At 71.1% G+C, this 93212-nt stretch carries 93 protein-coding genes and 1 tRNA gene (1 of these 94 cut by a window edge); 45 read left to right on the top strand and 49 right to left on the bottom strand.

The genetic code is table 11. The features are described from left to right. The coding region (locus tag BM041_RS22170) for a transposase (RefSeq protein WP_175534083.1) at nucleotides 1–230 on the top strand (230 nt) is incomplete at its 5' end. A gap of 237 nt (nucleotides 231–467) precedes the next feature. Here BM041_RS22170 and BM041_RS22165 read toward each other — a convergent pair. The 7 genes from BM041_RS22165 to BM041_RS22135 all read right to left on the bottom strand — a co-directional run bounded on the left by BM041_RS22165 (nucleotide 468) and on the right by BM041_RS22135 (nucleotide 5613). After that, nucleotides 468–544 (bottom strand) — tRNA-Met (locus BM041_RS22165). A 46-nt stretch (nucleotides 545–590) separates the two neighbouring features. Beyond that, the gene (mnmA, locus tag BM041_RS22160) at nucleotides 591–1700 is read right to left on the bottom strand and encodes a tRNA 2-thiouridine(34) synthase MnmA (RefSeq protein WP_092962082.1); all 1110 of its coding nucleotides are present in this window, start codon (nucleotides 1698–1700) and stop codon (nucleotides 591–593) included. Then, a complete protein-coding gene (locus tag BM041_RS22155) occupies nucleotides 1700–2410 on the bottom strand; it encodes a TenA family protein (protein WP_092962081.1) in 711 nt (236 codons plus the stop codon). Before BM041_RS22155 ends, mnmA begins: the two co-directional genes overlap by 1 nt. A 14-nt stretch (nucleotides 2411–2424) precedes the next feature. Next, on the bottom strand, nucleotides 2425–2754 hold the full coding sequence (locus BM041_RS22150; protein WP_092962080.1) for a ferredoxin family 2Fe-2S iron-sulfur cluster binding protein: 330 nt from the start codon (nucleotides 2752–2754) through the stop codon (nucleotides 2425–2427). 9 nt (nucleotides 2755–2763) lie between these two features. Next, entirely contained in the window at nucleotides 2764–4005 is a 1242-nt protein-coding gene (locus BM041_RS22145) for a cysteine desulfurase family protein (protein ID WP_092962079.1), read from the bottom strand. Nucleotides 4006–4013: 8 nt separating this feature from the next. After that, nucleotides 4014–5120: a cysteine desulfurase family protein gene (locus BM041_RS22140; RefSeq protein ID WP_092962078.1), complete on the bottom strand. Its 1107-nt coding sequence runs from the start codon at nucleotides 5118–5120 to the stop codon at nucleotides 4014–4016. Continuing rightward, the gene (locus tag BM041_RS22135) at nucleotides 5086–5613 is read right to left on the bottom strand and encodes an Rrf2 family transcriptional regulator (RefSeq protein WP_092962077.1); all 528 of its coding nucleotides are present in this window, start codon (nucleotides 5611–5613) and stop codon (nucleotides 5086–5088) included. Before BM041_RS22135 ends, BM041_RS22140 begins: the two co-directional genes overlap by 35 nt. A 538-nt stretch (nucleotides 5614–6151) precedes the next feature. Here BM041_RS22135 and BM041_RS22130 point away from each other — a divergent pair. Continuing rightward, nucleotides 6152–6820, top strand: a complete 669-nt coding sequence (locus BM041_RS22130) for an alpha/beta hydrolase (protein ID WP_092962076.1) — start codon at nucleotides 6152–6154, stop codon at nucleotides 6818–6820. 70 nt (nucleotides 6821–6890) lie between these two features. Here BM041_RS22130 and BM041_RS22125 read toward each other — a convergent pair whose 3' ends face one another. Next, entirely contained in the window at nucleotides 6891–7847 is a 957-nt protein-coding gene (locus tag BM041_RS22125; RefSeq protein ID WP_092962075.1) for a Bug family tripartite tricarboxylate transporter substrate binding protein, read from the bottom strand. A gap of 98 nt (nucleotides 7848–7945) precedes the next feature. Then, nucleotides 7946–9040 (bottom strand): anhydro-N-acetylmuramic acid kinase, encoded by a 1095-nt coding sequence (locus BM041_RS22120; protein WP_175534087.1) that lies wholly within the window; start codon nucleotides 9038–9040, stop codon nucleotides 7946–7948. 65 nt (nucleotides 9041–9105) lie between these two features. Between BM041_RS22120 and tyrS the strand changes: the two genes are divergently transcribed. Then, complete coding sequence (tyrS, locus tag BM041_RS22115) at nucleotides 9106–10329, top strand: tyrosine--tRNA ligase (RefSeq protein ID WP_092962073.1); 1224 nt, start codon at nucleotides 9106–9108, stop codon at nucleotides 10327–10329. 332 nt (nucleotides 10330–10661) lie between these two features. Next, nucleotides 10662–12410, top strand: coding sequence for a DUF6311 domain-containing protein (locus BM041_RS22110; RefSeq protein ID WP_092962072.1), 1749 nt, complete (start codon nucleotides 10662–10664; stop codon nucleotides 12408–12410). A gap of 18 nt (nucleotides 12411–12428) precedes the next feature. On the opposite strand, the gene BM041_RS22105 is transcribed toward BM041_RS22110, so the two are convergent. Next, on the bottom strand, nucleotides 12429–15644 hold the full coding sequence (locus BM041_RS22105) for an AsmA-like C-terminal region-containing protein (RefSeq protein WP_139226144.1): 3216 nt from the start codon (nucleotides 15642–15644) through the stop codon (nucleotides 12429–12431). Nucleotides 15645–15661: 17 nt separating this feature from the next. Between BM041_RS22105 and BM041_RS22100 the strand changes: the two genes are divergently transcribed. From BM041_RS22100 to BM041_RS22075, 6 genes are all read left to right on the top strand, one after another. Then, nucleotides 15662–18688 (top strand): bifunctional [glutamine synthetase] adenylyltransferase/[glutamine synthetase]-adenylyl-L-tyrosine phosphorylase, encoded by a 3027-nt coding sequence (locus BM041_RS22100; RefSeq protein ID WP_245762216.1) that lies wholly within the window; start codon nucleotides 15662–15664, stop codon nucleotides 18686–18688. A gap of 13 nt (nucleotides 18689–18701) precedes the next feature. Then, the gene (gene bcp / locus BM041_RS22095) at nucleotides 18702–19181 is read left to right on the top strand and encodes a thioredoxin-dependent thiol peroxidase (protein ID WP_092962069.1); all 480 of its coding nucleotides are present in this window, start codon (nucleotides 18702–18704) and stop codon (nucleotides 19179–19181) included. Next, complete coding sequence (locus BM041_RS22090; RefSeq protein ID WP_092962068.1) at nucleotides 19181–20293, top strand: class I SAM-dependent methyltransferase; 1113 nt, start codon at nucleotides 19181–19183, stop codon at nucleotides 20291–20293. The genes bcp and BM041_RS22090 overlap by 1 nt, the downstream gene beginning before the upstream one ends. 129 nt (nucleotides 20294–20422) lie before the next feature. Then, nucleotides 20423–21637 carry an MFS transporter gene (locus BM041_RS22085; RefSeq protein ID WP_092962067.1) on the top strand — a complete coding sequence of 405 codons (1215 nt, stop codon included), beginning with the start codon at nucleotides 20423–20425 and terminating at the stop codon, nucleotides 21635–21637. A gap of 345 nt (nucleotides 21638–21982) precedes the next feature. Further along, nucleotides 21983–22429: a hypothetical protein gene (locus BM041_RS22080; protein ID WP_092962066.1), complete on the top strand. Its 447-nt coding sequence runs from the start codon at nucleotides 21983–21985 to the stop codon at nucleotides 22427–22429. Between the two features lie 5 nt (nucleotides 22430–22434). Beyond that, nucleotides 22435–23073 carry an aspartate/glutamate racemase family protein gene (locus tag BM041_RS22075; protein ID WP_092962065.1) on the top strand — a complete coding sequence of 213 codons (639 nt, stop codon included), beginning with the start codon at nucleotides 22435–22437 and terminating at the stop codon, nucleotides 23071–23073. A 6-nt stretch (nucleotides 23074–23079) separates the two neighbouring features. On the opposite strand, the gene BM041_RS22070 is transcribed toward BM041_RS22075, so the two are convergent. From BM041_RS22070 to BM041_RS31925, 5 genes are all read right to left on the bottom strand, one after another. After that, on the bottom strand, nucleotides 23080–24408 hold the full coding sequence (locus BM041_RS22070) for a M48 family metalloprotease (RefSeq protein WP_092962064.1): 1329 nt from the start codon (nucleotides 24406–24408) through the stop codon (nucleotides 23080–23082). 5 nt (nucleotides 24409–24413) lie between these two features. Beyond that, nucleotides 24414–24971 (bottom strand): LemA family protein, encoded by a 558-nt coding sequence (locus BM041_RS22065; RefSeq protein ID WP_092962063.1) that lies wholly within the window; start codon nucleotides 24969–24971, stop codon nucleotides 24414–24416. Between the two features lie 140 nt (nucleotides 24972–25111). Then, nucleotides 25112–25849: a DsbA family oxidoreductase gene (locus BM041_RS22060; RefSeq protein WP_092962062.1), complete on the bottom strand. Its 738-nt coding sequence runs from the start codon at nucleotides 25847–25849 to the stop codon at nucleotides 25112–25114. 12 nt (nucleotides 25850–25861) lie between these two features. Then, nucleotides 25862–27025 carry an aminotransferase gene (locus tag BM041_RS22055; protein ID WP_092962061.1) on the bottom strand — a complete coding sequence of 388 codons (1164 nt, stop codon included), beginning with the start codon at nucleotides 27023–27025 and terminating at the stop codon, nucleotides 25862–25864. Next, nucleotides 27022–27732, bottom strand: coding sequence for a DNA-3-methyladenine glycosylase family protein (locus BM041_RS31925; protein WP_092962060.1), 711 nt, complete (start codon nucleotides 27730–27732; stop codon nucleotides 27022–27024). Before BM041_RS31925 ends, BM041_RS22055 begins: the two co-directional genes overlap by 4 nt. Nucleotides 27733–27977: 245 nt before the next feature. On the opposite strand from BM041_RS31925, the gene BM041_RS22045 reads away from it, so the two are divergent. Both BM041_RS22045 and BM041_RS22040 read left to right on the top strand, forming a co-directional pair. Next, the gene (locus BM041_RS22045) at nucleotides 27978–28706 is read left to right on the top strand and encodes a response regulator (RefSeq protein ID WP_092962100.1); all 729 of its coding nucleotides are present in this window, start codon (nucleotides 27978–27980) and stop codon (nucleotides 28704–28706) included. 2 nt (nucleotides 28707–28708) lie between these two features. Beyond that, a complete protein-coding gene (locus BM041_RS22040) occupies nucleotides 28709–30055 on the top strand; it encodes an ATP-binding protein (RefSeq protein WP_342713814.1) in 1347 nt (448 codons plus the stop codon). A 6-nt stretch (nucleotides 30056–30061) separates the two neighbouring features. Here BM041_RS22040 and BM041_RS22035 read toward each other — a convergent pair whose 3' ends face one another. Continuing rightward, a complete protein-coding gene (locus tag BM041_RS22035) occupies nucleotides 30062–30265 on the bottom strand; it encodes a hypothetical protein (RefSeq protein WP_092962058.1) in 204 nt (67 codons plus the stop codon). Between the two features lie 387 nt (nucleotides 30266–30652). Here BM041_RS22035 and BM041_RS30740 point away from each other — a divergent pair, with 387 nt between their 5' ends. Further along, on the top strand, nucleotides 30653–31339 hold the full coding sequence (locus BM041_RS30740) for a hypothetical protein (RefSeq protein ID WP_175534082.1): 687 nt from the start codon (nucleotides 30653–30655) through the stop codon (nucleotides 31337–31339). A gap of 102 nt (nucleotides 31340–31441) precedes the next feature. Here BM041_RS30740 and BM041_RS22025 read toward each other — a convergent pair whose 3' ends face one another. From BM041_RS22025 to BM041_RS22000, 6 genes are read right to left on the bottom strand one after another with little or no spacing between them, the layout of a single operon-like run. Beyond that, nucleotides 31442–33256: a methyltransferase domain-containing protein gene (locus tag BM041_RS22025; RefSeq protein ID WP_092962057.1), complete on the bottom strand. Its 1815-nt coding sequence runs from the start codon at nucleotides 33254–33256 to the stop codon at nucleotides 31442–31444. A gap of 60 nt (nucleotides 33257–33316) precedes the next feature. Then, nucleotides 33317–34363, bottom strand: a complete 1047-nt coding sequence (locus BM041_RS22020; RefSeq protein WP_092962056.1) for an ABC transporter ATP-binding protein — start codon at nucleotides 34361–34363, stop codon at nucleotides 33317–33319. Then, the gene (locus tag BM041_RS22015; protein ID WP_092962055.1) at nucleotides 34360–35343 is read right to left on the bottom strand and encodes an ABC transporter ATP-binding protein; all 984 of its coding nucleotides are present in this window, start codon (nucleotides 35341–35343) and stop codon (nucleotides 34360–34362) included. Before BM041_RS22015 ends, BM041_RS22020 begins: the two co-directional genes overlap by 4 nt. Next, the gene (locus BM041_RS22010; protein WP_092962054.1) at nucleotides 35340–36263 is read right to left on the bottom strand and encodes an ABC transporter permease; all 924 of its coding nucleotides are present in this window, start codon (nucleotides 36261–36263) and stop codon (nucleotides 35340–35342) included. The genes BM041_RS22015 and BM041_RS22010 overlap by 4 nt, the downstream gene beginning before the upstream one ends. Before the next feature lies 1 nt (nucleotide 36264). Then, a complete protein-coding gene (locus BM041_RS22005; RefSeq protein ID WP_092962053.1) occupies nucleotides 36265–37236 on the bottom strand; it encodes an ABC transporter permease in 972 nt (323 codons plus the stop codon). Nucleotides 37237–37273: 37 nt separating this feature from the next. Continuing rightward, nucleotides 37274–38863 (bottom strand): ABC transporter substrate-binding protein, encoded by a 1590-nt coding sequence (locus BM041_RS22000; protein ID WP_092962052.1) that lies wholly within the window; start codon nucleotides 38861–38863, stop codon nucleotides 37274–37276. Between the two features lie 103 nt (nucleotides 38864–38966). On the opposite strand from BM041_RS22000, the gene BM041_RS21995 reads away from it, so the two are divergent. Next, the gene (locus BM041_RS21995) at nucleotides 38967–40547 is read left to right on the top strand and encodes an ABC transporter substrate-binding protein (protein WP_092962051.1); all 1581 of its coding nucleotides are present in this window, start codon (nucleotides 38967–38969) and stop codon (nucleotides 40545–40547) included. Nucleotides 40548–40582: 35 nt separating this feature from the next. On the opposite strand, the gene BM041_RS21990 is transcribed toward BM041_RS21995, so the two are convergent. The 5 genes from BM041_RS21990 to thiS all read right to left on the bottom strand — a co-directional run bounded on the left by BM041_RS21990 (nucleotide 40583) and on the right by thiS (nucleotide 44491). Further along, entirely contained in the window at nucleotides 40583–41047 is a 465-nt protein-coding gene (locus BM041_RS21990; protein ID WP_092962050.1) for an Lrp/AsnC family transcriptional regulator, read from the bottom strand. 167 nt (nucleotides 41048–41214) lie between these two features. Beyond that, nucleotides 41215–42345 carry a type III PLP-dependent enzyme gene (locus tag BM041_RS21985; RefSeq protein WP_092962049.1) on the bottom strand — a complete coding sequence of 377 codons (1131 nt, stop codon included), beginning with the start codon at nucleotides 42343–42345 and terminating at the stop codon, nucleotides 41215–41217. A 662-nt stretch (nucleotides 42346–43007) separates the two neighbouring features. Continuing rightward, nucleotides 43008–43391 (bottom strand): hypothetical protein, encoded by a 384-nt coding sequence (locus BM041_RS21980; protein WP_139226143.1) that lies wholly within the window; start codon nucleotides 43389–43391, stop codon nucleotides 43008–43010. 85 nt (nucleotides 43392–43476) lie between these two features. Beyond that, nucleotides 43477–44277 (bottom strand): thiazole synthase, encoded by an 801-nt coding sequence (locus BM041_RS21975; protein ID WP_092962047.1) that lies wholly within the window; start codon nucleotides 44275–44277, stop codon nucleotides 43477–43479. A 1-nt stretch (nucleotide 44278) separates the two neighbouring features. Further along, nucleotides 44279–44491: a sulfur carrier protein ThiS gene (thiS, locus tag BM041_RS21970; RefSeq protein WP_092962046.1), complete on the bottom strand. Its 213-nt coding sequence runs from the start codon at nucleotides 44489–44491 to the stop codon at nucleotides 44279–44281. A 212-nt stretch (nucleotides 44492–44703) separates the two neighbouring features. Between thiS and aroQ the strand changes: the two genes are divergently transcribed. From aroQ to aat, 4 genes are all read left to right on the top strand, one after another. Further along, on the top strand, nucleotides 44704–45147 hold the full coding sequence (gene aroQ, locus BM041_RS21965; RefSeq protein ID WP_175534086.1) for a type II 3-dehydroquinate dehydratase: 444 nt from the start codon (nucleotides 44704–44706) through the stop codon (nucleotides 45145–45147). Then, nucleotides 45148–45612, top strand: a complete 465-nt coding sequence (accB, locus tag BM041_RS21960) for an acetyl-CoA carboxylase biotin carboxyl carrier protein (RefSeq protein ID WP_092962045.1) — start codon at nucleotides 45148–45150, stop codon at nucleotides 45610–45612. It begins immediately after the preceding gene. Nucleotides 45613–45625: 13 nt separating this feature from the next. Continuing rightward, nucleotides 45626–46969, top strand: coding sequence for an acetyl-CoA carboxylase biotin carboxylase subunit (accC, locus tag BM041_RS21955; RefSeq protein ID WP_092962044.1), 1344 nt, complete (start codon nucleotides 45626–45628; stop codon nucleotides 46967–46969). 246 nt (nucleotides 46970–47215) lie between these two features. After that, complete coding sequence (gene aat, locus BM041_RS21950; RefSeq protein WP_092962043.1) at nucleotides 47216–47899, top strand: leucyl/phenylalanyl-tRNA--protein transferase; 684 nt, start codon at nucleotides 47216–47218, stop codon at nucleotides 47897–47899. Here the strand turns inward: aat and BM041_RS21945 are convergent, their stop codons facing one another. From BM041_RS21945 to BM041_RS21925, 5 genes are read right to left on the bottom strand one after another with little or no spacing between them, the layout of a single operon-like run. Next, nucleotides 47900–48292 (bottom strand): DUF805 domain-containing protein, encoded by a 393-nt coding sequence (locus BM041_RS21945; RefSeq protein WP_092962042.1) that lies wholly within the window; start codon nucleotides 48290–48292, stop codon nucleotides 47900–47902. Between the two features lie 28 nt (nucleotides 48293–48320). Continuing rightward, nucleotides 48321–48695, bottom strand: a complete 375-nt coding sequence (locus BM041_RS21940; protein WP_245762215.1) for a DUF2155 domain-containing protein — start codon at nucleotides 48693–48695, stop codon at nucleotides 48321–48323. After that, entirely contained in the window at nucleotides 48692–48916 is a 225-nt protein-coding gene (locus BM041_RS21935) for a hypothetical protein (RefSeq protein WP_092962041.1), read from the bottom strand. The genes BM041_RS21940 and BM041_RS21935 overlap by 4 nt, the downstream gene beginning before the upstream one ends. Then, nucleotides 48913–49437: an outer membrane lipid asymmetry maintenance protein MlaD gene (gene mlaD, locus BM041_RS21930; protein WP_092962040.1), complete on the bottom strand. Its 525-nt coding sequence runs from the start codon at nucleotides 49435–49437 to the stop codon at nucleotides 48913–48915. Before mlaD ends, BM041_RS21935 begins: the two co-directional genes overlap by 4 nt. Before the next feature lie 28 nt (nucleotides 49438–49465). Next, nucleotides 49466–49822: an NADH:ubiquinone oxidoreductase subunit NDUFA12 gene (locus tag BM041_RS21925; RefSeq protein ID WP_092962039.1), complete on the bottom strand. Its 357-nt coding sequence runs from the start codon at nucleotides 49820–49822 to the stop codon at nucleotides 49466–49468. 247 nt (nucleotides 49823–50069) lie between these two features. Between BM041_RS21925 and BM041_RS21920 the strand changes: the two genes are divergently transcribed. From BM041_RS21920 to BM041_RS21865, 12 genes are all read left to right on the top strand, one after another. Continuing rightward, complete coding sequence (locus BM041_RS21920; protein WP_092962038.1) at nucleotides 50070–51569, top strand: TSCPD domain-containing protein; 1500 nt, start codon at nucleotides 50070–50072, stop codon at nucleotides 51567–51569. A gap of 54 nt (nucleotides 51570–51623) precedes the next feature. Continuing rightward, entirely contained in the window at nucleotides 51624–52091 is a 468-nt protein-coding gene (locus BM041_RS21915) for a RidA family protein (RefSeq protein ID WP_092962037.1), read from the top strand. A 42-nt stretch (nucleotides 52092–52133) separates the two neighbouring features. After that, on the top strand, nucleotides 52134–53297 hold the full coding sequence (locus BM041_RS21910; RefSeq protein WP_092962036.1) for a GNAT family N-acetyltransferase: 1164 nt from the start codon (nucleotides 52134–52136) through the stop codon (nucleotides 53295–53297). Between the two features lie 45 nt (nucleotides 53298–53342). Beyond that, nucleotides 53343–54227 (top strand): DMT family transporter, encoded by an 885-nt coding sequence (locus BM041_RS21905; protein ID WP_092962035.1) that lies wholly within the window; start codon nucleotides 53343–53345, stop codon nucleotides 54225–54227. Between the two features lie 45 nt (nucleotides 54228–54272). Continuing rightward, nucleotides 54273–54560, top strand: coding sequence for a hypothetical protein (locus tag BM041_RS21900; protein ID WP_175534081.1), 288 nt, complete (start codon nucleotides 54273–54275; stop codon nucleotides 54558–54560). A gap of 2 nt (nucleotides 54561–54562) precedes the next feature. Next, nucleotides 54563–55693, top strand: a complete 1131-nt coding sequence (locus tag BM041_RS21895; protein WP_092962033.1) for a glutathionylspermidine synthase family protein — start codon at nucleotides 54563–54565, stop codon at nucleotides 55691–55693. After that, nucleotides 55690–56091, top strand: coding sequence for a DUF350 domain-containing protein (locus tag BM041_RS21890; protein WP_217648800.1), 402 nt, complete (start codon nucleotides 55690–55692; stop codon nucleotides 56089–56091). Before BM041_RS21895 ends, BM041_RS21890 begins: the two co-directional genes overlap by 4 nt. Before the next feature lies 1 nt (nucleotide 56092). Further along, a complete protein-coding gene (locus BM041_RS21885) occupies nucleotides 56093–58093 on the top strand; it encodes a DNA/RNA helicase domain-containing protein (RefSeq protein ID WP_092962032.1) in 2001 nt (666 codons plus the stop codon). Nucleotides 58094–58101: 8 nt separating this feature from the next. Beyond that, a complete protein-coding gene (locus BM041_RS21880) occupies nucleotides 58102–58983 on the top strand; it encodes an endonuclease/exonuclease/phosphatase family protein (RefSeq protein ID WP_092962031.1) in 882 nt (293 codons plus the stop codon). A gap of 27 nt (nucleotides 58984–59010) precedes the next feature. Beyond that, nucleotides 59011–60246, top strand: a complete 1236-nt coding sequence (locus BM041_RS21875) for an MFS transporter (RefSeq protein ID WP_092962030.1) — start codon at nucleotides 59011–59013, stop codon at nucleotides 60244–60246. A gap of 16 nt (nucleotides 60247–60262) precedes the next feature. After that, on the top strand, nucleotides 60263–61141 hold the full coding sequence (locus BM041_RS21870; RefSeq protein ID WP_092962029.1) for a polyphosphate kinase 2 family protein: 879 nt from the start codon (nucleotides 60263–60265) through the stop codon (nucleotides 61139–61141). An 86-nt stretch (nucleotides 61142–61227) separates the two neighbouring features. Continuing rightward, nucleotides 61228–61974 carry an alpha/beta hydrolase gene (locus BM041_RS21865; protein ID WP_175534080.1) on the top strand — a complete coding sequence of 249 codons (747 nt, stop codon included), beginning with the start codon at nucleotides 61228–61230 and terminating at the stop codon, nucleotides 61972–61974. Here the strand turns inward: BM041_RS21865 and BM041_RS21860 are convergent. From BM041_RS21860 to BM041_RS21835, 6 genes are all read right to left on the bottom strand, one after another. Beyond that, nucleotides 61966–62460 carry a ribonuclease toxin HepT-like protein gene (locus BM041_RS21860; protein ID WP_139226142.1) on the bottom strand — a complete coding sequence of 165 codons (495 nt, stop codon included), beginning with the start codon at nucleotides 62458–62460 and terminating at the stop codon, nucleotides 61966–61968. The genes BM041_RS21865 and BM041_RS21860 overlap by 9 nt on opposite strands. Continuing rightward, on the bottom strand, nucleotides 62435–62761 hold the full coding sequence (locus BM041_RS21855) for a nucleotidyltransferase family protein (RefSeq protein ID WP_092962026.1): 327 nt from the start codon (nucleotides 62759–62761) through the stop codon (nucleotides 62435–62437). The genes BM041_RS21860 and BM041_RS21855 overlap by 26 nt, the downstream gene beginning before the upstream one ends. A gap of 27 nt (nucleotides 62762–62788) precedes the next feature. Further along, a complete protein-coding gene (locus BM041_RS21850) occupies nucleotides 62789–63130 on the bottom strand; it encodes a carboxymuconolactone decarboxylase family protein (RefSeq protein ID WP_245762222.1) in 342 nt (113 codons plus the stop codon). Nucleotides 63131–63232: 102 nt separating this feature from the next. Beyond that, nucleotides 63233–65587 carry an ATP-dependent Clp protease ATP-binding subunit ClpA gene (clpA, locus tag BM041_RS21845; RefSeq protein ID WP_092962024.1) on the bottom strand — a complete coding sequence of 785 codons (2355 nt, stop codon included), beginning with the start codon at nucleotides 65585–65587 and terminating at the stop codon, nucleotides 63233–63235. Between the two features lie 159 nt (nucleotides 65588–65746). Then, nucleotides 65747–66088 carry an ATP-dependent Clp protease adapter ClpS gene (gene clpS / locus BM041_RS21840; RefSeq protein ID WP_092962023.1) on the bottom strand — a complete coding sequence of 114 codons (342 nt, stop codon included), beginning with the start codon at nucleotides 66086–66088 and terminating at the stop codon, nucleotides 65747–65749. Nucleotides 66089–66406: 318 nt separating this feature from the next. Further along, nucleotides 66407–66928, bottom strand: a complete 522-nt coding sequence (locus BM041_RS21835) for a phasin family protein (RefSeq protein WP_092962022.1) — start codon at nucleotides 66926–66928, stop codon at nucleotides 66407–66409. A gap of 350 nt (nucleotides 66929–67278) precedes the next feature. Here BM041_RS21835 and BM041_RS21830 point away from each other — a divergent pair, with 350 nt between their 5' ends. After that, the gene (locus BM041_RS21830) at nucleotides 67279–68466 is read left to right on the top strand and encodes a D-alanyl-D-alanine carboxypeptidase family protein (protein WP_175534079.1); all 1188 of its coding nucleotides are present in this window, start codon (nucleotides 67279–67281) and stop codon (nucleotides 68464–68466) included. Nucleotides 68467–68512: 46 nt separating this feature from the next. Here BM041_RS21830 and BM041_RS21825 read toward each other — a convergent pair whose 3' ends face one another. Both BM041_RS21825 and BM041_RS21820 read right to left on the bottom strand, forming a co-directional pair. Further along, a complete protein-coding gene (locus tag BM041_RS21825; RefSeq protein WP_092962021.1) occupies nucleotides 68513–69622 on the bottom strand; it encodes a DSD1 family PLP-dependent enzyme in 1110 nt (369 codons plus the stop codon). Between the two features lie 15 nt (nucleotides 69623–69637). Further along, nucleotides 69638–70810: an aminotransferase class V-fold PLP-dependent enzyme gene (locus BM041_RS21820; protein WP_092962020.1), complete on the bottom strand. Its 1173-nt coding sequence runs from the start codon at nucleotides 70808–70810 to the stop codon at nucleotides 69638–69640. Between BM041_RS21820 and BM041_RS21815 the strand changes: the two genes are divergently transcribed. From BM041_RS21815 to BM041_RS21805, 3 genes are read left to right on the top strand one after another with little or no spacing between them, the layout of a single operon-like run. Beyond that, the gene (locus BM041_RS21815; protein WP_092962019.1) at nucleotides 70809–71975 is read left to right on the top strand and encodes an acyl-CoA dehydrogenase family protein; all 1167 of its coding nucleotides are present in this window, start codon (nucleotides 70809–70811) and stop codon (nucleotides 71973–71975) included. The two genes, BM041_RS21820 and BM041_RS21815, sit on opposite strands and share 2 nt — an antisense overlap. After that, complete coding sequence (locus tag BM041_RS21810) at nucleotides 71975–72799, top strand: alpha/beta fold hydrolase (RefSeq protein WP_092962018.1); 825 nt, start codon at nucleotides 71975–71977, stop codon at nucleotides 72797–72799. The genes BM041_RS21815 and BM041_RS21810 overlap by 1 nt, the downstream gene beginning before the upstream one ends. Then, on the top strand, nucleotides 72796–73566 hold the full coding sequence (locus BM041_RS21805) for an alpha/beta fold hydrolase (protein ID WP_175534078.1): 771 nt from the start codon (nucleotides 72796–72798) through the stop codon (nucleotides 73564–73566). Before BM041_RS21810 ends, BM041_RS21805 begins: the two co-directional genes overlap by 4 nt. Nucleotides 73567–73594: 28 nt before the next feature. Here the strand turns inward: BM041_RS21805 and BM041_RS21800 are convergent, their stop codons facing one another. Genes BM041_RS21800 through BM041_RS21790 form a run of 3 tightly spaced genes read right to left on the bottom strand, consistent with a single transcriptional unit; the run spans nucleotide 73595 to nucleotide 77206 of the window. Further along, nucleotides 73595–74761, bottom strand: a complete 1167-nt coding sequence (locus tag BM041_RS21800) for an extracellular solute-binding protein (RefSeq protein WP_139226141.1) — start codon at nucleotides 74759–74761, stop codon at nucleotides 73595–73597. A 49-nt stretch (nucleotides 74762–74810) separates the two neighbouring features. Then, complete coding sequence (locus tag BM041_RS21795; RefSeq protein ID WP_092962015.1) at nucleotides 74811–75581, bottom strand: maleate cis-trans isomerase family protein; 771 nt, start codon at nucleotides 75579–75581, stop codon at nucleotides 74811–74813. Further along, nucleotides 75578–77206 carry an FAD-dependent monooxygenase gene (locus tag BM041_RS21790; RefSeq protein WP_139226140.1) on the bottom strand — a complete coding sequence of 543 codons (1629 nt, stop codon included), beginning with the start codon at nucleotides 77204–77206 and terminating at the stop codon, nucleotides 75578–75580. Before BM041_RS21790 ends, BM041_RS21795 begins: the two co-directional genes overlap by 4 nt. Before the next feature lie 69 nt (nucleotides 77207–77275). Between BM041_RS21790 and BM041_RS21785 the strand changes: the two genes are divergently transcribed. From BM041_RS21785 to BM041_RS21770, 5 genes are all read left to right on the top strand, one after another. Next, nucleotides 77276–78238, top strand: a complete 963-nt coding sequence (locus BM041_RS21785; RefSeq protein ID WP_139226139.1) for a Bug family tripartite tricarboxylate transporter substrate binding protein — start codon at nucleotides 77276–77278, stop codon at nucleotides 78236–78238. Continuing rightward, nucleotides 78238–78402 carry a hypothetical protein gene (locus BM041_RS30735; protein WP_175534077.1) on the top strand — a complete coding sequence of 55 codons (165 nt, stop codon included), beginning with the start codon at nucleotides 78238–78240 and terminating at the stop codon, nucleotides 78400–78402. Before BM041_RS21785 ends, BM041_RS30735 begins: the two co-directional genes overlap by 1 nt. A gap of 60 nt (nucleotides 78403–78462) precedes the next feature. Beyond that, nucleotides 78463–79017 (top strand): dCTP deaminase, encoded by a 555-nt coding sequence (gene dcd / locus BM041_RS21780; RefSeq protein WP_092962012.1) that lies wholly within the window; start codon nucleotides 78463–78465, stop codon nucleotides 79015–79017. A gap of 254 nt (nucleotides 79018–79271) precedes the next feature. Further along, complete coding sequence (gene murA / locus BM041_RS21775) at nucleotides 79272–80525, top strand: UDP-N-acetylglucosamine 1-carboxyvinyltransferase (RefSeq protein WP_092962011.1); 1254 nt, start codon at nucleotides 79272–79274, stop codon at nucleotides 80523–80525. A 70-nt stretch (nucleotides 80526–80595) separates the two neighbouring features. Next, entirely contained in the window at nucleotides 80596–81804 is a 1209-nt protein-coding gene (locus BM041_RS21770) for an acyltransferase family protein (protein ID WP_092962010.1), read from the top strand. Between the two features lie 9 nt (nucleotides 81805–81813). On the opposite strand, the gene BM041_RS21765 is transcribed toward BM041_RS21770, so the two are convergent. Next, nucleotides 81814–82593, bottom strand: a complete 780-nt coding sequence (locus BM041_RS21765) for a short-chain dehydrogenase/reductase (RefSeq protein ID WP_245762214.1) — start codon at nucleotides 82591–82593, stop codon at nucleotides 81814–81816. 2 nt (nucleotides 82594–82595) lie between these two features. Further along, nucleotides 82596–84137, bottom strand: a complete 1542-nt coding sequence (locus BM041_RS21760; protein WP_092962008.1) for an acetolactate synthase large subunit — start codon at nucleotides 84135–84137, stop codon at nucleotides 82596–82598. Nucleotides 84138–84337: 200 nt separating this feature from the next. Here BM041_RS21760 and BM041_RS21755 point away from each other — a divergent pair, with 200 nt between their 5' ends. Further along, nucleotides 84338–86614 carry a fused MFS/spermidine synthase gene (locus tag BM041_RS21755; protein ID WP_139226138.1) on the top strand — a complete coding sequence of 759 codons (2277 nt, stop codon included), beginning with the start codon at nucleotides 84338–84340 and terminating at the stop codon, nucleotides 86612–86614. Between the two features lie 43 nt (nucleotides 86615–86657). Further along, a complete protein-coding gene (locus BM041_RS21750) occupies nucleotides 86658–87113 on the top strand; it encodes a hypothetical protein (protein WP_092962006.1) in 456 nt (151 codons plus the stop codon). Between the two features lie 52 nt (nucleotides 87114–87165). Here the strand turns inward: BM041_RS21750 and BM041_RS21745 are convergent, their stop codons facing one another. After that, nucleotides 87166–88302 carry a hypothetical protein gene (locus tag BM041_RS21745; RefSeq protein WP_092962005.1) on the bottom strand — a complete coding sequence of 379 codons (1137 nt, stop codon included), beginning with the start codon at nucleotides 88300–88302 and terminating at the stop codon, nucleotides 87166–87168. 171 nt (nucleotides 88303–88473) lie between these two features. Between BM041_RS21745 and fdhD the strand changes: the two genes are divergently transcribed. The 4 genes from fdhD to BM041_RS21730 are packed head-to-tail and all read left to right on the top strand — an operon-like array spanning nucleotide 88474 to nucleotide 91237. Further along, the gene (gene fdhD / locus BM041_RS21740) at nucleotides 88474–89370 is read left to right on the top strand and encodes a formate dehydrogenase accessory sulfurtransferase FdhD (RefSeq protein WP_092962096.1); all 897 of its coding nucleotides are present in this window, start codon (nucleotides 88474–88476) and stop codon (nucleotides 89368–89370) included. Next, nucleotides 89360–89998, top strand: coding sequence for a molybdenum cofactor guanylyltransferase MobA (gene mobA / locus BM041_RS21735; protein WP_092962004.1), 639 nt, complete (start codon nucleotides 89360–89362; stop codon nucleotides 89996–89998). Before fdhD ends, mobA begins: the two co-directional genes overlap by 11 nt. A gap of 30 nt (nucleotides 89999–90028) precedes the next feature. Then, the gene (locus BM041_RS31920; protein ID WP_281244650.1) at nucleotides 90029–90154 is read left to right on the top strand and encodes a hypothetical protein; all 126 of its coding nucleotides are present in this window, start codon (nucleotides 90029–90031) and stop codon (nucleotides 90152–90154) included. A gap of 21 nt (nucleotides 90155–90175) precedes the next feature. Then, entirely contained in the window at nucleotides 90176–91237 is a 1062-nt protein-coding gene (locus BM041_RS21730) for a C45 family peptidase (RefSeq protein ID WP_092962003.1), read from the top strand. A 9-nt stretch (nucleotides 91238–91246) separates the two neighbouring features. Here the strand turns inward: BM041_RS21730 and BM041_RS21725 are convergent, their stop codons facing one another. The 3 genes from BM041_RS21725 to BM041_RS21715 form a co-directional block, all read right to left on the bottom strand. Next, on the bottom strand, nucleotides 91247–92518 hold the full coding sequence (locus tag BM041_RS21725) for a molybdopterin molybdotransferase MoeA (protein ID WP_092962002.1): 1272 nt from the start codon (nucleotides 92516–92518) through the stop codon (nucleotides 91247–91249). A gap of 6 nt (nucleotides 92519–92524) precedes the next feature. Further along, nucleotides 92525–93043 carry a molybdopterin-guanine dinucleotide biosynthesis protein B gene (mobB, locus tag BM041_RS21720; protein ID WP_092962001.1) on the bottom strand — a complete coding sequence of 173 codons (519 nt, stop codon included), beginning with the start codon at nucleotides 93041–93043 and terminating at the stop codon, nucleotides 92525–92527. 70 nt (nucleotides 93044–93113) lie between these two features. Beyond that, a protein-coding gene (locus BM041_RS21715) for a formate dehydrogenase subunit gamma (RefSeq protein WP_092962000.1) crosses the window boundary here: on the bottom strand, nucleotides 93114–93212 show its final stretch. It continues 927 nt past the right edge of the window; only the last 99 of its 1026 coding nucleotides appear in the window; its start codon lies beyond the right edge, outside the window; the stop codon is at nucleotides 93114–93116.

Raw genomic sequence — 93212 nt, 5'->3', positions numbered from 1 at the left:
CGAAGCTGCATTCGACCAACCCGATCGAGCGCCTCAACGGCGAGATCAAGCGCCGCACCGACGTCGTCGGCATATTCCCCAACGAAGCCGCCGTCGTCCGCCTGGTCGGCGCCATCCTCCTCGAGCAGTCCGACGAATCGGCAACCCAGCGCGCCCGCTACATGACCCTGGAAGCCATCAGCACCGTCAGCGATAATGCCACCGTCAGGCTCTCGGCCGTGCCAGCCTGACCCGGCAGCCCAACCCGCCGAGAATCATCGCGCTCCTACACCACGCGATTGGACACGACCACCGGGTCGGCGCGGTTGCACGACCGGCGTCGGCACGCTGGTACCCTGTTCGGCGCCGAGGGCGAAGCGCGCGCGGCAGTGCGGGCCTTCCTGGCAGGGATCGCCGTCACAGCGACCGCGGGGTGACTCGTCCGGGGGAAGCCGCACCGGGGCACGGCAAGACAGCTGAAACATCGTTGGTAGCGGCGAGCGGACTTGAACCGCTGACCCCGGCATTATGAGTGCCGTGCTCTAACCAGCTGAGCTACGCCGCCCCAAGCGTCGCGGGTGCCGCGTCGGCCCCCGCCATCGGCGCGCGAGTTACGCCGCCGCCCCGTCCCTGTCAATCGCGCCCATGGCCGAAGACGCCGCACGGAGGAACCCGCCAGCCAGCACGCGATCACCGTCATAGACCACGCAGGCCTGGCCGGGGGCGGCGATGTTCGGCTCCTCCAGCGTGACACGCAGAAGGGTTGCGGCGGCGTCCCAGCGCATCACCGCGGCCCGCGGCTGTTCCCGCCCCCGCAGCTTCACCTGCACGGCCACGGGGCCCTCCGGCGGCGTGCTGAGCCAGTTCACCTCGCCCGCCACCACCTCCGCCTGCGGCAGGGCCGCACGGGGCCCCACGACCACGCGCCGGCGCGGCGCATCGATGGCAGCGACGAAAAGCCGTTCCTGCGTGCCGCCGACGCCGATGCCGCGCCCCTGGCCGACCGTGAAGCGCCCGATGCCCTCATGCCGCCCCAGCACCTGGCCGGAGAGGTCGACGATCTCCCCCGCCTCCGCCGTCTCCGGCCGCAGCTTCGCCACCAGGCGGTCGTAGCGCCCCTCCGGCACGAAGCAGATGTCCTGGCTGTCCGGCTTCTGCGCCACCGCCAGGCCGAGCCGCTCCGCCACCGCCCGCACCGCCGCCTTGTCCGGCATGTCGCCGAGGGGAAAGCGGGCGAAATCCAGCTGGTCCCGCGTGGTCGCGAACAGGAAGTAGGACTGGTCCCGGGCCGGATCGACGGCACGGTGCAGTTCCGCCCCATCCGGGCCTTCCACGCGGCGGGCGTAATGGCCGGTGGCCATCGCCTCGCAGCCGAGGTCGAGGGCCATCTCCACCAGGTCCTGGAACTTCACGGTCTGGTTGCAGCGCACGCAGGGGATCGGGGTCTCCCCCCGCGCATAGGTCGCCGCGAAATCGTCGATGACGGCAGCGCGGAACCGCGCCTCCCGGTCCAGCACGTAGTGCGGGATATCGAGGGCATCGGCCACGCGGCGGGCATCATGGATGTCCTGCCCCGCGCAGCAGGCGCCCTTCTTCTGCACCGCCGCGCCATGGTCATAGAGCTGGAGCGTGGCGCCGATGACCTCGTGCCCCGCCTCCTTCATCAGCGCGGCGACGACGCTGCTGTCCACGCCCCCGGACATGGCGACGAGGATGCGCATCAGGCCGCGTCCAGCCCCTGCTGCCAGAAGCGCGCTTCCAGCCGCGCCGCCTCGGCGAAGGTTCCCGACAGGCTGCGGAACCGCGCCGCACCGCCATGGCTTTCGCCGAGCGTATCGATCCGCGCCGCCGCCGCCCGCGCCATGGCCTGGTAGGAAGCCGACCCGTAGCTGTCGATCCAGGACTGGTAGGGGTTGCCCTCCACCCGGCGCTTCGGATCGGCCAGGATGCGCAAGGCGACCTCCGCATAGCCCACGGTGCAAGGCGCCAGCGCCACTTCCAGGTCCAGGATGTCGCCGGCCAGGCCGCGATCGATCACGTAGCGGGTGTAGCTGACGGTCTCCGCACTCTCCGGCGTCCCGCGCACTACCGGCTCCGGGATGCCCCATTCCGCGCAGTAGGTCAGGTGCAGCGACGTCTCGGCCAGGATGGCGCCGATGGAGGCAGTCTTCTCCCGCATCGCCTCGATGCTCTCCGCCTTGAAGACGGCCAGCGCCTTGGCGCGCGCGAAGTGGATCAGGAACAGGTAGTCCTGGATCAGGTAGGTGCGGAAGGCCGCGAGCGGCAGCGTGCCGTCCGACAGCCCCTGCACGAAGGGGTGCCAGGTGTAGGCAACCCATTCCTGCGCGCAGCCGTCGCGGAGGCGCCGGTACAGCCCGCTCTCCGCGCCGAAGTCATTCTCCCCAGCGGGGATCCACGCCGGGGTGCCCATGACCTGCCCCGCCCTCAGCCGCCGGCGTTGCGCGTGCCGGCGGGCAGCTTCACCACCAGCCCGTCCAGCGCATCGGTCATGATGATCTGGCAGCCCAGGCGGCTCGTCTCCTGCAGGTCGAAGGCGAGGTCGAGCATGTCCTCCTCATCCTCCGTGGCCTCGGCCAGCTTGCCGTACCAGGACCCGTCCACGATCACGTGGCAGGTGGAGCAGGCGAGGCTGCCCTCGCAGGCGCCCTCGATATCCACGCCGTGCTTGTGCGCGATCTCCAGCACCGACAGGCCGAGGGGGGCTTCCACCTCCTTGCTGTTCCCGTCGCGCTCGATGAAGGTCATCTTCGGCATGTCAGGCCCTTATTCCGCCGCGCTCGCCGGGCGGGGGTTCCGCGCGGCCGCCAGCTTGTCCGGTGATTCGGTTGATTCGACAGATTGCATGGCCCGTTGCCAGGCGCCGGCCAGCGCCCTTGCCGCAAGGTCCACATCCGCGGGCGACGTAAAGCGGCCGATGCCGATGCGCAAGGTGGAACGCGCCCGCGCCTCCTCCAACCCCAGCGCTTTCAACACATAGGAGGTCTCGACCTCCGCCGAGGAACAGGCGGAGCCGGTGGAGACGCACACATCCGGCGCCGCCGCCATGATGGCCTGGGCGGTGACGCCACCGGGGAAGGAGACGGAAAGGTTCCCCGCCACCCGCCGGTCCATCGTCCCGTTCACCGCCACCCCCGGCACGGCGGCCGACAGCGCGGCCAGGAAGCGGTCCCGCTGCCCGGCGATGCGCCCGGAATCCAGCGCCCCCTCCAGCGAAGCGATCCGGCAGGCCTCGCCCAGGCCCACAATCAGTGGCGCCGGCAGGGTGCCGGACCGCAGCCCCCTCTCCTGCCCACCGCCGGAGAACAGCGGCGCCAACCGCACCCGCGGGCGGCGCCGGACATAGAGCGCGCCGATGCCCTTCGGGCCATAGACCTTATGGCCGGACAGGCTGACCAGGTCCGCGCGGATCGCCTGCACATCGATCGCGACCCGCCCCGCCGCCTGCGCCGCATCGGTGTGGAACAGCGCGCCATGGCGCTTCGCCACCGCCCCGATCCCGGCCAGGTCCTGCGCCACGCCGATCTCGTTGTTCACCGCCATGACGGAGACCAGCAGCGCCGGCGCCGCCGCCAGCGTGCGGTCCAGCAGATCAGGGTCGAGCAGACCATCCGGCCCGACCGGCAGGATCACCGGCTCGAACCCCTCCGCCGCCAGGTCCTTCACGCTCTCCAGCACGCATTTGTGCTCCGTCACCACGGTCACGATGCGCAGCCTCTCCGTGCCCTGCCCCTTGGCGAAGCGCGCCGCGCCCTTGATCGCCAGGTTGTTCGCCTCCGTCGCGCCGGAGGTGAACAGGATTTCCGTGGCCTCCGCCCCGATCAGCGCGGCGACATGGCCGCGGGCCTCTTCCACCGCCGCCTCCGCCGCCCGGCCCATGGCGTGCTCGATGGAACCGGGATTGGCGAAATTCTCCTCCCACCACGGCCGCATGGCGGCCAGCACGCGCGGGTCGACCGGCGTGGTGGCGTGGTTGTCGAGGTAGATGGGCCGGTTGGGGCGGGTCATGGCGCCCCCTATGTGGCGCCTGCCATGGCCTTGCGCGAGAGCCTTGCGCGCATGGCGGACCACGCCGCCAGGAAACGCTCCGCCGTATCGGGCGGCGCATCCCAGGGCAGGGAGACGCGGATGGCCGACCCCGCCGCCGCCCCCAGCCCCATCGCCGCCAGCACATGGCTGGCGCGCACCTTGCCCGAGGAACAGGCGGACCCCGCGGAGACCTGCACGCCCGCGAGGTCGAGCGCGATGACCTGCGTCTCCGCCGCCACCCCCGGAAGCACCAGGCTGGTCGTATTGGGCAGGCGCGGCGCGCCGGCGCCCGCCACGGCCGCCTCGGCGCCCGCCTCGATCGCGTCCCGCAGCGGCGCCAGGCGCGCGGCGGCGGCGGGGTCGGCGGCCTCCGCCGCCGCGCCAAGGCCCGCAATGGCCGGCAGCGCCTCCGTCCCCCCGCGCCGTCCCCGTTCCTGCCCACCGCCGGCGATCAGCGCGGGCAGGTCGATTCCCGGCCGCAGCAGCAGCGCCCCCGCCCCCTTCGGCCCGCCCAGCTTGTGGCCGGAGATCGCGAGGCTGTCCGCCTGCCCGATCGCCAGCGCCACCCGCCCCGCCGCCTGCACGCCATCGACATGCAGCAGCGCGCCATGCGCCCGGCAGAGCGAGGCGGCTTCCGCCAGCGGGTGCAGCACGCCGGTTTCGTTGTTCGCGGCCATCAGGCAGACCAGCGCGGCAGGCCCGCCGGCCAGGGCCGCATCCAGCGCCGCCAGATCCAGCGTCCCGTCCGCCAGCACCGGCAGCAGCGTGGCGCCGGGTGCCGCGGCCAGCACGGCCGGGTGTTCCGTGGCGCCCGCCAGCACGCGGCGGCCACGCGACAGCGCCGCGATGGCGATCGCATTCGCCTCCGTGCCCCCGCTGGTGAAGACGACCTCCGCCGGGCTGGCGCCGAAGCGCGCCGCCACCTGGTCCCGCGCCGTCTCCAGCACCCGCCGCGCCGCCCGCCCCGCGCCATGGACGGAGGATGGGTTGCCCACCAGGTCCAGCGCGCGGATCACCGCTGCCCGGGCCTCGGGCCTCAGCGGTTCCGTCGCATTGGCGTCAAGATAGAGGGCCATGATCCGTCGCGACCGCATCCGTCGTGACCGCATCCGGCGTCACCGAATCCGTCAGGGGCGGCGCGATGGCCCGGCCCAGCACCTTGCCCCCGATCACATCCGCGAGTGTCACCGCCTCCAGGAACAGCCGGATCTGGTCGCCAAGCTCCGCCCAGAGGTCATGCGTCAGGCAGCGCTGGCCCGCCAGGCATCCCGGCCCGCCATCGTCGCAGCGGGTGGCATGGATGGGCTCGTCCACCGCCTCCACGATATCGGCGATGGAGATCGCCCCCGCCCCCCGCGCCAGGCGGTACCCACCCCCCGGACCGCGGGTGGAGACGACAAGGCCGGCGCGCCGCAGCGGGCCGAACAACTGCTCCAGATAGGCCAGCGACAGATGCTGGGCGCTGGCGATCTCCGCCAGGCTGACCTGCCCGCGCGACCCCTTCCCCTCGCCGGTCGCCGAGTCGTCGCGGGCCGCGAGTTCGACCATCGCCATGACCGCGTAGCGGCCCCGGGTGGAGAGTCTCATGGGGCACTCCCGCCCGGCGTGTGCCCCGGACTCGCAAATCCCCCGCGGGGCGAGTGGGTATGTCCACTGTCCGGAACGTGAGCCTTACAAGGCCGCCTCAGCAGCAGGAAGATGCGGGCCATGCCATGAATCCGATATGAAACCTGCCCGCGCCTCACCTATATTGCGGCCACCCTGGGGCTCGGGAGCCCGCCCCGGGGTGCCCTCGGGCGCGGGCCTGCCGCGTCCACCAGAGCCAAGACCGGAGCCGAGTGACCGCGACGACCCGTCGCCATCACGAGGCTATTGTTCCCGACCAGCGCCGTCAACAAACGGCGCTGGGCCCAGAAGGGGTCCCCTCAGGGGCGGGAATGCCGAACGATCAGGTCTGGCCCTGGTTCGTGCCCGAGGCGCGTCGCGGCGGCGGCGCGGGTGGTTCCCCAAACGGCCAGGTGGCGGCTGCCCTGCGCAGCCCCGCCCCCGGTCATGGTGCGCGATGGCGGGGTTGGGCTGAGGCCCTGCCTGTCGTGCACCCAACACGGACTGGATCGAAGGAACGATGCCCGAAGTCATGTTCGCCGGCCCCGACGGCCGGCTTGAGGGTCGTTATCACCATGCGAAGCAGGCCCATGCGCCGGTCGCGCTGATCCTGCACCCGCACCCGCTGCATGGCGGGACCATGAACAACCGGATCGTTCATGCGCTGTACCAGCGTTTCCAGGCGATGGGGTTCTCGACCCTCCGCTTCAACTTCCGTGGCGTGGGCCGCAGCCAGGGCCGCTACGATGGCGGGATCGGGGAGATCTCGGACGCCGCGGCGGCGCTCGACTTCCTCCAGGCCGTGAACCCGAATGCCTCCTCCCTCTGGGTCGCGGGCTATTCCTTCGGCTCCTATGTCGGCATGCAGCTGCTGATGCGCCGGCCGGAAATGGGCGGCTTCGTCAGCGTCTCCGCCCCCGCCAGCCATTATGATTTCGGCTTCCTCGCCCCCTGCCCCTGCAACGGCCTGATGCTGCACGGCGCGGATGACGAGCTGGTTCCGGAAACCAGCGTGCGCAAGCTTGTGGACAAGCTGAATACCCAGAAGGGCATCCGCATCGACTACCGCGTGATGCCGGGCGCCGGCCACATCTTCACGCCGCCCCAGGCCGAACAGGTGGCCGATGCGGCGGAAGACCATGTGATGGGCGTGCTGAACCGCGGCCGCATGGCGCTCGCGGCCGACTGATCCGCCGGCACCGCTGATACCCCCGGCACGGCGCGCGGCACCCCCGCGCGCCGTTTCGCGTTCCGGCGGCCTATTCAAGCCGCACCCCGGCGTCGCGGATCACACCGCCCCAGCGCGCATCCTCCGCCGCGATGACGGCGGCCAGCGCCGGCCCCGTCTCGCCCGGGATCTCCGCCCCCAGCGCCGCGAAGCGGGACGCCAGGGTGGGGTCGGCCAGCGCGGCCTGGGCCAGCGCCACCAGCCGTTCCGCCTGCGCCCCCGGCAGCCCCGCCGGCGCCCCCAGCGCCAGCCAGGATTCCGCGACGAAGCCGGGCAGGGTCTCCGCCACCGCCGGCAGGCCGGGCGCCAGCGGCGTGCGGGCGGCGGCGGTCACCGCCAGGCCGCGCGCCCGCCCGGCCTCGATCTGCGGCAGCGCGGCCGGAAGGGGCGCGACCATGACCTGCACGCGTCCGGCCGCCAGGTCCCGCAGCGCATCGGGGTCGCCGCGGTAATGCACCATCTCCCCCGGCACGCCGATCGCCCGCAGCAGCATCTCCGCCGCCAGATGCGGGATGGTGCCGGCGCCCGGCGTCGCCACCAGGGCGGGCCGCCCCAGCCCGCGCAGCCAGGGCCCAAGTTCCGCCAGCCCCGCCACCGGCGCCTCCCGCGGCACCAGCACCACGCCCGGGAAACGGGCGAAGCGCAGCAGGGGCGCGAAGTCCCGGGCGGGGTCGAAGGGCATCTCCGGGTAGAGGTGCCGGTTGATGGCGAGCGTCGCGCCGAGCAGCGTGCCGATGGTCCCGCCATCAGGGGCCGCGCGGGCCAGCGCCGTCGCGGCCAGGTTGCCGGCGGCGCCGGGCCGGTTCTCCACCACCACCGCCTGGCCGAGTCCCGCCGCCAGGCGCTCCGCCAGCAGGCGGGTCAGCAGGTCCGGTGCCGCGCCGGCGGGCATGCCGATCAGCAGCCGCACGGGCCGGTCCTGGGCCCGGGCGGGGGTGGCGAGGAAGGGCGCGAGCAGCAGCGCGCGGCGGGGGATCGGGCAGGTCATGGCATGGAATTCTCCATGCCCCGCCGCAGAGCGCAAACGAGAGAAAATTCTCGCCCAAAGCGCCGCGATCAGCGAATCCCTTGCCGCCGACGATGTCCCTAGAGCAGCGAACCCACCAGCCGCCCGCCGGGCAGCGGCTGCGGGCACCCGGTCGTGCCCGGGAAGGTCAGCGGCAGGCCGCGCCAGGTGCGCGCCGCCAGCACGCCGAAGGCCTGCGCCTCCAGCGCATCACCATTCCAGCCCGCCACCTCCACGGCGCGGACCGGTTCCGCCAGCGCGGCGTTGAGGGCGCGCATCATGGCCGGGTTGCGCCGCCCGCCGCCGGCCACCAGCCATTGCACCGGCGACTCCGGGAAGTGCCGCGCCGCGGCCGCCACGCAGACGGCGGCGAAGGCGACGAGGGTCGCCGCCCCATCGGCCGGGGAGAGCGCTCCCGCCCCGGCGTCGCGCAACGCTCGATGGAAATCCAGCCGGTCCAGCGATTTCGGCGGCGGCGCCAGCAGCCAGGGATGGTCCAGCATATGGGCCATCACCCCCCCATCCACCTGCCCGGCAAGTGCCAGCTTGCCGTCGCGGTCGAAGGCCTCCCCGGTATGGAGCCGCAGCCAATCATCCAGCGGCCCGTTCGCCGGGCCGGTGTCGAAGGCCACCAGCGAGCCATCCGCGCCGATCCAGGTGACATTGGCGACTCCGCCGAGGTTCAGCACCGCCAGCGGCTTCGGCAGGTCCCGCGCCATGGCGGCATGGACCACCGGCACCAGCGGCGCCCCCTGCCCACCCGCCGCCACATCGGCGCTGCGGAAATCATAGGCGACGGTCATCCCCGTCTCCCGCGCCAGGCGCTGGGCGTCGCCCACCTGCCAGGTGAAGCCGGCGGCGTTCATGCCGGGGCGGGCGGGGCGGTGCAGGATGGTCTGGCCATGGAAGCCGATCACATCCGCGGGCCAGCCGATGGCGCGCACCGCCTCCACATGCCGGTCCGTCAGCCGGGCGACGCAATCCAGCAGGAAGGGGTCCTCGGGGGACATCGCCGGCGCCCGGTCCAGCAGCTGGCGCAAATCGCGCCGCAGCGCGGGGTCATAGGGCAGCGTCAGCACCGGGCCCAATCGCCCGATCGCCTCCCCATCCGTCTCCACCCAGGCGGCATCCACCCCGTCGAGGGAGGTCCCGCTCATCAGCCCTATGGTTCGCAGCATCCCCCCAACGTGCTACGCCGCGCGCCGCCGGGAAAGACCCGGGCAGCCGATGACGGACCCCCATGACCATCACCAGCGACTTCCTGCGCATCGCCAAGGAACGCGGCTACATCCACCAGACCTCGGACGAGGCGGAGCTGGATGCCGCGCTGAACAAGGGGGGGCTGACGGCCTATATCGGCTATGACTGCACGGCGGACAGCCTGCATGTCGGCCACCTCATGCCAACGATGTTGCTGCGGCTGCTCCAGAAGACCGGCGGCAAGCCCATCGCACTGATCGGCGGCGGCACGACCAAGGTGGGCGACCCCTCCGGCAAGGATGATGCCCGGCAGTTGCTGACCGATGAGGTCATCGAGACCAACAAGGTCGGCATCCGCCGGACCTTCGAGGCGCTGCTGGATTTCAACGCCGGCGCCCTGATGCTGGATAATGCCGAATGGCTGGACGGGCTGCGCTACATCCCCTTCCTGCGCGACATCGGCCGCCACTTCAGCGTCAACCGCATGTTGACCATGGACAGCGTGCGGCTGCGCCTCGAACGCGAACAGCCGCTCAGCTTCCTCGAGTTCAACTACATGCTGCTCCAGTCCTACGATTTTCTCGAATTGCACCGGCGACACGGGGCGGTCCTCCAGATGGGCGGGTCCGACCAGTGGGGGAACATCATCATGGGGGCGGAGCTGATCCGCCGCGTCGCCGGCGGCCACGCCCATGTGCTGACCACGCCACTGCTCACCACCGCGTCGGGCGCCAAGATGGGCAAGACGGCCTCCGGCGCCGTCTGGCTGAACCCCGACCGCCTCTCCCCCTACGACTACTGGCAGTACTGGCGGAACACGGAGGATGCGGATGTCGGCCGCTTCCTCGCGCTCTTCACCGAACTGCCCATGGAGGAGGTCAGGCGGCTCGGCGCGCTGGCCGGCGCCGAGATCAACGAGGCGAAGAAGATCCTGGCCACCGAGGCAACCGCCATCCTGCATGGCCGCGCCGCCGCGGACGCCGCCGCCGAGACCGCCCGCCGCGCCTTCGAGCAGGGTGAGGCCGCGGAGACGCTGCCGAGCCTGGTGGCCACCCTGCCCGCCGGGATCATCGACCTGCTGGCGGAGGCGAAGCTGGTCGCCAGCAAGGGGGAGGCGCGGCGCCTGATGGCGCAGGGCGGCGTTCGGCTGAACGATGCGCCGGTGTCCGACGTCGCGGCGATCGTGACGGTGGCCGATCTGCGGGACGGCGCGGCCAAGCTCTCCCTCGGCCGCAAGAAGCACCTGCTGGTGCGGCCGGGCTGACGCGCATCGAGGGCGTTGAGAGGCCCGCTTCCTCAACGCCCCGATCCGCCCCGCAACGGCATCAGGGCGTTCCAGGGCGCCTTGAGCCGATCCAGCTTTGGCTCTCGCGCGCCACCCGGAATGGCGCTGCCGCCCCGAAGCGCGCTATCGCGTGACCAGGCACAGGACCCTGGTCCTGTTGCGTGCCTCATTGCCATCACGATTTCGCCGCGGCACGACCTTAATTTTTCGTCACAAACAACCCAGCTAGAGGCCCGCCGGGGAACCAGGCGGCGGTTTGCCGTTGTGCAAACGGACCGCGCCCGCACCAGCCGCGAGGAGAGCCAAGTCGCATGTCTCGCGCCGCCCTGCCCGGGCTGCCGCTGCCCGCCAGCCTGCCCCGCGCCGTCATGCTGCCCCGCTGGTGGGGCGGCCTGGCGGCGGTGGCCATGGGGCTCGTCGTCATCGCGGCGATCTATCGCCCGGGCATCCTGGCGCCCTGGCGCACGGGCTGGATGCTGGAAGGCAGGATCGGTCCCGACCCGGTCCAGTACTGGCTCGGCTGGACCTATTTCAGCCGTGCGCCCTGGTCCTGGCCGCCGGGCCTCAACCCGGATTGGGGGATGGAGATCGGATCCTCCATCTTCTACTCGGATTCGATCCCCCTGCTGGCCTTCGCCTTCAAGGCGCTGCGGCCGCTGGTGGAGGTGTCGCAGTACTGGGGCCTCTGGATCTATGCCTGCGGGGCGCTGCAGGCCTTCATGGCCTGGCGGATCCTGGGCCTCTTCACGGCCGATCCGCTGGCGCGGCTGGCTGGTGCGGCGCTTTTCCTGGTGCAGCCCCTGCTGCTGAACCGGCTGGGCGGGCATTTCGCCCTGGGCGGCCAGTTCCTGCTGTTGATCGCGCTGTATCTCTGCCTGACGCAGGCCAGCACGGCACGGCGCGTCGCCGCCTGGGCGGCGCTGGTCGGCGCTTCCTCCCTCATCCACGCCTATCTGCTGCCCATGGTGGCCGGTCTCTGGGCCACCGATGCCCTGGCCCGCGCGCTGCGCGCCGACCGCCGCCCGGCCTGGCTGGCGGCGGAGGCCCTGCTGGTCCCCGGGCTCGGCCTGGCGGGGCTGTGGCTGGCGGGGTTCTTCGTGCTGGGCGATGGATTGGGCGGCACCTGGGGCGGCTTCGGCCAGATGCAGCTGGACCTGCTCGCGCCCTTCGACCCCAGCGTCTGGGGCCGCTTCCTGCCGGACATGCCCCATGGGGACCATCTGGAGGCGCAGGATTCCTATCTTGGCCTCGGCGTGCTGCTGCTGCTGGCGGCGGGGCTCCTGGCCTTCGTCGCCCGTCCGGGGCTGCGCCCGGGCTGGCCGCTGCTGGCGGGGCTCGGTGTGTTCCTGGCCCTCGCCCTCACCCACCGGGTCTCCATCGGCGGGTGGGTGGTGGAGGTGGTGGCCCTGCCGGACAGCCTGGTGAGCATGGCCGACGCGCTGCGCGCTTCAGTCCGCTTCTTCTGGCCGGTCGCCTATGCCGCGATGATCGGCGCCATCGCGGCCCTGGTCCACGCGCTTGGCGGGCGGCGGGCGGGGCTGGTGCTGGCGGGGTTGCTGGCGGTGCAGCTGGTGGACCTCCGCCCCGGCGTGACGCGGCTGCACGGCTTCTTCGGCCCCGCCCCCGCCACCGCGGCGCTGCGACTGGCCGATCCCTTCTGGCAGAAGGCGACGGCGCGCTACGAACGCATCCGCCTGGCACCCACCGGCATGCAGGCCCGGCATTGGGAGGAAGTCGCCGTACTGGCCGCCACGCGCGGCCTGCCCACCGATGCCGTCTACCTCGCCCGGCTCGACCCCGCGCGGGTCGATGCGCTGAACGCCAGCACCAAGGCCCGGCTGGCCTATGGCCGCCATGAACCCGGCAGCCTCTATGTGCTGGGCGATGAGGCCGCGCTGGCGGCGGCGCGCCGCGGGATGGACCCGGCGCGCGACCTCCTCATCAAGGCGGATGGGCTGTGGGTGCTGGCCCCGGGCTGGCATTCACCAGGCTGGCAACGGCCGCTGGTCGCGGTGCAGGCCGCCGCCCCGGTGCCGGAGGCGGAGTGGGACCGCTGGTGACGGCTGGACCACCCCCCTCTACGGCGTTCCCTGGCCGATCCCGAACAGCCCGCGCAGGAAGCCCGGCGTCAGCGCCGCCAGCGGGTTCACGCTGACCTGCGGATCATCCACCGGCCCCACCACCCGGAAGGTCGCGGCGAACAGCCCGCCGCCGGTTTCCGGGGAGAACAGCCGCCCCAGCAGGGGAATATTCCCCAGCAGCGAATTGAAGATGTAGGCCGGCACGATCGTGCCCTCCATCGCCAGGCGCTGCTGGCGGCGGTGCAGCGTCCCCTTCGCCGTCAGGCCGAGGGAGGCCGAGAAAGCCCGCGCCTCCGCCAGGGTCAGCTCCTCCGGCGTCAGGGTGAAGGGCGCGACGAGGCGGGAGAAGGAAAGCCCCGGCCCCGACAGCGCCTCCACCAGCCCGTAGAAGGTCAGCGCCTGCAGCAGCTTGGCGAAGCCGGGCGCGTTGCGGACGGCGAAGTCGCTCATCTCCGCGGTGCCGGATAGCGGCGCGCCGGGGCGGTTATGGGCGTAGGTGGCGTTGACCGTGAGCCGCCCGCCCTCGAGGTGCCGCAGCACGTCGAAGCTGCCGAGCAGCGCGCCGGCATCCTCCGCCGTCACGCGCATGGCGCGGCCGGCGCCGGCGGCGGTGATCGAGACCTCGAAGGGCCCGCGCGGCCCGGCGCGGCCGGCGACGCGGCCTTCCCGCACCACGCCAAGGCCATCGACCACCACGCGCGCCTCCACCGCGCCGAGTTCGCGGCCCGGGCCGAGCAGCGTGCGGTCGAAGCGGGCATCGACGGCCCAGATCGTGCCCGGTGGGGCGTTGGGCGGCCCCTGCGCAGCGGGCGCGGCCGGTCCGGCGGGGCTGTCCTCCGCCATGGTGCGGCGCAGATCCAGCACCGGGCCTCGCAGCAACAGGGACCAGGGCGCGCCCTCCCGCGCCGGGGGGCGGGCTTCGCCGGCGAAGCGGCTCTGTTCCACCGCCGCCTCGTTGATCGTCACCCGTTCCAGCCGCGCGCCGCGGGCAAAGGCGGCATTGCCGCGCATCAGCAGCGCGGGGGCTTCAAGGCGGAAGGTCTCCACGGCTTCGAGGTTGTCGCCATTGAGCCGCAGCACCCCCTCCGCCGTCGCGGGCTGGCCCGGCGCCTTGGTCCAGGACAGGGGCGTGATCTCCATCCGCGTATCGCGGAGGTCGGCGCGGATGGTGGCGCGGCCCTGGCCGCTGCGGCGGCGTTCCGTCCGCACCTCCAGCCCGATCGGGCCGGTGGCGAGTTCATCGGCGGGCAGGCCGAGTGCGGCGATGGTGGCGGCATCGGTGCGGGCGCTGACCGTCTCCCGCATCACCACCTGCGTCGGCGGGCCGGCGCGGAAATCCATCTCCACGCCGAGCCGGGCGGTGATGCCGCCCAGCGTGCCGGTGCCGGCGACGCGCAAGCCGTCGGTATCGACCGTCAGCTCCGCCTGGCCGCGTTCCAGCGGGCGGCCGAACAGCACGTCCTGGATCCGCACATCCCGCAGCCGGACGCGCGCGCCGATGCGCAGCGCCTCCACCGGCAGGTCGGCCAGCAGGGGGAAGGCGACCGTCAGCCGCCCCTCGAAGCTGCCCGTCGGGTCCTTCACCGGGAAGGGCCGGCGGTCGAAGAGCTTGAGTCGCGGGTGCTGGATGACCGCGACCGCCTGCGGGATCGGGCCGGCCAGTTCGAAGCTCATCTCCGTCCGGTCCTGGCCCTCCGGCGGGAAGAGGAAGCGGACCAGGCCCTCCTTCACCGTGACGGCCTGCGCCCCGGCGGCGCCGCCGGATGAGGCGCCGGATGGGGCGGCCGGCGTCTGGCGGCCGGCCGTGACCTTCAGCGAGATCTCCTCCAGCCCGAAGGTCACGGTGCCGGTGGCGCCCGTCGCGGGGGCGATGGGGCGCAGCCAGTGGACGGTGGCGTCGGCCACATCGAGCGTGCCGGCCAGGCCGGTCACGCGCAGCCGGGCCAGGTCGGCGGAGGCCTCGACCTCCGCCCGCCACTGGCCGTTGCGGGCGATGCCGGCGGTCACATTCTCCAGGATCCAGTCCCGCTCGCTGCCCACGCCCAGGCCGCGCGGCCAGTAGCGCGGCAGTTCCGCGACCGAGACCTGGTCCAGCGCCAGCGTGGCGGCGCCGCGCCAGCCCTCGCCGCTGCGCGCCGCCTCCGCCGTGGCCCTCAGGGTCGGCGCCCCGGCGCCGCCCGCCAGGCGCAGCGTCGCCTGCGGGATGGACAGCGCGGTGGGCGTGCCTTCCAGCGACAGGTCGAGCCCGGCGAGCGGCAGCACCCGCCCCCCGCCGAGGTCGAGCCGCCCCGCCCCCGCGCCCAGCGTCGCCTGCATGTGGCGGATCGCACCCCGGGCATCGAGCCGCCCGGCGACCTCGATCCGCGTCGCGGCATCCAGCCCGGCGAGCGGCGCCAGCGGCCGGGCGGCGGCGGCGAGCAGGGCGGGCTGCACCTCCGGGATGGAGAGGCGGAAGCTGAGCTCGGCGGGGCTGCCGGCGGCCTCCGCCGTCACGGCCAGGGCCACCCGGGCCTCCCCCAGCAGCAGCGTCGCGGCGCCCTGGCCGGCGATGCCGCCGCTGGGCAGGCGGCGAAGCTCGACCGTCGCGTGGCCCAGCACCCAGGTGGCGCCCAGCGCCTCATCCTCCACCACGATGCGGCCATCGGCGATGCGCAGGCGCGACAGGGCGCCAAGTGGCGTCTCCTCCGTCGGCGGGCGCATCATCGCGGCCAGGATCTCATCGAGGCGGGAGGCGGTGCCGGTCGCGGCCGGCGCCTCCGGCGCCTGGGTGCCGACCAGCACCGCGACCTCGCCCTCCGCCGATCGGCGCAGCCGCAGCGCGGGGCGTTGCAGTTCCAGCGTATGCGGCGCCAATTCGCCCCGCAGCAGCCAGGGCAGCGACAGGGTCATGGCGGCGTCGGGCAGTTCCGCCCGCACCGTGCCATCGGCGCCGCGCAGGCGCACCCCGGCCAGGCGCAGCCGCGCGGGCATCAGATTGCCGTCCCGCCACCCCTCCCAGCCGATCTCCGCGCGGCCGACCTCCAGCCGCGCCTCGGCACCCTCGCCACTTGCCTGCTCCTCGATCAGATGGGCCAGGAAAGGCAGCTCGACCGGCCCGGCGGCCAGCCGCCAGGCGGCAAGCCCGGCCAGGACCAGCAGCAGCACGCCGAGGGCGCAGAGGCGGTGCAGCCAGCGATGCGCCTCCCGCGCCACTTGACCCGCGGCCGCCCTCATCGCTTCCTTCCCCGGGCATGCCGAAACCCAGACCGCCGGCGAGCCCCCTCGCCCCCGAAGCCGCCACCTGGTCCCCGGGCGCCGTCGCCGCCACGCTCCGGCCGCATGACGCGGAAGGCGCGGCGATGCTGGCCGGGCGCTTCGCGGAGAAGGGGAATGCGGAGCGCGCCTTCGGCGCCACGGCGCAGGGGGCGGCGCTGCTGGCCGCGCTCGGCGGGCACAGCCCCTACCTGGCCGACTTGGCGCTGCGGGAATCCGCGACCCTGCTGCGGCTGGTGGAACGCGGGCCGGATGCGACCTTCGCCCTCGCCCTCGATCCGCTCAGCCGGGCGGACCCGGCAGCGACGCGCCCCGGCGTCGCCTCCCTGCTGCGGCAGGCCAAGCGGCAGGCGGCGCTGATCGCGGCGGTGGCGGACCTGCTCGGCCTCTGGCCGCTGGATCGCGTGACGGGCGCGCTGAGCGACCTGGCCGATGCCTGCACCGACTACGCCTGCGCGCATCTGCTGCGGGAGGCACAGGCGCGGGGTGACCTGAAGCTCGCGGGCGGGGCGGCACGGCATGACCCGCGCGCGACAGGCAAGGGGTCCGGCCTCGTCGTGCTGGGGATGGGCAAGCTCGGCGGCCGCGAGTTGAACTACTCCTCGGATATCGACCTCATGGTGCTCTACGACCCGGAGGCCGCAGCCTACGATGCCGACCGGGCCGGCGCCATCTATGTGCGCCTGGCGCGGGACCTGGTGCGGCTGATGGAGGAGCGGACGGAGGATGGCTACGTCTTCCGCACCGACCTGCGCCTGCGCCCCGACCCGGCCGCGACGCCACTCGCCGTCAGCCTGCCGGCGGCCATCGTCTACTACGAGAGCATGGGCCAGAACTGGGAACGCGCCGCCATGATCAAGGCGCGGCCGGTGGCCGGGGACCGGGCGCTGGGCGAGCATTTCCTGCGCGAGATCCGGCCCTTCGTCTGGCGCCGGCACCTGGATTTCGCGGCCGTCGCCGACATCCATTCCATCAAGCGCCAGATCCACGCCCACAAGGGCCACAAGGGCGCCCATGCCAGCGTGCAGGTGGCCGGCCATGACGTGAAGCTCGGCCGCGGCGGCATCCGGGAGATCGAGTTCACCACCCAGGTGCTGCAGCTGATCTGGGGCGGGCGCGACCCCGGGCTGCGGGACCCGACGACGCTGGGCGCCCTGGCGGCGCTGGCGGCGGCCGGCAAGATCGACCGCCGCGCCGCGGCGGACCTGGCCGATGCCTACGGGTTCCTCCGCACGGTGGAGCACCGCCTCCAGATGGTGGCGGACCGCCAGACGCACAGGCTGCCGGAGGATGAGGCAGGGCTCGCCCTCATCGCCTCCTTCATGGGGCATGACAGCGCCGCCGCCTTCGCCGCCGCCCTGGTCGGGCACCTCACCAAGGTCGAGCGCCGCTATGCCGGGCTGTTCGAGGAAGCGCCCGACCTCTCGGCCGGCGACGGGGCGGAAGGCGACCTGGTCTTCACCGGGGTGGAGGATGACCCCGGCACGCTGGAGACGCTGCGCGGCCTCGGCTTCCAGAACCCCTCCGCCATCGCGGGCGTGGTGCGCGGCTGGCACCATGGCCGCACCCGCGCCACGCGCAGCGAACGCGCGCGGGAATTGCTGACGGCGCTGATGCCCGCGCTGCTGGCCGCCTTCGGCCGCCAGCCCCAGCCGGATGCGGCGCTGCTGCGGCTGGACACGGCACTCGGCCGCCTGCCCGCCGGCGTGCAGGTGCTGAGCCTGCTGGCGCGGAACCCCGCGCTTCTGGACCGGCTGGCCTTCGTTCTGGGGGCGGCGCCCCAACTGGCGGATCATTTCAGTCGCAACGCGGCCGCGCTGGACGGGTTGCTGGCCGGCGCGGGCGGCGCCTTCAACATGGCCGGCACGGACCCGACCGCCGCCCTGCCCGCTTTGGTGAAGGATGCCCGCTTCCTGGAGGAGGCGCTGGAAGCCGCCCGCCGCCTGGTGACGGAACGGAAGTTCGAGGTGGATGTCGCGGCCCTGGAAGGCAGGGTCGACGTGGATGAGGCCGGCATCGCCCGCAGCGCCCTGGCCGATGCCGCGATCGCCGGGCTGCTGCCGCGCATCGCGCAGGATTTCGCGAAGCGCCACGGCAAGGTGTCGGGCGGCAATCTCGGCGTTGTGGCGCTGGGCAAGCTCGGCGGCCGGGACATGCTGCCGGGCTCCGACCTCGACCTGATCCTGGTCTATGACCATGCGGAGGAAGCGACGGAGAGCACGGGCGGGCAGAAGATCCTGGCCGCCAGCCAGTATTTCGGGCGGCTCGCCAACCAGGTGGTCGGCGCGCTGACCGCGCCGGGGGCGGAAGGGCGGCTCTACGAGGTCGATATGCGGCTCCGCCCGTCAGGCTCGAAGGGCCCGGTCGCGGTGTCGCTGCCCGCCTTCGAACGCTACCACGCGGAAAGCGCCTGGACCTGGGAACGCATGGCGCTGACTCGGGCGCGCTTCGTCGCCGGCGCGCCGGGGCTGCGCCGGAAGGTGGAAGCCGCGATCCGCCACGCCCAGACCCGCCCCGCCGATGCCGCCCAGGTCCTGGCCGACGCCACCGCCATGCGCGCGCGCCTGCTGCGGGACCTGCCGGGCGAAGGGCCGTGGGACGTGAAGCACCGCCCGGGCGGGCTGATCGAGGTGGAGTTCATCGCCCAGGCCCTGCAGGTCGCCCACGCCGCGCGGCTGCCGGCCATCCTCTCCCCCACCACGCGCCTGGCGCTGTCGGCATTGGCCAAGGCCCGCATCCTGCCGGCGGCGGAGGCGGAAGGGCTGGTGGCGGCGGATCGCCTGTGGCGCGCCATCACCGCCCATCTGCGCCTGACCGTCGGCCAGTGGCGGGACGAAGCGCTGCCCGAGCCCGTGGCCGCCGCGCTGCTCCGCGCCCTCGCCACCGCCCTGCCCCACCCGCCGGTTGACCAGGAGGCACTCCGCGCACAGATGCGGGACGCCGCCGCCCGGGTGCGCGAAAGCTTCATCCGGCATGTCGGCGACCCGACCATCCCCCCCGCCTGAGAGAGACCCCGCCATGCCCGACACCGCCGCAGGCCCCGCCGAGGGCGCCGCCGCCCCCGCCTTCACCATGGCGGCCTCCAGCGGCCGCACCGTCAGCAGCGCTGACCTCGCGGGCAAGCCCTACCTCCTCTATTTCTACCCGAAGGCCGACACGCCCGGCTGCACCAAGCAGGCCTGCGGCATCCAGGAAGCCCTGCCCCAGCTCGGCAAGATCGGCCTGACCGTCATCGGCGTCTCCCCCGACCCGATGAAGCCCATCGAGAAATTCGCCGCCAAGTACAACCTGACCTTCCCGCTGGCCTCGGATGAGGACCACAAGGTCGCGGAAGCCTTCGGGGTCTGGGTCGAGAAGTCGATGTATGGCAAGACCTATATGGGCATGGAGCGGTCGAGCTTCCTGGTCGGCGCCGATGGCAAGGTCGCCAAGGTGTGGCGCAAGGTGAAGCCGGAAGCGCATGCCGCGCAGGTCATGGAAGCCGCGAAGGGATTGTAATGGCAGGGACGTCGGAGCGGGACGAGGGCGGGAATCGCGAGGCGATGCGCGACTTCCGCGCGGGCAACGACACGGCGCGGGAAGCCGCGGCCTGGGCCCTTCGCCTGTTCTGCGGGCGCGAACCGGCGGATGAGGAGGAGATCACCCTCCACAGCAGCCACCAGACGCTGGATGGGATGCGCCGCGCCTTCGCGGAGACCTGGGAATTCCGGCAGTTCATGGACAGCGTCGATGGCGGCCGCCGCCGCTTCGGCGTGCCGCCCTTCCTGCTCCGCCCGCCCCGCACCGACATCGCCTGGAAACACGAACAGCCCACGCTGGATGAGCCGGTGAGCCAGGTCTGCACCGGCAGCCAGTTCAAGGAACCCGTCTACGCCGAGATCGCGGAAGCACTCTCCGTGCACGCCCACCCGCACCGGCGGACCTGGGAGATGGCCTACATCACCTCCGTCCTCGCCTCCCATGGGCTGATCGGCCTCGGGCGGCGGGCGATCGGCTTCGGCTGCGGGCGCGAACGCATCCCCTCCCTCCTCGCCTCCCGAGGGGTGGAGGTGCTGGCGACGGACGAGCCGGCCAGCGACAGCGTCGGCCAGGCGCGCTGGCGCGGCGCCAACCAATACGCCAGCGGGCTCGGCGACCTGTTCCATGCCCAGATCGTCCACCTCGACGATTTCGAACGGCTGGTGGAATTCGGCGCGGTGGACATGAACGACATCCCCGCCAGCCTGGACGGGCAGTTCGACTGCTGCTGGTCCATGTCCGCGCTCCACCACCTCGGCAGCATCGAGAAGGGCATGGCCTTCGTCGAAGCCAGCCTGCGCACGGTGAAGCCCGGCGGCTTCGCGGTGCACACGATGGATTTCAACCTCAGTTCCAACGGCGACACGCTGGACAACGGGGTCCATGTGCTGCCGCGGCGACGCGACGTGGAGGCGCTGTGCGCCCACCTCGCCTCCCTCGGCCACCAGGTGCTGCCGCTGAACCTGCACACCGGCTACGACGCGATGGATGAGGTGGTGGATCTGCCGCCGCACGGCCTGCCCCACATCAAGCTCTATGTGGACCGCTACATCATCACCTCCTTCGGCATCGCCATCCGCAAGGGGGCGTGACGCCACAGGCGCGTCCCGCGCCTGACGCATACCGCAATGCGGCAGGGTTGTGCCTGGCGCGGGCTTCCGTGATTGAGAAGCCCGGCCGGGGATGAAAGACTGGCGGAGAAACGTCAGGACACCACCCCGATGACCTCGCGGCCCGTCATCTCCGCCGGACTGCTGATGACCTGCGCGGTCCTCGCGGCCGCCCTCGCCATGGGGCTGCGCAACTCCTTCGGCCTGTTCCTGGCGCCGATGACGGAACAGAACCTCTGGACCGCCTCCGGCTTCTCCTTCGCCATCGCGCTGCAGGTGCTGATGAACGGCATCAGCCAGCCCCTCTGCGGCCAGCTCGCCGACCGTTTCGGCGGCCGCGCGGTGGTGATCGGCGGCGCGCTGCTCTATGCTGGCGGCATCCTCGGCATGGCGCTCGCCACCCATCTCGGCGTCTTCACGGTCTTCGCGGGCGTCATCATGGGCGTCGCGGTCTCCGCCGCCGGCATGCCCGTCATCATCTCCACCCTCACCCGCCTGCTGCCGGAAAACCAGCGCGGCCGCGCCGCCGGCCTCGGCACCGCCGGATCCTCCTTCGGCCAGTTCCTGGTCGTGCCGATGGCGGGCCTCGGCATCGCCACCATCGGCTGGCAGGCGACGATGATCGGCATGGCCGCGGTCGCGCTGCTGATGATCCCGCTCTCCTTCGTCCTGGCGGAGCCGCCGCGCACCAAGGTCGTCGCCGCCAGCGAGGAAAGCGCCACCGACGCCCTCAAGCGCGCCTTCCGCACGCCGAGCTTCTGGTTCCTCTTCTTCGGCTTCTTCGTCTGCGGGCTGCACATCTCCTTCCTCACCACCCACCTGCCCGGCTTCGTCCACACCTGCGGTCTGCCGGTCGCGGTCGGCGCCGGGGCCATCAGCCTGATCGGGCTGTTCAACATCGTGGGATCGCTCGGCGCCGGTGAACTCACGCAACGCTGGAAGCGGCGCGAATTGCTGGTGACGATCTACGCCCTGCGCGGCGTGCTGATGGCGACCTTCATGATGGTGGAAAAGACCACGACCACCGTCCTGATCTTCTCCGCCTTCATGGGCATCCTCTACCTCTCGACCGTGCCCCCCACCATCGCGCTCGTCGCCCGCAACTTCGGCACGCGCTGGCTCGCCACCATCTTCGGGCTGGTGTTCCTCGGCCACCAGATCGGCGGCTTCACCGGCGCCTGGCTGGGCGGCGTGGTGCTGGACCGCACCGGCAACTACGACGCCATGTGGTGGGCCGGCGTCGCCGCCTCCGCCTTCGCGGCCCTGATCCACCTGCCGGTGAAAGACCCGGCGCCGCAGGCCGTGGCGAAACCTGCGGCGGCGTGACCGGAGGGCTGCGCCGGTTGCCCGGGGAAGGGACGCCGTCCCTTCCCCGATACCCCAACCCTGCCAAGGGCCAGCGGGCCCTTGGGAACCCATGAATTGATCGGAAGGCAGGAGAGGGGCCCGGAGCGCGCTCATGTCCAGCGCGACCGCGGTGCCCCTCTCCTGACTTCCGATGAAACCTCGCGGTCCAGGGGGCCGCTGCCCCCTGGCGGGGTGAGGTGCGGAGAGGGGCAGCGCCCCTCTCTGCGTCCACCAACGCGCCGCCCCGTCACCGCCCCCGGGGGTGTGCCCTGCCAGCGCGGCGGGTTATCATGGGCCGGACGAGCGGGGAGCGGGGAGCGGGGCATGCGACGCTGGATGCTGGTGGTGGGTGTGGCCTTGGCCCTGGGTGGCAGTGCGGATGCCCAGCAGGGTGATCCGCCGCATGCCTGGGTGTTCGGGTCCTGGACCGGCGGTGTCTTCCCGCCGGGGGAGACGAGCGGTCCGCGCTGCACGGGCCAGCCCAGTGTCATCTTCACGCGTGATGTCGTGATGCGCGCCTCGGTCTTCGATGTCCCCTATCGCCAGCGGTTGATCGAGACGGTGGCGACCGGGCCGGATGCGCTGGAGTTCCGCCTGGTGCCGGTGCCGGCGCAGTCGGGGCCGCTGGGGGCGCGCCTGCCCACGGATATCGGCTTCGGCTGCCCGGGCGGGCCCAACAGCCTGCGGGTGGAGCGGCGCGGGCCGAATGAGATCGTGTTCCCGAATTGCGCCGAGTTCCCCTCTCCCCTACTGCGTTGCGTGGGGAATTGAGGGGCATGCGCATCGCGCTGATCCATGCGCTGCGGCATTCGCCGCCGCCGATCGAGGCAGCCTTCCGGGAGTTATGGCCGGAAGCGACGCTGATGAACCTGCTGGATGACAGCCTCTCGGCCGATCTGGCGCGGGATGGCGTGCTGACGCCCGCGATGACGGAGCGGTTCCGCACGCTCGGCCGCTATGCCGTCGGCACGGGCGCGCAGGGCATCCTGTTCTCCTGTTCCGCCTTCGGGCCGTGCATCGATGCCGTGGCCGCGGATGTCGCGCCGCTGCCCGTGCTGAAGCCGAACGAGGCCGCGATCGAGGAGGCGGTGGGGATCGGCCGCCGCATCGGTCTGCTGGCAACCTTCCCGGGCACCCTGGCTTCCATGCCGCCGGAGTTCCCGCCGGGGGTGGATCTGGTGCCCTGCCTGGCGCCCGGGGCGCTGGCGGCGCTGGATGCGGGCGACCTGGCGACGCATGACCGCCTGGCGGCGGAGGCGTCCCGCGCGCTCAAGGATTGCGACGTGGTGCTGCTCGGCCAGTTCAGCCTGGCGCGCGCGGCTGATCTGGTGGCGGAGGCGACGGGCCGGCCCGTGGTGACGACGCCGGGCAGTGCCGTGCGCAAGCTGCGCCAGGCGATGCTGGAGACGGCCTGATCGGTTTCAGCGTGGGCGGTGGGGCGGCGGTGGCGCGGCCTCGTCCGGGTTGCGGCCTTCGCGCCGCGCTTCCTCCCGCTTCGCCTGGTTCTGCATGATCCCGGCATCAAGGGTGCGGGCGAAGGCGGCCATGGCGTCCAGCCTTTCCTGCTGCTCGGACCGCGGCGCCAGCGGCGCGGTCTGCTCTGCGGTGCCGGGCGCCCAGGGGGAGGCTTCGCCGCCGCCGGCAAAGGCGGGCGCGTGTTCCGGCTTCCAGGGGGCGAGGGTGGCGTCGGGGTCCGTGGCGTCTTCCGCCGGAGGGGGATCGTCCGCGATCTCCGGCAGCGGCCCCGGATCGTGCCCGCCGGCGTAGCGGACCAGCGCCTCGATCCGCCGTTCGATGGGCGGGTGGGTGGCGAACCAGCCGACATTGCGGCTCAGCGCCCGGTCATGCAGGAACAGCGCGCGGACCTGTTCGGCGACCTCCGGCAATTGCGGCCGCTGCGCGACCTTGCGGAGCGCGCTGATCATCGCATCCGCGTCCTGCGTCATCTCCACCGCCCCGGTATCGGCCAGGTATTCGCGGTTCCGCGACAGCGCCATGCGCAGCACGATCGCCAGCACATGCGCCATCACCGCGATGACGATGGCGACGAGGATGAGGACGACGACGACACCCGCGCCGCCGCTGTTGCCGCTGCGGCTGGAGGAGGAGGAGGAGGATGACCGCCCGCCGCCGCCCAGCCGCACATGCCGCATCGCCTTCAGGATGTTCCAGACGCCATCGGTGACAAGGGTGATGACGCCGCAGAAGACGGTTGCGATGACGCCGATCCGCGCATCGCCGTTGCGGATATGCGCGAGTTCATGGGCGAGCACGGCGGAAAGCTCCCGGTCGTCCAGCGCGTCCATCAGTCCGCGCGTGACGGCGACCATGGATCGGTCGGGCGTCAGCCCCGCGGCGAAGGCGTTGCGGGCGGGGCTTTCGATGACGGAAAGCCGCGGCAGCGTCATGCCGCGGGCGATGCAGAGTTCCTCCGCCAGGCGCCACAGGCGTGGTTCGTCGCGCGGGTCGGCCACCCGCTTCGCGCCGCTGGCGATTTCCAGGATGCGGAGGTTGGCCTTCCAGGCGATGGCGAACCAGATCGCGGCGACGACCAGGGCCAATGGGATGATGGTCGGCAGCAGCCGCCAGGCCTGGGCGAAGCCCTTGGCGACGGTCGGCGCGTCCCAGGCCACCAGGAACAGCGCGATGGCATAGCCCATGGCGACCAGCAGGAAGGGGAAGCCGGCCAGCAGCAGGATGGACCGCAGCGCGGTGTTCCATCCATGGGTGCGAAGGCCGGTGGCCTGCATCGGGGCTAGAACTTCACCGTGGGCGCGGTGTTGACGGCCGCGCGTTCATTCTCCGCCAGTTCGAAGAAGCCGCGGGGCGTGAAGCCCAGGCTGCCCGCGAAGAACACGGCCGGGATGGACTGGATGGCGCTGTTGAATTCCGCCACCGCGCTGTTGAAGAAGCGCCGCGCGGCGGCGATCTTGCCCTCCACCGCCGACAACTCCCCCTGCAGGGACAGGAAGTTCGTATTGGCCTTGAGGTCGGGATAGGCTTCCGACAGCGCAAACAGCCGCCCCAGCGCACCGGAAAGCTGGCCCTCCGCGGCAGAGGCCGCTTCGGGGCCGTTGGCGGAAACGGCGGCATTGCGCGCCTGCACCACGGCGTCGAGCGTGCCGCGTTCATGCGCCGCATAGCCCTTCACCGTCTCCACCAGATTGGGGATCAGGTCATGCCGCTGCTTGAGCTGGACCTCGATATCCGCCCAGGCCTGGCCGGTGGACTGACGCAGCGCCACCAGGCGGTTGTAGACGACGACCAGCCACAGCAGCAGCAGGACGACGATCCCGAGAATCACCCATTCCATCGCGAGGCTCCCCTGAGTTGCGGGAGCCTAGCGCGCGACGGTTTGACAAGGAATTCACGCGGGGCGTGACTTCGTGTCGCCGTGCTTCACGCGGCGCGGGACCGGACCGCGTTTCACGCGGCGCGGGACCGGACCGCGTTTCACGCGGCGCGGGCTGAGAGGATCGCATGCGCCCGGCGGAAGGCGTCCGCCATGTTCGGGCCCGGCATCGCGCCGCTGAACAGCAGGTGCCGCTCCATGAGGAAGGAGGGCACGCCATCGAGGCCCGCGCGCCGCGCCGCCATGTCCTCCGCCAGGACCTCCTGCGCGCCCTCGTCGGAAGCCAGCATGGCGGCCACGCCATCGAGGCCCGCTTCCGCCGCGACCGCCGCCAGCACGGCATGGTCGCCGATGTCGCGGCCTTCGTTGAAATAGGCGCGGAACAGCGCCTCCACCACCGCATCCTGCCGGTCGGCCTGCTCGGCGAAGCGGATCACCCGATGCGCGGCGACGGTATTGGGGGTGCGGATCATGCGGTCGAAGCGGAAATCGAGGCCCACGACCTTCCCCGCCTCCACCAGCCGCGCATCCATCTGGCGGCTGCGCTCCAGCGATCCGAACTTGGCCGTGCGATAGGCCGCGCGCTCCACCCCCTCCACAGGCATGTCGGGGTTGAGCTGATAGGGGCGCCAGCGGACCGCGAAATGCAGGCCCTGCTCGCCGAGTTCGGCCAGCGCGGCTTCCATGTTGCGCTTGCCGATCCAGCACCAGGGGCAGATGGCGTCGGAGATGACGTCAATGGTCCCGGACGGCGCGGGGGCCAGGGCGACAGGCGCGTCGGTGGCAGCGGCGGGGCCGCAGCCATCGGGGGTGCAGACCTCGGGGGCTTGCTCGGTCATGGCGGCGGGTTCCTACAGGTTGGCGAGGCGGCCTGGCACCTGGGCCAGCACCTCCAGCCCCGCATTGGCGAAGGCAAGGCGGATATGGCGATCCTGCCCCGGTCCGAAGAAGGGGCCGGGCAGGCCCATCAGCCCCTGCTCCGCCGCCAGTTTCTCGGCGGAGGCCAGCGCATCGGGCGCGCCCTCGGGCAGGCGGAGATAGGCGAAATAGGTGCCGATGGCATCCAGCCGCCAGCCCGGCAGCTGCGACACGCCATCGCGGAAGGCGCGCGCCCGGTCCGCCATCAGCGCGCGGTTGCCGTCCCGCCAGTCGCGCAGCGCGGGGATGGCCCAGCTCAGCGCCGTCTGCGCCGGCCGCGGCGGGCAGATCTGGAAGGTGTCGAGTGCCTTGTCGAGTTCCGCCCGGAAGGCCGGCCCGCAGGCGATGGCGCCCAGCCGGTGCCCCGGGATGCAGTAGGATTTGGAGAAGCTGTAGAGGTGGACCAGCACATCGCCCCAGTCCGGGTCCTGGAACAGCGCGTGGGGCGGCGACTGGTCCGGGCGGAGGAAATCCCGGTAGGTCTCGTCCAGCACCAGCATCGCGCCACGGCGGCGGCAGAGATCGGCGAAGGCCCGGATGACCTCCGGCGGATAGACGGCGCCGGTCGGGTTGTTGGGGCTGACCAGCACCACCGCCTTGATGGTGGCGGCCTTCATGATGAGGTCGGCCATCGCGACGCTGGGCACGAAGCCGTCCTCCGCCCGCGTGGGCAGCGGCACGGCGCGCACGCCCTGCATGGTCAGCGCCATCTCATGGTTGAAATACCAGGGGGTGGGAATCAGCACGCCCTCCCCCTCCGCCGCCAGCACGGCCATGGTCATGGCGAAGGCCAGGTTGCAGCCGGCGGTGATGGCGACATCCGCCCCCGTGATCGGCGCGCCGTAGAAGCGGGCCATATCCTCGGCCAGCGCCTCGCGCAGCGCCGTGTCGCCGGCGATGGGGCCGTAGCCCGCGCAGGCCGCGCTGCCCGCGGCCTCGCCGAGCTTCGCCAGCAGTTCGGGCGGCGGCGGGTAGCCCGGCACCGCCTGCGTCAGGTCCAGCGCCGGCCCGGCCTGTCCGGCATAGCGCGCGGCCCAGGCGCGGGCGGCGGGAATCGGGGGGGCGGCGGTCGCGCGGATGCGGGCGGAAAGGCTCATGCGGGGACGGTGGCGCCGGGCGGGGCAAGCGGCAAGCCATCCTCGATCAACGGCCGCCCCGTCACCTGGCGCCAATGGTGCCACAGCAGCCGCGCGGCGAGCCCCCGCCAGGGCTGCCAGCGCAGCGCGTAGGCCGCCAGCGCCTTGGGTTTCGGCCGTTCCGCCAGCCCCTTCAGATGCACCACGCTGGCCGCCAGCGCGATGTCGCCACTGGGAAAGATGTCGCGCCGGTCATGGGCGAACAGCAGATGCACCTCCGCCGTCCAGCGTCCCAGGCCGCGGATGGCGGAGAGGTGCGCGACCGCCTCCTCATCCCCCATCCCGCCCAGTTCATCGATCCGCAGCGTGCCGTCCCGGATGGCCGTGGCGAGGGACCGCGCATGTGCCGCCTTGGGCCGGGACAGGCCGGCCACGCCGCAGAGCGTCGCATCATCCAGCGCCAGCAGCCCCGCGGGGTCCAGCGCGCCGGGGATGGCGGAAAGCCGCCCCCAGATGGCCCCCGCCGCCTGGTTGGAGATCTGCTGCCCGCAGATGGTCCGCAGCAGGCCCGCGAAACCCGCCGGGCGGGACCGCCAGGGCAGCGGCCCGGCCGTCTGCTCGATCCGCGCCATGTCCGGGTCGATCACCGCCAGGGCGGCAAGCCCGTCCCGCGCCCAATCCGGCGGATGGGGGAAGAAGGGCGGCGGGGATGGGAGGGAGGGTGCCATCCCCGCCGCCACTACACGACGCCACCCCGGGGAGCGAGGGGGGTCGCCGCCGCGGGGGGAAGCCGGGGTTCCGCGGCGGGGGTGGCGCCTGATGCTTCGCATATGACCACACGAAGGTTACGGGCCGAGGGGGCCAAAGGTCAGGAAGTGCAACGCTTCGTTGCGCGCGCCGCCCCCGTCACATGCCGCAACATCCGCGCGCGGATGGCGCTTCGGCCTGGGCGCGCGCGCGCTATGTTACAGCCATGGACGCCACCGCACCGCATATCCTGATCGTCGATGATGACCGCGAGATCCGGGAGCTTCTGACGAAGTTCCTGGAGAAGCAGTCGCTCCGCGTCACCGCCGCGCGCGATGCGCGGGAAGCGCGGAAACTATGGCCGCTAGGCCGCTACCACCTGGTGGTGCTGGACCTGATGATGCCGGGGGAATCGGGCCTCGACCTGGCACGCTGGCTGCGCACCCAGTCGGAAGTGCCGATCGTGATGCTGACCGCGATGGGGGAGGAGACGGACCGCATCGTCGGCCTCGAACTCGGCGCGGACGACTATGTCGCGAAGCCCTTCAACCCGCGCGAATTGCTGGCCCGCATCCGCGCCGTGCTGCGCCGCGCGACGGCGGACAGCAGCACGGGCCCGTCCCAGGAACCGCCCGCCAAGGTCATCCGCTTCTCCGGCTGGGTGCTGGAACCCGCCCGCCGCCGCCTGCTGAACCCTCAGGGGGTGGAGGTGCCGCTGACCGGCGGCGAATACGAATTGCTGATGGTGCTGGTGGAACGCCCGAACCGCGTGCTGACGCGCGACATGCTGATGGACCTGCTGCGCGGTCGGCAGGCGGGGCCCTTCGACCGGGCGATCGATGTCGCCGTCTCCCGCCTCCGCCGCAAGCTGGAGGATGACGGGCGCAACCCGCAGGTCATCAAGACCGTCCGCGGCGGGGGCTATGTCCTGGCCTCGACCGTGGAGCGTGGCTGACAGTGTTCCGCTGGCTGCGCTGGTTGTGGCCCTGCAGCCTGGCGGGGCGCACGGCGGCCGTGCTGCTCTTCGGCCTGGTGGTGGTCCAGGTGGCGGGCCTGACCATCCATGCGCTGGACCGCGTGGACCTGCAGCGCCTGCAACAGGGGCGGGAGGTATCGCAGCGCGTCTTCAGCGTCTGGCGCAGCCTGCTGCAATTGCCGCCCGAACGCCGCGCCGGGATGCTGGCGGATCTCGAACTGCCGCCGGGGCTTCGGGCCTCCTATGATTACGAACCCGCCGCCCGTCACGGCTTCCCGCCCCCGCCCCCGCCGCTGATCCGACTGTTCCGGCTGGATTCGATGATGGGCGCGCCGCCGCGCTTCCGGCCGAGGGAGGTCATCGCCTCCTTCGACCCGCGGCCGGACGTGCTGACCGTCAGCTTCCGCTTCCCGGATTATGGCTGGCTGAACCTGAAGCTCGAATTCCCCCCGCCCCGCCCCTGGCATTCGGAGCACTTCCTCTTCGCCTTCGTGCTGATGACGCTGGCGGCGGGGCTGCTGACGCTCTGGGCCGTGCGGCGGCTGACGCGGCCGGTCCGGTCGCTCGCCGAGGCCGCGAATCGCCTCGGCCGGGACGTGAACGCGCCCCCCCTGCCGGAGGACGGGCCCTCCGAGGTCGCGACCGCCGCGCGCGCCTTCAACACCATGGCGGAACGCATCCGCCGCTATGTCGGCGACCGCACCCAGATGCTGGCCGCCATCGGCCATGACCTGAAGACGCCGATCACGCGCCTCAAGCTCCGCGCCGAATTCCTGGATGATGACGAGCAGCGCCGGAAGATGCTGGCGGACCTCGATGAGATGGAGGCGATGATCGCCGCCACCCTGGCCTTCGCGCGGGACGAATCGACCGGCGAGCCCTCGGTCCCCGTGGACCTCGCCTCCCTCTGCCGCACCGTGCTGGACGAGACGGCGGATGCGCGGCCCGATTTCGCCGATGCCATCACCTATGAAGGCCCTGAACACCTGACCGTCATGGCCCGGCCCGGCGCGCTGAAGCGGGCGCTGGCGAATCTGGTCGGCAATGCCGTGGCCTATGGCGGCGCGGCGCGGCTGACCCTGGTGCCACCGGCCACCGGCATGGTGCGGATCCTGGTGGAGGATGAGGGGCCGGGCGTGCCCGAATCGGAGTTGGAGAACGTCTTCCAGCCCTTCCGGCGCCTGGAGACCAGCCGGAACCGGGAGACCGGCGGCACCGGCCTCGGCCTGCCCATCGCGCGCAACATCCTGCGGGCACATGGCGGCGATGTCGTGCTCAAGAACCGCCAGCGGGGCGGGTTGCAGGCGCTGGCGACCCTGCCGGTCTGAGCCGCTTCAGGGACCGAACAACCTCAGCGCGACCTCGCCCGCCGCCATGCTGGCGGTCAGGCCGATCAGCGACCAGCGCATCGCCTCCCGCCAGGCGGGTTCCCGCACCGCGGGGCGCGCCAGGCGGCGGCCGCGCGGCGGCAGGGGGATGCGAAGATCGGCCGGGACAGCGCCGGCCGACAGGCGGGGGTCTAGGGCGATGGTGCTCATGCGAGTATGTGAACATAAAGGGAACATAACCGCAAGCCCGGTGTTGGTGTTCTGTTCCCCCACCGTCGCCAGCCCCGCCACGGGTTCTCGCAGGACCGGGCCGGCATCCCTGTCGCGCGCCATCATCGACCCACCCTGCGAGTCGCGCCGAATCCCATGCCTGGCAGGCGGACCGATCCACCCTTGCATCCGGCGTCGCCGCGGAATCCTGCGGTGGGATCGTTACGCGGTTGTGTCCGCGCCTCGCCATCGGGTAGCGGGCGGCATGCGCCCTGCCTGGACCGCGGCCCCGCCACCGCCATGCGGGCACCCCGGAACCGCCATCCGGGAAAGCTCTTGTCCTGGCGTCGCCGGCACCGGAACATGGCCGGGAGGAAGGAGCGCCTGATGTCCGTACCCCCTGGGTCCCCCCTGTTCCGCCGCCTGCTGGTCCTGCGCCTGGCCAGCCTGGGTGGCGCGGCGGCCTTGCCAGGCGTTGCGATGGCGCAGGGCGCCAAATCCGGCGGCGGCGGCAACCCCAATCCCGGTGGCAGCCCCGGCGGCAGCGGCAAGGGCGGCGGCGCCAGCCCCCCGCCCGCCCGCAGCGGCCTGACGGATAGCGACCCCGGCGACGAACCCGGCAATGGCCGCACCGGCAGCCGGCCCAATACCGGCGCCTCCGACAGCGACCCCAGCGACCCGCCCGGCCAGGGCCGCGGCGGCAGCCGGCCCAATGCCGGCACCTCCGACAGCGACCCCAGCGACCCGCCCGGCCAGGGCCGTGGCGGCAACCGCCAGGGCAGCACCGGGGTCACGGACGCCGACCCGAACGACCCGCCCAATGGCGGCCGCCAGCCCCGCACCGGCGTGACGGACAGCGACCCCTCCGATGCCGTCAATGGCGGACGCGGCGGGGGGAATCGCCCCGGCCAGAAGGGCGCCAGCGGGCCTACCGATACCGACCCGAACGACCCACCCGGGCGTGGCCGGGGCGGTAGTCGGCCGCCGGCCTCCGGCGTGTCGGACAGCGACCCGTCGGACCCGCCCGGCCGCGGCCGGGGAACGACAAGGGAGCCGCTTCAGAAGCGGACGTGACAACCGGCCCGGCCCCGCCGGGGCCGGGGCCCGTCACGCCGAACGCATGACATGTCGCCCTGCGGCGCGGGGCACGAAGTTGAAACCTTCGTGCGCCCGGTATCAGACCCAGATCATCGCCAGGCGCCGTGCCTCCGCCAGCGCGGCCTCCGGTCCCTCCAGCGCCAGTTCGGACAGCCCCGTCGCCATCCGGTCGCGGAATTCCTGCGGCCAGTTGCAGAATGGGATGTCGCCTTCGAATCCGCGCTTCGCATCCAGCTTGAAGGGCCACAGCGACGGGTCGGCGAAGGCGTCGGCCGGGCGTTCCAGCACCCGCGCCGCCTTGGGCACGAAGGCCACCACGTTGAAGCCATGCGTCAGGAAGTGGCCGCGGGTCAGGTCGAAGCCCGCCGCCAGCAGCGCGTACATCAGCGCGCCCAGGTTCCAGCCCGGATTGACCTTCCCCGCCGTGATGCGGGATCGCAGCGGCGGCACCACCACCGCCAGCCAGCCATCATCCCTGAGGTGGCGGCGGCAGCGATCCAGGAACAGCCCGGGATTGCGCGCATTCTGCAGCACATGCGACGCCCAGATGCCGTCCAGCGGCGCCGCCGGTTCATACTGCTCATAGGGCAGGTTCAGCGCGCGCATGCCGCGCGGCTCCAGGATCGGCGCCAGGCGGTCGGGCCAGAAGCGGCCATCGATCAGCGCCTCCACATGCTTGCCCAGCAGCGCCATCACCAGGGTCGACCCGCCGCGATAGCAGCCGAGGTCGAGCACCCGCGGCCCCGCCAGCCCGGCGAAGACCTTCAGGACGTCCAGCGTCTCCCGCCCCGTGCGGAAGCCCGGCAGCAGCAGGGCATCGACGGGATCGACCATCGGCACCGCCGGGGCGGCGGGTGCCGGCCGGGGGGAAGCGGCCGCCGCCTCGCCCTCCGCCTCATCCGCGCCTTCCTCCCGGTCCGGGGTTTCCTCCACGCCGGGCGCCATGGTGCCGGCGGAGAGGATGGCGATGCCTTCCTCCGTCGTTTCGGTCAGGCCGAACCCCTGCCATAGGCCCGTCACGACATCCTTGAGCGCCGGCGTCACATCCCGCGTCTTGCGGTGGATCGCCATCCAATGGACATGCGGCAGGCCGGTCTGCGCCACCAGGCGCCGCAGCGGGCGATCGGGATCGTCGAATTTATGCGGCCAGAGGCCGGTGGCGATGATCGGCGCATGCAGGTCATAGAGCCCGTCCAGCCCCTGCGCGACCAGCCAGGCGTGGTAGAGGGCGAATTCGAAGAACTCCCCCCGTGTCTCGAACAGCGTGGCCAGGTTCTCGCCGCGCCGGTCCAGTTCCTCCAGCAGCGAGAGGACCTGCGCCGTCACCAGCGGATAGGGGGTGGTGACATTGGCGGCATCGGCGGGCCAGGCTTCCTCCGCCACCCCGAAATAGCGCAGGCAGGCCTCGGGCACCGACCAGCGTCGCCGCGCCGGCACGATCAGCCGGCCTTCCGGCGTCCGGTACACCGCCTTGCCCGCGGGGCGGATCAGGTGGTTCTTGCTGTCGATGCAGACGGCCAGGGGCGACCGCACCAGGCGGCAGGCCGCCAGCTTCAGCGCCTGCTGGCGCCGCCAGCCGCGGCGGGATTTCGTGATGCCCGGCAGCAGGTCATCCGCCCGCACCGCCTGGACCTTCTCCGCCAGCGCGCCGTAGAGGGGTAGGATCTCGGCCTCGAAGCGCTGGTCGAAGGCGGTGCTGTCATTGTCGTTGTTGACGACGATGATGCGGCCGATGTCGTCGGCCACGTGGTAGCGGGCGAAGCTGCGGGCCTGCAGGCGCAGCAGCGGCAGGTCGCCGAGGAAGCTCACCACGACATAGTCGATCGGGACGTCGCCCAAGGGATCGACCACGGGATCGCCGGTGGGGGGGAGGATGTCGGCAGGGGTGCTCATGCACCCTTGATCCTCCAACCGCCCCCCTCCGCGCAAGCGCCCCGCGCGGAGGCGCCCGGCTCAGCCAGCGTCGTTCAGGTGGCAGGCGCTGCGATGCAGGGCGCCCACCGTCTTCAGCTTCGGCACCTCCACCTTGCAGCGGTCGAAGGCGAGCGGGCAGCGCGGGTGGAAGTGGCAGCCGGAGGGCGGGTTGAGCGGCGACGGGATCTCCCCCTTCACCGTCGCGAAGGCGCGCTTGCGGTTGCCGATGCGCGGCACGCTGTCCAGCAGGCTGCGGGTATAGGGGTGGTTTGCCGCGCTGAAGACACGCTCGGTCGGCGCTTCCTCGACCACCCGGCCGAGATACATGATCACGACGCGGTCGCTGAGGTGTTCCACCACGCCGAGGTCATGGCTGATGAACAGGTAGGTGAGGTCCAGTTCCCGCCGCAGCCGCATGAACAGGTTCAGGATCTGCGCCTGGATCGAGACGTCGAGCGCGGCCACCGCTTCGTCGCAGACGATGAATTCCGGCTGCACGGCGAGTGCACGCGCGATGCCGATGCGCTGGCGCTGGCCGCCGGAGAACTGGTGTGGGTAGCGGCGCTTGAAGGCGGGATCGAGCCCCGCCCGGCGCATCTGCTCATCCACATACTCGTCGAAGCCGCCGCGCTTGATCAGGCCATGGACCTGCGGCGCCTCCCCCACGATATCCGCCACCTTCATGCGGGGATTGAGGCTGGCATAGGGGTCCTGGAAGATCATCTGCCGGCGCAGCTTGGCCGTGCGTTCGGCATCGCCATGCAGGCCGGCGACGTCCTGGCCCTTCCAGAAGACCTGGCCATCGGATTGCGGCAGGATGCCCGCCACGATCCGCCCCAGCGTGGACTTGCCGCAGCCGGATTCACCGACCAGGCCGACGACCTCCCCCTTGCGGACACGGAGGTCGACGCCGTCCACGGCGTGCACGATCTCCTCCCGCACATCGGCGCCGAGCTTGCGGGCGAGCTTCGCCGCGATGTCGAGCTTCTTGGAGAAGCGGCGAGAGACGCCCTTCAACTCGATCATCGGCACTTCGGTGTCGGTGAAGGTCCGGGTCGCGTAGATCTGCTCGTCAGTCGCGCTCATGCCGCGGCGGCCTCTTCGCGATGCGGGTGGTGGCAGCGGGCGAAGCGGGCGGGCAGCCATTCCCGCAATTCGGGCCGCTGCACGCAATCCGTCTGCGCGCGCGGGCAGCGGGCGCGGAAGGCACAGCCCTCCGGCAGGTTGAGCAGCGAGGGCGTCATGCCGGGAATCTGCCGCAGCGGTTCGCCCCGCTTGTTGCGCGACGGCACGCTGCCGATCAGGCCATGGGTGTAGGGATGCAGCGGCGTGTCCAGCACCTCTCCCACATCGCCGTATTCCACGACCTTGCCCGCGTACATCACCGCGATGTCGTCGGCGAGGCCGGCGACGACGGACAGGTCATGCGTGATCCAGATCATCGCCGTGCCGGTATTGGCGCAGAGCTTCTGCACCTCCGCCAGGATCTGCCCCTGGATCGTGACGTCGAGCGCGGTGGTGGGTTCATCCGCCACGATCAGGTCCGGCCGGTGCAGCAGCGCGATGGCGATGGCGACGCGCTGGCGCATGCCGCCGGAGAACTGATGCGGGTAGGATTTCAGCCGCTCATCCGGGGACGGGATGCCCACCATGCCGAGCGCATCGCGCGCGCGGGCGCGGGCTTCGTCGTCGCTGACCTTCTCATGCGCCTGCACCGTCTCGATCATCTGCGTGTCGATCCGCAGGACCGGGTTCAGCGTCATCATCGGGTCCTGGAAGATCATGGCGATGCGATTGCCGCGGAGGTGGCGCATCTCCTCCTCCGACAGGCTCGCCAGATCCTTCCCCTGGAACAGGATGCTGCCCGATACGATGCGCCCGGGCGCATCCACCAGCCCCATGATGGAGAAGCCGGTCACGGTCTTCCCCGACCCGGATTCACCCACCAGCCCCAGCACCTGCCCCCGCCGCACGGTGAAGGAGACGTCGTCGACCGCGCGCACCACGCCCGCGCGGGTGAAGAAGTGGGTGCAGAGGTTCCGGACCTCGAGCGTGGGCGCCGTCATTTCTTCAGCCTCGGGTTCAGCACGTCCCGCAACTGGTCGCCGACCAGGTTGATGGAGACGATGGTCACGAGCAGCGCGATGCCGGGATAGAAGCTGATCCAGTATTTGCCGCTGAGCATGTATTCGTAGCCATTGGCGATCAGCAGGCCGAGCGAGGGTTCCGTGATCGGCACACCGAGGCCGAGGAAGGACAGCGTCGCTTCCAGCGCGATGGCGCGCGCCACCTGCATGGTGCCGATGACGATCAGCGGCGGCAGGCAGTTCGGCAGCAGATGGCCGAACAGGATGCGGCGCTTCGGCAGCGCCAGGCATTCCGCGGCCTCGATGTATTCGCGCCTTCGCTCCACCAGCGCGGTGCCGCGCACCGTGCGGGCGTAATAGGCCCATTCCACCACGACGATGGCGATGACGACGTTGGTGATCGACTTGCCAAGGAAGGCCAGGATCATCAGCGCGACGAGGATGGAGGGGAAGGACAGCTGCAGGTCGACGACGCGCATGATGGCGCTGTCCGTCTTGCCGCCGGCATAGGCCGCCAGCAGGCCCAGCGAGGCGCCGACCATGCAGGCGATGAAGGCGGAACCGGCGCCGACGGTCAGCGAGATGCGCAGCCCGTACATGATGCCGGACAGCATGTCCCGCCCCTGGTCATCCGTGCCCAGGTAGAAGGTCGTCTCGCCGTCGCCGGACTTCGACCCCGGCTCCAGCCGCCCATCCATGATGTCCAGCACCGCCAAATCATAGGGGTTCTGGGGGGAGATGAAGGGCGCCAGGATCGCCACCACCGCGATGATGGTGAAGACGACAAGGCCGAACAGCGCCAGCTTCGACTCCGCGAATTCGGAGACGAAGCGCTGGAACGGCGTCTCCACCTTGTCCTTGGCGGGGATGACGGGGGGTGTCTCGACAGCCGCACTCATCTCACTTGCCCTCCAGCCGGACGCGCGGATCGAGCACCGAATAGGTGAGGTCCACGATCAGGTTGATGGTGATGAACATCAGCACGATGATCATCAGGTAGGCGACGATCACGGGCCGGTCGAGCACGTTGATGCTGTCGATGATCAGCTTGCCCATGCCGGGCCAGGCGAAGATCGATTCCGTGACGACGGAGAAGGCGATGGTGCTGCCGAACTCCAGCCCCGTGACGGTGACGACGGGGATCAGGATGTTCTTGAAGACATGCACGAAGGTGACGCGGAAGGGGGAAAGCCCCTTGGCGCGGGCGAACTTCACGTAGTCCATCAGCATCGTCTCCCGCACCCCCGCGCGGGTCAGGCGGATGACGAGGCTGATCTTGAACAGGGCGAGGTTCAGCGCCGGCATCACCATGTGGGCCAGCCCATCCATGGTGAAGAAGGACCAGCGGGTGCCGAGGATCGTCACCGTCTCCCCCCGCCCGGTGGAGGGCAGCCAGCCGAGTTGCACCGCGAAGACCATGATGAGCATCAGCCCGACCCAGAAGGTCGGCAGGGAGAAGCCGAGGATCGATCCCGCCATGATCGCCTTCGACCCCACGCTGTTCGGGCGCAGCCCGGCATAGAGGCCGAGCGGCAGGCCGATCAGGATGGCACCGAAGGTGGCGGCCAGCGCGAGTTCCAGCGTCGCCGGCATGCGCTGCATGATCAGCGTCAGCGCGGGTTCGTTGAAGACGAAGGACCGGCCGAGGTCGCCCTGCAGCGCCTTGCCCAGGAAGATCCCGTATTGCTGCCACAGCGGCAGGTCGAGGCCGAGCGCCTTGATGGCGCGCTCCCGCTCCATCTGGTCCGCATCGGGGCTGATCAGGATCTCGACCGGATCGCCGATGGCGAAGACGCCGACGAAGACGATCAGCGACATGGCCAGCACGACGCCGACGGCCTGGATCAGCCGGCGGAGGAGATAGACGCTCATGCCGGGTTCCTTTCAGGTCGTCCCGCGCTGGGCGGCCTCACCGTGCGGCAGCCGGGCGCACATCCTGCGCCCGCGTGAGTTCATCGACGCGCGGCGTGTGGGTCAGCCCGCGGCGCATGGCCCAGATGTTGGTCTGGATATGCAGCGGGATGACGGCCACGTCCTCATGCGCCATCCGCTGGGCGCGGATCAGGATCTGCTCCCGCCGCGGCTCGTCCAGTTCCACCAGCGCCTGGCTCAGCAGTTCATCCACCTCGGTATTGGAATAGCGGCCGCGGTTGGACGCGCCCCAGCCGCGTTCGCTGCTGACGGTGGCCATGATGTTGCGCAGCGGGTGGCTGCCATCGGGGTTGGAGCCCCAGCCGATGAGATGCGCGGAGTATTCGGCCCGCGCGGCGCGGTTGACGAAGATGGACCAGGTCTGCGCTTCCACCGTGGTGCGCACGCCGATGCGCGTCCACATCGCGCCGATCGCCTGGGCGATGCGGGCATCGTTGATGTAGCGGTCGTTCGGGCTGTTCAGCTGGATGCGGAAGCCGTTGGGGTAGCCCGCTTCCGCCAGCAGGCGCCGCGCGCCATCGGGATCGAAGGCCGGCGCCGGCACATCCGCCACATGGCTGAAGGTGCCCGGCGGCAGGAACTGCCCGGACGGCGTCGCCGCCCCTTCCATGATGCGGCTGGTGATCGCGCCGCGGTCGATCGCCATGGACAGCGCGCGCCGCACCCGCACGTCCTTCAGCGGGTTCCGGCCCAGCGGCCGCCCGTCATTATCCGTGATGTGGGGCGAATTCTCCCCGGCCGCGCGCAGGTGATCGAGGCCGAGGAAGATCAGCCGCAGCCCCACCGTCTCCGACAGCGCCAGGCGCTGGTCGGCGCGCAGCCGCGCCAGGTCCGTCGTCGGCACCTGGTCGATGAAGTCGAGGTCCCCCGACAGCAGCGACGCGGTGCGCGACGCATCGTTCGTGATCATGCGGTAGGAGACGCGCTGGAAGGCCGGCGCGGTGCCCCAGTAGGCGGCGTTGCGCTCGAACTCGATGCGATCGCCGCTGCGGTGGGACTGCACGCGGAAGGGGCCGGTGCCGATCGCCATGGTGCCGGCGTTGAACTGCTCCGTCGTCGCCGTCGCATGCGTCTCCGCATCCAGGATGCGGACATTCGTCATGTCGAGCGGCAGCAGCGGATAGGGCGCCGCGGTGTGGAAGCGGATGGTCAGCGGATCGACGATCTCCATCCGCACGATCGGCCTTGCGTAGGCGGCATAGGAGGACGGGCTGTTCGGCACATTCGGCAGGCGCTGGATCGTGAAGGCCACGTCCTCGGCCGTGAAGGGATTGCCGTTGTGGAAGCGAACACCCGGCCGCAACTTGAATTCCCAGACGGTCGGGCCGACCGCGCGCCATTCCGTCGCCAGCCCCGGGATGTTCCGCGCGGCGGCGTCGGTGTCGATCAGCTTCTCGAAGATCATGTCGCTGACGGCATTGTTCGGCGACAGCTGGTGGTAATGCGGGTCTAGCGAGGTGACCGGCGATCCGACGCCGATCGTCAGGTTCTGCGCGGCCGCGCCCGCCGCCCCGAACGCGATTGCCGAAACACCAGCCAACGCGGCTGTCCGGATGCTGTATCGCATCGCCATTCTCCCCGGTCCCCAGACTACCCGTTCCGTGTAGCAGCGTGCCACAGGTGAGGCTAGGTTGAAGCCCGGAACCTGAATCCGGGAGAAAAAACCTGCCATGAGACACCGCCTCCCCCGCCCCGCCGGCCTCGCGGCACTCGCCCTGCTTCTCGCTCCCCCGGCCCTCGCCCAGAACCTCACCATCGGCATCGGCGGGTCGCCGACCTCGCTCGACCCGCATTTCTACAACGCCTCCCCCAATATCAGCCTGACCATGCATCTGTTCGACCGCCTAGTGGAACAGGATGCACAGGCCCGCATCCAGCCCGCTTTGGCCGAAAGCTGGCGGGCGATTTCCGACACGGTCTGGGAATTCAAGCTGCGCCCTGGCGTGAAGTGGCATGACGGCCGCCCCTTCACGGCCGACGACGTCGTCTTCACCATCGGCCGCGCCCCCAACGTGCCGAACAGCCCCGGCGGCTTCGGCGGCTTCGTGCGAGCCATCACGCGGGCGGAGGTGATGGACCCGCTGACCATCCGCTTCCACACCGCCGCCCCGCATCCCCTGCTGCCGACGGAACTGGCCTCCATCCAGATCATCTCCCGTCATGTCGGCGAAGGGGCCGCGACGGAGGACTACAACAGCGGCCGCGCCGCCATCGGCACCGGTCCCTACCGCATCGGCACCTACCGCCCCGGCGATCGCACCGAATTCACCCGCAACCCCGATTACTGGCGGGGCGCGGAGCCCTGGGCCCGCGTCTCCTACCGCTTCATCGCCAATGACGCGGCGCGCACCGCCGGCATCCTGGCCGGCGACCTCGATGTGATCGACCAGGTGCCGAGTTCCGACATCGCGCGGCTGCGACAGAACCCGCGCGTCTCGATCTCGGAGATCCAGGGCCTGCGCCTGATCTACCTGATGACCGATTTCTCCCGCACCGATGGCCCGCCCGTCCATGTCTCGGACAATGAAGGCCGCCCCCTGCCCCGCAACCCGATGCTGGATGCGCGTGTCCGCCGCGCGCTCTCCGTCGCCATCGACCGGGAAGCGCTGTCGGACCGCGTGATGGAAGGCACGGCGCGCCCCACCGGCCAGTGGCTGCCGCCGGGGTCCTATTCCTACAACCCCGCCGTCACCGCCCCGCGCCCGGACCCGGAAGCCGCCCGCCGCCTGCTGGCGGAAGCGGGCTTCCCGCAGGGCTTCCGCCTGACGCTGCATACCCCGAACGACCGCTACCCCAATGACGCCCGTACCGCCCAGGCGGTGGCGCAGATGTGGACGCGCATCGGCGTGCGCACCCAGGTCGAATCCCTCCCCTGGGCAGCCTATGCCGCCCGCACCGCGCGGCAGGAACACAATGCCCGCCTGGCCGGCTGGGGCAGCGTGACCGGGGAGGCCAGCTACATGCTGGTCAACATCTTCGGCACCTTCGACCGGGAGAAGCGCACCGGCGCCTCCAACAACTCCCGCTACTCCAACCCGGAGCTGGATGCGCTGACGGCCCGCGCCACCGCGACGCTGGACGATGCGGCGCGGGAGCGGCTGTTGCAGGAAGCGGTCGCGATGGTGGACCGGGAGACGGCGATGATCCCGCTCTTCCAGCTGGTCAACTTCTGGGCGACGCGCCGCGGCATCACCTACGAGCCGCGCATGGATGAGCGGACCGTCGCGATGGGCGCCCGGCCATCCAACTGAGGTGAGGTGGCGGGGGGGGCTCGCGGCCGCCCCGCCTATTCCTCCTGCGCCGCCGCCACCGGCAGGATCGCCGTCTCCTTCGGGCTGGCCAGGGCCAGGATCGTTTCCGTCCGCTCCACGCCCGGCTGGCCGCGCACTTCGTCCGACACGAAGGCTTCCAGCGCGGCGATGTCGGCCAGGCGCAGCTTCACCAGGTAGCACCAGGCGCCGGTGACGGTGTGGCATTCCAGCACCGCCTCATGCCGCTTCATGGCGCGCAGGAAGGTGGCGTCGTCCTTCCCCGGCCGCATGGCGACGAAGACGAAGGCCAGCAGCGGGCAGCCGGCGGCCACGGGGTCCAGGTCGATCCGCCAGCCGCGGATCACGCCCCGCTCCTCCAGCCGCTTCACGCGCTCCGCGGTGGCGGAGACGGACAGGCCGGCGGCCTTGGACAGTTCAGCCAGCCCCGCCGCGCCGTTCTCCTGCAGCGCGACGACCAGGTTGCGATCGATCTCATCCATGGCGGCAGGTTAGCGCGGACGCCCGCAAAAAAGAAACGGCGGCCTTTCGGCCGCCGTTCCGTTCCGATGCGCAGCAGGCGGCCGCCAAGGGCGGCCGAGGCCGCGAATGCGGCCCGCCGGTAGTCCGGCGAGCCAAGCCGGCGGAGCCGGCGCCCGGCGCCTGAGGGCTAGATGTAATGCTCGGCCAGCGGCTTGAAGCCGTTGAAGGCCTGGCTGGCATAGGTGGTGACATAGGCGCCCGTGGCGATCAGTTCCACGCGGTCGCCGCAATCCAGCGCCAGCGGCAGCCGGTAGTTGGACTTCTCATACAGCGTGTCCGTGCTGTCGCAGGTCGGGCCCGCGATGGTCACGGGGCCTTCCGCGCCGCCGTCATGGGGCGTGCGGAAGGCGTAGCGGATGGCCTCGCCCTCCGTCTCCGCCAGCCCGCCGAAGCGCCCGATGTCGAGGTAGACCCAGCGCACCGGATCATCCTCCCCCTTGCGGGAGACGAGCACGACCTCGGAGGATACCACGCCGGCATCGCCCACCATGAAGCGGCCGGGCTCGATGACCATCTCCGGCAGCGCATTGCCGAAATGCTCGGCCATGGCGCCCATGATGGCATCGCCGAAAGCGTCGATCTCCGGCACCTCGGCGCGGTAGCGCACGGGGTAGCCGCCGCCGAGATTGACCATGCGGAGGTTCACGCCGGCCTGGCGCAGGTCGGTGAACAGCATGGCCACGCGGGCGATCGCCGCCTGGTAGGCGCCGGTCTGCGTCTGCTGGGAGCCGACATGGAAGGAGATGCCATAGGGGTCGAGACCCCATTCGGCCGCCTTCACCATCAGCGCCTTCGCCATCCCCATCTCGCAGCCGAACTTGCGGGAAAGCGGCCATTCCGCGCCCTTGTTCTCGACCAGGATGCGGCAATAGACGCGCGCGCCCGGCGCGTGCTGGGCGAGCTTCTTCAACTCCGGCTCGCTGTCGAAGGCGTACATGGTGACGCCGGCCGCATGCGCGGCCTTGATGGCGCTGACCTTCTTGACGGTGTTGCCGAAGGAGATGTCGGCCGGGCGCGCACCGGCGGCCAGGCAGGCCTCGATCTCTTCCCAGGAGGCCGCGTCGAAGGATGAGCCGAGCGCGGTCAACCGATCGAGGATCGGGGCGGCCGGGTTCGCCTTCACCGCGTAATAGACGCGGGCGAGCGGCATCGCGGCCATCAGGCGGCGGTAATTCTGCTCGACGCGGTCCACATCCAGCACGAGGCAGGGCGTGGCCGGCGCGTGGTCGCGCAGATACGCGGCGATCTTTGGGTTCATCGCGCCCAAACTCCCCAAACGGCGGGGGCGGCCCTGCGGGGCGGCCCCAGATTGACGAAACGGTCGAACGAACCAGCGACCAAGTTGAACCGGCGGGGTGAGCCGCCGGGGTTGCCAGAACGCTTGACGTCGTTGCGTTAACCTTGCGCCGCGGTGACCATGGATGTGCGACAGCGCCCGTCACCCTTTGGGGGCTTCGGCCGCATCGTCGTCCTTGGTTCCGTGGGCCTGGGGCCTTCGGCACGTGCGTACTGCGTCTGGGGCGGCATATAGGCGCGACGCCCCCGGCTGGAAAGCGCCTTTTTCGCCCCTGGCCGTTTTTTTTCCGCGGGGTCGGTTAAGGCGCCGGAAACACCGCCTGTCGGCCCCCCGGGGGCGCCGGGATGGCTCCTGGAAACCCCTGACTTCCCGCGCGATTCAGCCGGAACCGCGAGTCGCACCCCAGGAAAAGACTGGGTTTGCCGCCGCCAGCGCCCGCGAATTTCCTGGCGTTACCCACGATGTTTCTGTTATGTTCCCAGCGCCGCCGGGACAGGCGCGCCCGCCCACCGGCCCGAAGGCCGGCGGCGGGCGCCGGGACCACCCCGCGATGTGCGACTAAACGCCCTAAATCGGCATAAACGGCTTAAACGGCTTAGTGGCTCAAAGGCCACAGCGCCGCTTCAGCTCGCCAGCAGCCCGCCATTCGTCACCGTGATGCGGCTGGCCCGGCAGACATTCACGCCGCGGATCTCGGCCGCCCGGCCATTGGTCCAGACGACGCGGAAATCGTAATTGCCGGTATTGGCGGCGCGGTAGGACACCTGCCGGCCCGGCGGCAGCACGCTCTGCCCCAGCTGGTCATTGCCCCAGCCGCCCAGGCTGGAATGGCTGAAATACAGCCGCTCCACCGTCGCGCCGGAGTTGTTCACCACGACGAAGCTGGTGTCGCAGGCCTGCGACACCGGCTGCTGCACCACCACCACCTGCTGGGGCTGCTGGGGCGTGCAGGCCCCCAGCATCAGGGCCGCGCCAGCCAGCACGCCCAATGCGCCACGACGGATCATTGTCTGTCTCCCGAGGACTTTCCCACCCAACGGGACGAATCTAGGTCGTGACGAAACCGTCACACAAGCCGGGGGCGAGCCTGATTCAGGCGATCAACCCGGTGGTCGGGGAAGACGGGTCCGCCGCCGGCGACCGCGGCATGCGCCCCGCAAGGAAGGCGTCCCGCCCCGCCTCCACCGCTGCCTTCATGGCGCGCGCCATGCGGACGGGGTCGCGGGCATGGGCGATGGCGGAATTCAGCAGCACCGCGTCGCAGCCGAGTTCCATGGCCAGCGCCGCGTCACTCGCCGTGCCAATGCCGGCATCGACCAGTACCGGCACCTTGGATTGCGCGATGATCGCCCGGATCATGAAGGGGTTCGCGACGCCAAGCCCCGACCCGATCGGCGCGCCGAGCGGCATGATGGCGACGCAGCCCATCTCCTCCAGCCGCTTCGCGGCCACGGGGTCGTCGGCGCAATAGACCATCACCTCGAACCCGTCCTTGATCAGGGCCTCGGCGGCTTCGAAGGTCGCGCGCATGTCGGGGTAGAGGAAGGGCGGCGGGCCCAGCACTTCCAGCTTCACCAGGTTCCAGCCCCCGGCCTCCCGCGCCAGACGCAGCGTGCGGACCGCATCCTGCGCGGTGAAGCAACCGGCGGTGTTCGGCAGGTAGGTGTAGCGATCCGGCGGCACGAAATCCTGCAGCATGGGCTGGGAGGCGTCGGAGAGGTTCACGCGCCGCACCGCGACCGTCACCATCTCCGCGCCGCTGGCCTCGATGGAGGCCGCGGTCTCCTCGAGGCTCTTGTAGCGCCCCGTGCCCACGACCAGGCGGGAGCGGAAGCGGCGGCCGGCGACGGTCCAGCCTTCGTCGGTGTCAGCCAGGGGGGCGATCCCGTCCATCTCAGCCACCTCCGATGAAATGCACGATCTCAAGCCGGTCCCCGGCGCCGAGTCGCGTGGCAGCCCAGGCGGAACGCGGCACGATCTCCAGGTTCCGCTCCACCGCCACCTTCGGCGCCGCAAGCCCGATGAGGTGCAACAGGTCATGCACGGAGGCGCCTTCCGGCACCTGGCGCGCTTCGCCGTTCACCTCGATGGATATCGTCCCCGTCATGCCCGGAACATGGCGGGCGGCGGCGGCCGGGACAAGAGATCGGGGGGCGCGGCGGGCGCGGGTCTGGCATATCCCAGGGCCGGGCAGGCCGCCCACAACCCGGGCGCGTGCTTGCCCGGCGCGGAGGCACCGTGCTAGGCGCACCCTTCCCTGCGAGCCAGTCGCGAGAAACGGGACATCCCTTCTTGACGCCGACTTCCCTGAGACCGGCGATGATCGCCGTGCTGAACGGTCCGAACCTCAACCTGCTCGGCACCCGCCAGCCGGAGATCTATGGCGCCGAGACGCTGGACGACGTGGAGGCGCTCTGCGCCGAAACGGCCGAGCAGCTCGGCCTCGCGATCGATTTTCGCCAGACGAATGGCGAGGGCGAACTGGTGACCTGGGTGCAGGAATGCCGCGGCCGCGCCGCCGGCATCATCATCAACCCCGCCGCCTACAGCCACACCTCCATCGCCCTGATGGACGCGCTGAAGGCCGTGGACCTCCCGATCGTGGAGGTCCACATCTCCAACATCCACCGCCGGGAGGAATTCCGGCACCTGAGCTACGTGTCCAAGGTGGCCACGGGCGTCATCGCGGGCCTCGGCATCCGGGGCTATGCGCTGGCGCTGCGCGCCATGGCGGATATCGTCGCCGCAGAAGGAGAGCCCTGAATGTCGGGCGTCCAATTCGACCCCGCGGCGATCCGCGAACTCGCGAAGATCCTGCGGGAGACCGACCTGACCGAGATCGAGCTGGTCGAGAAGGACAGCCGCATCCGGGTCGCGCGCCAGATCACCGTGCAGCAGGTCGCGACCGTCGCCGCCGGCCCCGCCGCGGCACCGGCCGCCGCCGCGGCCGCCCCGGTCGCCGCGCCGCCCGCCCCCGTCAGCGATGCCGCCCATCCCGGCGCCGTCACCTCCCCCATGGTCGGCGTCGCCTACCTGGCGCCGGAACCGGGGGCCGCGCCCTTCATCACGGTCGGTGGCCGCGTGGCGCAGGGCCAGACGGTGCTGCTGATCGAGGCGATGAAGACCTTCAACCAGATTCGCGCGCCCCGCGCCGGCGTCGTGACGCGGATCCTGATCGAGAGCGGGTCGCCGGTCGAATACGGCGAACCCATGCTCATCATCGAGTGATCGGGACAGCATCATGTTCGGCAAGGTCCTGATCGCGAACCGGGGCGAGATCGCGCTCCGCGTCCATCGCGCCTGCCAGGAGATGGGCATCCGCACCGTCGCCGTGCATTCGACGGCCGACAGCACCGCCATGCATGTGCGGCTCGCGGATGAAAGCGTCTGCATCGGCCCGCCCTCGGCCCGCGACAGCTACCTGAACATGGCGGCCATCCTGTCGGCCGCCGCCATCACCGGCGCCGACGCCATCCACCCGGGCTACGGCTTCCTGTCGGAGAACGCGAATTTCGCGGAGATGGTGGAGGCCCACGGCCTGGCCTTCATCGGCCCGACGGCCGCGCATATCCGCATGATGGGCGACAAGATCGCGGCCAAGGACGCGATGCGCTCCCTCGGCGTCCCCCTCGTCCCCGGCAGCCTCGGCGCGCTGGAGAGCTTCGAGGAAGCCCGCGCGGTGGCGGATGAGATCAAGTACCCCGTCCTCATCAAGGCCGCCGCCGGCGGTGGTGGGCGCGGCATGAAGGTGGCGCGCAGCGAGGATGAGCTGGAGGAAGCCTGGCGGGTCGCGCGCACCGAATCCAAGGCCGCCTTCGGCGATGACAGCGTCTACATGGAGAAGTACCTGGACCGCCCGCGGCATATCGAGCTGCAGGTGATGGCGGACATGCACGGCAATGTCGTGCATTTCGGGGAGCGTGACTGCTCCCTCCAGCGCCGCCACCAGAAGCTGGTCGAGGAAGCCGGAAGCCCCGTGCTGACGGCGGCCGAGCGCGATGCGCTGGGCGCGCAGGTGACGAAGGGCCTGAAGCAGCTCGGCTACCGCAATGCCGGCACGCTGGAATTCCTGTGGCAGGATGGCCAGTTCGCCTTCATCGAGATGAACACCCGGCTGCAGGTCGAACATCCCGTGACGGAGATGGTCTGCAACGTCGACCTGGTGAAGGAACAGCTGCGCGTCGCCGCCGGCGAACCGCTGGGCTACACCCAGGCGGATATCCGCTTCTCCGGCCACGCCATCGAATGCCGCATCACGGCGGAGGATCCCGAGACCTTCGCCCCCAACCCCGGCCGGGTGGACATGTACCACGCGCCGGGCGGGCTCGGCGTTCGCGTCGATAGCGCGCTCTATTCCGGCTACACCGTGCCGCCGCATTACGACAGCCTGGTCGCCAAGCTGGTCGTGCATGGGCAGACGCGGGCGGAGGCAATCGCGCGCCTCAAGCGGTCGCTGGACGAGATGGTGGTCAGCGGCATCAAGACCACCCTGCCGCTGCACCAGCGCATCGTGGCGGACCCGGAATTCCAGGCCGGCGACTACACCATCCACTGGCTGGAGAAGTTCGTCAGCCGGGGTCACTGATACCAACGGCCCGATGGAGTGACCTGCGGCCGACGAAGTCGGCCGAGGCCGCGAATGCGGCCCGCGGCCAGTGCGTCACGCCGAAGGCGTGCCAGAGGCACGGTCACGGCACTGCCGTGACGCCAAGCCCGCGGAGCGGGCGCCGGCGATTGAGGCACGAAAAAGGAATACCAACGAGTCGCTGCAAGCGGCCGTTGGTATGAGACATTCCTCGCCCTGGACAGCCAGGGCGGGTAGGATGGCCTGGTGAGCCGAAGACAGTTCGACATCACCCCGGAACTCATGCTCCGCGCCTATCGCGCGGGGCTGTTCCCCATGGCGGAAACCCGCCGGGGCGACCGGCTCTATTGGCTGGACCCCGAGATGCGCGGCGTGCTGCCGCTGGACCGTTTCCATCTGTCCCGGCGCCTGGCGCGGACGGTGCTGGCGGGCGACTACCTCATCACCACCAACCGCGACTTCGCCGGCGTCATCGCGGGCTGCGCGGCGCCGGCGGCGGGGCGGGAGGACACCTGGATCAACCCGGAGATCGAGCGCCTGTTCAGCACCCTGCATCGCATGGGCCACGCCCATTCGGTGGAGGCCTGGGCCCCGGCGGAGGGCGGGCCGAAGCTGGTGGGCGGCCTCTACGGCGTGGCGCTTGGCGGCGCCTTCTTCGGGGAGAGCATGTTCAGCACGGCGCGGGACGCCTCCAAGGTCGCCCTCGTCCACCTGGTGGCCCGCCTCCGCCTCTTTGGCTTCACGCTGCTCGACAGCCAGTTCCAGACGACCCACCTGGCCCAGTTCGGCTGCACGGAGATCCCCCGCCAGGCCTATAAGCACCTGTTGTCGGAGGCGGTGGAGGAACAGGCGCGCTGGGACGACGAACCGGACCCGGCGGCGGTGGAGGCCGAGGTACGCCGCCTCCGGGACGCCAGCCGCGGCGAATAGCTACCGGTTGACCGGCCAGGGGCGCTGGCCCGGCGGCAGGGTGCCGGCGCGCGGGTCGGGGCCGAAGCGGTTCGGGCCGGTCTCGCCATGCTGGCAGTACCAGATCAGCAGGATGATCCAGCCGATCAGCGGCACGAGGATCAGCAACTGCCACCAGCCGCTGCGCCCATCATCATGCAGCCGCCGCGCGCCGACGGAGATGGAGGGGATCAGCAGCGCCACCGCCAGGACGGCGCCCAGCACGCCGCCCGTCGCCGCATCGTCGATGATGCCGGCAATGACCTGCGCCAGCATGCTGAAGAGTTGGAAGAACCAGAACTCCGATCGCCGCGCCCGGCCGGCGAAGGTCGCGTAGTTGCGCAGCGCGCTGGCGACGGCATCGGGGAAGTTCATGCGCGCTCCATCCTGGCCGGGGGGCGCCTCAATTGGCGCGGCATTCCATGATGCGGATGTCGTAGACCGGATGTTCCAGCATGTTCACGCCGGGGGCTTCCGCGAACATCCAGCCGCGGAAGACCGCCGCGCCATTGGCGGGCGCCCGGCTGTCCGTGATCTCCAGCCAGGCGGCGGCGTCCGGCACCTCATCCGGCGCGCGGGCGTTGCAGGACCGGACGGTGATGGTCAGGCTGCCGAAGCGCTCCGGCTGGTTCAGCGTGGCGCGCAGCGTGATGACGCGCGCCGTTACCTTGTCCAGCGCCTGGAGGACCGCGATGCGCTGCGGCCGCCATTCCTGCGCGGCGGCGGGCATCGCCAGCCCGCAGGCCAGCATCGCGGCGACGATGGCGGTCCGGATCATGCGGCGCGCTTCGGGCTCGGCAGGGCGGCGACCATCTCGGCCAGGATGCGCCGCATGGCGGCCTCGTCCACGCCCATCAGTACCGCATCCTCGAAGGCATCGCGCAGCACCTGCGCGGCCTCCCGGTGGTTCTCCGCCAGCACCTTCAGCTTCTCCCGGCACGACAGCGGCGCGCCATCGGCGCCCGGCCAGGCGGCGGGCGGGTCGAGTGGCGTGGTCATGGCCGGGGCGTGGCGGCGCCTTCCGGTGCCTGTGCCCCAGGGGACTGGGCGCCCGGGGAGGAGGAGGACCCCTGGGTCATGGAGAAGATGAATCGTCCCAGCAGGCTTTCCAGGCTGATCGCGGATTGGGTGATGGTGATCTCCCCCCCGTCCCGCAGCATCCGCTCCGACCCGCCCGGCACCAGGGAGACGAAGCGCCCGCCCAGCAGCCCCTCGCTCGCGATCTCCGCGGAGCTGTCGGAGGGGATGCGCAGGCTGCCATCGATGCGCATGGTCAGCACGGCCAGGAAGCTCTGCGGATCGATCCGTTGGCCGGTGATGGAGCCCACCTTCACGCCGGCGATGCGCACATCCGCCCCGGGGGCCAGCCCGTCGATCCGGTCGAACTTGGCGGTCAGCGTCAGCGCCGGCCCGGACATGGTCGTCCGGCCGCTATTGGTGACGGCGAAGAGAAGGAAGCCGGCGGCCACCAGCAGCACCACGGCGCCGGCCATGACCTCGGCGATCGAACGGCCCTTCATGCGGAGGGGTCCTGCCTGCGGTCCCGCATCAGGTGCCGGGGGTCCATGCCTCGTAGTCGCCGGTCGTCACGGCGCGGCGGCCACCGGCATAGTCGTGCCCGGCGGGGCGATAGGCATTGGCCGTGCCGGTCTGGTTGGGCTGGTGGTCCAGCATCCAGGCATGGCGCTTCGTCTCCGGCAGCGGCGCCGGCGCGGTGTGATGCAGCCAGCCATGCCATTCCGGCGGCACCTTGGTGGCTTCCGCCGCACCGGCGAACAGCACCCAGCGGCGCTTGCGGCCATAGGCACGGTAATCGGCCTTGGACTCGTAATAGGCGTTGCCGAAGCGGTCCGTGCCGATCTTGCGGCCGGACAGGGCGGAGGTGAGGCGCAGCAGCACCGACATCGGAGATCCTCGCAGCGGCCCAAGGGGGGACGGCCTGGGGGAGGCCGGCCCGCCATGTGCGGACGTCGGCAGTTTCGCACAATGGGGCCCGCCGCGCAAAATCCGCGGAGCCGATGCGTGTCACCGATTCTGTCCACAGGATGTTGCGGTTCCGGCGCCGCAACACCACCACATACGGCTTCCGTCCCGGCCCGAGGGCCCCTAAGGTGGCGGTATGACAAGCTTGGCCGGGACGATCTGGGACGGAATGGCTCTGTGGCGCACCCGCGCCGCGCCGGACCCGGATTCGAAGCCCCGCGCCGTCGCCCTCCCCGTCTCCTGGGATGAGGAAGCGGCGGAGGCCATTGCCGCCATCGCCCCGGGCCACGCCCCGGTCGCCCTGCCCCGCCTGGCGGAGGGCTGGATCGCGCCCCTCGTCACCCGCGGCCGCCAGCTCGGCATCCTGGCCGATGCGGCGGAAGGGGATCGCATGGCCCATGCGCTGCGCGGCCTGCTTCTGGCGCGCGCGGCGGCGCCGGGGCTCGCCATCTGGCGCGGCGATGCCCGCTCCGCCAGCCGCTTCGTGCTGAACCTGCCGGCCTTCCTGGATGCGGAAGGCGGCTTCGATGCCGGCGCCTATGCCGCCGCCGTCGCGGTCGGCGTCCGGATGCTGGACATCTGGACGGGCGCGAAGTCGCCCCGCCTGTCGATCGGCTTCGCCGACCTCGCCGGCCTGCTGGCGGGCCTGGGCCTTTCCTATGATTCCGCGGAGGCCCGCGCCGTCGGCGCCGCCATCGCCGCCCTGACCCGCGGCGCGGCAGAGGCCGAGTCGGGCCGGATCGCGGAGCGCCTTGGCGCGCGGGAGCCGGTGGCGCTGATCGCCCCCTCCCCGCCCGAAGCGACCGTCGTGCCGGGCCTGGCCGCCGCCGCCCGCGCCGCGCTCGATGAAGCGGCCGGCAGCCTCGGCCTGCGGCACCAGGCGCTGGTCGCCCTCGCCGCCCCGGATGCGGTGGAACGCCTGCTGGGCGCGGAGATCGGCGGCCTGGCCCCGGCCAGTGGGCCGACGCGCCTGTCGCTGGACCGCGAGGGCTGGGTGGCGGAGGTGCCGACCCGCGCCGCGCTCCGCCTCGGCCGGGCGGAGGCCGAGCGCCTCCTCGCCCCCGCCCCCGATTCGACCTGGATCGCCATGGCGCAGGCCATCGCGCCCTTCCTGCATGTCGCGCCGCCGATGCCGCTCGCCAGCGCCGCGCCGGCCAGCGCCCCCGCGCCCCTGCCCGCCCGCGCCACCGGGCTGCCGACGCGGCCGGGCGGCAGCGTTTGGCGCGTCTCGGTCGGCGGCCACAAGGTCGTGCTCCGCACCACGGAGGACGGCGCCGGCAAGCTGTCCGAGGTCTCGATCGCGCTGACCAAGGAAGGTGCGGCCTATCGCAGCCTGATGGATGCGATGCTGCATTCCGTCTCCATCGGGCTGCAGTACGGCGTGGCGCTGGACCATTACGTGGAGGCCCACGCCTATACCCGCTTCGGCCCCGCCGGCGCGGTGGAGGGCGACCCGGCGATCCGCCGCGCGACCTCGGTGCTCGACTGGGCCTTCCGGCGGCTGGCGCTGGACTATCTCGGCCGGCGCGACCTGGCCGATCCCTCGGAAGAGGATTGCGCGCCCGATGCCACGGGGCATGCCGCCGAACAGGCGCCGCTGCTTCCGATGGACCTGCCGGCCTCCCCGGCGCCGCGCACGCGCCGCCGGCAGTTCAAGCTGGTCGGGTAGCGTTTTCCGCCCAGCCGACGCAGTCTCCCGCCCGGCAAGAACGGAGACCGCGCCATGGCTGGAACGATCGAAGGCAACCTCGCGAAGCTCGGCATCACGCTGCCGGTGCCGGCCGCGCCGGTGGCGAACTACATCGCCTACAACATCGTGGGGAATCTGCTGGTCGTCTCCGGCCAGATCCCCTTCGTGGATGGCAAGGTCGCCTTCACCGGCAAGGTCGGCGCTGGCGTTTCCATCGAACAGGGGCAGGAAGCGGCGCGGGTCTGCTTCATCAACCTGGTGGCGCAGGTGAAGGCCGCCTGCGGCGGGGACCTGGATCGCGTGAAGCGCGTGGTGCGCCTCGGCGGCTTCATCGCGGCGGGGCCGGACTTCACGCAGCACGCGGTGGTGATGAACGGCGCTTCCGACCTGGCGGTCGCCGTGTTCGGGGAAGCCGGGCGCCATGCGCGCACCACCATCGGCGTGCCGTCCCTGCCCGCCGATGCCGCGGTGGAAGTGGAAGGGATGTTCGAGATCGCCTGAGGCCGTCTTGAGCATCGCCACCCCGCCCCAAACTGGAGTCGCATGCCCGACACGGCGCCATCCCTGAGCCTTTCGCTCCATCCCTCCATCGCGGACATCCCCGCGCCGGACTGGGATGCCTGCGCGGGGCCGGGGAATCCCTTCGTCAGCCACGCCTTCCTCCTCGCGCTGGAGGAATCGGGCAGCGTGGGGCCGCGGACGGGGTGGCTGCCGCAGCATGCGGCGCTGCGCGACGATGGCGGGCGGCTGCTGGCCTGCGCGCCGATGTATGCGAAGACGCACAGCCAGGGCGAGTACGTCTTCGACCATGGCTGGGCGGATGCCTTCGAGCGTGCGGGCGGCCGCTACTATCCGAAGCTCCAGGTGGCCGCCCCCTTCAGCCCGGTGCCCGGCCCGCGGCTGCTGGTTCGCGAAGGCGCGGGGATCGGGGTGGAGGCGCTGGCCCAGGGGCTGGTGCAGGCCTGCGGGCAGCTCGACCTCTCCTCCATCCACGTCACCTTCTGCGAGGCGCGGGAGTGGGAGGCGCTGGGCCAGGCGGGCTGGCTGCAACGCATCGGCACGCAGTTCCACTGGACCAATGCGGGCTACGGGACCTTCGACGACTTCCTGGCCGCGCTGGCATCCCGCAAGCGGAAGCAGATCAAGCGGGAGCGGCGCGATGCCGAAGCCTCCGGCTTCGTCTGCAAGACCCTGCGCGGGCATGAGATCACGCCCCGGCACTGGGAGGCGTTTCATCGTTTCTACGTCTCCACCTCCGACAAGAAATGGGGCCGCAGCGCGTACTTGAAAAAATCCTTCTGGCCGCTGCTGGGCGAAAGGCTCGGCGACAGGGTCGTGCTGATGGTGGCGGAGCAGGATGGGGAACCCGTCGCCGGCGCGCTGAACCTGCTGGGGCAGGATGCGCTGTATGGCCGCAACTGGGGCTGCCTGGTGGACGCCCCCTTCCTGCATTTCGAGCTCTGCTACTACCGCGCCATCGATTTCGCCATCGAGCACAAGCTGCCCCGCGTGGAGGCCGGCGCCCAGGGCGAGCACAAGATCCAGCGCGGCTACCTGCCCGTGCCGACCTATTCCGCGCATTGGATCGAACATCGCGGGTTGCGCCGCGCGGTGGATGATTTCCTGGCCCAGGAACGCCCCGCGATGATGCGGGAGATCGGGGCACTCGCGGAAATGTCGCCCTTCAAGAGGGATGGCGAAGGCTGAGCGGCGGCTTCTAGGAACCCCTCGAACGGGTGTAGGCTCCGCCCCGTGCTCCTCGCCTATTTCCAGCTGGCGCTGTCCATGGCGTTCGTCGGCGCCAATGTGGGCGTGGCGAAGCTGCTGGCGGCGGACCTGCCCATCCCCATGATCGCGGGCCTGCGCTGCGCGCTGGCCGTGCTGGTGCTGTGGCCGCTGGCGAAAGCCATGGAGGGCCTGCCGCGCATCCAGCGGCGCGGCCTGTGGAACCTGGCACTCCAGGCCTTCTTCGGCACGGTCATCTACAATGCGGGGCTGCTGGCCGGCCTCCGGCTGACCACGGCGCTGGAAGCGGGGCTCGTGCTGGCGACGCTGCCCGCCGTCGTCGCCATCGGCAGCGCCTTGTGGCTGCGGGAAAGGCTGCCGCCGCGGCAATGGGCGGCGGTGGCGCTGGCCGCCTTCGGCATGGCGGCGATCACGCTGGCGCGGCTCGGCAGCGATGGCGCGCATGGCAGCGTGATCGGCAATCTCCTCGTCTTCGGCGGCGTGTGCGGGGAAGCGCTCTATGTGCTGCTCGCCAAGCGCCTGGCGGGCCATGCGCCGGTCGTCACCGCCAGCCTCTGGATGCAGGTGTTCTCCGCGCTGATGCTGCTGCCCTTCTGCATCCCGGTGGCGGGCGCCGTGGTGGCGCTGACGGAACCCGCGACGGCGGGGCTGCTGGTCTTCCATTCTCTGACGGCTTCTGTCCTGTGCCTCCTGCTCTGGTACCAGGGCATCAGACGCGCACCGGCGGGCATCGCCGGCGTCTTCACGGCCTTCCTGCCCGCGACCTCCGCCCTCGTCGCCATCTTCTTCCTGGGAGAGGCCTTCACCGCCACCCATGCCGCGGGTTTTGTTCTGTTGACGGGCAGCATGCTGCTGGCGACCTGGCCTGCCCGGAGGCCGTCGCGGCGGTAGCGGAAAGGCTTCGCCAGCGGCGCGGGGCGCTGTTACGCTCCCCGCGTGAGACGAACCAAAGCCCTGCGCCTGGTGCTCCTCGGGGGCGGTGTGACCACCCTGCTCGCAGCCTGCGGCGACGATGATGCCCGCGCCCAGGAATGCGCGCGGGCGCGGGCGGAACTGCGCCCCAACGCGGAGCAGATCTGCCAGCGCAGCACGTCGCGTTCCTCCTCCTCCTTCTCCCGCTCCTGGTTCAGCGGCCGGACCTCCTCCGCCACCGATAGCGTCAGCCATGGCGGTTCCTCCGCCCGCAGCGGCTTCGGGGGCTCCTCCTCCTCGGGCGGCGGCTGAGCGTGCAGCGCGTCTCGATGGCCCCGCGGCCGGACCTGCGGGAACGCGCCGCGCGGCTCGGCTTCGCCTTCGCGGAAATCGCCGGCGAGCCCTATTGGGACGAGACCGCCTGCTACCGCTTCACAAGCGCCGCGATCGACACGCTGGACGATGCGACGGTGGAGATCGAGGCGCGGTGCCGGGAGGCGGTGGATTATGCCGTGCGACACGGCATGCACGGCCCGCTCGGCATTCCCGCCGGCGCCTGGCCGCTGGTGGAGAAATCCTGGGAGAAGCGGGAACCCTCTCTCTACGGGCGGCTCGACCTGCGCTGGGACGGCACCGGGGCGCCGAAGCTGCTGGAATACAACGCCGACACGCCGACCGCGCTGTTCGAGGCCAGCGTCATCCAGTGGGAATGGCTGCAATGCCTGAGCGAGGGCGAGCCCCGCCCCGCTGACCAGTTCAATTCGATCCATGAGGCGCTGATCGCCGCCTGGCCGACCATGGACCTGCCGGCGCGCGTGCATTTCGCCTGCGTGCGGAACCACGCGGAGGATCGCGGCACTATCGACTACCTCCGCGACACCGCCATCCAGGCGGGGATCGAGGCGCCCTTCCTGTTCATGGACGAGATCGGCTGGGGCCGCGGCCGCTTCCGGGACATGGAGGAGCGGGAGATCGCCGCGATCTTCAAGCTCTACCCCTGGGACTGGCTGCTGGCGGAGCCCTTCGCCGCCAACATCGCCACCGCGCCGACTCGCTGGATCGAGCCCTGCTGGCGCCTCATCCCCGCCTCCAAGGCGTTTCTCTCCCTGCTCTGGTACCTGTTCCCGGACCACCCCAACCTGCTGCCGGCCTTTCTCGAACCCGGGAAGACCGGCGGGCCGGAACTGTCCAAGCCGCTCTGGGGGCGGGAGGGTGCGAACATCACCGCGCCGGGGATCGAGACGCCGGGCCCCTATGCCGCGCAGCCGCGCCTCTGGCAGGAATATGCCGAACTGCCCTGCTTCGATGGCCGCTACCCCGTGATCGGGTCCTGGATCATCGCGGGGCGCGCCTGCGGGATCGGCATCCGGGAGGATGCGACGCCCATCACGCGGGACAGCAGCCGCTTCGTGCCGCACCTCTTCGAGGGAGTGACCCCATCGTGACCAGCCTCGCCACCCTGCCCGGCTTCCTGATCTACTTCATCGTCGGCATCGCGCTGCTGTCGGGGGCGATGGCGGTCTATCTGCGCGTGACGCCCCATGCCGAACTGGCGCTGATCCGCGCGGGGAATGAGGGCGCGGCCATCGGCTTCGCTGGCGCCATGATCGGCTTCGCCCTCCCCATCGCCAGCGCCTTCGCGCATAGCGTGAACATCCTGGATGCCGCGGTCTGGGCGGTGGTGGCGCTGGTGGTACAGACGCTGGCCTTCTTCGTCGCCGCCCGGCTGCTGGGCAGCGGCTGGCGCGAGTCGATGGAAAAGGGGGGGCGTGCCGGATCCGTGCTGAAGGCGGCGGTGGCCATCGCGGTCGGGATGCTGAACGCGGCGTGCTTGAGCACGTAGCTTGAGGGCTTGGTTCGCCTGCACGGGGGCGGAGCTTCTGGCGCGGGACCCGCGCGACACGATCGGGCGCCTGGCCGCCGCCCAGCAATCCCGCGGCTACGCCGGCAGCGTGGACCAGGACTACGCCTGGCAGCAGCAGCTCCATGCCCTGGCCGTGGCGATCGCGGAGGCGGGCGGCCAAGCCTGGACCATCGCGCTGGAATACGACCTGCTGCGCCTGGAAAAGCGCATCGACGCCGTGGTGCTGACGGACCGCGCGATCATCGCGATGGAGTTCAAGACCGCCGCCGCGTCCAGTGCGACCCTGGCAGAGGCCGAGGATTACGCGCTGGATCTGCGCGACTTCCACGCCGGCAGCCGCAGCCATCCCATCCTGCCGGTGCTGGTGGCGGGCACCGGCGGCTTCGCCCCGCCCGTCCAGCCACCGCTGATCTGGCATGGCGTGACGCAGCCCATCGCCTGCGGCAGCGGTGGCCTCGGCGCCGCCTTGCGCTGGGTGCAGTCCACTGCACCGGAACCCGCCACGCCCCTGGATGGCGCGGCCTGGCTCGACGCCCCCTACCGCCCCGTGCCGACCATCGTGGAGGCGGCGACGCTGCTCTATGCCCGCAATGGGGTGCGGGAGATCGCGACGGCGCGGGCGGACGCCGCCAACCTGACGCGCACCGCGCAGGCGATCCGCGACGCGGTGGCGCTGGCGCAGCGGGATGCCGCGAAGATCGTCGTCTTCGTCACCGGCAGCCCCGGCGCGGGCAAGACGCTGTGCGGCCTCAACGCCATCTTCGGCGAGGCGCGGATGGATGGCGCCGCCTTCCTGACCGGCAATGCGCCGCTGGTCACGGTGCTGCGCGCCGCCCTGGCGCGGGATGCGGTGGCGCGTGGCGACTGCAAGCGGCCGGAAGCCGAGCGCCGCGTGAAGGCCGCGCTGCAGAACGTACATCGCTTCCTGGAGGACAATGCCAGGCCCGGCCTGATGGCGCCGCCGCCCGAACGCCTGATCGTCTTCGACGAAGCGCAGCGCGCCTGGGATGAGGCCAAGGCCGTGCTGGGCACGCGCAACAAGCCCTCGACGCTCACGATGAGCGAGCCCGCCCACACCCTCGACATCATGGGCCGCCATGCCGGCTGGGCGGTGATCGTCGCGCTGATCGGCAATGGGCAGGAGATCAACACCGGGGAGGCCGGGCTGTCCGAATGGGGCCGCGTGATCGCCGCCGATCCGCGCTGGCGCGCCGTTGCCGCGCCGCGCGCCGTGCAGGCGGCGGAACCCGCCCAGCGCCTGGCCGACCCCGGCGCGCCCTGGCTGCGCATCGACCCGGCGCTCGACCTCGCGACGCCGATCCGCAGCGTGCGGGAAAGCGCCGGCGCCGCCTGGGTGGACGCCGTGCTTCGCAATGCGGTGGCGGAGGCGCGGGACATCGCCGCGGGCTGCGCCGCCCTGCCCTTCCTCATCACGCGGGACCTGGATGCGATGCGGGGCGAACTGCGCCGCCTGGCGCGCGGGCAGCGCCGTGCGGGGCTTCTCGCCGCCGCGGGTGCCAAGCGGCTGCGGGCGGAGGGCCTTGGCGTGCAGGTGGAGGATGTGGCGGATTGGTTCCTGCGCCGCTGGCCGGACATCCGCGCCTCCGACGCGCTGGAGACGATCGCCACGGAGTATGACTGCCAGGGGCTGGAGCTGGATGTGGCGGGCCTCGCCTGGGGTGGTGACTTCATCCGTGGCGAGGCCGGCTGGCAGGCAAGGCGCTTCATCGGCGCGGCCTGGCAGCGGGACCTCAAGGAATTCGACTTCGTCCGCAACACCTACCGCGTGCTGCTGACCCGCGCGCGGTACGAGACGGTGATCTGGGTACCCCGCGGCAGCGTGGCCGCCACGCCCTTCCACGACCCCACCCGCGATGCCGCGACCTACGATGGCATCGCCGCTTTCCTCGAAGCCTGCGGCGCCCGACCGCTGGCCGCCCCCGCGCCCGTGCAGGACGAAGCCCCCGTCCTGCTGCTATAGCGCGCGCCATGCGCATCCTGCTGACCCTGCTCCTCTTCCTCGCCCCCCCCGCCGCGGCGCAGACGGAGATCAAGCTCGCCACCTGGAACATCGCCTGGCTGACGCTGAAGCCCGCCGGCCACCCCGACCTGCCGCGCGACATCCGCGCGCGGGAGCCGGGCGACTGGACCCTGCTGCGCGGCTACGCCCAGCGCCTGGCAGCCGATGTGATCGCGTTGCAGGAGATCGATGGCGAACAGGCCGCCGCGCGGGTCTTCGACCCCGCCACCTACGCCATCCATCTGACGGATGAGGATGACGTCCAGCGCCCGGGCTTCGCGGTGCGCCGCACGCTGCGCATGATCCCGCAGCGCGACCTGGCGGCGCTCGACCTTCGCGCCGGGGCGCGGCGCAGCCTGCGGCGCAGCCTGCGGCGCGGCGCGGACATCATCGTGGAGGCGCCGAACGGCGCGCGCCTGCGGCTGCTGTCGGTCCATCTCGATGCCGGATGCCGGGAGGATCCCTTCGGCGCCGGGGCCTCCCGCGATTGCCAGGGGCTGCAGCGCCAGGCCGAGATCATCGCCCAATGGGCGGAGGCACGGCGGCGGGAGGGCATGGCCTTCGCCATCCTCGGCGACTTCAACCGGCGCATGGGCGCGGGCGACGACTTCCTCCGCATCATCGAGGAAGCGGCGCCGGTGGCGCGGCCGACCGAGGGCCTGTCATCCCCCTGCTGGGCGGATTCGAGGGGCGGGCGCCCCTTCATCAGCCACCTGCTGCTGGGCGGCCCCGCCCGGGAATGGGCGGTGCCGCGCAGCCTGTCGGTCCTGACCTATGCCGAGCGCGATCGCAGCTACCGCGATCGCCTGTCCGATCATTGTCCCGTCTCCATCCGGATGCGGCTGCCGTAGCGGCGCAAGCCGTGCCACCATCGCCGCATGCGCCAGTTTGCCCGGCTTACCCTCCCGCTCGCCGGGCTCAACTTCGTCAACCAGGCCTCGCGGACCATGATCGCGGTGGTCGGGCCGCTGCTGGCGCTGGAATTCGGCCTGAGCGCCAGTGAACTCGGCCTGCTGGCCGCGGTGTTCTTCGCGGGATACGGGCTGGCGCAATTGCCGGTGGGGCTGGCGATCGACCTCTGGGGATCGCGGCGCGTTCAGACGGTGCTGGGCATCATCGCGGCGCTGGGCTTCGTGATCTGCGCGGTGGCGCCGGGCCCGGCCTGGCTGGCGGTGGGGCGGGCAGTGACGGGGCTTGGCGTCTCGGCCGGGCTGATCGCCATGCTGAAGATCAACACGCAATGGTACCCGAAGGACCGGGTGGCGGGGATGACCGGGCTCGGCATCTTCGTCGGCTCCTGCGGCAGCGTCGCCGCCACCGTCCCGGTCGCGCTGCTGGTGCCGGAGATCGGCTGGCGCGGCGTCTTCGTGGTGCTGTCGCTGCTGACGGTCTGCGTCGCGGGCTGGATCTGGACCAGCGTGCCAGACGGGGGGCCCGATCACGCGCCGGGCGCCGCGCCGCCGCCGCGCCGGTCCTTCGGGCGGGAGATCGCGGAATTCGGCAAGATCTTCGCCCACCCCGCCTTCCTGCGCTTCGCCCCCGCCATCGCGCTGCTGTCGGCGCTGAACTTCACCTATCAGGGCCTCTGGGCGGGGCCATGGCTCCGGGACGTGGCGCTGATGGATGACGCTGCGCGGGCGCTGCTGCTGCTGGCCTATTCGGCGGGGCTGATGGTGGGCAGCGCCGGCACCGGCCAGGCGGCGTCCTTCCTGCAACGGCGCGGCGCGGGGCCGATGCTGGTGCCGCTGGTGGCCATGGGCATCATCGCCGTGGTGCAGCTGCTGCTGATCTTCCTGCCCTGGCGCGACCCCGTGACGCTGGGCGTGCTGTGGTTCACCTTCGCGCTCGCGGCCTCCGCCGGGCCTTCCGGCTATGCCGCCATCGGGCAGCGCTTCGGGCCGGAACTGGCGGGGCGGGTCGCCACCGCCATCAATGCGTCGATGCTCGGCCTGGTCTTCCTGTTGCAGAATGCCATCGGATGGATCCTGGACCTCTGGCCGCGCGTTGCGACCGGCGGCTGGGACCCCGCCGGTTACGGCTGGGCACTCGGCATGACGGTGGCGCTGCAGGTGCTGACGATGCTGTGGATGCTGACGCCCGGGCGACGCGGCTGAGACGGGAGACACGCGATTGGAAAAGCGGATCGAGAAGCTGCTGTCCCGCTACCGGGTCGAAGGCGGCAAGTTCCGCCTGAAGGATTTCGACCCCGCCGATACCGGCGGCCTCGACCTGAAGAAGGAGGAAGCCTCCGCGCTGCTGAAGGAGGGGGTGGATGCCCTCTCCGCCCACCAGGACATGCTCTACGCGCAGGATCGCTGGTCCGTGCTGTGCATCTTCCAGGCGATGGATGCGGCGGGGAAGGATGGCGCGATCAAGCACGTCTTTTCCGGCGTGAACCCGCAGGGATGCCATGTCGTGTCCTTCAAGGCGCCGACCTCGACGGAGCTGGACCATGATTTCCTGTGGCGCCATTCCATCGCCCTGCCGTCCCGCGGCCAGATCGGCATCCATAACCGCAGCTGGTACGAGGAAGTGCTGGTGGCGCGGGTCCACCCCACGATCCTGGAGCACCAGAAGCTGCCGCCCCGCCTGGTCGGCAAGAAGATCTGGGACCAGCGGCTGGAGGATATCGCGGCCTATGAGCGGTACCTCGGCCGGCAGGGCACGGTGGTGCTGAAGTTCTTCCTGCATGTGAGCCCGGAGGAGCAGAAGCGCCGCTTCCTGTCCCGCATCGAGGAGCCGGAGAAGAACTGGAAGTTCAGCGCCGCCGACGTCCAGGAACGCCAGCACTGGGACGCCTACCAGGACGCCTACCAGCAGGCGATCCGCGCCACCGCGACGAAGGAGGCGCCGTGGTACGTGGTGCCGGCGGACCGGAAGTGGTTCACACGCCTGGTCGTCGTCGCCGCCATCGGGCGGGCGATGGAGGGGCTCGGCCTGCACTACCCCGTGGTGAGCGACGCGCAGCGCGCCGCCCTGGCCCAGGCGCGAGAGGACCTCGGCCCCTGAGGCGCGCGCTGCTCGCCCTGCCGCTGCTGGCCGCCGCCTGTTCGCCGGCGCGGATCGCGGGGGCGCTGACGCCGCGCGGCGGTGCGGTGACGCGGGAGGGCCTGGCCTATGGCCCCCTGCCCCGCCAACGGCTGGACCTGGTGCTGCCCGCGACGGTGACGGCGCGGACCCCGCTGGTGGTCTTCTTCCATGGCGGCGGCTGGACCAGTGGCGGGCGGGGTGACTACGGTTTTCTCGCCCGGACCTTGGCGGCCCAGGGTATCGCGGTGGCGGTGCCGGATTACCGGCTGTGGCCCGCCGGGCGCTGGCCGCATTTCGTGGAGGATGGCGCGCGCGCCGTCGCCTGGCTGCGTGGCGAGATGCCGGACCGGCCGATCTTCGTCATGGGCCACTCCGCCGGCGGCTTCATCGCGGCTGCGCTCGCGCTGGACCCGCGCTGGTTGGATGCCGCGGGGGCAACGCGGGACGCGCTGGCCGGCGGCGTGCTGCTGGCCGCCCCCATCGCCTGGCAGCCGGATGAGGAACCCACGATCAGCATCTTTGCCCATGCCCCCGGCGGCCGGATCGCGGCGGTGTCGCGGCCGGAGGACCTGGCCGGCGCGCCGCCGATGCTGCTGCTGCATGGGGCGGATGACCGGGTGGTGGGGCCGTTCCACGCGGTGGACCTGGCGCGCGACCTGCGCGCTGCCGGGCGGCCGGTGACGCTGCTCGTCTACCCGGGCGTGGAGCATGTGGGCGTGCTGTCCGCCATGGCGGCGCCGGTGCGCGCGCTGGGCCTTGCGAAGGCGCCGGTGTTCGAGACGGTGGTGGGGTTTCTTCAGCCGTCAGGTTGAGGGCGGCAGCAGGCCGAAGTCTCGGCCGAAGGCATCGAAGGCCGCGGGGAGTTCGGCCAGCAGGCGGCGCGCGGCCTCCACGGCCGGGGCGGCGCGGATCAACTTGAAGCCGATATAGCCATGCACCGCCACGTGCCGGAACCGCCTCAATTCATCCAACTCGGCATGGAGATGACGCGCAAAGGCGGGGCGCCCGCGGGACGGGTTGATCGCCATCACCAGGAGGTCCTCATGCCAGTTACTGCCTACCGGTTTCGGATCGCCCGCATAGGCCAGCATGCGCAGCATGACCTGCTCCATGCTGGCATAGGCGTCCTGGAGGCATTTCTGGATCGCCTTCTCCTCGATGCGCCGGCCACGCCCCGGGGCCGCCGCCGAATGCTCGTCCCAGAGCGAGATGGCGAGGCTCAGATCGTCGATAGCCGCATCGCGGAGGCGCTGGATCGGTGTCCAACGCGGGTCAGGCGCCACAGGGGATTCCGTCACGCTGCGCCTCCTCCTGGATGAAGTCGGCCAGATCCTCCCACAGCATCACATCCCCCCGCAGCCGCAGCGCCCGGCAGGCGTCGCAGGCGGCGCTCTCGGCCTCCGCCCAGTCCCGCCCGGCGCCCACGATGGCGATGTCCGCGTCACTCCCCCGCCGCGCTGTACCGCGGGCCAGCGAGCCGAACAGGATGTAGTGCCAGGGCTTCCCCTGCGCCGCCGCCGTCAGCGCCGCGATCAGCGGCGTGCGGGCGGCGGCGAGGTGGGCGGCCTCCGCCCGGTCGATGTCCTGGATGGTCGGCATGGCGGGGCCACCCTATCACATCGGCGGTCAGCCCTGCCCGGCGCCGTCCATCGCATCCAGCACATGCAGCGAATAGGTCAGCGCGGCGCCGGCGTTCAGCGCCACGGCGACGCCCAGCGCCTCCGCAATCTCCTCCTTCGTCGCGCCCAGCGCCTTGGCCTTGCGGACATGGGCGTCGATGCAGCCCTGGCAGCGCGTGGTGACGGCGACGGCGAGGGCGATGAACTCCCGCGTCTTGGCATCGATATGCTTGGTGGAGGAGGCCCCGCGGCTCAGCGCGCCGAACCCTTTCATCAGTTCGGGATGGATCTGCCCCAACTCCTTGCCGCGTTCGCGCAGCGCGCCGCTGTATTCGTCCCAATCGGTCACGCGGGTATCGGTGGTCATGGCTCTCTCTCCCAGACAGGCAAAAGGCGCCTCCGGTCAACCGGAGACGCCTTCGCATCATAGACCGCGGCAGCCTGAGGAAAGCTACTCGGCGGTTTCGGGTTCCTTCTCGGCCTCGCCGTCGCCGCTATCCTCGGGCTTGGGCAAAGCGGGCGGCGCGGCCTCGACATAATCGAAGACCAGCACGCCGTCCTTCAGGCCGACCTTCACGGAGCCGCCCTTCACCAGGCGGCCGAAGAGCAGTTCCTCCGCCAGCGGCTTCTTCACCACTTCCTGGATCACGCGGGCCAGCGGCCGCGCGCCGTAGAGCGGCTCGTAGCCCCGCTCCGCCAGCCATTCGCGGGCCGCGCTGGAGAGTTCGATCGTCACGTTGCGGTCGGCGAGCTGCGCCTCCAGCTGCATGACGAACTTGTCCACCACCCGGCCCACGATCTCCGGCGACAGCCCCGCGAAGGGGATGACGGCGTCGAGCCGGTTGCGGAATTCCGGCGTGAACATCCGCTTGATGGCGTCCTCATCCTCGCCGAGGCGCACCGTGCGCTCGAACCCGATGGTGGGCTTGGCCATGTCGGCGGCGCCGGCATTGGTGGTCATGATGAGGATGACGTTGCGGAAATCGACGGTCTTGCCGTTGTGGTCCGTCAGCTTCCCGTGGTCCATCACCTGCAGCAGGATGTTGAAGAGGTCCTGGTGCGCCTTCTCGATCTCATCGAGCAGCAGCACGCAATGCGGGTGCTGGTCGATGCCATCGGTCAGCAGGCCGCCCTGGTCGAAGCCGACATAGCCTGGCGGCGCGCCGATGAGGCGGGAGACGCTGTGGCGCTCCATGTATTCTGACATGTCGAAGCGGATCAGCTCGATGCCCAGCGTCTTGGACAGCTGCTTCGCCACTTCGGTCTTGCCGACGCCGGTCGGGCCGCTGAACAGGTAGTTGCCGATCGGCTTCTCCGCATCCCGCAGCCCGGCGCGGGACAGCTTGATGGCGGCGGAGAGCGCATCGATCGCCTTGTCCTGGCCGAAGACCATCGACTTCAAATCGCGCTCCAGCGTGCGGAGCGTCTCCTTGTCGTCGTTGGAGACGGTCTTGGGAGGGATGCGGGCGATCTTGGCGACGATCTCCTCCACATCCTTCAGCGTGACCGTCTTCCGGCGCTTGTTCTCCGGCAGCAGCATGCGGGAGGCACCGACTTCGTCGATCACGTCGATCGCCTTGTCCGGCAGCTTCCGGTCGTGGATGTACTTGGCGGACAACTCCACGGCGGCGCGGATGGCTTCCGGCGTGTAGCGGACCTTGTGGTGCTTCTCGTAGTTGGTCTTGAGGCCCTGGAGGATCTTGATCGCGTCCTCCAGAGTCGGCTCGTTCACGTCGATCTTCTGGAAGCGCCGCACCAAGGCGCGGTCCTTCTCGAAGTGCTGGCGGTATTCCTTGTAGGTGGTGCTGCCGATGCAGCGCAGCGTGCCCTGGGCCAAAGCGGGCTTCAGCAGGTTGGAGGCATCCATCGCGCCGCCGCTGGTCGCACCCGCGCCGATCACCGTGTGGATCTCGTCGATGAACAGGATGCTGCCGGGCTGCTGTTCGAGTTCGTTGACCACGGCCTTCAGCCGTTCCTCGAAATCGCCGCGGTAGCGGGTGCCGGCCAGCAGGGACCCCATGTCCAGCGCGAAGATGGTGGATTTCGCGAGCACCTCGGGCACGTCGCCCTCGATGATCCGCTTGGCAAGCCCCTCGGCAATGGCGGTCTTCCCGACGCCGGGATCGCCCACATACAGGGGATTGTTCTTGGTGCGGCGGCAGAGGATCTGGATCGTGCGCTCGATCTCGGAGTCGCGGCCGATCAGCGGGTCGATCTTCCCGGCCTGCGCCTTCTTGTTCAGGTTCACGCAGTAGTTGGTCAGCGCGTCCTGGCCACGCGGCGCATTGCCGCGCTGGGGCTTCTCCTCCTTCTCCGGGGTTTCCTCCGGGGTCTGGGGGGTGCCCTGCACGGGGCGGCTGGCGCTGCGGCCGGGGGCCTTGGCGATGCCGTGGCTGATGAAGTTCACCGCATCCAGCCGCGTCATGTCCTGCAGCTGCAGGAAGTAGACCGCATGGCTCTCCCGTTCGGAGAACAGGGCGACGAGGACATTGGCCCCCGTCACCTCATCCCGTCCGGAGGATTGCACATGGATGGCGGCGCGCTGGACGACGCGCTGGAAGCCGGCGGTCGGCTTCGCATCGCCGGCGCGGTCGGAGACGAGGCCGGCGAGGTCCTTGTCCAGGAACTCCGCGAGGTCGCGCTTCAGCTTGTCATTGTCGACCCCACAGGCGCGCAGCACGGTGGCGGCGTCCGTATCGTCGGCGAGGGCGAGGAGGAGATGTTCGAGAGTCGCGTATTCGTGCCGGCGGTCATTGGCGAGGCCGAGGGCTCGGTGGAGCGTCTGCTCGAGGTTGCGGGACAGCATGGTCTGACGCTCCCTAACGGGTGGCCTGGGCGTTCAACGGAACGCTGCGGCGCGGGTTGCCCTCAATGTGGTCGCTCCCTCCTGCTTCGGACAGTCCCCCGCAGGCCGGTTTGCCCGGCCTTCCTTCCATCCGCCGCCCGGGAGATGGCGGCGCCACGATCATTCTTTTTCGATCGTGCACTGGAGCGGGTGCTGATTCTGTCGCGCGAGGTCCATCACCTGGGTGACCTTGGTCTCGGCCACCTCATAGGTATAGACGCCGCAGACGCCGACGCCGCGGCGGTGGACGTGCAGCATGATGCGCGTCGCCTCCTCCCGGCTTTTCTGGAAGAAGCGTTCGAGGACATGCACGACGAATTCCATCGGCGTGTAGTCGTCGTTCAGCATCAGCACCTTGTACATGGAGGGCTTGCGGGTGCGCGGCCGCGCCTTGACCACCACGCCGGTGGTCGGCCCGTCCGCCCCATTGCCCTGTCCTGGGCGCTTGTCGCTGTCGCTCATGCCTGCCTTGGTTGCCTGCCGGGGAGTGAACGCCCGGTCGTCGTCCTGCATAGGATATCGGAGCGAGGGGCCGGGAGTGAAGGGCTTGACGAAATTCTCCCGCAGAAGAACCCCGCCGGGGTTTACCGCCCGTTAGCCCAGGCCGGATTTCCCCGCCCGGGGGACATCATCACATGATCCTAGGCCGGATTCCGCCGGACCGAAACGCAAAAGGCCCGCCTCGGTGCCCGTCCCACCCCGGAAAGGGGCAGGGCGCGGGCACCGGGCGGGCCGGTAGGCGCGAGGCAGGGGGGACATGTCCACCCCCGCCCCCGGGCGTCAGGCCGCGAGCGGCTTGGCCATCTTCTCGACCGCCAGCGTCATGCGGGCGGCGAGCGGCGCGGAGGCCTGCTCGGCCAGGCGATAGGCGGCTTCCTGCAGCTTCGTCGCCTCGCTCATCGTGCGCTCCAGCGACGCCTTGGCGAAGGCGGCCTGGATGTCGGCGGCTTCCTTCAGGGACTTCACCGCGGCCAGGGCCTTCGCGCTTTCCAGCGCATGGTCCGTCAGGGCCTGGGACACGGCGAAATACTGCTTGCCGAGGTCCTGGAAGCCGACCGTCAGGGTCTGCGTGGCCTTGGTGAAGGCCTCGATGTTGCCGCGGCCGAACTCAGCGGCCTCCTCGGCGGCCTTGAAGAAACCCTCGGCCGTCTTCGTCGCCTGTTCCATGCCCTTCTCCATTGCGGCACGCGCCGTCGTGGCGCCGTTGTCGATGATCTTCTTGGTCGCCGCGGCGCCCTGCGTCGCGGCGTTCTCGACCAGCGCGATGTTGCGCTTGGATTCGGTCTTCGGCTCACTGGCCATGGGGGTCTTCCTCAAGCTTGGTTCGCCGGCGCCCGGCGCGGCGGGAGCCAGCGACCCGGCCCCAGGGGTTTTGCTGCGATGCAGCACGTGATCCTATGTGCCCGCGCTCGCATTCCGATGCAAGCACAATTTTGCAGTGCAGCAATTTCGGTGAATGAAATCGCATTCGTCCGCCGCCCGGCCGGGCCGCACAACCGCGCCACCGGATGCCAAGCCGCTGCAAGGCAAGGCGTTAAGCCCTTGCTGTTACGCCTTGTTCCGCAAACGCCCCCATGGACAGAGGGGGTCTTTCTTCCCTAGGTTGCCTTGGGTGGCGGTGCACGGGGGGTGTGCCGCCAGGGGGACTATCCATGCGTTTCCGGCTCGGGACCTGTGCGGGACTCGTCGGCCTTGCCCTGTCCGTCCTGGGCCCTGCCCCGGCCGCCCAGGCACAGATCGGCAGCGACCGTTATTCCGCCATCGTGGTCGACAACCGCACCGGCGCCATGCTGGTCGGCGCCAGCCCGGATGAGACGCGGCACCCCGCCTCCCTCACCAAGATGATGACCCTCTACATGGTGTTCGAGGCGCTGCGCGAAGGGCGCCTCACCCTGACCTCCGCCGTGCCCATCTCCGCGGAAGCGGCCTCCCGCCCCCCCTCCAAGCTCGGCTTCCCGCCGGGCCAGAGCCTGACGGTGGAGCAGGCCATCATGGCGCTGGTCACCAAATCGGCGAATGACGTGGCGGCGGCCGTCGGCGAACGTCTCGGGGGCTCGGAGGAACGCTTCGCCCAGATGATGACGATGCGGGCCCGCTCGCTCGGCATGACGCGCACCACCTTCCGCAACGCCTCCGGCCTGCCGGACCCCGACCAGGTGACGACGGCGCGGGACATGGCGACGCTCGGGCGCCGGCTGATCCAGGATTTCCCCGACCGCTACCACTATTTCGGCATGCAGCACGCCCAGTTCCGCGGCCTGCGCCTGCGCAACCACAACCGCATGCTCGGCGAGTATGAGGGCGTGGACGGCATCAAGACCGGCTACATCCGCGACAGCGGCTTCAACATCGTCACCAGCGCGAGCCGCGGCGGCCAGCGCGTGGTGGGCGCCGTCTTCGGCGGCAATTCCTGGGTGGAGCGGGACCAGCACATGGCCGCGCTGCTCGACCAGTCCTTCAGCAGCATGGGCGTCACCCCCCGCCCGGCGATGGCGCGGGCCACCACCGGCGTGGTGCGGAACGCCGATGCCGCGCCCGCCCCGCGCCCCCGTCCCGCGGCGGCGCAGACGGCATCCCGCCCGCCATCGGCCACGCCGGCGGCATCCCGCCAGCAGCCCGTGGCGCGGACGACCGCGAGCGCCCAGGCCGCGCCCCGCCCTCGCCAGGCGACCCCCGCCCGCACGGCGACGCCCACCCGCCAGGCCCCGGCCACCGCCACACGCCAGCCGCCGCGCCCGGCGGCGGCGCAGCCGACGCGGACCACCACCAACCGCAGCGTCCCCATCCCGAATACGCCACCCCAGGCCGCGCCTCGGATCCGCACGGCCGAAGCGCGCTGAGGCCGCGCGCCCCGGCTCATGCCCGATGGGCTGCCCCAATGGGCGGCTACGCCATGCCGCCCCGCGCCGCGATGGGCCAGAGGCATTCGACCCGGCCCTTGCGGACGCCGACATACCAGTCGTAGCGATCAACCGTCGGGTCGCAATGGCCGGGGATGAGGCGCAGCTTCTCCCCCAGCCTCGGCGCCAGCGCCGGGTCCTCCGCCTTGATATTCCCGTGTTCGTCGGAGGCGCCGGTATAGGCGAGCCCCGGCCGCCCATGCACCAGCGGCAGCCCTGAATCGACCGCGACCGCCTTGTGCCCGGCATCCAGCACGGCGAAGCCCGGCCGCGGCGCGCTCATCACCTCCGCCAGCACGAACAGGCTGTGGCGGAAGGGGGGCGGGTCCTCGTTCCGGCCGTAATCGGCATCCATGAAGGCGTAGGAGCCCGCCTGGATCTCGTTCCAGATGCCGGATGCGGCTTCGTGCTGGAAGGTGCCGGTGCCGGCGCCGCCCACGATGGCGCATTCCAGGCCGCGCTGGCGCAGTTGCTCGACCGTGCGGCGCGTGCCTTCCGCGGCATGGGCGATGGCGTCCCGGCGCTGTTCGGGCGTGCGGCGATGCTGGGCGTTGCCGTGGTAGGATTGCAGCCCGCCGAAGATCAGGTGCGGGCTGGCCGCGATGCGTTCCGCCAGCGCCACCGCCTGCGGGCCGGGCTCCACGCCGCATCGGCCGGCGCCGCAATCGATCTCGACCAGCACCGTCATGCGGATGCCGGCGTGTTCCGCCGCGGCCTCGATGGCCGAGATGCCCGCCAGGTCATCGGCACAGACGGCGACCCTGGCGATGCCGGACAGCGCCGCGAGGCGCGCCAGCTTGCGCGGCGCGATGACCTCGTTGCTCACCAGGATGTCGGGCACGCCGCCCCAGGCCAGCGCCTCGGCCTCCGCCACCTTCTGCACGCATTGCCCGACCGCGCCGCGCCGCATCTGCTGCAACGCGACGATGGGCGATTTATGCGTCTTGGCATGGGCGCGCAGCTTCGTGCCCGTGGGCGCCAGCAACGCCGCCATGGTGTCGAGGTTGTGTTCGAAGGCGTCGAGGTCGAGCACCAGCGCGGGGGTGTCGATATCCTCTTCGCGCATGCCGGGCTCGGCGGGGGGGTGCTGGAGCATGGTCGGTCCTATCCGTCAGGAAGCCATGGCGGCGGTCAGCGCGGCCATGATGGGGTCGAGTTCGCGTTCGTCGTTGTAGCCGTGGAAGCTGATGCGGATGCGCCCGCGCCCGTTCCAGGCCAGCACGCCACGCCCGGCCATCGCCTCCACGATCGCGCTTGCGCGGTCATGGGCGATGCAGACGCTGGCGCCGTGCTGCCGCGGATCGGGCGGTGTGATGGAGGGAATGCCGGCGGCATCGAGCCGCTTGAGCAGCCCGACCGTGAGGCGTTGCACATGCCGCTGCACCACGCCCTGGGGCACGGCTTCCAGGAAATCGAGCGCGGCGTGCAGCGCATAGGCCGGCGCATGCGCCGGATTGCCGCGGGTGAAGCGCCCGCCATCCGGCCGCAGCGCGATGGGCGCGGCATAGTCGGGCCGCGGCCCCGTGACGATCGAATACCATCCCGCCGTCGCCGGCGCCCAATCCGGCTGGCGCGCGCGGTTCCAATACGCCACCGCCAGCCCCGTCAGCCCCAGCATCCATTTGTAGCAGGCGGAGAAGGCGAAATCCGCGACCGAAGCCTCGATCGGCATCCAGCCATTGGCCTGGGTGAAATCCACGACGAGCATCGCGCCCGCCCGGTCCGCCACCTGGCGCAGCGCCGCCAGGTCATGCGATCGCGCATCGAGGTAGGAGACGGCGGAGACCGCGATCATCCGCACCCGCCCCGTCGCCGCCGCGGCCACCGCATCGGGATCGGCCATGGGCACGAAGCGCAGTTCCACGCCACACCGCATCGCCAGCGGCACCACCACGCTGGCGTATTCGTTGCGATCCACCAGCACCACGTCGCCCTGCTGCCAGTCCAGGCTCTCCACCAGCATGGACATGCCCTCGGCGACGGAGGAGACGAGTCCGATCCCCGCCGCCTCCACCTTCCACCAGGCGCCGAGCCGCGCGCGCAGCCGCTCCACCTCCGCATCCAGCCGCGCGCGGCCGGCGGGGCCTTCGGATTTGTCCACGGCATGGCGGTCCAGCGCCGCGGCCTGCGCGTGCAGCACCGGCGTCTCCCCGGCCGCGCAGGCATGGATCACGCCGCGCGGAATACGGAAGGCGGCGGGGTCGAACAGCGGCACTGGCGGGCCCTCGGGGTTGCGCTCGGCGGCCATGCTGGCACGCTCCGCGCGGAGGAGACAGACCGGCATGGATTTTCAGCTCTCGGCCGAGCAGGAGGCGCTGCGGGAGGCCATCGGCCGCATCTGCGCCCGCTTCGGCGACGATTACTGGCTGGCGAAGGATCGCGCCCACAGCTTCCCGCATGAATTCCACCAGGCGCTGGCGGCCGATGGGTGGCTTGGCATCTGCATGCCGGAAGCGGTCGGCGGCGCGGGACTCGGCGTGACGGAAGCGGCCGTGATGATGCAGGAGATCGCGCAGAGCGGTGCGGCGATGTCCGGTGCCTCCGCCGTGCACATGAACATCTTCGGCCCCATGCCGGTGGTGGTGCATGGCACGGATGAACAGAAGGCCCGCATGCTGCCGCCGCTGATCGCGGGGCGGGAACGCGCCTGCTTCGCGGTGACGGAACCCAATACGGGCCTCGACACCACGCAGCTTCGCACGACGGCGGAGAAGCGGAACGACCGCTACATCGTCACCGGCCAGAAGGTCTGGATCAGCACCGCGCAGGTCGCCGACCGCATGCTGATCCTGGCCCGCACCACGCCGCTGGACCAGGTGAGGAAGCGGAGCGAGGGCCTGTCGCTGTTCTACACGAAGCTGGACCGATCCCGTGTCGAGGTGCGGGAGATTCCCAAGATGGGCCGCCACGCCGTCGATTCGAACCAGCTCTTCATCGACGGGCTGGAAGTGCCGGAGGAGGACCGGATCGGGGAGGAGGGCAAGGGCTTCGACTACATCCTGCACGGCCTCAATCCCGAACGCATCCTGGTCGCCGCCGAAGCGGTGGGCATCGGCTTCGCCGCCATCGCGCGCGCCAGCCGCTATGCGAAGGAACGCGTGGTCTTCGGCCGCCCCATCGGCCAGAACCAGGCGATCCAGCATCCCCTCGCCGCCTGCTGGATGCAGTTGGAAGCGGCGCGGCTGATGGTGATGCAGGCGGCCTGGCGCTACGACCAGGGCATGCCATGCGGGGCGGAGGCCAATGCCGCGAAATACCTGGCGGGCGAGGCAGGATTCAACGCCTGCCAGCAGGCGGTGATGACCTTGGGCGGCTATGGCTACGCCCAGGAATACCATCTGGAACGCCTGCTGCGCGAAAGCTTCATCCCGCGCATCGCGCCGGTCAGCCCGCAGCTGGTGCTGTGCTACATCGCCGAGCGTGTGCTCGGACTGCCGAGGAGTTACTGATGGAGTTCCTGGATCGCCTCGATGCCAGCGCGACGCGGCGGGAGACGCCCTGCGGCGATGGCACGATGGTCTGGCGCTGCTGGAACGAGGGCGCGGGCCGCCCGCTGGTGCTGCTGCATGGCGGCAGCGGGTCCTGGCTGCACTGGACGCGGCAGATCGAGCCCTTCGCCGCGCAGCGCGCCGTGCTGGTGCCGGACCTGCCGGGCCTCGGCGACAGCGCCAATCCGCCGGGGGAGCATTCACCGGGCAATGTCGCGGCCGCCGTCACCGCCGGGCTTCGGCAGCTGGTGCCGGCGACGGAGAATGTCGACCTCGCCGGCTTCTCCTTCGGCGCCAACATCGCGGGCCATGTCGCGGCGCTGCTGGCGCCCCGGCTGCGCAGCGTGACCATCCTCGGCGCCGGTTCCATGGGCACGCCCCGCAATCCCGTGCCACTGATGAAAGTGCGGGACAAGGAAGGGGAAGCGCGGGTCGCGGCGCATCGCCACAACCTCGGCTCCATGATGATCGCCGATACCGCGAGGATCGATGACCTCGCTTTGGCCATCCAGGAACGCGCCTTCATCAATTCGCGTCTGCGCAGCCGCCCCTTCGCCACCGCCACCATGCTGTCCGATGCCCTGGCGCGTGCGAAGGGCGTGCCCGTCAACGCCATCTGGGGGGATCGCGACCATGTCGCGATGCCGGACATCACGCTGCGCACCGATGCGCTGCGCCGCGCCCGGCCGGATGCGCGCATCGCGCTGGTGCCCGGCGCCGGGCATTGGGTGGCCTATGAGGCAGCGGACCAGGTGAACGCGCTGTTCCGGGAATGGCTGGCATGATCGCCTCCCTGCCGGGCGTTGACCTGTACTACCTCGACAGCGGCGGGGATGGCGTGCCCCTGGTGCTGATGCACGCGAACACCGGCAACGCCGATAGCTGGGAGATGCAGACGGCGCCCTTCGCGGAGGCGGGTTTCCGCGTCATCGCCTTCGACCGGCGCGGCTGGGCGCGAAGCGTGCCGAGGCCCGATACGGGACCGCAGCCCGGCAGCATCGCGGAAGACCTCGACGCGCTCGCAACACATTTGTCGTTGCCGCGCTTCCACCTGCTCGGCGTCGCGGGCGGCGGCTTCGCGGCGCTGGATTACGCGGCCTGGCGCGGCGACCGGCTGCTATCGCTGATCGTCGGCGCCAGCTATGGCCAGTTCATCGACCCCGCCATCACGGAGCCCTACAGCCGCATCGCCACCCCCGCCTTCAAGGCGCTACCGAGCGAGATGCGCGAACTCGGCCCCACCTATCGCGGCTTCGAACCCGCGGGGCTGGCGCGCTGGATCGAGATCGACCGCAACGCCATGCGCGCCGACGGCACGCCGCAGCCGCTGCGCACGCCCAACAGTTTCTCGAAAGTCGCGACCATCGGATGCCCGGCGCTGGTCATCGCGGGGGGTGCGGATCTCTACGCGCCGCCGGCGCTGATGCGGCTCTGGGCGTCGAACCTGCCGCGGCATGAGTTCCGGGTGATCCCGGATGCCGGCCATGCCATCAACTGGGAAGCGCCCGCCCTGTTCAACGCGATGGTGCTGGATTTTCTCCGGTCACGATGACGGGGCGGCCTCTGGCGGTTTGCCCGGCTCAGGTCAGCAGGGGCCTCAGCCGGAAGGCGATCCGCTCCGCCGTTTCCCTCGGCGCCCTGGGGCGGACCAGCATCGCCTCCAGCTCCGCGCGGATGATCGCATCCGCCCGCGCGGCCTGCGCGAAGGGGGGCAGCGTTGGCCTCGCGACCCGCAGCGCCGCGGCTTCCGCCGTCGCCCAGGGCGTGGCGGCGGCGTAGCGCGGGTCCGACAGCGCGGACAGCCGCGCGGGGCCGAGGCCGTTCAGCCCCAGCCTCACCGCTTCCTCCGCCCCGCCGAGCCGGCGCAGCGCGCGCATCGCGGCATCCGGGTTGGGCGCATTGCGGGGCACGACCAGCGCCCGCAGCGCCATCGTCACCGGCGCCGCGCCCCCCGCCGCACCGGGGATGGCGGATGCCTCGATCCGTCCCGCATCCCGGCTCGCGCCCGCGCGGTTCAGCCATTCATGCCGGGCGAAGGGGGCCAGCGCCCAGGCGCCGCGGCCCAGCTGCATCTCCCGCAGCGCCTCCGCCGGCGTGAAGCGTGGCAGGGTGCGGGGCAGCACCCCTTCGGCGAACAGGGCGGCCAGGGCCTCCAGCCCCCGGATCATGCCGGGTTCCGTCACCCGCAGCGCCAGGTCGGGGCCGAGCACATCGCCATCCCACAGCCGCGCCAGGTCGAAGGCCAGGTCCGTTCCATCCGCCACCAGCCCGGCGACAGGCCCGGCCGTCGCGTCACGACAGGCGGCCAGCAGCGCGGCGGCCGTCGCGGGCGGCGGCGCATCCCGCGTGATGGCGGTGTTGCGGAACAGCGCCTGCGTCACCTGCGCGAAGGGCAGGGCGTATAGCCGGCCCTCGATCGTGAAGGCCCGGCGCAGCGCGGGGGGGATATCCGCTGGCGCGTCATCCAGCGGCAGGAACAGCGCCGCGGCGCGCGGCGTGACCAGGTGATGCGGCAGCAGCCCCAGGTCGTAGCTGCCCGTGGCCAGCCCCGCATCGCGCACCACGCGGTCGTAGGGCGTGTCGGAGATCGTCCAGGCGATGCCCAGCCCGGCGACATCGCCCCCCCGCCCGCGGGTCAGCTGCGCGCGCGTCGCGGCATCCGCCAGCATCACGACGCGATCCGCCTGCGCCCGCACCGGCCGCGCCAGCAGGGCCGGCAGCGCGAGCAGGACAGCGCGGCGCTTCACGCGCCCCTGCCTCCCGGGCGCGTCACGCGCCCATGCGCTCCCGGGCGCGTCACGCGCCCAGGCGCTCCCGGTACCGCTTGCCCCAATCCTCCCCGCGTACCCAGTCCAGCAGGCTGGCGGCATCGGCGGGTTGCTTCGTCATGGCGCGCACGCAGCGCCAGGCGAGCGCATGCATGCAGGAGGTCACCGGCGCCTCCCCCACGAAAGGTTTCCCCAATATGGCGCCGAGGGTCGGCATCCCGGTGCCCAGCATCGCCACCGCCTGCGCACGCCCCGCCGGCAACGCGGCGAGGGCAGCGGCGGCGCCCTCGGCGTTCATGGCGTAGATCGGGTGGAAGCTGCCATCAGCCATCGCCCCCCGCGACACATCCACCACGTCAAATCCCCGCGCGCGCCAATAGCCGGTCGCGGCATCCGTCAGGTCATCGGGATAGGGCGAGACCAACCCGATGCGCTCCGCCCCCACCGCGTGGAAGGCATCGCGCACCGCGGTCGCGGCGGTGATGACGGGGATGCCGAGGCGATCCTCCATCCGCGCCACCAGCGCATCCTCCTCAGCGACACCGGCATAATAGCTGGCGCCGGTGCAGGCGAAGGCGATGGCGTCGATCGGCGCATTGGCGAATGACGCGGCCGCGCCGGGCAGGTCCCGCAGATAGTCCAGCAGGCGGGCGATGATGGTGTCCTTCGGGCTGGTCAGGCGCGCATTCAGCATGGCGATGCCGGCGGGCCAGAGCATGGCGAATTCCGGCTCCACCGTCGTGTTCGCCTGCGGCGTCAGCACGCCGACCAGGCCGCGTGGCGCGTATTCCACCGTCATGCTGCTTCCCCTCCCCGGATGCGGCGCGCGATGGCCTCGGCCTCGGCCGGGTCCGCCGCGCCCCGCCATGCCACATGCCCGTCCGGGCGCAGCAGCACCAGGGGGCGCTGCATCAGATCCACCGCGACGGGGTCCGCCACCGCGCGCTCCGCCAGCTTCACGCCCTGCGCGCGAAGCGCCGCGGCCAGGCCGGGTGCCGAGGCCCCGGAAGCCGCCAGCAGCGTGAAGCCGCCCCTGTCCACCAGGTCCAGCGTGCTCGACCCATCCGCCAGCCAGCCATGCGGGAAGCGGCTGCCGGGCCAGGTGCTGGGCACCACCTGTCCCGGATCATCCGGCGGCTCCGGCGTGCCATCCGGCACCACGATCGGGCTGTCGGCGTAGCGGTAGCCCAGATGCGTCCCCGCGCTGTTGAACTGCTTCGCCATCCACAGGATGCGCTGGCGCAGCGCATCCCGCGCGGGCTCCGACGTCGCGATATCCGGCGCGACCTCCCCCATCACCATGTCGATGCGGTCGGAGTTGTTGGCGCTGATGACGCTGTTGCGCCAGGCCACCGGCTTGCGCTCGGCCTCATAGCTGTCGAGCAGCCCATCCCCGCCCCAGCCCTGCTCCACCGCGGCCAGTTTCCAGGCGAGGTCCACCGCATCCCCGATGCCCGTGTTCATGCCGACGCCGCCCGTCGGCACGAACAGGTGCGCCGCATCCCCCGCCAGGAACACGCGGCCATCCCGCCAGCGATGCGCGACGGATTGGTGGTGGTGCCAATGCGTCGTCGCCAGCAGGTCGAACGCGAACGCCTTGCCCATCGCGCGGTGCAGCACCACCGCCGGATCATCCTGCGCCGCGTCGCGCGCCGGGTCGGCCCAATAGTGCTGGTAGTTCCAGGTGCTGTGCCCGTCGATGGCGGTGAAGACGCCGAAGGCATCCGGCGCCAGGCAGAAATAGAGGTTCGCCAGCCCCTTGCCATGCGCGGCCAGGAAGTCGGGCGCGCGGAACAGGTAGCTGACATTGCTCCTCATCCGCCCGCGCCCCCCCATGCGGATGCCGAGCCGCCTTCGCACTGCGCTGGCCCCGCCATCGCAGGCGACCATCCAGCGCGCGGCGATGCTCTCCCGCCGCCCGGTCGCGACATGCTCGATGTGGCCGATGACGCCGCCCGAGACCTGCGCGAAATCCACCTGCCGCCAGCCATGCCGTAACTCCAGCAAAGGCTGGCGCCGCGCCTCCGCCAGCAGCACCGGCTCCAGCGCCTGCTGGCCGATCTGCGTCTTGCCCCAGGGGGACCAGGCGAGTTCGCGGAACCGCGCCACCGCCGCCGGCGCCCGCCGCCGCACCGCCTCCAGCCCCGGCGATCGGAAGCGATGCAATTCATGCCCCGCCAGGCGGTCGCAGAAGAGGATGAAGTAGTCCTCCTCCTGCTGCATCGCGGCGTCTGCCACCTTCAGGTCCAGCCGGTCCCAGGCGCGGAAATGCTCCATGGACCGCGCGCCGAGCAGCGTGGCCTTGGGATGCGGGGCCGGACCCTCCCTCTCCTCCACCAGCACGGCGGCGACACCCGCCCGGGCCAGCGCGATGCCGAGGCAGAGCCCAACCGGCCCGCCACCCACGATCAAGACCGGTGCCATCCGCCCCCCTCCGACACGCGGCGACCATGCTATAGGGGCATGACCGGAATCGGGAACGGGACCCCCTTCATGCGCCGTCGCGACCTGCTGGCCCTGCTGCCTGCCACCTCCCTCGCCCTGCCGGGCCTGGCCCGCGCGCAAACCGGCTACCCCAGCCGCCCCGTCCGCGTCGTCGTCCCCTTCCCGCCCGGCGGCACCACCGATTTCATCGCCCGCCTGGTCAGCCAGCGCCTGGCCAGCGTGCTCGGCCAGCCCTTCGTGATCGAGAACCGCGCCGGCGCCGGCGGCACCGTGGGCTCCGACTTCGTCGCGAAAAGCGCGCCGGACGGCCACACCCTCGTCGTCTCCAACATCGCGAGCTTCGGCGTGGGGCCGAGCGTCTACCGCTCCATGCCCTACGATTCCGTCCGGGACTTCGCCCATATCGCGGTGATGGCGGAAATCCCCTCCGTTCTCGCCGTCAGCGCCAGCAGCCCGATCCGGACCTTCGAGCAGTTCGTGGCGGCCGCGAAGGCGCGGCCCGGGATGACCATCGGCTCCCCGGGCAATGGCACCTCCTCCCACGCCAAGCAGGCCATCCTGCAACGCTCCGCCGGGATCGAGACGACCCACGTCCCCTACCGCGGCAGCGGGCCCATGATGAACGACCTGATGTCGAATGCGGTGGACGGCATGATCACCACCCTGGTCGAGGCCGGGCGCAACGACCGCTTCCGCCTGCTGGCCGTCACCGCCGACAGCCGGGTGGAAGGCTGGCCGGACCTGCCGACCTTCAAGGAACTCGGCCACCCCGACCTCGTCGCCTCCACCTGGTTCGGCCTCTCCGCCCCCGCCGGCACGCCGGAGGCGATCGTCACGCGCCTGAACGCCGAAGTGCTGACCGGCCTCGCGACGCCGGAAATCGCCCCCCGCCTGGTCGAGACCGGCGCCACGCCGCGCCGCATGTCCGCCCCCGAATACACCGCCTTCATCGCATCCGAAGTCACGCGCTGGGCCGCCGTGGTCCGCGCTGCCAATATCCGCGCGGATTGATGGCCGAGAAAGCGCCACCCCCCGCCCCCGGCAGCAAGGCCGAACGGGAAGCCCGCCTGGCAGCCGCGCTGCGGGAGAATCTCCGCAAGCGGAAAGCCCAGGCCCGCGCCCGGGCGGAGGACACCCCGCCCACGCCGCCCCCCGGCGACGCCAGGAAGGACTAGCCCACCCGGCCCGCCTGGGGTAACCCCTCGGCCCCGACGACCGAGAGGCCCGCCACCCCCATGTCCATCATGCCCGACACCTGGATCCGCCAGATGGCCCAGGACAAGGCCATGATCGAACCCTTCGTCGAAAGCCAGCGACGGGAAGGGGTGATCAGCTACGGCCTCTCCTCCTTCGGCTACGACGCGCGCCTGGCCGACGAATTCAAGATCTTCACCAATGTCGACAACGCCATCGTCGACCCGAAGGTGTTCTCGGACCAGGGCTTCGTCACGCGCCGGGGCGATACCTGCATCATCCCGCCCAACAGCTTCGTGCTGTGCCACACCATCGAATACTTCCGCATCCCGCGCGACGTGCTGGTCATCTGCCTCGGCAAATCCACCTATGCGCGCTGCGGCCTGATCGTGAACGTCACCCCCCTGGAACCGGAATGGGAAGGCCAGGTCACGATCGAAATCAGCAACACCACCCCACTGCCCGCCCGCATCTACGCGAATGAAGGCATCTGCCAGTTCCTGTTCCTGCAAGGCGCCAGCGCCCCCGAAACCAGCTACGCCGACCGCAAGGGCAAGTACATGCGCCAACGCGGCGTGTCGCTGCCACGACTCTGAGGGGGGCGCGGGTCATTGCCAAGGGGCTTTGCCCCCCGGCACCCCCCACCAGGGTCCAGCGGGACCCTGGACCGCGGCATGATGGGGTCAGGGGAGAGGGGCCGGCGGCACCGCCGGACACGCGGACGCTACGGCCCCTCTCCCCTGACCCCATGAAGGGGGTTCCGAGGGGTCGCTGCCCCTCGGCGGGGAGCGCGAGGGGCAGCGCCCCTCGCATGAACCGCGCCACATTCTAGAGTCGGAGGCCACGCGCCATGGACCGTATTCGCATTCGCGGGGGCAGGCCGCTCAACGGGTCCATTCCGATCGGGGGGGCCAAGAATGCCACGCTGCCCTTGATGGCGGCGGGGTTGCTCAGCGATGGGCCGCTGGTGCTGGAGAATGCGCCGGACCTCGCGGATATCGCCACCATGCGGCATCTGCTGGCGCAGCATGGGCTGACGGTGGTGCATGACAAGGCGGCGCGGACGCTGACCCTGTCGGGCGCCGCGACCAATCTGGAAGCGCCCTACGACCTGGTGCGCAAGATGCGCGCTTCCGTGCTGGTGATGGGTCCGCTGGTGGCGCGGTTCGGGGAGGCGCGGGTCAGCCTGCCGGGCGGTTGTGCCATCGGCACCCGGCCGGTCGACCTCCACATCAAGGGGCTGGAGCAGATGGGCGCCGTCTTCGACCTCGAAGGCGGGTACATGCATGCGAAGGCGCCGCAGGGGTTGAAGGGCGCGCGGATCATCTTCCCGCAGGTCAGTGTCGGGGCGACCGAGAATTTGCTGATGGCCGCCTGCCTGGCGGATGGCGTGACGGAGTTGGTGAATGCGGCGCGGGAGCCGGAGATCGGCGACCTCGCCATGTGCCTGATGCGCATGGGCGCGCGGATCGAGGGCATCGGCACCGACCGCCTGGTGGTGGAGGGGGTGAAGACCCTGGGTGCGGCGACCCATCCCATCATCCCCGACCGGATCGAGGCCGGCACCTATGCCTGCGCCGCCGCCATCACCGGCGGTTCCGTGTTCCTCGAGGGCGCGCGGATGGTCGATCTCGGCGCCGTGGTCCGCGTGATGCGGGAGGCCGGCGTGGATGTGGCGGAGGAGCATGGCGGGTTGCGCGTCACGCGGTCCAACGGCCTGCGCGGCGCCGATGTGATGACGGAGCCCTTCCCCGGCTTCGCCACCGACATGCAGGCGCAGTTCATGGCGCTGATGTGCGTCGCCGAAGGGGCCTCCATGATCACGGAGACCATCTTCGAGAACCGCTTCATGCATGTGCCGGAGCTGACCCGCATGGGTGCGCGCATCAAGTATCACGGCCAGAGCGCCATCGTCCGCGGCGTGCCGAAGCTGTCCGGCGCGCCGGTGATGGCCACCGACCTCCGCGCCTCCGTCAGCCTGGTGCTGGCGGGCCTGGCGGCGCAGGGGGAGACGATCGTGAACAGGGTCTATCACCTCGACCGCGGGTATGAATCGATCGAGCGGAAGCTGGGCGCGGTGGGCGCGGAGATCGAGCGGGTCTGACGCCCGCTGAACGGCAGCGGCGCGGCGTGATGCGGTCCGCGCGGGACGAGGCGTGGAGGAAGGGTGACGCATGGCGCTGGTCGGCGCTGCAGTGGAGCATGGCGCCGGTGGGCGCCACGCCGGGCTGAATGGTCTGCGCGGCGTGCTCTGCATCCAGATCATGATCGTGCACTTCATCATGGCCTATGTGCCGGATGCGCTGACGCCCTTCAGCCCGGCGATGTTCCCGCCGACCGCGAACCCGCACTGGCTCGCGTCATGGCTGACGGTGCCGGGCGTGTCGCTGCTGACCGGCGGCAATTTCGCGGTGATGACCTTCTTCGCGTTGTCCGGCTACGTCTTCACGCTGCCCTACTATACGGGCAGGCCCGAACGGCTGTGGGGGCGCTACATCCGCCTGACGGTCGCCATGGCGCCGATCGTGCTGTTTTCCTGGCTGCTGTCCCAGGGCGGGCTCTACGCGACACAGGATGTGGCGGCGGCAACGGGATCCATCACCTTCGGCGCGCAGATGCCGGCGGCAGAGATGACGCTGGCCAATGCGTTGCGCGACATGGCCTGGAATGTTCTGATAACGGGCGAGTCCCATTTCAATACCGCCTTCTGGACGCTCCGCCACGAATTCCTCGGCGCGATCATGATCCTGCTGCTGTGCATCGCCATGCCGCATGGCGTGCGCGCGGTGCCGGTGATCTGCTTCGCGGTACTCGCCGTCCTGCTGCTCGGCCCTTTCGCGATCTTCGTGCTGGTCATGCTGGGCGGGGCGCTGGTGAATGCGGTGCGCATCCCGGATCGCGCGGTGCCGTGGCTTGCCGCGGCGGGGCTGTTCCTGGGCTCCTACCTGCCGGGCCACGCGCCCTTTTCCTGGCTGCCGGCGCCCTTCACCGCGCCGGACCAGGTCTTCTTCAACGTGCCGCTCTACAACATGGTCGGCGCCATCTGCCTGACGGCGGCGGTGGCGCGGGGCTTCGCCGGGCGCTGGCTGGCGGCGCGGCCGCTGCAGTGGCTCGGCGACCTCTCCTACAGCGCCTACATGTTCCACATGCTGGTGCTGTGCTCGCTGTCGGCGGCGATGTACCTGGCCCTGCCGCCGAACGACCTCACGCTCCTGCTCAACCTGGTCCTGTACATCGCCGTGGTCCTGCTCGTGGCCGCGCCCTATTCGGCCATCGTCGATGCCGCCGGCATCCACTGGGCGCGCCGCTTCGGCGAATGGGTCACGCGCCCGCCCGGGGAAGCCCCCCGCCGACCGGCGGGGGTGGCCAACCCGGCGGAATAGGGCCGTGCTCTAGCCCCGGAACATCCCGCCGCCATCCACATCGACGACGGTGCCGTTCACATAAGCGCCGCGAGGCCCGGACAGGAACACGGTCAGGTCCGCGATCTCGACCGCTTCGATCGGCCGGCCGAAGGGCAGGCCGGTCAGCGTCTCCGCCCAGCGTTCCTCGTCACCGAACTTCAGCTTCGCGTTGACGCGCGCCTGCGTCTCCATCCGGTCCGTCCGCGTCGCCGCAGGGTTGATGCCGAAGACGCGCACGCCCATCGCCTGGGTCGCGCCGCCGAGCGCGGAGGTGAAGGCGATCAGCGCCGCATTCCCCGTGCCGCCGCAGATATAGCCCATGCGCGGCGCGCGTCCGGCCATGCCGATGATGTTGCAGATGACGCCCGCGCGCCGCTCCTCCATCCCCGGCAGATACAGCTGGCACATATGGATGTAGCCCATGACCTTGAGGTCCCAGGCCTGCTGCCAGCGCGCGATCGGGATGTCCTGCAGGCGGCCCGACGGGATGGCGCCCGCATTGTTCACCAGGATGTCGATGCCGGGCTGCGCGGCGTGGACGCGCTCCCGCTCCTCGGGCTTCGACAGGTCGGCGGCCAGCGTCTCCACCCGCACCTGCGCGCTGCCCCGCACCTTGTCGGCCGCGGCGGCCAGCGCGGCGGGGTCGCGCCCCACCAGCACCACATCCGCCCCTTCCCGCGCGAAGCCTTCCGCGCAGGCCAGGCCGATACCCTTCGATCCGCCGGTGATCAGCACCCGCTTGCCGGCAACGCCCATATCCATAGCCATGCTCAGACTTCCATCTCGATCAGGAACGGCGTCTCGGAAGCGAAGCTCTGCTGCATGAGGTCCGCGACCCCCTCCAGCGTCCCCGTCCGCGCCGCTTCCACACCCATGCCGTTCGCCAGCTTCACCCAATCCAGGTTGGGATTGCCGAGGTCCATCATGTCCAGCGCCGTGCGGCCGGGATTGGCGCCGACGCCCTGATACTCGCCCAGCAGGATCTGGTACTTGCGGTTGGAGATGACGATCGTCGTGATCGGCAGCCTCTCCCGCGCCTGGGTCCACAGCGCCTGCAGCGTGTACATGCCCGACCCGTCGGCCTGCAGGTTGATCACCCGCCGCCCGGGCGCGCCGATGGCAGCCCCCGTGGCCAGGGGAATACCGCAGCCGATGGCGCCGCCGGTGATGTGCACCCAGTCATGCGCCGGCGCATTGTGGGTGAATTTGTAGAAGCCGCGGCCGAAGGACACGCTTTCATCGGCGATGACCGTGTTCTCCGGCATCAGCGCGGCCAGCGTCTGCGCCAGGCCCTCGGGCGTCGGCTTGCCGCGCGCGGGATCGGGGCGCGGCCCAGGGTCCGGGATGGCGGCCGGGCCGGCGCCGAGTTCGTCCGCCAGCGCCGTCAGCGCCTGGATCGGGTCGGCCTCGTAGCGCGTCAGCAGGACGATGTCCGCGTCCTCCCGGTGGTGGCGGGACGGCTTGTTGGGATAGGCGAAGAAGCCGACGGGGGCCTTGCTGTTCACCAGGATGATGGTGGTGAAGGGCTTCAGCGCCTCGATCGCCAGGTCGGCCGGGTAGGGCACGCGTTCCAGCTGCATCCGCCCGCGGCCGCGCGCCACCTTGGCGTTCGACATCTCCGCCAGGATCGACGCGCCGGTCGCATGCCCGATCCGCCAGGCCAGCGCCTGCGCTTCCTCGGTCAGCGCCAGGCCGCCCAGCAGGATCAGCACGTTGGACCGTTCGCGCAGCACCTTCGCGGCATGGCGCACGGCATGCGGGTCCGCCTGCGGCCGCGCCGGCACGGGCAGCGCCGCGGCCGGGCCACCCGGCGCCTCGTCCCAGCAGGTGTCGGAGGGCAGGATCAAGGTCGCGATCTGGCCCGGGGAGGTCATGGCCGCCTGCACGGCGGTGGCGGCATCGCGCCCCACCTCATCCGCCCGCGCCACGGTGCGCGTCCAGCCGGAGACGGCGCGCGCGAAACCCTCGGTATCCGCGGTCAGCTGCGCATCCAGCGGGCGGTGGTAGGTCGCCTGGTCGCCGACGCAGTTCACGATCGCGGAACGCGCCCGGCGGGCATTGTGCAGGTTGGCGAGCCCGTTCGCGAGGCCCGGGCCGCAATGCAGCAGGGTCGCCGCCGGCTTGCCCGCCATGCGGAAATAGCCATCCGCCATGCCGGTGACGACATTCTCCTGGAGCCCAAGCACGCAGCGCATGCCCGGGATGCGGTCCAGCGCCGCGACGAAATGCATCTCACTGGTGCCCGGGTTGGCGAAACAGGTATCGACCCCCGCCCCCAGCAGCGTGTGCACCAGGCTTTCGGCTCCGTTCACCCTTGGGCTCCCACATGCAATGGCTGCGGAGGGTGCGCGGGCCGGGCGCGGGCCGCAAGGGGACCCCCGGCGCATGTGCCCGGCGCGGCGCAGGGGTGACAGCGCCGTAATACTGACGCAGTTTCCGCCGAATGATCCGGGACCCGCACCAGGGGGGCTGGCGGGCTGGATCATCTGTTCTGGGGGCGCCGATGCCACGCTTGGCCATCGCATTCTTCTGCTCGGGCTTCGGCGCACTGCTCTGCCAGATCGTCTGGCAGCGCATGCTCGGCATCTTCGCGGGGTCGGACACCGTTTCCGCCGCGCTGGTCGTCGGCGCCTTCCTGGCCGGGCTCGGGCTCGGGTCCATCATCGGCGCGAAGATCGCGGACCGGCTGTCCCCCCGGAACGCCATGATCGGCTTCGCCCTGGCGGAGGGCGGCGTCGCCCTCTTCGCCCTGGTGTCGAAGTTCTTCCTCTATGATTTCCTGGCCATGGATCTGGCCGGGGTGGTCGATTCCCCCATCGCCATCTTCGCCCTGTGCTTCGCCGGCCTGGTGCTGCCCACCACGCTGATGGGCGCCTCCCTTCCCCTGCTGGCGCGCGCCATCGCCACCAACCTGGACACCGTGGCGGAGCGGATCAGCAGCCTCTACGGCCTCAACACCCTCGGCGCCGGGCTCGGTGCGCTGCTGGGCGGCTGGGTGATCGTCGGCAATCTCGGCTTCGTGGGCGCCCTGGTGATGGCCGCGGGCCTCGATGTGATCGCCGTCATCCTGGCGCTGACGCTGCTGCCGGCGCTGAGCCGCGAGACACCGCCACCCCCTGCCCGTGCCGCCGTCGCCGCCGCTGCCTCCAGCGCGGAGCCCTTCGGCAGCCTGAAGCTCTGGTGCCTGCTGGTCTTCCTGTCGGGCTACGTGATCGTGGCGCTGGAGATCGTTTGGGTGCGGCTGCTGGGCCAGGTCGGCCAGTACCATGCCTACCTGTTCCCGACCGTGCTCGGCATCTTCCTGCTGGCGGACGGGCTTGGCATGGCGGTGGCAGCGAGGATGGTGCGCCGCATGAAGGACCCGCGCCCGGCCTTCTTCATCACCCAGGCCGGCGGCTTCGCCCTGGCCGCCGTGCTGATCCTGGCGCTGTTCATCGCCCTGCCCTACTGGCCGATCAACCAGTTCCTCTCGGCCGATGTGCAGCGGCTGCGCGGTGGCGGGCTGGCGACCACCATCATCCTGACGCTGATCGTGGTGGGCCCGCCCTCCTTCCTCATCGGCATGACCTTCCCCTTCGTGCAGCGGGCGGTGCAGCAGGACCTTGCCTCGGTGGGCGCACGGGTCGGCTGGGTGCAGCTGGCCAACATCCTCGGCAATGCCGCGGGGTCCATCGGCACGGGCATCGTCACCTTCCACCTGCTGGGCACGGCGGGCACGCTGAAGCTGCTGGCGGGGCTGTCGGTGCTGCTGCTGGCGGGGTGGCTGTGGAAGGAAGGTCGCGGCCGCAAGCCGGAAATGGCGCTGGCCGCCGCCTGCGCGCTGGCGCTGGTGGCGCTGCCGGGCAACGCCACGCTGTGGTCGCGCCTGCATGCCGAACAACCCAACCACCTGGTCGCCTGGGCGGAGGACCGTTCCGGTGTCGCCTTCTTCCGCGACGACAATGCGGCGGGGCAGGACGGCCCGCACGGCCCCTTCTTCATCCAGGGCTTCTCCCAGGGCCGTATTCCCTTCCTGCCCATCCACCAGTTCCTGGGCGCGGTCGGGCCGCTGGTGCATCCCGATCCGAAGATGGTGCTCTGCATCGGCATCGGCTCCGGCGGCACGCCCTGGGCGGCCGGCGTCTCCGCCGCCACGCAGCAGGTGCGCGCGATCGAACTGGTGGGCCCGGTGCTGACGGCGCTGGAGCAGATCGGCAACCGCTACCCCCAGGGTCCGATCGCCGAGATGTTCCGCAACCCCCGCTGGCAGCTGGAATACGGCGATGGCCGCCGCGCGCTGTCCAAGGGCGAACAGCTTTACGACGTGATCCAGGCCGACGCGATCCTGCCGGAGGGCTCCCATTCCGGGCTCCTCTATTCCGAGGAATTCCTCCAGCAGGTCCGCCGCCGCCTCGCGCCCGGCGGCCTCTATGTCCAGTGGGCGCCCACGCAACGGGTGGTGGAGACCTTCAGCAGCGTCTTCCCCCATACGCTGCTGCTGATGCCGTCCTCCGTCATCATCGGGTCGGACCGGCCGATCCCCTTCGATGCGCAGGCCCTGGCGCGCCGCTTCGCCGAACCCGCGGTGCAGGCCCATCTGGCGCGCGGCAACACCGCCTTCTCCGACTACGCCGCGCTGTTCAACCGCACGCCGCTGGCCTGGAATCCCACCACGCCGCGGGCCGGGGCTTCCCTGACGGACGTCTTCCCGCGCGACGAATTCTACATGAACAACACCGTCACCGGGACGCAGGCGCTGGCGCGGCCGCAGGACCTGATGCTGCGCGCCGCCACCGGTAGCCGGCCATGAGGCGCCGCACTAGACTCGCCCTTCCCCGGCACGGAGTCGCTGCGTGAAGAAGGTCCTGCTCTTCGGCTTCATCTGCGGGGCTCTCGCGGTGATCGTCTTCCACCAGGGGACGGTCTGGGTGCTTCACCACCAATTCCCGCTGATCAAGGCGGTGACGGGCGCGGCGGACGCTTTCCGGCCGGCGACCCAGGGCTTCAGCCTGCGGCCCGTGCCGCCGCTCGGCGTGCCGCAGGTGGTATCGCTGGCCTTCTGGGGCGGGCTCTGGGGCATCCTGCTGGCGGCGCTGATCCGCTGGGTCCGGATCCCGGACCTGATGGGCGGCTTCGTCATCGGCCTGCTGGCGACGCTGGTCGGCTTCACCGTGGTCGCGCAGATGAAGGGCCTGCCGATGTGGGGTGGGGGCAATTCCATCACCATCTGGCGCGCCGTGCTGCTGAATGGCGCCTGGGGCTGGGGCACCGCCATGCTGCTGCGGCCCTTCGTCCTGCGGGGCGACTGACCCCCCCCCCTTCCACTGCCGGCACGCGCGCACGCAGCGGCGCACGCCGTGTTCAGCCGGTCAGGCGGGCGAGCAGGGCGGTGAGTTCCGCCTGGTGGCGGCAGCCGGTCTTGCGGCGAATGGCGGCCAGCTGGCTGCGCGCCGTCGCCGCCGCGATCCGTCGTGCCTGCGCGTGTTCCGCCACCGTCTTGCCCGCCGCCAGCGCCGCGGCCAGTGCCCCTTCCGCCGCCGTCAGACCGAAGGCCTGGCGCAGCAGGGGCGCCCGCGGACGGGGGCGCTGTTCGTCATCCGTGACCAGCACCATCACACCGGTGAACCCCTCCGGCATGCCGAGTGCCTCCAGCCCCCGCAGCGGCAGCACCTGCACCAGCCAGGGCGCGCCGCCGGACCGCCGCGGCAGCGTCAGGCCGGCGGCGTCCGGCATCATCTTCACCTTGCCGTCCAGCGCCAGGATCGCCGTCCCCACCCCGCGCGCGAATGCCTGGCGCGCCTGCGGGTCGAAGGAGCTCAGCCCGCCATCGGGCACGAAGGTCAGGCCGTCATCCTCCGCCACCATCATCTCCAGCGCAGGGTTGGTGACGATCATGCGGCGGTGGCGGTCCAGCAGCATCACGCCCTGGCGCAGCGCGGCGAAGCCCGCCCGCAGCGCCCGCACCTGTTCCCAGCCCGCCGCGGCCAGCCGTGCCTCCGCCACCAGCGCGCGCCGCATGGCGGCGTAGTAGGGGCGCAGCATCTCCTCCTCGGTACGGGCGAAGGGGTCGGCGCGCACCGACCGGTGGAAGGCGAGGCCACCGACGATGCCGCCCGGCGCATGCACCAGCGCCGCCATGCAATGGAAGGCGCCGTCCCGCGGCGACGCCCATTCATTCCAGATCGGCGTCAGCCGGAACAGGTCCGGCGCCACCACCCGGGCCATGTTGAGCACGCCATCCGGCGCCTGCGCGGCCGCCTGCGCCCAGGGGTCATGGCGGATCCAGAAGCGGCCATATTCCGCCATCACCTCCGGCGCGGTGTTCGGGCTGCCTTCGGACCGGCTGTCCCGCGGGGCGCCATGGGCGAAGCGCATCAGATGCACCGCATGGGTGCTGGTGCCCAGGCGGCGTGCCAGGGGCATCACGGCGCTGGCGATGCTGCGGCCGTCCAGGACGGCGGCATACAGCTGCAGCGCGAAGGCATCCGGATCAGGCAACTCAGGTCGGATGATCACAAAGCAAGAATAGCACTATGCGGAATACCTGTTACAGCCCCAAAAGCGCGCAGGAGTGGAACGAATGTTCCGCCATGCGCGCGGGGGATGCCGGATCCTGCCAGCGGGCAGCCCCGCTTGCAGCCACGCCGCCCCCACCCCACCCTGCAGGGCATGACCGATACCGCGCTTCGCGTGCAGCCCGACCCCGCCGATCCCCGCCTGACACGCCGTGTCACGGGCATGGATCACCTCGGCCAGCCCATCGAGACCAGCGTCACCGTCGAACGCCCCCTGACCCTCTACCTCAACGGGCAGGAGATCGTGACGATGATGACCATCCTCGACCGGCCGGAGGACCTCGCCATCGGCTACCTGCTCAACCAGGGTATGCTGAAACGGCAAGACCGGATTGCCGCCGTTGATTATGATGAGGATCTCCAGGTCGTCGTCGTCCGCACCGATGCGCGGACCAACTTCGAGGAGAAGCTGAAGAAGAAGACCCTCACCTCCGGCTGCGCCCAGGGCACCGCCTTCGGCGACCTGATGGAGGATTTTGCGAGTGTCCGGCTGCCGGTGTCAGCCGAACTTCGGACGTCCTGGCTCTACCGCCTGCTGCACCGGATCAACACGCTGCCGAGCCTCTACCTCGAAGCCGGCGCCATCCATGGCTGCGCGCTCGCCCGCCAGAACGAGCCGATCGTCTACATGGAGGACGTCGGCCGCCACAACGCCGTGGACAAGATCGCGGGCTGGATGTTCCGGAACAATGAGGGCCCGGAGGACAAGATCTTCTACACCACCGGCCGCCTGACGTCCGAGATGGTCATCAAGACCGTCCGCATGGGCATCCCCATCCTGGTCTCCCGGTCCGGCTTCACCGCCTGGGGCGTGGAACTGGCGCGGGAGGCGAACCTGACGCTGATCGGCCGCTGCAAGGGCAAGCGCTTCGTGGCGCTGGCCGGGGAGAGCCGGATCGTCTTCGACGCCGACCCCGCCTATGTGCCGGAGGAGAGCGCGAAGCACTGGCGCAAGAACAGCCTGGAGCGGATGGCGACCGATGAGGGCTGACACCCTGGCCGTCATCCTCGCCGGCGGCCTGGCGCGCCGGATGGGGGGCGGCGACAAGCCGCTGCGCGTGGTCGCCGGCCGCCCGCTGCTGGACCATCTGCTGGACCGGCTGCGGCCGCAGGTGCCCGCCATGGTGCTGAACGCGAATGGCGATCCCGCCCGATTCGCGCCCCATGGCCTGCCCGTGGTGGCGGACACACTGCCGGACCATCCCGGCCCGCTGGCCGGCATCTTGGCCGCGCTGGACCATGCGGCCGCTGCCCATCCTGACATGCCCTGGGTCGTCTCCGTCACCGGCGACGCGCCCTTCATCCCCGGCGACCTGGTGGCCCGCCTGCACGCGGCGCGGCAGGCGGCCGGCGTGAAGCTGGCCTGCGCCCGCTCCGCCGGCCGGACCCACCCGCCCATCGGCCTCTGGCCCGTCTCCCTCCGCGGCGAATTGCGCGCCGCGCTGCTGGCCGGCGAACGCAAGATCGATCGCTGGACCGCCCGCCATGGCTGCGCCCATGCCGATTGGCCGGCCGATCCCTACGACCCCTTCTTCAATGCCAATGCGCCGGAAGACCTGGCGGAAGCCGAACGCATCGCGTCCCACTTGCAAGCCGGCAATGTTGCACCGATAGAGTAGCTGTCTCGCGTATCTGGGGAGAACGCCCGCATGAAATCCGTCCTGACCGGCGCCCTCGCGGCGATCGTCATCGCCGTCGGCGCCTATGTCGTGCTCGACCAGAACTTCCAGCGCACGGCGGACCAGCGCTTCACCACCGAAGGCGTGCGCCTCTGACCCCCGGCTGAGGCAGGGGCCATGGCGCCACGCCGCATCCCGCTGCTGGATGCGCGCGCGGAACCCTACCCGGCCGCGGCCACGGCCGCCGCGCGCAGCGACGATGTCCGCGCCATCCTGGCGATCGCGGAACGCCGCCACACCGCGGCGGGGCTTCGCCTGGGCGATGCCGTGTCCCGCCGCTGGCTGGCGCGCAACGCATCCCCCCTCGGCGCGGAGATCGCCGCCGTCGCCCGGCAGATCGGCCGGCCCGGCGCCCATCTCCTGAACCTCTCCTACGAATGGGCCTGCACCTGCGGCGTGGAGGCGACGGCGGAGCCCGTGATGCTGCGCGTGCTGGACTGGCCGATGGAGGGGCTGGGCGAGGCGCTCTGCGTCATCCGGCAGGCCGGGCCGGCGGGGGAGTGGTGGCATGTCGGCTGGCCCGGCCTGGCCGGCACCATCACCGCCATGGCGCCCGGCCGCTTCGCGGTCGCCATCAACCAGCCGCCCTTGCCGCTCAGCCGCCTCGGCGCCGCGGCACGGGCACGCGGCCTCGGCCTCATGGGCCTGGCGGCGGATTGGCTGGGCTCCCGCCCTGGCCTCTGGCGCAGCCGCGCCCTGCCGCCCGCGCATCTCCTGCGGATCGTCTGCGACACCGCGCCCGATTTCGCCACGGCGCTGGCCATGCTGCGGGACACGCCCATCGCCGCCCCCGTCGCCTTCACCCTGGCCGGCACAAGCCCGGGGGAGGCCGCCTGCATCGAGCGCAGCCCGGATGGCCACGCGCAGCGCCAGGCGCCGCGGATCGCGGTGGCGAACCACTGGGACGGGCTCGGCCTGCCCGGCGCGGCGCGCTGGATGGAAAGCGGCGCCCGGCAGGCGATGATGGCGGATCTGGTGGAGACCGGCCCGCCGGAGGGCCTGGGCTGGCTGCGCCCGCCCATCCTGAACCGCGGCACAAGGCTGGCCGCGGTGATGCGCCCGGCCTCCGGCCGCCTCTCCGTCGCCGGCTTCGCCGGGGAGAGGCCGGTGACCGCCCTTCTCCACCTCGCCGCCGGCGCGAACGACCCGGCGCGGCAGGACGATCCCCTCGCCGCCTGATCGCCTTCGTCAGAAGGCCGCCCGGAAGGGCAGCACGCGCAACTCGTCGCCGGGCGCCACCGCCGTGACATGCTCCGGCAGTTCCGCGAAGGCGTCAGATTCCGTCAGGGAGGTCAGAAGCCCCGCCCCCTCCCGCGCATATTTGCGGGCCACGGGCAGGCCCTCCCCGAAATCCAGCCGGACGCGGACATATTCGCGCCGTCCGGCCTTCTTGCGATAGGCGAAGTCGGCCCGGGCGCTGAAGCGCGGCAGGCGATCCGGCGCCGCCCCCGCCAGGCGCAGCACCAGCGGCCGCGCCAGGTGCAGGAAGGTGACGACGGCCGCCACGGGGTTGCCCGGCAGCCCCACCACCGGCGTCCCTCCCGAGGCAATATTCCCGCCTGCCTTCGGCAGGACGCCCATCGCCGCCGGCCGCCCCGGCTTGATGGCCAGCCGCCAGAACACCAGCCGCCCGCCCTGGCCGATCGCCGCCTTCACATGGTCGGCCTCCCCGGTCGAAACGCCGCCCGAGGTCAGCAGCAGGTCATGCCCCGCCGCCGCGCGCGCCAGCGCCTCGGCCGTCGCCGCGGGCTCGTCGGGCAGGATGCCGAGGTCCACCGCCTCCACCGGCAGCCCCGCCAGCAGGGCCAGCAGGGTGAAGCGGTTGCTGTCATAGGTCTGCGCAGGGCCGAGCGGTTTGCCCGGCTCCGCCAACTCATCCCCGGTCGAGAAGACGCCGACCCGCACGAGCTTCCGCACCGGGATGTCGGAAAAGCCCAGCGCCGCCGCCAGCCCGATCTCCGCCGGGCCAAGGCGCCGGCCGGCCTCCAGCGCGATCCGGCCCGTGGGGACATCCTCCCCCGCCGGTCGGCAATTCGCACCGCGCTTCAGGCCGGGCACCAGCAGCACCGCGTCGCCATCCTCCCGCGCATCCTCCTGCATCATCACGGTATCCGCGCCATCGGGCATGGGGGCGCCGGTAAAGATGCGGATGGCGGTGCCGGGGGCGATGGGCGCGGCGGCCTGGCCGGCCTGCAGCCGCGCGGCGATGGGCAGGCGCGTCTCACCCGCCGCCAGGTCGGCATGGCGGAAGGCATAGCCATCGACGGCGGAGTTGAAGAAGGGCGGCAGCGGCGTGACGGCGCGAAGGTCGTCGGCCAGCACGCGCCCGATGGCGGCGCGCAGCGTCACGCGCTCCGCCCCCTCCGCCGGCGGGATGCGCGCCTCGATCAGCGCCTGCGCCTCCTCCACGGACATGAGCGGCCCGCCAAAGGCGAAGCAGTCGTCGCTGAGTTGCGCCATGGCCCCCTACCGCCCGAGAAACTCCCCCAGCGCCATCGCATGGGCCAGCACCAGATCGGTGATCGCGTCGATCTCGTCCAGATGCGCCCATGGAAGATCGCCACCGGGCGGCGGCACGTCGGACGCGATGGCGGCGATGTGCGGGTCCCCCGGATGCAGCCAGGGCTTGGCGTTGGCGCCGCGATGCACCTCGATCTTCGGGTGGTGGTCGCGCTTGAAGCCCTCCACGATCACCAGGTCCACCGGCGCCAGCTGCGCCAGCAATTCCTTCAGCGGCGGCTCCGCGGCCCCGCGATGCTCCGTCATCAGCGCCCAGCGATGGGCCGAGGCCACCAGCACCTGCCGCGCGCCGGCCGCGCGATGTTCGTAGCTGTCCTTGCCCGGCCGATCGATGTCGAAGGCATGGTGCGCATGCTTCAGCGTGGACACACCGAGCCCCCGCGCCGCCATGGCCGGGATCAGCCGCGTCATCAGCGTGGTCTTGCCGGCGCCGCTCCAGCCCGCCAGTCCGATCAAGCGCGTCATGGGCATGTTCCAGACATGAAAAAGGCCGGCGCGGGGGGAACCCGGCCGGCCTGGTTGGTAGGGCGGGGCGTCAGTCCGCGCCAGCGGCCTTGGCGCCGGCAGGACCGCCAATGGTGTCCCGCGCCTTCGCCATCTCCTGCTCGACCCAGAGCGAGTGGTGCTCCTTCGC

This window comes from Falsiroseomonas stagni DSM 19981 (assembly GCF_900114315.1).
Classification (GTDB): Bacteria; Pseudomonadota; Alphaproteobacteria; order Acetobacterales; family Acetobacteraceae; genus Falsiroseomonas; species Falsiroseomonas stagni.
Note: the sequence above shows the minus strand (reverse complement) of the source record. Positions and strands in the feature narration are given on the sequence as shown.

What these genes read in the sequence shown, in the direction of transcription:
- BM041_RS21980 (WP_139226143.1), bottom strand. Translation starts at nt 43,391, where the DNA reads ATGATCCGTCGTGGCGCATTGGGCGTGCTGGCTGGCGCGGCCCTGATG.
- murA (WP_092962011.1), top strand. Translation starts at nt 79,272, where the DNA reads ATGGACCGTATTCGCATTCGCGGGGGCAGGCCGCTCAACGGGTCCATT.
- accB (WP_092962045.1), top strand. Translation starts at nt 45,148, where the DNA reads ATGTCGGGCGTCCAATTCGACCCCGCGGCGATCCGCGAACTCGCGAAG.
- BM041_RS22110 (WP_092962072.1), top strand. Translation starts at nt 10,662, where the DNA reads ATGTCTCGCGCCGCCCTGCCCGGGCTGCCGCTGCCCGCCAGCCTGCCC.
- BM041_RS22020 (WP_092962056.1), bottom strand. Translation starts at nt 34,363, where the DNA reads ATGAGCGCGACTGACGAGCAGATCTACGCGACCCGGACCTTCACCGAC.
- BM041_RS22000 (WP_092962052.1), bottom strand. Translation starts at nt 38,863, where the DNA reads ATGCGATACAGCATCCGGACAGCCGCGTTGGCTGGTGTTTCGGCAATC.
- BM041_RS21765 (WP_245762214.1), bottom strand. Translation starts at nt 82,593, where the DNA reads ATGGCTATGGATATGGGCGTTGCCGGCAAGCGGGTGCTGATCACCGGC.
- tyrS (WP_092962073.1), top strand. Translation starts at nt 9,106, where the DNA reads ATGACCATCACCAGCGACTTCCTGCGCATCGCCAAGGAACGCGGCTAC.
- BM041_RS22135 (WP_092962077.1), bottom strand. Translation starts at nt 5,613, where the DNA reads ATGAGACTCTCCACCCGGGGCCGCTACGCGGTCATGGCGATGGTCGAA.
- BM041_RS22130 (WP_092962076.1), top strand. Translation starts at nt 6,152, where the DNA reads ATGCCCGAAGTCATGTTCGCCGGCCCCGACGGCCGGCTTGAGGGTCGT.
- BM041_RS22125 (WP_092962075.1), bottom strand. Translation starts at nt 7,847, where the DNA reads ATGACCTGCCCGATCCCCCGCCGCGCGCTGCTGCTCGCGCCCTTCCTC.
- BM041_RS22025 (WP_092962057.1), bottom strand. Translation starts at nt 33,256, where the DNA reads ATGAGCACCCCTGCCGACATCCTCCCCCCCACCGGCGATCCCGTGGTC.
- thiS (WP_092962046.1), bottom strand. Translation starts at nt 44,491, where the DNA reads ATGACGGGGACGATATCCATCGAGGTGAACGGCGAAGCGCGCCAGGTG.
- mnmA (WP_092962082.1), bottom strand. Translation starts at nt 1,700, where the DNA reads ATGCGCATCCTCGTCGCCATGTCCGGGGGCGTGGACAGCAGCGTCGTC.
- BM041_RS22145 (WP_092962079.1), bottom strand. Translation starts at nt 4,005, where the DNA reads ATGACCCGCCCCAACCGGCCCATCTACCTCGACAACCACGCCACCACG.
- BM041_RS22140 (WP_092962078.1), bottom strand. Translation starts at nt 5,120, where the DNA reads ATGCGGTCGCGACGGATCATGGCCCTCTATCTTGACGCCAATGCGACG.
- bcp (WP_092962069.1), top strand. Translation starts at nt 18,702, where the DNA reads ATGCCCGACACCGCCGCAGGCCCCGCCGAGGGCGCCGCCGCCCCCGCC.
- BM041_RS21815 (WP_092962019.1), top strand. Translation starts at nt 70,809, where the DNA reads ATGGATTTTCAGCTCTCGGCCGAGCAGGAGGCGCTGCGGGAGGCCATC.
- BM041_RS21825 (WP_092962021.1), bottom strand. Translation starts at nt 69,622, where the DNA reads ATGCTCCAGCACCCCCCCGCCGAGCCCGGCATGCGCGAAGAGGATATC.
- BM041_RS22075 (WP_092962065.1), top strand. Translation starts at nt 22,435, where the DNA reads ATGCGCATCGCGCTGATCCATGCGCTGCGGCATTCGCCGCCGCCGATC.
- BM041_RS21855 (WP_092962026.1), bottom strand. Translation starts at nt 62,761, where the DNA reads ATGCCGACCATCCAGGACATCGACCGGGCGGAGGCCGCCCACCTCGCC.
- mobA (WP_092962004.1), top strand. Translation starts at nt 89,360, where the DNA reads ATGAGGGCTGACACCCTGGCCGTCATCCTCGCCGGCGGCCTGGCGCGC.
- BM041_RS21995 (WP_092962051.1), top strand. Translation starts at nt 38,967, where the DNA reads ATGAGACACCGCCTCCCCCGCCCCGCCGGCCTCGCGGCACTCGCCCTG.
- BM041_RS21820 (WP_092962020.1), bottom strand. Translation starts at nt 70,810, where the DNA reads ATGCCGGTCTGTCTCCTCCGCGCGGAGCGTGCCAGCATGGCCGCCGAG.
- clpA (WP_092962024.1), bottom strand. Translation starts at nt 65,587, where the DNA reads ATGCTGTCCCGCAACCTCGAGCAGACGCTCCACCGAGCCCTCGGCCTC.
- BM041_RS21985 (WP_092962049.1), bottom strand. Translation starts at nt 42,345, where the DNA reads ATGAACCCAAAGATCGCCGCGTATCTGCGCGACCACGCGCCGGCCACG.
- BM041_RS21975 (WP_092962047.1), bottom strand. Translation starts at nt 44,277, where the DNA reads ATGGACGGGATCGCCCCCCTGGCTGACACCGACGAAGGCTGGACCGTC.
- BM041_RS21875 (WP_092962030.1), top strand. Translation starts at nt 59,011, where the DNA reads ATGCGCCAGTTTGCCCGGCTTACCCTCCCGCTCGCCGGGCTCAACTTC.
- BM041_RS31925 (WP_092962060.1), bottom strand. Translation starts at nt 27,732, where the DNA reads ATGGCACCCTCCCTCCCATCCCCGCCGCCCTTCTTCCCCCATCCGCCG.
- BM041_RS21725 (WP_092962002.1), bottom strand. Translation starts at nt 92,518, where the DNA reads ATGGCGCAACTCAGCGACGACTGCTTCGCCTTTGGCGGGCCGCTCATG.
- dcd (WP_092962012.1), top strand. Translation starts at nt 78,463, where the DNA reads ATGTCCATCATGCCCGACACCTGGATCCGCCAGATGGCCCAGGACAAG.
- BM041_RS22070 (WP_092962064.1), bottom strand. Translation starts at nt 24,408, where the DNA reads ATGCAGGCCACCGGCCTTCGCACCCATGGATGGAACACCGCGCTGCGG.
- fdhD (WP_092962096.1), top strand. Translation starts at nt 88,474, where the DNA reads ATGACCGATACCGCGCTTCGCGTGCAGCCCGACCCCGCCGATCCCCGC.
- BM041_RS22010 (WP_092962054.1), bottom strand. Translation starts at nt 36,263, where the DNA reads ATGAGTGCGGCTGTCGAGACACCCCCCGTCATCCCCGCCAAGGACAAG.
- BM041_RS21810 (WP_092962018.1), top strand. Translation starts at nt 71,975, where the DNA reads ATGGAGTTCCTGGATCGCCTCGATGCCAGCGCGACGCGGCGGGAGACG.
- BM041_RS22090 (WP_092962068.1), top strand. Translation starts at nt 19,181, where the DNA reads ATGGCAGGGACGTCGGAGCGGGACGAGGGCGGGAATCGCGAGGCGATG.
- BM041_RS22085 (WP_092962067.1), top strand. Translation starts at nt 20,423, where the DNA reads ATGACCTCGCGGCCCGTCATCTCCGCCGGACTGCTGATGACCTGCGCG.
- BM041_RS21945 (WP_092962042.1), bottom strand. Translation starts at nt 48,292, where the DNA reads ATGAACTTCCCCGATGCCGTCGCCAGCGCGCTGCGCAACTACGCGACC.
- BM041_RS21935 (WP_092962041.1), bottom strand. Translation starts at nt 48,916, where the DNA reads ATGACCACGCCACTCGACCCGCCCGCCGCCTGGCCGGGCGCCGATGGC.
- BM041_RS30740 (WP_175534082.1), top strand. Translation starts at nt 30,653, where the DNA reads ATGTCCGTACCCCCTGGGTCCCCCCTGTTCCGCCGCCTGCTGGTCCTG.
- BM041_RS22065 (WP_092962063.1), bottom strand. Translation starts at nt 24,971, where the DNA reads ATGGAATGGGTGATTCTCGGGATCGTCGTCCTGCTGCTGCTGTGGCTG.
- BM041_RS21920 (WP_092962038.1), top strand. Translation starts at nt 50,070, where the DNA reads ATGGCTCTGTGGCGCACCCGCGCCGCGCCGGACCCGGATTCGAAGCCC.
- BM041_RS22060 (WP_092962062.1), bottom strand. Translation starts at nt 25,849, where the DNA reads ATGACCGAGCAAGCCCCCGAGGTCTGCACCCCCGATGGCTGCGGCCCC.
- BM041_RS22045 (WP_092962100.1), top strand. Translation starts at nt 27,978, where the DNA reads ATGGACGCCACCGCACCGCATATCCTGATCGTCGATGATGACCGCGAG.
- BM041_RS30735 (WP_175534077.1), top strand. Translation starts at nt 78,238, where the DNA reads ATGGCCGAGAAAGCGCCACCCCCCGCCCCCGGCAGCAAGGCCGAACGG.
- BM041_RS22150 (WP_092962080.1), bottom strand. Translation starts at nt 2,754, where the DNA reads ATGCCGAAGATGACCTTCATCGAGCGCGACGGGAACAGCAAGGAGGTG.
- mobB (WP_092962001.1), bottom strand. Translation starts at nt 93,043, where the DNA reads ATGACGCGCTTGATCGGACTGGCGGGCTGGAGCGGCGCCGGCAAGACC.
- BM041_RS21795 (WP_092962015.1), bottom strand. Translation starts at nt 75,581, where the DNA reads ATGACGGTGGAATACGCGCCACGCGGCCTGGTCGGCGTGCTGACGCCG.
- BM041_RS21990 (WP_092962050.1), bottom strand. Translation starts at nt 41,047, where the DNA reads ATGGATGAGATCGATCGCAACCTGGTCGTCGCGCTGCAGGAGAACGGC.
- BM041_RS22005 (WP_092962053.1), bottom strand. Translation starts at nt 37,236, where the DNA reads ATGAGCGTCTATCTCCTCCGCCGGCTGATCCAGGCCGTCGGCGTCGTG.
- BM041_RS31920 (WP_281244650.1), top strand. Translation starts at nt 90,029, where the DNA reads ATGAAATCCGTCCTGACCGGCGCCCTCGCGGCGATCGTCATCGCCGTC.
- BM041_RS21940 (WP_245762215.1), bottom strand. Translation starts at nt 48,695, where the DNA reads ATGATCCGGACCGCCATCGTCGCCGCGATGCTGGCCTGCGGGCTGGCG.
- BM041_RS21830 (WP_175534079.1), top strand. Translation starts at nt 67,279, where the DNA reads ATGCGTTTCCGGCTCGGGACCTGTGCGGGACTCGTCGGCCTTGCCCTG.
- BM041_RS21730 (WP_092962003.1), top strand. Translation starts at nt 90,176, where the DNA reads ATGGCGCCACGCCGCATCCCGCTGCTGGATGCGCGCGCGGAACCCTAC.
- BM041_RS22105 (WP_139226144.1), bottom strand. Translation starts at nt 15,644, where the DNA reads ATGAGGGCGGCCGCGGGTCAAGTGGCGCGGGAGGCGCATCGCTGGCTG.
- BM041_RS22055 (WP_092962061.1), bottom strand. Translation starts at nt 27,025, where the DNA reads ATGAGCCTTTCCGCCCGCATCCGCGCGACCGCCGCCCCCCCGATTCCC.
- BM041_RS21785 (WP_139226139.1), top strand. Translation starts at nt 77,276, where the DNA reads ATGCGCCGTCGCGACCTGCTGGCCCTGCTGCCTGCCACCTCCCTCGCC.
- mlaD (WP_092962040.1), bottom strand. Translation starts at nt 49,437, where the DNA reads ATGAAGGGCCGTTCGATCGCCGAGGTCATGGCCGGCGCCGTGGTGCTG.
- BM041_RS21925 (WP_092962039.1), bottom strand. Translation starts at nt 49,822, where the DNA reads ATGTCGGTGCTGCTGCGCCTCACCTCCGCCCTGTCCGGCCGCAAGATC.
- BM041_RS22100 (WP_245762216.1), top strand. Translation starts at nt 15,662, where the DNA reads ATGCCGAAACCCAGACCGCCGGCGAGCCCCCTCGCCCCCGAAGCCGCC.
- BM041_RS21790 (WP_139226140.1), bottom strand. Translation starts at nt 77,206, where the DNA reads ATGGCACCGGTCTTGATCGTGGGTGGCGGGCCGGTTGGGCTCTGCCTC.
- BM041_RS21880 (WP_092962031.1), top strand. Translation starts at nt 58,102, where the DNA reads ATGCGCATCCTGCTGACCCTGCTCCTCTTCCTCGCCCCCCCCGCCGCG.
- BM041_RS22155 (WP_092962081.1), bottom strand. Translation starts at nt 2,410, where the DNA reads ATGGGCACCCCGGCGTGGATCCCCGCTGGGGAGAATGACTTCGGCGCG.
- BM041_RS21770 (WP_092962010.1), top strand. Translation starts at nt 80,596, where the DNA reads ATGGCGCTGGTCGGCGCTGCAGTGGAGCATGGCGCCGGTGGGCGCCAC.
- BM041_RS21915 (WP_092962037.1), top strand. Translation starts at nt 51,624, where the DNA reads ATGGCTGGAACGATCGAAGGCAACCTCGCGAAGCTCGGCATCACGCTG.
- BM041_RS21805 (WP_175534078.1), top strand. Translation starts at nt 72,796, where the DNA reads ATGATCGCCTCCCTGCCGGGCGTTGACCTGTACTACCTCGACAGCGGC.
- BM041_RS22080 (WP_092962066.1), top strand. Translation starts at nt 21,983, where the DNA reads ATGCGACGCTGGATGCTGGTGGTGGGTGTGGCCTTGGCCCTGGGTGGC.
- BM041_RS21910 (WP_092962036.1), top strand. Translation starts at nt 52,134, where the DNA reads ATGCCCGACACGGCGCCATCCCTGAGCCTTTCGCTCCATCCCTCCATC.
- clpS (WP_092962023.1), bottom strand. Translation starts at nt 66,088, where the DNA reads ATGAGCGACAGCGACAAGCGCCCAGGACAGGGCAATGGGGCGGACGGG.
- accC (WP_092962044.1), top strand. Translation starts at nt 45,626, where the DNA reads ATGTTCGGCAAGGTCCTGATCGCGAACCGGGGCGAGATCGCGCTCCGC.
- BM041_RS21835 (WP_092962022.1), bottom strand. Translation starts at nt 66,928, where the DNA reads ATGGCCAGTGAGCCGAAGACCGAATCCAAGCGCAACATCGCGCTGGTC.
- BM041_RS22035 (WP_092962058.1), bottom strand. Translation starts at nt 30,265, where the DNA reads ATGAGCACCATCGCCCTAGACCCCCGCCTGTCGGCCGGCGCTGTCCCG.
- BM041_RS22015 (WP_092962055.1), bottom strand. Translation starts at nt 35,343, where the DNA reads ATGACGGCGCCCACGCTCGAGGTCCGGAACCTCTGCACCCACTTCTTC.
- aroQ (WP_175534086.1), top strand. Translation starts at nt 44,704, where the DNA reads ATGATCGCCGTGCTGAACGGTCCGAACCTCAACCTGCTCGGCACCCGC.